The sequence below is a fragment of the Glycomyces algeriensis genome (assembly GCF_027622855.1).
GTDB lineage: Bacteria > Actinomycetota > Actinomycetes > Mycobacteriales > Micromonosporaceae > Glycomyces > Glycomyces algeriensis.
Genome location: NZ_JAPZVR010000005.1, coordinates 115,344 through 230,686, shown reverse-complemented (window position 1 = coordinate 230,686; position 115,343 = coordinate 115,344). Strand labels below are relative to the sequence as shown.

Annotated in this window: 93 protein-coding genes and 1 pseudogene (2 of these 94 cut by a window edge); 49 read left to right on the top strand and 45 right to left on the bottom strand. The window is 71.1% G+C overall.

Going from position 1 to position 115,343, the window contains the following annotated elements; all coding sequences use genetic code 11:
- The 3 genes from smc to O2L52_RS11725 form a co-directional block, all read left to right on the top strand.
- On the top strand, positions 1–2,887 hold the 3' portion of the coding sequence (gene smc, locus O2L52_RS11735) for a chromosome segregation protein SMC (protein WP_270115613.1). 659 nt of this gene lie to the left of the window's left edge; 2,887 of the gene's 3,546 nt are visible here — the last part of the coding sequence; its start codon lies beyond the left edge, outside the window; the stop codon is at positions 2,885–2,887.
- 81 nt (positions 2,888–2,968) lie between these two features.
- Positions 2,969–4,108 (top strand): signal recognition particle-docking protein FtsY, encoded by a 1,140-nt coding sequence (gene ftsY / locus O2L52_RS11730; protein ID WP_270115612.1) that lies wholly within the window; start codon positions 2,969–2,971, stop codon positions 4,106–4,108.
- Between the two features lie 37 nt (positions 4,109–4,145).
- Entirely contained in the window at positions 4,146–4,934 is a 789-nt protein-coding gene (locus O2L52_RS11725) for a phosphotransferase enzyme family protein (protein ID WP_270115611.1), read from the top strand.
- 360 nt (positions 4,935–5,294) lie between these two features.
- On the opposite strand, the gene O2L52_RS11720 is transcribed toward O2L52_RS11725, so the two are convergent.
- Together O2L52_RS11720 and O2L52_RS11715 are read right to left on the bottom strand one after the other, a co-directional pair.
- Complete coding sequence (locus O2L52_RS11720; protein ID WP_270115610.1) at positions 5,295–6,575, bottom strand: vanadium-dependent haloperoxidase; 1,281 nt, start codon at positions 6,573–6,575, stop codon at positions 5,295–5,297.
- A gap of 521 nt (positions 6,576–7,096) precedes the next feature.
- Entirely contained in the window at positions 7,097–8,386 is a 1,290-nt protein-coding gene (locus tag O2L52_RS11715; RefSeq protein ID WP_270115609.1) for a hypothetical protein, read from the bottom strand.
- A 216-nt stretch (positions 8,387–8,602) separates the two neighbouring features.
- On the opposite strand from O2L52_RS11715, the gene O2L52_RS11710 reads away from it, so the two are divergent.
- On the top strand, positions 8,603–8,821 hold the full coding sequence (locus O2L52_RS11710; protein ID WP_270115608.1) for a hypothetical protein: 219 nt from the start codon (positions 8,603–8,605) through the stop codon (positions 8,819–8,821).
- 75 nt (positions 8,822–8,896) lie between these two features.
- Here O2L52_RS11710 and O2L52_RS11705 read toward each other — a convergent pair whose 3' ends face one another.
- Both O2L52_RS11705 and O2L52_RS11700 read right to left on the bottom strand, forming a co-directional pair.
- Positions 8,897–10,315 (bottom strand): cellulase family glycosylhydrolase, encoded by a 1,419-nt coding sequence (locus tag O2L52_RS11705; protein WP_270115607.1) that lies wholly within the window; start codon positions 10,313–10,315, stop codon positions 8,897–8,899.
- 147 nt (positions 10,316–10,462) lie between these two features.
- Positions 10,463–11,512 (bottom strand): LacI family DNA-binding transcriptional regulator, encoded by a 1,050-nt coding sequence (locus tag O2L52_RS11700; RefSeq protein WP_270115605.1) that lies wholly within the window; start codon positions 11,510–11,512, stop codon positions 10,463–10,465.
- A 314-nt stretch (positions 11,513–11,826) separates the two neighbouring features.
- Here O2L52_RS11700 and O2L52_RS11695 point away from each other — a divergent pair, with 314 nt between their 5' ends.
- Both O2L52_RS11695 and O2L52_RS11690 read left to right on the top strand, forming a co-directional pair.
- Positions 11,827–14,274 carry a glycoside hydrolase family 2 protein gene (locus tag O2L52_RS11695; RefSeq protein WP_270115604.1) on the top strand — a complete coding sequence of 816 codons (2,448 nt, stop codon included), beginning with the start codon at positions 11,827–11,829 and terminating at the stop codon, positions 14,272–14,274.
- A gap of 301 nt (positions 14,275–14,575) precedes the next feature.
- Complete coding sequence (locus tag O2L52_RS11690) at positions 14,576–15,538, top strand: bile acid:sodium symporter family protein (protein ID WP_270115603.1); 963 nt, start codon at positions 14,576–14,578, stop codon at positions 15,536–15,538.
- 149 nt (positions 15,539–15,687) lie between these two features.
- Here the strand turns inward: O2L52_RS11690 and O2L52_RS11685 are convergent, their stop codons facing one another.
- Positions 15,688–16,170 (bottom strand): NUDIX domain-containing protein, encoded by a 483-nt coding sequence (locus O2L52_RS11685; RefSeq protein WP_270115602.1) that lies wholly within the window; start codon positions 16,168–16,170, stop codon positions 15,688–15,690.
- 79 nt (positions 16,171–16,249) lie between these two features.
- On the opposite strand from O2L52_RS11685, the gene O2L52_RS11680 reads away from it, so the two are divergent.
- Positions 16,250–16,909 (top strand): HAD family hydrolase, encoded by a 660-nt coding sequence (locus tag O2L52_RS11680; protein WP_270115601.1) that lies wholly within the window; start codon positions 16,250–16,252, stop codon positions 16,907–16,909.
- On the opposite strand, the gene O2L52_RS11675 is transcribed toward O2L52_RS11680, so the two are convergent.
- The 3 genes from O2L52_RS11675 to O2L52_RS11665 are packed head-to-tail and all read right to left on the bottom strand — an operon-like array spanning position 16,903 to position 21,652.
- A complete protein-coding gene (locus O2L52_RS11675; protein ID WP_270115600.1) occupies positions 16,903–19,626 on the bottom strand; it encodes an AAA domain-containing protein in 2,724 nt (907 codons plus the stop codon). The genes O2L52_RS11680 and O2L52_RS11675 overlap by 7 nt on opposite strands.
- 38 nt (positions 19,627–19,664) lie before the next feature.
- Positions 19,665–20,450, bottom strand: a complete 786-nt coding sequence (locus O2L52_RS11670) for a hypothetical protein (protein ID WP_270115599.1) — start codon at positions 20,448–20,450, stop codon at positions 19,665–19,667.
- Positions 20,447–21,652: a nicotinate-nucleotide--dimethylbenzimidazole phosphoribosyltransferase gene (locus O2L52_RS11665; protein ID WP_270115598.1), complete on the bottom strand. Its 1,206-nt coding sequence runs from the start codon at positions 21,650–21,652 to the stop codon at positions 20,447–20,449. Before O2L52_RS11665 ends, O2L52_RS11670 begins: the two co-directional genes overlap by 4 nt.
- A gap of 50 nt (positions 21,653–21,702) precedes the next feature.
- Between O2L52_RS11665 and dapF the strand changes: the two genes are divergently transcribed.
- Positions 21,703–22,485: a diaminopimelate epimerase gene (dapF, locus tag O2L52_RS11660; RefSeq protein ID WP_344471296.1), complete on the top strand. Its 783-nt coding sequence runs from the start codon at positions 21,703–21,705 to the stop codon at positions 22,483–22,485.
- Positions 22,486–22,807: 322 nt separating this feature from the next.
- Here the strand turns inward: dapF and O2L52_RS11655 are convergent, their stop codons facing one another.
- Positions 22,808–24,196, bottom strand: a complete 1,389-nt coding sequence (locus O2L52_RS11655) for an NAD-dependent malic enzyme (RefSeq protein ID WP_270115595.1) — start codon at positions 24,194–24,196, stop codon at positions 22,808–22,810.
- A 309-nt stretch (positions 24,197–24,505) separates the two neighbouring features.
- Here O2L52_RS11655 and hflX point away from each other — a divergent pair, with 309 nt between their 5' ends.
- Entirely contained in the window at positions 24,506–25,906 is a 1,401-nt protein-coding gene (hflX, locus tag O2L52_RS11650; protein WP_270115594.1) for a GTPase HflX, read from the top strand.
- 71 nt (positions 25,907–25,977) lie between these two features.
- Positions 25,978–27,651, top strand: a complete 1,674-nt coding sequence (locus tag O2L52_RS11645; protein WP_270115593.1) for a hypothetical protein — start codon at positions 25,978–25,980, stop codon at positions 27,649–27,651.
- 106 nt (positions 27,652–27,757) lie between these two features.
- On the opposite strand, the gene lexA is transcribed toward O2L52_RS11645, so the two are convergent.
- A complete protein-coding gene (gene lexA / locus O2L52_RS11640) occupies positions 27,758–28,414 on the bottom strand; it encodes a transcriptional repressor LexA (RefSeq protein WP_270110793.1) in 657 nt (218 codons plus the stop codon).
- A gap of 431 nt (positions 28,415–28,845) precedes the next feature.
- Between lexA and nrdR the strand changes: the two genes are divergently transcribed.
- From nrdR to O2L52_RS11615, 5 genes are all read left to right on the top strand, one after another.
- Positions 28,846–29,313 (top strand): transcriptional regulator NrdR, encoded by a 468-nt coding sequence (nrdR, locus tag O2L52_RS11635; protein ID WP_270115592.1) that lies wholly within the window; start codon positions 28,846–28,848, stop codon positions 29,311–29,313.
- Positions 29,314–29,386: 73 nt separating this feature from the next.
- Positions 29,387–32,206: a vitamin B12-dependent ribonucleotide reductase gene (locus tag O2L52_RS11630; protein WP_270115591.1), complete on the top strand. Its 2,820-nt coding sequence runs from the start codon at positions 29,387–29,389 to the stop codon at positions 32,204–32,206.
- A gap of 170 nt (positions 32,207–32,376) precedes the next feature.
- Entirely contained in the window at positions 32,377–33,633 is a 1,257-nt protein-coding gene (locus O2L52_RS11625) for an Hsp70 family protein (RefSeq protein ID WP_270115590.1), read from the top strand.
- A gap of 67 nt (positions 33,634–33,700) precedes the next feature.
- Complete coding sequence (locus O2L52_RS11620) at positions 33,701–34,282, top strand: TetR/AcrR family transcriptional regulator (RefSeq protein ID WP_270115589.1); 582 nt, start codon at positions 33,701–33,703, stop codon at positions 34,280–34,282.
- 17 nt (positions 34,283–34,299) lie between these two features.
- Entirely contained in the window at positions 34,300–35,208 is a 909-nt protein-coding gene (locus O2L52_RS11615; protein WP_270115588.1) for an alpha/beta hydrolase, read from the top strand.
- A 51-nt stretch (positions 35,209–35,259) separates the two neighbouring features.
- Here the strand turns inward: O2L52_RS11615 and O2L52_RS11610 are convergent, their stop codons facing one another.
- The 5 genes from O2L52_RS11610 to O2L52_RS11590 are packed head-to-tail and all read right to left on the bottom strand — an operon-like array spanning position 35,260 to position 42,226.
- Positions 35,260–36,471: an FHA domain-containing protein gene (locus O2L52_RS11610; protein ID WP_270115587.1), complete on the bottom strand. Its 1,212-nt coding sequence runs from the start codon at positions 36,469–36,471 to the stop codon at positions 35,260–35,262.
- Positions 36,468–37,535: a PP2C family protein-serine/threonine phosphatase gene (locus O2L52_RS11605; protein ID WP_270115586.1), complete on the bottom strand. Its 1,068-nt coding sequence runs from the start codon at positions 37,533–37,535 to the stop codon at positions 36,468–36,470. Before O2L52_RS11605 ends, O2L52_RS11610 begins: the two co-directional genes overlap by 4 nt.
- Positions 37,536–37,547: 12 nt before the next feature.
- Entirely contained in the window at positions 37,548–39,983 is a 2,436-nt protein-coding gene (locus O2L52_RS11600) for a serine/threonine-protein kinase (protein WP_270115585.1), read from the bottom strand.
- Positions 39,984–39,992: 9 nt separating this feature from the next.
- Positions 39,993–40,949 (bottom strand): glutamate ABC transporter substrate-binding protein, encoded by a 957-nt coding sequence (locus O2L52_RS11595; RefSeq protein ID WP_270115583.1) that lies wholly within the window; start codon positions 40,947–40,949, stop codon positions 39,993–39,995.
- Positions 40,946–42,226 carry an MCP four helix bundle domain-containing protein gene (locus O2L52_RS11590; RefSeq protein ID WP_270115581.1) on the bottom strand — a complete coding sequence of 427 codons (1,281 nt, stop codon included), beginning with the start codon at positions 42,224–42,226 and terminating at the stop codon, positions 40,946–40,948. The genes O2L52_RS11595 and O2L52_RS11590 overlap by 4 nt, the downstream gene beginning before the upstream one ends.
- Before the next feature lie 197 nt (positions 42,227–42,423).
- On the opposite strand from O2L52_RS11590, the gene O2L52_RS11585 reads away from it, so the two are divergent.
- The 3 genes from O2L52_RS11585 to O2L52_RS11575 are packed head-to-tail and all read left to right on the top strand — an operon-like array spanning position 42,424 to position 44,513.
- Entirely contained in the window at positions 42,424–42,933 is a 510-nt protein-coding gene (locus O2L52_RS11585) for a deaminase (protein ID WP_270115579.1), read from the top strand.
- Between the two features lie 9 nt (positions 42,934–42,942).
- Complete coding sequence (locus O2L52_RS11580; protein ID WP_270115577.1) at positions 42,943–43,902, top strand: sulfurtransferase; 960 nt, start codon at positions 42,943–42,945, stop codon at positions 43,900–43,902.
- Entirely contained in the window at positions 43,899–44,513 is a 615-nt protein-coding gene (locus O2L52_RS11575) for a hypothetical protein (protein ID WP_270115576.1), read from the top strand. Before O2L52_RS11580 ends, O2L52_RS11575 begins: the two co-directional genes overlap by 4 nt.
- Before the next feature lie 264 nt (positions 44,514–44,777).
- Here O2L52_RS11575 and O2L52_RS11570 read toward each other — a convergent pair whose 3' ends face one another.
- The 5 genes from O2L52_RS11570 to O2L52_RS11550 all read right to left on the bottom strand — a co-directional run bounded on the left by O2L52_RS11570 (position 44,778) and on the right by O2L52_RS11550 (position 48,176).
- Positions 44,778–45,464 (bottom strand): metal-dependent transcriptional regulator, encoded by a 687-nt coding sequence (locus tag O2L52_RS11570; RefSeq protein ID WP_270115575.1) that lies wholly within the window; start codon positions 45,462–45,464, stop codon positions 44,778–44,780.
- 180 nt (positions 45,465–45,644) lie between these two features.
- Positions 45,645–46,613, bottom strand: coding sequence for a sigma-70 family RNA polymerase sigma factor (locus tag O2L52_RS11565; RefSeq protein ID WP_270115574.1), 969 nt, complete (start codon positions 46,611–46,613; stop codon positions 45,645–45,647).
- A gap of 148 nt (positions 46,614–46,761) precedes the next feature.
- Positions 46,762–47,394, bottom strand: a complete 633-nt coding sequence (locus O2L52_RS11560) for a trimeric intracellular cation channel family protein (protein WP_270115573.1) — start codon at positions 47,392–47,394, stop codon at positions 46,762–46,764.
- 70 nt (positions 47,395–47,464) lie between these two features.
- Positions 47,465–47,686 carry a DUF3039 domain-containing protein gene (locus tag O2L52_RS11555; RefSeq protein WP_344471299.1) on the bottom strand — a complete coding sequence of 74 codons (222 nt, stop codon included), beginning with the start codon at positions 47,684–47,686 and terminating at the stop codon, positions 47,465–47,467.
- A 166-nt stretch (positions 47,687–47,852) separates the two neighbouring features.
- Positions 47,853–48,176 carry a DUF3099 domain-containing protein gene (locus tag O2L52_RS11550; RefSeq protein WP_270115571.1) on the bottom strand — a complete coding sequence of 108 codons (324 nt, stop codon included), beginning with the start codon at positions 48,174–48,176 and terminating at the stop codon, positions 47,853–47,855.
- A 41-nt stretch (positions 48,177–48,217) separates the two neighbouring features.
- Here O2L52_RS11550 and dtd point away from each other — a divergent pair, with 41 nt between their 5' ends.
- Entirely contained in the window at positions 48,218–48,640 is a 423-nt protein-coding gene (gene dtd / locus O2L52_RS11545) for a D-aminoacyl-tRNA deacylase (protein WP_270115570.1), read from the top strand.
- A gap of 255 nt (positions 48,641–48,895) precedes the next feature.
- Positions 48,896–50,608: a DEAD/DEAH box helicase gene (locus O2L52_RS11540; protein ID WP_270115568.1), complete on the top strand. Its 1,713-nt coding sequence runs from the start codon at positions 48,896–48,898 to the stop codon at positions 50,606–50,608.
- Positions 50,609–50,745: 137 nt separating this feature from the next.
- Here O2L52_RS11540 and O2L52_RS25470 read toward each other — a convergent pair whose 3' ends face one another.
- The 3 genes from O2L52_RS25470 to O2L52_RS11525 all read right to left on the bottom strand — a co-directional run bounded on the left by O2L52_RS25470 (position 50,746) and on the right by O2L52_RS11525 (position 53,604).
- Entirely contained in the window at positions 50,746–50,985 is a 240-nt protein-coding gene (locus O2L52_RS25470; protein ID WP_030162469.1) for a DUF7455 domain-containing protein, read from the bottom strand.
- Between the two features lie 300 nt (positions 50,986–51,285).
- Positions 51,286–52,872: an RNA polymerase sigma factor gene (locus O2L52_RS11530; RefSeq protein WP_270115564.1), complete on the bottom strand. Its 1,587-nt coding sequence runs from the start codon at positions 52,870–52,872 to the stop codon at positions 51,286–51,288.
- Positions 52,873–53,088: 216 nt separating this feature from the next.
- The gene (locus O2L52_RS11525; RefSeq protein ID WP_270115562.1) at positions 53,089–53,604 is read right to left on the bottom strand and encodes a LytR C-terminal domain-containing protein; all 516 of its coding nucleotides are present in this window, start codon (positions 53,602–53,604) and stop codon (positions 53,089–53,091) included.
- 345 nt (positions 53,605–53,949) lie between these two features.
- Here O2L52_RS11525 and O2L52_RS11520 point away from each other — a divergent pair, with 345 nt between their 5' ends.
- Positions 53,950–54,246 (top strand): DUF4193 domain-containing protein, encoded by a 297-nt coding sequence (locus O2L52_RS11520; protein ID WP_270115560.1) that lies wholly within the window; start codon positions 53,950–53,952, stop codon positions 54,244–54,246.
- Positions 54,247–54,420: 174 nt separating this feature from the next.
- Here O2L52_RS11520 and O2L52_RS11515 read toward each other — a convergent pair whose 3' ends face one another.
- Positions 54,421–54,912 (bottom strand): DUF3093 domain-containing protein, encoded by a 492-nt coding sequence (locus O2L52_RS11515; protein ID WP_344471102.1) that lies wholly within the window; start codon positions 54,910–54,912, stop codon positions 54,421–54,423.
- Positions 54,913–54,973: 61 nt separating this feature from the next.
- On the opposite strand from O2L52_RS11515, the gene dut reads away from it, so the two are divergent.
- The 4 genes from dut (at position 54,974) to O2L52_RS11495 (ending at position 57,362) form a co-directional block, all read left to right on the top strand.
- A complete protein-coding gene (gene dut / locus O2L52_RS11510) occupies positions 54,974–55,450 on the top strand; it encodes a dUTP diphosphatase (RefSeq protein WP_270115557.1) in 477 nt (158 codons plus the stop codon).
- A complete protein-coding gene (locus O2L52_RS11505) occupies positions 55,443–56,183 on the top strand; it encodes a DUF3710 domain-containing protein (protein ID WP_270115556.1) in 741 nt (246 codons plus the stop codon). The genes dut and O2L52_RS11505 overlap by 8 nt, the downstream gene beginning before the upstream one ends.
- Positions 56,184–56,254: 71 nt before the next feature.
- Positions 56,255–56,581: an OB-fold nucleic acid binding domain-containing protein gene (locus O2L52_RS11500; protein ID WP_270115555.1), complete on the top strand. Its 327-nt coding sequence runs from the start codon at positions 56,255–56,257 to the stop codon at positions 56,579–56,581.
- Positions 56,582–56,615: 34 nt separating this feature from the next.
- Entirely contained in the window at positions 56,616–57,362 is a 747-nt protein-coding gene (locus O2L52_RS11495) for a DUF3159 domain-containing protein (RefSeq protein WP_270115553.1), read from the top strand.
- A 46-nt stretch (positions 57,363–57,408) separates the two neighbouring features.
- Here O2L52_RS11495 and O2L52_RS11490 read toward each other — a convergent pair whose 3' ends face one another.
- From O2L52_RS11490 to O2L52_RS11475, 4 genes are all read right to left on the bottom strand, one after another.
- A complete protein-coding gene (locus tag O2L52_RS11490) occupies positions 57,409–58,554 on the bottom strand; it encodes a lytic polysaccharide monooxygenase auxiliary activity family 9 protein (RefSeq protein ID WP_270115552.1) in 1,146 nt (381 codons plus the stop codon).
- Positions 58,555–58,719: 165 nt separating this feature from the next.
- The gene (locus tag O2L52_RS11485; protein ID WP_270115551.1) at positions 58,720–59,790 is read right to left on the bottom strand and encodes a lytic polysaccharide monooxygenase; all 1,071 of its coding nucleotides are present in this window, start codon (positions 59,788–59,790) and stop codon (positions 58,720–58,722) included.
- A gap of 112 nt (positions 59,791–59,902) precedes the next feature.
- Positions 59,903–60,568 carry a potassium channel family protein gene (locus O2L52_RS11480; RefSeq protein WP_270115548.1) on the bottom strand — a complete coding sequence of 222 codons (666 nt, stop codon included), beginning with the start codon at positions 60,566–60,568 and terminating at the stop codon, positions 59,903–59,905.
- Positions 60,565–61,233, bottom strand: a complete 669-nt coding sequence (locus O2L52_RS11475; protein ID WP_270115546.1) for a potassium channel family protein — start codon at positions 61,231–61,233, stop codon at positions 60,565–60,567. Before O2L52_RS11475 ends, O2L52_RS11480 begins: the two co-directional genes overlap by 4 nt.
- A gap of 170 nt (positions 61,234–61,403) precedes the next feature.
- On the opposite strand from O2L52_RS11475, the gene O2L52_RS11470 reads away from it, so the two are divergent.
- The 4 genes from O2L52_RS11470 (at position 61,404) to O2L52_RS11455 (ending at position 66,927) form a co-directional block, all read left to right on the top strand.
- A complete protein-coding gene (locus O2L52_RS11470; RefSeq protein ID WP_270115544.1) occupies positions 61,404–62,438 on the top strand; it encodes a S66 peptidase family protein in 1,035 nt (344 codons plus the stop codon).
- 81 nt (positions 62,439–62,519) lie between these two features.
- The gene (locus O2L52_RS11465) at positions 62,520–64,493 is read left to right on the top strand and encodes an APC family permease (protein WP_270115541.1); all 1,974 of its coding nucleotides are present in this window, start codon (positions 62,520–62,522) and stop codon (positions 64,491–64,493) included.
- 337 nt (positions 64,494–64,830) lie between these two features.
- A complete protein-coding gene (locus O2L52_RS11460; protein ID WP_270115539.1) occupies positions 64,831–66,012 on the top strand; it encodes a class I SAM-dependent RNA methyltransferase in 1,182 nt (393 codons plus the stop codon).
- Between the two features lie 72 nt (positions 66,013–66,084).
- A complete protein-coding gene (locus O2L52_RS11455; RefSeq protein ID WP_270115538.1) occupies positions 66,085–66,927 on the top strand; it encodes a cation:proton antiporter family protein in 843 nt (280 codons plus the stop codon).
- Between the two features lie 285 nt (positions 66,928–67,212).
- Here the strand turns inward: O2L52_RS11455 and O2L52_RS11450 are convergent, their stop codons facing one another.
- The 6 genes from O2L52_RS11450 to O2L52_RS11425 form a co-directional block, all read right to left on the bottom strand.
- Positions 67,213–68,361, bottom strand: coding sequence for a DUF5685 family protein (locus tag O2L52_RS11450; protein WP_270115838.1), 1,149 nt, complete (start codon positions 68,359–68,361; stop codon positions 67,213–67,215).
- A gap of 925 nt (positions 68,362–69,286) precedes the next feature.
- Positions 69,287–70,570 carry an alginate lyase family protein gene (locus O2L52_RS11445; RefSeq protein WP_270115537.1) on the bottom strand — a complete coding sequence of 428 codons (1,284 nt, stop codon included), beginning with the start codon at positions 70,568–70,570 and terminating at the stop codon, positions 69,287–69,289.
- 382 nt (positions 70,571–70,952) lie between these two features.
- Positions 70,953–71,864, bottom strand: a complete 912-nt coding sequence (locus O2L52_RS11440) for a glycine betaine ABC transporter substrate-binding protein (protein WP_270115536.1) — start codon at positions 71,862–71,864, stop codon at positions 70,953–70,955.
- 49 nt (positions 71,865–71,913) lie between these two features.
- Positions 71,914–72,813, bottom strand: coding sequence for an ABC transporter permease (locus tag O2L52_RS11435; protein WP_270115535.1), 900 nt, complete (start codon positions 72,811–72,813; stop codon positions 71,914–71,916).
- Entirely contained in the window at positions 72,810–73,904 is a 1,095-nt protein-coding gene (locus tag O2L52_RS11430) for a quaternary amine ABC transporter ATP-binding protein (protein ID WP_270115533.1), read from the bottom strand. Before O2L52_RS11430 ends, O2L52_RS11435 begins: the two co-directional genes overlap by 4 nt.
- Before the next feature lie 273 nt (positions 73,905–74,177).
- Positions 74,178–75,077 carry an amidohydrolase family protein gene (locus O2L52_RS11425; RefSeq protein ID WP_270115532.1) on the bottom strand — a complete coding sequence of 300 codons (900 nt, stop codon included), beginning with the start codon at positions 75,075–75,077 and terminating at the stop codon, positions 74,178–74,180.
- A 294-nt stretch (positions 75,078–75,371) separates the two neighbouring features.
- Here O2L52_RS11425 and dxs point away from each other — a divergent pair, with 294 nt between their 5' ends.
- Entirely contained in the window at positions 75,372–77,303 is a 1,932-nt protein-coding gene (dxs, locus tag O2L52_RS11420) for a 1-deoxy-D-xylulose-5-phosphate synthase (RefSeq protein WP_270115531.1), read from the top strand.
- Between the two features lie 238 nt (positions 77,304–77,541).
- On the opposite strand, the gene O2L52_RS11415 is transcribed toward dxs, so the two are convergent.
- The 6 genes from O2L52_RS11415 to O2L52_RS11390 all read right to left on the bottom strand — a co-directional run bounded on the left by O2L52_RS11415 (position 77,542) and on the right by O2L52_RS11390 (position 88,666).
- Positions 77,542–80,169 (bottom strand): SCO7613 C-terminal domain-containing membrane protein, encoded by a 2,628-nt coding sequence (locus tag O2L52_RS11415; protein WP_270115530.1) that lies wholly within the window; start codon positions 80,167–80,169, stop codon positions 77,542–77,544.
- Positions 80,170–80,365: 196 nt separating this feature from the next.
- The gene (locus O2L52_RS11410; protein ID WP_270115529.1) at positions 80,366–82,651 is read right to left on the bottom strand and encodes an SCO7613 C-terminal domain-containing membrane protein; all 2,286 of its coding nucleotides are present in this window, start codon (positions 82,649–82,651) and stop codon (positions 80,366–80,368) included.
- Between the two features lie 271 nt (positions 82,652–82,922).
- Positions 82,923–83,750, bottom strand: a complete 828-nt coding sequence (locus O2L52_RS11405; protein ID WP_270115528.1) for a hypothetical protein — start codon at positions 83,748–83,750, stop codon at positions 82,923–82,925.
- A gap of 243 nt (positions 83,751–83,993) precedes the next feature.
- Positions 83,994–86,078, bottom strand: a complete 2,085-nt coding sequence (locus O2L52_RS11400; RefSeq protein ID WP_270115527.1) for a 3-hydroxyacyl-CoA dehydrogenase NAD-binding domain-containing protein — start codon at positions 86,076–86,078, stop codon at positions 83,994–83,996.
- On the bottom strand, positions 86,078–87,268 hold the full coding sequence (locus O2L52_RS11395; RefSeq protein ID WP_270115526.1) for a thiolase family protein: 1,191 nt from the start codon (positions 87,266–87,268) through the stop codon (positions 86,078–86,080). The genes O2L52_RS11400 and O2L52_RS11395 overlap by 1 nt, the downstream gene beginning before the upstream one ends.
- Before the next feature lie 183 nt (positions 87,269–87,451).
- Complete coding sequence (locus O2L52_RS11390; RefSeq protein WP_270115525.1) at positions 87,452–88,666, bottom strand: HRDC domain-containing protein; 1,215 nt, start codon at positions 88,664–88,666, stop codon at positions 87,452–87,454.
- A gap of 245 nt (positions 88,667–88,911) precedes the next feature.
- On the opposite strand from O2L52_RS11390, the gene hemE reads away from it, so the two are divergent.
- From hemE to ilvC, 11 genes are all read left to right on the top strand, one after another.
- On the top strand, positions 88,912–89,952 hold the full coding sequence (gene hemE, locus O2L52_RS11385) for a uroporphyrinogen decarboxylase (protein ID WP_270115524.1): 1,041 nt from the start codon (positions 88,912–88,914) through the stop codon (positions 89,950–89,952).
- Complete coding sequence (gene hemG / locus O2L52_RS11380) at positions 89,949–91,361, top strand: protoporphyrinogen oxidase (RefSeq protein ID WP_270115523.1); 1,413 nt, start codon at positions 89,949–89,951, stop codon at positions 91,359–91,361. The genes hemE and hemG overlap by 4 nt, the downstream gene beginning before the upstream one ends.
- A gap of 58 nt (positions 91,362–91,419) precedes the next feature.
- Positions 91,420–92,133 (top strand): hydrogen peroxide-dependent heme synthase, encoded by a 714-nt coding sequence (hemQ, locus tag O2L52_RS11375; RefSeq protein WP_270115522.1) that lies wholly within the window; start codon positions 91,420–91,422, stop codon positions 92,131–92,133.
- A gap of 10 nt (positions 92,134–92,143) precedes the next feature.
- Positions 92,144–92,356 (top strand): hypothetical protein, encoded by a 213-nt coding sequence (locus tag O2L52_RS11370; RefSeq protein ID WP_270115521.1) that lies wholly within the window; start codon positions 92,144–92,146, stop codon positions 92,354–92,356.
- A complete protein-coding gene (locus O2L52_RS11365) occupies positions 92,343–92,768 on the top strand; it encodes a S24/S26 family peptidase (protein WP_270115520.1) in 426 nt (141 codons plus the stop codon). The genes O2L52_RS11370 and O2L52_RS11365 overlap by 14 nt, the downstream gene beginning before the upstream one ends.
- Positions 92,769–92,851: 83 nt before the next feature.
- Positions 92,852–94,696, top strand: a complete 1,845-nt coding sequence (ilvD, locus tag O2L52_RS11360; RefSeq protein WP_270115519.1) for a dihydroxy-acid dehydratase — start codon at positions 92,852–92,854, stop codon at positions 94,694–94,696.
- Between the two features lie 100 nt (positions 94,697–94,796).
- Positions 94,797–96,785: a hypothetical protein gene (locus O2L52_RS11355; protein WP_270115518.1), complete on the top strand. Its 1,989-nt coding sequence runs from the start codon at positions 94,797–94,799 to the stop codon at positions 96,783–96,785.
- 383 nt (positions 96,786–97,168) lie between these two features.
- Positions 97,169–99,922 carry a putative bifunctional diguanylate cyclase/phosphodiesterase gene (locus O2L52_RS11350; RefSeq protein WP_270115517.1) on the top strand — a complete coding sequence of 918 codons (2,754 nt, stop codon included), beginning with the start codon at positions 97,169–97,171 and terminating at the stop codon, positions 99,920–99,922.
- Positions 99,923–100,148: 226 nt separating this feature from the next.
- Positions 100,149–102,008: an acetolactate synthase large subunit gene (locus tag O2L52_RS11345; protein WP_270115516.1), complete on the top strand. Its 1,860-nt coding sequence runs from the start codon at positions 100,149–100,151 to the stop codon at positions 102,006–102,008.
- Positions 102,008–102,529 (top strand): acetolactate synthase small subunit, encoded by a 522-nt coding sequence (gene ilvN / locus O2L52_RS11340; RefSeq protein WP_205324813.1) that lies wholly within the window; start codon positions 102,008–102,010, stop codon positions 102,527–102,529. The genes O2L52_RS11345 and ilvN overlap by 1 nt, the downstream gene beginning before the upstream one ends.
- Positions 102,530–102,547: 18 nt before the next feature.
- Complete coding sequence (gene ilvC, locus O2L52_RS11335) at positions 102,548–103,558, top strand: ketol-acid reductoisomerase (RefSeq protein WP_270115515.1); 1,011 nt, start codon at positions 102,548–102,550, stop codon at positions 103,556–103,558.
- A 136-nt stretch (positions 103,559–103,694) separates the two neighbouring features.
- Here ilvC and O2L52_RS11330 read toward each other — a convergent pair whose 3' ends face one another.
- Entirely contained in the window at positions 103,695–104,306 is a 612-nt protein-coding gene (locus O2L52_RS11330; RefSeq protein WP_270115514.1) for a TetR/AcrR family transcriptional regulator, read from the bottom strand.
- A 90-nt stretch (positions 104,307–104,396) separates the two neighbouring features.
- On the opposite strand from O2L52_RS11330, the gene O2L52_RS11325 reads away from it, so the two are divergent.
- Positions 104,397–105,443, top strand: coding sequence for an aldo/keto reductase (locus O2L52_RS11325; protein ID WP_270115512.1), 1,047 nt, complete (start codon positions 104,397–104,399; stop codon positions 105,441–105,443).
- Between the two features lie 43 nt (positions 105,444–105,486).
- Here the strand turns inward: O2L52_RS11325 and O2L52_RS11320 are convergent.
- Positions 105,487–105,750 (bottom strand): annotated as a pseudogene (locus tag O2L52_RS11320) (MMPL family transporter); the annotation flags it as partial.
- Positions 105,751–106,035: 285 nt separating this feature from the next.
- Here O2L52_RS11320 and miaB point away from each other — a divergent pair.
- Genes miaB through O2L52_RS11290 form a run of 6 tightly spaced genes read left to right on the top strand, consistent with a single transcriptional unit; the run spans position 106,036 to position 110,912 of the window.
- Entirely contained in the window at positions 106,036–107,541 is a 1,506-nt protein-coding gene (gene miaB, locus O2L52_RS11315) for a tRNA (N6-isopentenyl adenosine(37)-C2)-methylthiotransferase MiaB (RefSeq protein WP_270115511.1), read from the top strand.
- A 32-nt stretch (positions 107,542–107,573) separates the two neighbouring features.
- Positions 107,574–107,894 carry a FitA-like ribbon-helix-helix domain-containing protein gene (locus O2L52_RS11310; protein ID WP_270115509.1) on the top strand — a complete coding sequence of 107 codons (321 nt, stop codon included), beginning with the start codon at positions 107,574–107,576 and terminating at the stop codon, positions 107,892–107,894.
- Complete coding sequence (locus tag O2L52_RS11305) at positions 107,891–108,328, top strand: type II toxin-antitoxin system VapC family toxin (RefSeq protein ID WP_270115508.1); 438 nt, start codon at positions 107,891–107,893, stop codon at positions 108,326–108,328. Before O2L52_RS11310 ends, O2L52_RS11305 begins: the two co-directional genes overlap by 4 nt.
- Before the next feature lie 53 nt (positions 108,329–108,381).
- Positions 108,382–109,053, top strand: a complete 672-nt coding sequence (locus O2L52_RS11300) for a HEAT repeat domain-containing protein (protein WP_344471312.1) — start codon at positions 108,382–108,384, stop codon at positions 109,051–109,053.
- 4 nt (positions 109,054–109,057) lie between these two features.
- Complete coding sequence (locus tag O2L52_RS11295) at positions 109,058–110,071, top strand: HEAT repeat domain-containing protein (RefSeq protein ID WP_270115505.1); 1,014 nt, start codon at positions 109,058–109,060, stop codon at positions 110,069–110,071.
- A 34-nt stretch (positions 110,072–110,105) separates the two neighbouring features.
- The gene (locus O2L52_RS11290) at positions 110,106–110,912 is read left to right on the top strand and encodes a class I SAM-dependent methyltransferase (protein ID WP_270115504.1); all 807 of its coding nucleotides are present in this window, start codon (positions 110,106–110,108) and stop codon (positions 110,910–110,912) included.
- A gap of 580 nt (positions 110,913–111,492) precedes the next feature.
- On the opposite strand, the gene O2L52_RS11285 is transcribed toward O2L52_RS11290, so the two are convergent.
- The gene (locus O2L52_RS11285; protein WP_270115503.1) at positions 111,493–111,888 is read right to left on the bottom strand and encodes a VOC family protein; all 396 of its coding nucleotides are present in this window, start codon (positions 111,886–111,888) and stop codon (positions 111,493–111,495) included.
- An 81-nt stretch (positions 111,889–111,969) separates the two neighbouring features.
- Here O2L52_RS11285 and O2L52_RS11280 point away from each other — a divergent pair, with 81 nt between their 5' ends.
- Complete coding sequence (locus O2L52_RS11280; RefSeq protein WP_270115502.1) at positions 111,970–112,716, top strand: TetR/AcrR family transcriptional regulator C-terminal domain-containing protein; 747 nt, start codon at positions 111,970–111,972, stop codon at positions 112,714–112,716.
- A 400-nt stretch (positions 112,717–113,116) separates the two neighbouring features.
- Here the strand turns inward: O2L52_RS11280 and O2L52_RS11275 are convergent, their stop codons facing one another.
- Together O2L52_RS11275 and O2L52_RS11270 are read right to left on the bottom strand one after the other, a co-directional pair.
- Complete coding sequence (locus O2L52_RS11275) at positions 113,117–114,973, bottom strand: YhgE/Pip domain-containing protein (protein WP_270115500.1); 1,857 nt, start codon at positions 114,971–114,973, stop codon at positions 113,117–113,119.
- Positions 114,973–115,343: the end of a hypothetical protein gene (locus tag O2L52_RS11270; protein WP_270115497.1), read on the bottom strand. The gene runs 859 nt beyond the window's last position; the window shows 371 of its 1,230 coding nt (coding positions 860–1,230); its start codon lies beyond the right edge, outside the window; it ends in the stop codon at positions 114,973–114,975. The genes O2L52_RS11275 and O2L52_RS11270 overlap by 1 nt, the downstream gene beginning before the upstream one ends.

The window sequence follows — 115,343 nt, the reverse complement described above, 5'->3', positions numbered from 1 at the left end:
GGACCTGCGCGAGGCCCGCCTGCGCCTCCTCGCCGACGACCTCACCTCGCTGCGCGGCAACATCGCCAAGGACCTCGCCGACGAAGAGGCCCTGAAGGAGCGCAAAGACGTCCTCGCCGAGGAGCACGAGCGCCTCAACGCCCAGGTGGGCGAGGTCGAGGCCGCGCACGCCGCCGACAAGCCGCGCCTGGCCCGCCTGCAGGAGACCTGGTACCGCCTCCAGGCCGTCGCCGAGCGCCTGCGCTCGACCGCCCAGCTCGCCGCCGAACGCCGCCGCTACCTCTCCGAGGACACCGGGGACGACCGCGCCGGGCGCGACCCCGAAGTCCTCGAGACCGAGGCCGAGCGCATCCGCGAGCAGGAGATCGAGCTGCGCGAGTCCATCGCGGAGGACTCCGAGCGCCTCTCCTCCGCAGTGGAGGCACGCGAGGAGACCGAGGCCGCGCTCTCAGAGGCCGAGCAGCGCATCGTCACCGCCGTGAAGGCCGCCGCCGAGCGCCGCGAAGCCCTCGCCACCCTGCGGGGCCGCGTCGACTCCCTCCAGACCCGCACCGCCGCCGCGGCCGAAGAGCTCGAACGCGCCAGCATCGCGCTCGCCGAGGCCCGCGAACGCGCCGAGGCCGCCGCCGAGGCCCACGCCGAAGCCGAGGCCGAGAACGAAGCGGTCGAGTCGAACACCGAGTTCGACGAGGCCGTCGCCGAGGCGAAGGCCCGCGTCGCCGCCGCCAAGGCCGAAGCCGACCGCCTCCAAGCCGCCGAGCGCGAGGCCGACCGCGAGGCCTCCCAGTGGGCCGCCCGTGAAGAGGCCCTCGCCGTCGGCCTGCGCCGAAAGGACGGCGCCGCCGCCCTCCTCGCCCGCGCCGACGCCGTTCCCGGGGTCCTCGGCTCCGTGGCCGCCCTCCTCACCGTCGAACCCGGCTACGAGGCCGTGCTCGCCGCCGCCCTCGGCCGCCTCGCCGACGCCATCGCCGTCACCAACCCCGCCAGCGCCGCCGAAGCGCTCAAGTTCCTCCGCGACGAGGACGGCGGGCAGGCCGGCTTCCTCATTGCGGGCGCGCAGTCACATGCGGACATCCCCGCCGGCTACCGGGCCGTCGCCGACACCGTCAAGGCCCCCGCCGAACTCGACTCCACCGTCCGCGCCGTGCTCGCCGGGATGTGCGTCGCCGACGACCTCGACGCCGCCCGCGCCATCGTGGACGCCCACCCGCAGCTCACCGCCGTCACCCGCGCGGGCGACGTGCTCGGCGCGGCGACCGCGTTCGGCGGTTCCGCGAAAGCCCAGTCCTACATCGAGATCCAGGCCGCCGTCGACGAGGCCCGCGACCGCAAGCTCGCCTCGGAGTCCCTCGCCGCCCAGCTGCGCGAGCAGTTCGAGGCCGCCCGCGAGGCCCACGCCGAGGCCGAGGCCGCCGCGGAGGCCGTGCGCACCGCCCAGCGCCAGGCCGAGGCCGCGCACAGCGTCGTCGCCCGCCGTCTGGCCGAGCTCGGCGCCGCCGCCCGCAGCGCCGAGGCCGAGGTCGCCCGCCTCCAGCAGACCAAGGACCGCGCGCAGGCCGCCCGCGAGAGCGACACCGCGGGCCTCACCGACCTCGAAGCGCGCCTTGAGGAGCTCGAATCGCTGCCCGCGATCGAGGAGCCCTCGACCGACGAGCGCGACGTCCTCTCCCGCGCGCTCGACGCCGCCCGCCAGAACGAGATGGAGACCCGCCTCTCCGTGCGCACCGCCGAGGAGCGCGCCTCCGCGCTGGCCGGGCGCGCCGACGCCCTCGCCCGCCAGGCCCAGTCCGAGCGCGCCGCGCGCGCCCGCGCCGAAGCCCGCCGCGCGTCCCGCGCCCGCGGTGCGAAGGTGGCGGCGCTCGTCGCCGAGGCCGCTGAGAACGCCGGCGTCGCGCTCACCGACTCCCTTGAGGCCGCGGCGATCGAACGCGACCAGGTCGCCGCCGCGCAGACCCGCCGCGAAGCCGCTCTCGCCGACCTCCGCAACCGCGCCGGGGCCACTGCGGCCGAGCTCGAGCGCATAACCTCCGCCGCGCACCGCGACGAGGTCGCCCGCGCCGAGCAGCGCCTGCGCATCGAGCAGCTCGAGGAGAAGGCCGGCGCGGAGTTCGGCGTCGACATCGAGACCCTGCTCGCGGAGTACGGCCCCGACCAGTTGGTGCCGCCCAGTTCCGAAGAGGTCGGTGCCGCGCTCGAGAAGGGGAGGCCCGAGCCCGAGCCGTACGAGTTCGACCGCCCGACCATGGAGAAGCGCGCCGCCCGCGGCGAGCGCGAGCTGAAGCTCCTCGGCAAGGTCAACCCGCTCGCGCTCGAGGAGTTCGCGGCCCTGGAGGAGCGGTACAAGTTCCTCAACGAGCAGCTCGAGGACGTCAAGAAGACCCGCGCCGATCTCACCACTGTGGTGAAGGAGGTGGACGACCGCATCCAGCAGGTGTTCGCCGAGGCGTTCGCGGACACCGCCCGCGAGTTCGAGAACGTCTTCCAGACCGTCTTCCCCGGCGGCGAGGGCCGCATCCTGCTCACCGACCCCGACGACATGCTTCACACGGGTGTCGAGGTCGAGGCCCGCCCGCCCGGCAAGAAGGTCAAGCGGCTCTCGCTGCTCTCCGGCGGCGAGCGGTCCCTGACCGCGCTGGCGCTGCTGGTCGCGATCTTCCGCGCCCGCCCCAGCCCGTTCTACCTGATGGACGAGGTGGAGGCGGCGCTCGACGACGTGAACCTCGGACGCCTGCTGGACCTGCTGCGGCGGCTGCAGGAGAACTCGCAGCTGCTCATCATCACGCACCAGAAGCGCACGATGGAGATCGGCGACGCGCTGTACGGCGTGACGATGCGCGCGGGTGTCACGCAGGTCATCAGCCAGAAGTTCTCCCGCGAAGAGGACTGACCGGCCCCCAGTACAGTGGTTGCACGTGTGCGGCTGCCCGGTCGCATCCGTGCGACTGAAGCTCTGGTGGAGGACTTTCCTGTGGACAACCTGTGGATCTGGGTGGTCGCGGCCGTCGTCGTGGTCGCGGCGGTGTGCGGCATCGTGGTCGGTGTGCGCGCTTCCCGCTCGAAGGCGGTCGAGGCGCCGGCTGAGGAGCCGCAGGTCGAGGCCCCGAAGCAGGCTGAGCCGGAGGCCGCTGCGCCGCAGGCCGAGGCGCCGACGACTCCGGGCCTTGAGAAGCCCGAGCCCGTCGAAGGCCGCCTGGTGCGGCTGCGTTCGCGTCTGGCCCGTTCCAACAACGCGCTCGGGAAGGGCCTTTTGGCGCTCCTGGCGAGCGACAAGCTCGACGACGACGTGTGGGACGAGATCGAGGAGATCCTGCTCGGCGCCGATGTGGGCATGGCCGACACGACCGCTGTGGTCGAGAGCCTGCGCGAGCGGGTGAAGGTCCTGGGCACCCGCGACCCCGAAGAGCTGCGCCGCCTGCTGAAGGCCGAGCTCACCGCCGTCCTCGAGCCGGAGCTCGACCGTTCGATCGCCACCGTCTCGCCTTCGGGCGAGGGACCGGCCGTGATCATGATGGTGGGCGTCAACGGCTCGGGCAAGACCACGACGTGCGGCCGGGTGGCCCGCGTGCTCATCGCTGAGGACAAGACCGTGCTCATGGGCGCGGCGGACACGTTCCGCGCCGCCGCCGCGGAGCAGCTCGAGACTTGGGGTTCGCGCGTGGGCGCCAGGGTGGTGCGCCGCGGCGAGGGCGCCGACCCCGCTTCGGTCGCGTTCGACGCGGTGAAGGCCGGGGCCGAGGAGGGCGCGGACGTGGTCCTGATCGACACCGCCGGGCGGCTCCAGAACAAGGCCGGCCTGATGGACGAGCTGGGGAAGGTCAAGCGGGTCGTCGAGAAGCAGGGCCCGGTGGCGGAGACGCTGCTGGTGCTCGACGCGACGACCGGCCAGAACGGCCTGCAGCAGGCGAAGGTGTTCGGCGAGGTCTGCGACGTCACCGGCATCGTGCTCACCAAACTCGACGGCTCCGCCAAGGGCGGGATCGTGATCGCGGTACAGCGGCAGTTGGGGGTACCGGTTAAGCTGGTCGGACTCGGGGAGGGGCCGGACGACCTGGCTCCGTTCGAAGTCGGAGCGTTCGTCGACGCGATTGTCGACGGCGCCGAGTCCTGACACCCCTTAACGAATTCGGCAGGCACTGCGGGGACCGGTGAGCCAAGACGAGATTCCGCTGATCGGCGGCAACACGAGCACGGTCGTCCGGCTGGGCGATACGGTCCGCCGGAACACGGGGCCCTGGACTCCCGCGGTGCATTCGCTCCTGCGGCACCTCGACGGCGCCGGTTTCACGGGCGCGCCGCGGGTGCTGGGCGTCGACGAGCACGCCCGGGAGGTGCTCTCGTTCGTCGAGGGCGAGCCGGGCAAGTACCCGCTGGCGCCGCACTGGACGACCGACGAGACCATGAGCGCGGTCGCGAAGATGCTGCGGATGTTCCACGACGCGCAGTACGGGTTCCGGCCGCCGCAGGGCGCGACGTGGCGGTCCTTCGGGCCGCCGCCGCCGGACACCGAGGTCATCTGCCACCACGACGCCGCCCCGCACAACGTGGTGTGGCGGCCGGACGGGACGCTCTCGCTCATCGACTTCGACCTGGCGAGCCCGGGCGCGCGGATCTACGACGTCGCCTATGCGGCCTGGACGTGGGTGCCGATCTTCACCGACCGGGACTCGGTCACGCTGGGCTGGAAGAAGCCGGACCGGGCGCGGCGGCTGCGGATGTTCGCGGACGCGTACGGGCTCTCCGACCGTGACCGCCAGCGGTTCATCAAGGTGATCCGCAAGCGGATCGTGGACCACATCGAGGGCATCCGGCGGATGGCCCAGGCGGGCGACCCCGCGTTCGAGCGGATCGTGGAGAAGGGGCACCTGCGCCGGCCGGCGCGGGACCTGCGGCTCCTGGACGCCGAGCGGTACATCCTGGACGAGGCGCTGCGCTAGGTCCTGCGAATCGGACCGGTCGTCATCCGGCCCGCTCGCCGTTTCCGCGACGAAGACCCGCCGACGAGCCGGGGGCCGGGGGTCTTCGCCATTGCCGCGATACCGAAGAGGGGCAGCGCGAAGCGCCTGGATGGAGCGCTCCCAGATCGGTCGGAGCAGTCCGCCGTTCGCAGTTCCGGGAGGCGCCGCCAGATGCGGCTTCTCGATGGTTATGAGGGAAGTGAAGCAAACCTACCGTGCGAGCGCTTGCCTGTCAATAGATAGGCAAATGTCGATGCCTAGGGCATGCGGGCGCCCCGGCGGCCTCATGCGTGCCGCCGGAGCGCCCTTCTCCTCGACCCCGAGGTCTTAAGGCCTGCCCTAAGCGAGCAGGTCGTCAGCCCTGCTCAGCACGTGCGCGGCCACCGTGCGGCTCAACTCGACGCCCGCGAGGTCCGCCGAGCGCGAGTGGATGCCCGACCAGACCCGCGCGTCGACGTTCTCGGTCGTGAGCGGATTCCAGGTCGTGTACGTCCGGGTCACGCCGGGCGCGGTCGGGCTCGGAATGGTGAACGCCGCGCCGGGCCCGTCGCCCACGAGCTGGGTGAGCACCTCCTCGGCCGAACCCGAGTAGGTGTTGTGCCCGCTCGGGTAGTCCGGGTGCGACGGGGTGGTGTGCAGCGGCGCCCAGTTCGGGTCCTGCACCGTGGCCGGGTCGCCGTCCTCGACCGGCCCCGCGATCGCGGTGACCGGGCGCCACAGCAGGTGCGCGTACTTCGAGTCCGAAGTCGCGATCTGCGTGTCGACCGAGGCGACGTGGAAGAGCGCCACGAGCGCCACCTGGTCGCGCAGCGACCCGGTGTGGTGCTGGAGCGCGGCGCGAAGCACCGGGTTGTAGAGGGTGAACGAGCTGCCGAGCCAGAACTGCGCGGTGTCGGTCTGCGCCTGGGTGCGCGCGGTGCTGTTCAGGCCCCCGTACGCGTAGACCTCCTCGAGGTCGGCCCGGTACTGCGGGGTGCCGAGGGCCGGGGGCGGGTCGAGACGGAACTGGTCGGCGCTGTCGAGCGCGAACGGGACGGCGAAGCGCGTGCCCGCCTGCTGCGCGGGCCCGTGCGCGGGCGGGGTCGGCTGCCACACGCCCGGCGCGGCGGCCGGAGGCGTGTACGCCGGGCTCACCGATGCGGGGTCGAGCCCGTCGCCCGCCCGGTCGGCGAGCAGGGCCTCCGCCCGCTCGAAGCCCGCGGCGACACCCTTGCGCTTGGCCCGGCCCTCGGGGACCCGAGCGAGCGCCGCCTCGAGCGCCGCGTCCAGGGCCTCGGTCTGCGACGGGGCGAGGGTGGAGAGCGCGTGGTGCACGGCGGCGGCGAGCGCGGCCTCCCGGTACTGGCCCGCGTTGACGCCGTGGGGGACCCGCTTGACCGCGCGGGCCGCGGCGAGCCAGGCGATGGCCCAGGTGCGGCTGTTGGTGACCTGGGTGGTCGCGGGTGCGGCGGTGACGGCGGCGTTGGTCGCGTCGAACCAGTGCAGGACCGCGACCGAGGCGTTGGCCGCGGGTCCGGCCGCAGCCGGGGACGCGGTGCCGATCGCGACGCCGGCGGCGGCGACGGGTGCGGCGGCGAGCACGGCGCGGCGGGATATCGAGGTGGGGCTGGGAGTGGACATGATGCTCCTTGCGGTGGGATGGGTGTGCAGGCATGGGGAACGGCGACTCCTTGGGGCGCGATGCGCGTACGGAGTCGGAAGCGTTCTTTGCGGATGGAGTGGAAGCGGCTGCGCCGCGGACCGAACGCCTTGCGGGCGTGGCGGAAGCAGAATCTGCGGGCCGATCGCGTGGGGGAGTGTCGCTCAGATCGGCGGGGGAGGCGGGGTCAGCGACAGAGGGCGCTGGCGACGCGCATCTGGTCGACCTCGCGCCGCTGTGCGAATGCGTTGGCGGGCTGCATGAGTCGACGATATCAGTAATCCCATGGGATTACTAGGATTAAGGACCGGTCAATTCGAGAGTCCGAACGGATCGAGCGTTCAGGACGCCGCCCGGCGTGGCTTGCGGGAGGTCAAGGGGCCGTACGGGGTCAGGGTGGCCAGTGCCGACTTGTGGTCCTCGGCTCGCGGGAGGTCAAGGGGCCGTACGGGGTCAGGGCGGCCGGTGCCGCGCTGTGGTCACCCGGCTCGCGGTCGAGCGCTTAGGCCGCGGTCCAGCGCAGCTCACGGGAGGCCAAGGGGCCGTAAGGGGTCAGAGCGGCCAGCGCGGCGCTGTGGTCACCCGGCTCGCGGTCGAGCGCCCGCGCGAACCGCTGCCGCCCTTGCACGATGATCGGCTCGCCGTTCCACGAGCCACCGGTCGCATACGGGTGCACCGGCTTCAACTCCACCGCCGGCGCGCCGCCGAGCGCGGTCACGCCGATCGCGAGGTCCGAGAGGCGCGGGTAGGCCCCGGCGCTGTCGCGCACGAGCCGCTCGGCGGTGAGGACCTGGCCGTCCTGGAACACCGGCACGAAACCCTCCGGCTCCCACGCGATCCCGGTGACCGAGGCGTGCGCGAAGTACGCCGACCACAGCTCCGGATCCCTGATGGCCTCGCGGGGCCCCACGTGCACCGGCCGCGCGGGCCGCTCGCGCGCCTGGAGCTCGGGCAGGCTCAAGGGCCTCCCGCCCTCGTCGGCCCAGTACGCGCCGTGCTGGCCGTCGAGCAGCACCCACTGGTCGAGGTCGTCGATCCAGGCCTCCGCCACGGCATGCCCCTGGCCCACGCCGTCGTGGTAGTCGCCGCGCCGCAGCCACACTCGGCGGGCCGGGACGCGGAGCGCGTTGAGGCCCTGCGCGAGCACGATCGAGTACTCCACGCACGAGTAGCGGGCGCCGTTGGCGACCTGCTCGAGTACGTCCAGTGCGTCACCCGCGTTGATGCGCGCGTTCGCATGCCGCCACAACCCGGCCGTCCACCCCAGCAGCGCCTTCGCCGTCTCCCAGGCCCCAGTGCCCGGTCGCGGCAGGCGCGGCGGCAGCTGCGGCTCCCGGTGGGCCTCAGCGCGGTCCAGGCGCAGCGGCGCGGCCGGACCCGGCTCGGGCCAGGCCGTGAGCCGCAGCGCCGGCCTCGGCACGTTCGCGCGGGCCCGCTCCAGCACCGCCGCCCAGTCCGGGTCCGCGCCGAACGCCGCCGAGAGCTCGGGCTCGAAGAGGTCGGTCTGGTGGAAACCGGCGTCGATCGCCTCGTCGAGCCGCGACCGGGCGTTCTTCAGGCCCACCTTGTGCGCCGCGATCGCGAGCGACGGCGCCCAGAGGTCCCGCCAGAACTCGGTGTCGCCGCGCAGGATCCGCTCGAGGTCCAGGAGCGTCCACCAGCGGGCGCCGCGCATGGCGTCCTGGGCGACGGTGCGCACGCGCGCGAGCTTCGCCGGACTGGGCGCAGGCTGCGGTCCGCGCCGGCTGTACGGGCGGTCGGCCGGCACACTGCGCTGACGGGGCTGGGTCATGCGTATGAGGGTAGAGTCACCCGCACGCCGCTCGCAAACGTTGTTGTGCCGCGTCCGGGCCTCCGCTAGAGTGGGCCGCATGATCTTTTAGAAGAGATTCGGCCGCCTCCCGCGATGAGGCCGCCAATACGACTGAGTGCCAAGTTCTCGAGACGTAGAGTCTGACTCCGTTTCGCGCTCACGTCTCTTCACTCTCTACCCGAAAAGGGGAAGCGTATGACCGCCGAAGCTCCCAAGGCCCAAGAAGCCGCAGAAGAAGCCACTGAAGGCACCGTTGAGGAGCCCCTGAACCGCGAGCAGCGCCGTGCGCTCGCCCGCGGCAAGAAGGCCGAGAAGACCGGCCACCAGCCCATCGGCAACAAGAAGGGCGGCGTCCGCTCCCAGATGCCGAAGGGCGGGCCCGGGAAGTTCCAGCTCCCGACCAAGAACGGCTAGTACCGACCGGAAACGGTCGCACCGGCGAAACGGGCGGCGGACCAGATGGTCCGCCGCCCGTTCCTTATCGCCGTACTAGATCGCTTCGCAGGTCACCGTCGGCGCACCGGTCGGACCCGACGCGATGAAGCCGAAGACCTCGCGGGTCTGGCCGCTCGCGACGGTGGCGTTCCAGCCCACGTCCTCCGCGGTCACGTTCGCGCCCGAGGCCGTCAGATCGGCGTTCCAGCTGCTCGTGATCCGGGTGGTCCCGGCCCACGTCCAGGTGAGCCGCCAGCCGTCCACCGCGCCCTGCGATGCCGTGACGCTCACGTTCCCCTGCCAGCCCGAACCCCACGAGCTGCCCACCGCGATCTTCGCGGTGCAGTCGCCCTCGGTCGGCCCGCCGGTCGTCGGCTCCTCGGACGGCGTCGAGGTCGGGGTGGTCGTGGTCGGGTCCGGGTCGTCGCCGAAGACGGTGGCGCGCTCGGCGGTGTTCCCGATGCCGTTGGCGCCGTTGAACACGCCCTGGCCCCAGGTGGTCAGCTGGCTCGGGTTGAAGCTCGTGACCTGGTCCAGGTGCTCGACCCCGCTGCCGTTGCCCGAGTAGGACCACGCGAGCCAGCCGATGCCGCGGGCCTGGGCCTCGCTCTGGATGGTCTGCCACGCGACGTTCTGCCCGCCGTGGATGTTGCCGAACTCGCCGACGATGAGCGGCAGGTTCATCTGCTCGAACGCCTCGAAGTAGTCGATCACGGACTGCGCCGAGGTGTACACCTCGTACATGTGCACCGAGAACACCGTGTTCCCCTGGGTGTCCGCCGCCGCGACCTCAGGGGCCCCGTTCAGCATCCGCTTCTCCCAGTCCTGACCCCAGTTCGGCGCGTCCACGACGAGCGTGTGGTCGAAGCCGGCGGCCCGCATCTGCTGGATCGCGGACTTCGTGGCGTTCAGCCAGCCCGAGGTGTTCTGGTTGCCCCACGGCTCGTTCCCGATGTTGATGAGGACGTACTCCTCCTCGCCCTCGAGGACGCTCTGGATGCTCTGCCAGTAGTCCACGGCCTGGTCGAGGGTCGCCGCCCCGGACTGCTCGCCGTAACCGGTGGTGTCGTGGACCTCGAGCACGCAGATGAGCTGCTGGGCCTTGCACTCGGCGATGATGTCGGCGACGCGGGAGGCCGAGGAGGTGCCCCAGCCGCGCTGGCCGGAGCCGAGGACGACGCGGACGGTGTTGGCGCCCAGGTCGCTGATCTCGCCGTAGCTGGCGAACTCGCCCTGGTACCAGACGTCGGCGTGGGAGGTGCCGCGCATGATGAACGGGTTGCCGTTGGCGTCGATGAGCTGCGTGCCGTCGACGGAGAAACCGCCGGACTGCTGCGCGCTCGCGGGGAGGAGCTGCCAGACGCCCGCGAAGACGACGGCGAGGGCGGTCGCAGTGGCCATGAGCCACTTGCGCATGCGGCGGCGCGACTGGCGGCGCCGCGAAGGGACGGCGTCGGGGATGCCGGTATCCATGTCGATCCCATCTGTAGGTTCAGGTGTGAGGTGAATCGGTTAATCTCACCTCAACATAGAGAACCATAAATATTGATGGGGTTCAAGACGTGCCGCGAAATTGGCCTGATTGCAGGCCGGAACTGCGGTGATCGCCGAAACGGCGACTCAGGTCTGGGCCGGGCCCGTGGACCCGCGCGGGGAGAGCTGCGCGGGCTTGCACTGAACCGAGAAAGTTCGCGTTTCGGCGCCCTGGTGCGCGGCTTCCGTGGCGGCGCCGATGAGGGTCAGGAGGACCTCGGCGCACTTGGCGCCGTAGGCCGGGATGTCCCGGGTCAGCGAGGTGAGCGCCGGGTGGGTGAGGCGGCACAGCTGCGAGTCGTCCCAGGCCACGAGGGACAGCTGCTCGGGGATCTCGAGCCCGAGCTCGTGGGCGACGCCGAGGCCGGCCACCGCCATCACGTCGTTGTCGTAGACGATCGCGGTGGGGCGCTTGGCGGACGAGAGCAGGCGCCGCGTGATCTGGGCGCCCTGCTCGCCGGTGTAGTCGCTGTGGATGGTCGTGACGGACTCGAAGGCGAGGTCGGCCGCGGTGTCGTCGTACGCCTTGTCGCGGATCGCGGTGTGCAGCAGGCCGGGGATGCCCGCGATGCGGGCGACGCGGCGGTGGCCCAGGGTGTACAGGTACTCGAGGATGTCGCGGCTGGGCTCGACGTCGTCGTGCCAGACCGCGGGGAACCGCGCGCCCTCGATCGGGCCGCCGACGGCCACCGCGGGCAGCCCGAGGTCGGCGATGAAGTCGAGCCGCTGGTCGCTGGTGCCGACGTCGCACAGGAACACGCCGTCGACGCGCCGCTCGGCCCACCAGCGCCGGTACACCTCCAGCTCCTCCTCGACCGTGCCCACGATCTGGAGGGTGAGGCCGAAGGACCCGGCGGAGAGGGTGGCCTCGATGCCGCTGATGAGCTCCATGAAGTAGGGCTCGATGCCGATGGTGCGCGCGGAGCGGCGCAGCGCGATGCCCACGGCCTGCGCGGAGGAGACCGAGAGGGACCGGGCGGCGCGGTTGGGGACGAACCCCATTTCGGCGGCGATGGCGAGGATCTTGGTGCGGGTGGTCTCCGAGACGCCGGGCCTCCCGTTGAGGGCGTAGGAGACCGCGCCCTTCGACACGCCCGCCGCGGCGGCGATGTCCGCGATGGTGACTCGCCTGGTCATCGGTGGTCCTCTCGAGTGGCACTAGGGCACGGACTTGCGTTGAGCGCCGGTTTCCAGACTGTAGCGCACGATTTGAGCGAACCGGTTCAGCCGTGATGATCGGAGGGCTCGAGGAGCATGATCTCAATTCGGCGGCGGTTCGGTCAAGGACCGGCCCGGATTGGGGTTGACGCTACTTATCCGGTTAAGCGATACTGTGACGCGGGCCTCGCGCGGTGCCGGGTCGACGGGCGCGTTCACGCACGAGCCGCCGCTGGCTACGCTGCCGACAGTGGTGTCCTCCACCGCTCGCTACCCAAGGCATAGGAGTCTCTTTGAGCGCCAAGCGAACCCTGCACGAAGGCTGGACCGTCACCGGGGACCCCGGGGCCCCGGTGGCCGTCGAGGCGATCCCGGCCTCGGTCCCCGGCGAGGTGGTCGCGGACCTGCTGGCCGCCGGACTCGTCGCCGACCCGTACGTGGACGAGGCCGAGCGCGAACTGGCCTGGGTCGGCCGCCGCGACTGGACGTACCGGACCGCTTTCGCATACGAGGCCGCGGATTGGGACGGGGTCGAGCTGGCCTTCGACGGGCTCGACACGGTAGCCCGGGTCAGCCTCAACGGCACCGTCGTCGGCGAGACCGCGAACATGCACCGCCGCTACCGCTTCGACGTGCGCGGCCTGCTCCGCGAGGGCGCGAACGAACTCGAGGTGCACTTCACGGCGCCGTACACGTACGCCGAGGCCCAGCGCGACCGGCTCGGCGACCGGCCGAACGCCTACCCCGAACCCGGCAACTTCATCCGCAAGGCCGCCTGCAACTTCGGCTGGGACTGGGGCCCGAACCTCGCCGGGGTCGGGATCTGGCGGCCGGTGCGGCTGGAGTCCTGGAAGACCGCGCGCATCGACGCGGTCGTGCCGCGGGTATCCCTTGAGGACGGTACCGGGATCGTCGAGCTCGACGTCCGCCTCAAGCGGGCCGCCGATGCCGACATCGACCTCGTCTGCGCCGTTGCGCGGCCGGTGGACGGCGAGGTCGTCGCCGAGGCCGAGCTGCGCGTCCCGGCCGGTTCCCATGTCGCCACCGTGCGGCTCGAAGTCGAGAACCCGGGTCTCTGGCGCCCGCGCGGCCACGGCGACCGGGAGCTGTACGACGCCTCGGTCAGCGTGCGCTCCGGAGACGTCGTCCTCGACGATTGGGAGCGCCAGATCGGTTTCCGCACCGTCGAACTCGACACCGAGCCCGACGCGGACGGCCGCCCCTACCACCTCAAGGTCAACGGTGAGACCGTCTGGATCAAGGGCGTCAACTGGATCCCCGACGAGGCCCTGTTCGGCCGGATCGACGCCGCCCGCATCGAGCGGCGTCTGCGCCAGGCGGTCGCGGCCGGCGTCAACTACATCCGCGTGTGGGGCGGCGGGGTCTACGAGTCCGAGGAGTTCTACCGGATCTGCGACCGGCTCGGGCTCCTCGTGGGGCAGGACTTCCTGTTCGCGTGCGCCGCTTATCCGGAGGAAGAGCCGTTCTGGTCCGAAGTGGAGGCCGAGGCCCGCGACAATCTCGCCCGCCTCGCTCCGCACCCGAGCCTGGTGACCTGGACCGGCAACAACGAGAACCTCTGGGGCTGGCACGACTGGGACTGGCAGGGCGACCTCGGTGACCGCACCTGGGGCGCGGGCTACTACCACGGTCTCCTCCCGAAACTCGTATCCGAAGTGGACGGCACTCGGCCGTACTGGCCCGGCAGCCCGTACTCCGGCACGCGCGATCTGCACCCGAACGAGCAGGCGCACGCCTCCGTGCACATCTGGGACGTGTGGAACCAGCGCGACTACGTCCACTACCGCGACTGGAAGCCGCGCTTCGTCGCCGAGTTCGGCTACCAGGCGCCGCCCACGTGGGCCACCGTGCGGCGCATGGTCCACGACGATCCGCTGACCGCGGACAGCGCCGCCATGCTGTGGCACCAGAAGGCCGAGAACGGCCAGGACAAGCTCCAGGCCGGCCTCGACGCGCACCTGCCGCCCGTGCGCGACTTCGACGACTGGCTGTACTTCACGCAGGTCAACCAGGCCCGCGCGATGCGCCTGGGCATCGAGTACTTCCGCTCGCTGCAGCCGTACTGCTCGGGCGCGATCGTCTGGCAGCTCAACGACTGCTGGCCCGTCACCTCCTGGGCCGCGATCGACGGCGAGGAGCGGCTCAAGCCGCTCTGGTACGCGCTGCGCGACGTCTACGCCGACCGCTTCGTGACCTTCCAGCCCGACGGCGACGGCCTGAACATGGTCGTGGTCAACGACTCTGCCGAGACCTGGGAGGGCGTGATCGGCTTCTGGAAGTGCAACGCCGAGGGCCGCATCATCGGTCGGGCGCTCGTGCAGATGGAGATCGATCCGCGTGACACGGCCGTGCTCGAACTCGAGCCGGGCGCGATCCCGATGGACGGCGAGTTCCTCCTGACCGGCCGCGAGGACTTCCCCCGCGCGACCTGGTTCACCAAGGAGGACAAGGACATGGACTGGTCGAAGGCCCGGTTCGCCACCGAGGTCGCTCCCGTGCCCGGCGGCGTCGCCGTCACCGTCCATGCCGAGAGCGTCCTCCGCGACCTGTGCCTGTTCGCCGACCGCCTCGACCCGGACGCGGTGGTGGACAAGGCGCTCGTCACCCTCGTCCCGGGCGAGCACGTGGTGTTCACCGTGCAGAGCGAGAAGATCGCCGCCTCGCCCGAACTCCAGAGGGCGCTGACCGGCAAGCCGGTCCTGCGAGCGATCAACGACTGAACGGAGGAAACGGGGCGCGGGGGGGCCCGCGCGCCGTGTACAAGGCGGTGGGCCGACCCAGGGTGGGCCTGCGAGCCACGCGCCTCGCCCGACCTTCCAACTACTCCCCGTACCCCCCGGCGCGCGGGCGGGCCCGCGCCCCGTTTCCATGCCGTTGTCCATCCACAGGTTGGGAATCAGATTCCCAACCCTCGGCGGACTAGTAGAGTGTCAGCCGTCCCGCGTCCGCCCCACCACCCCTCGCAACCCTGCTCAGCGGCAACGACGCCCCAAGCGTTCCAAGCAGAAAGCGAATCCCCCGATGTTGCAACGCATCAGCAACCTCACCGGCACCTGGCTGCCCGCCATCGTGCTCGCGGCGGCCGCGGTCGCCTTCGCGACCCCGACCACCTTCGCGCCGCTCGGCACGGCCGTGCCGTACTTCCTCATGATCATCATGCTCGGCATGGGCATGACCCTGCAGCCCAAGGACTTCGCGATCATCGGCAAGCGGCCGTGGCCCGTGGTCCTCGGCGTCATCGCGCAGTACCTCGTCATGCCCCTCGCCGGGTACGGCCTCGCGCGCGCCTTCGACATGGAGCCCATGCTCGCCGTCGGCATGATCCTCGTCGGCGCCGCCCCGGGCGGCACGGCCTCGAACGTGATGGTCTACCTATCCAAAGGGGACACCGCCCTCTCGGTCGCGATGACCTCGGTCTCGACCCTCCTCGCCCCGCTCCTCACGCCGGTCCTGGTCCTCTGGCTCGCCGGCGAGTTCCTGCCCGTGGACGCGGGCGACCTCTTCGTCTCGATCATCCAGATCGTGCTCGTGCCCGTCGTGGTCGGCCTCCTGCTGCGCCGCTTCGCACCGCGCCTCATCGACAAGGTCCTCGACGCACTGCCGCTCATCTCGGTCCTCGGCATCACGCTCGTGGTCATGGCGGTCGTGGCCGGCAGCGCCGACTCGCTGCTCAAGGTCGGCGCGCTCGTCGTCCTCGCCGTGGTGCTGCACAACGGCTTTGGCCTCGCGCTCGGCTACGCGCTCGCCAAGCTGGGCCGCCTGCCTGTCACCGGCCGCCGAGCCGTCAGCATCGAGGTCGGCATGCAGAACTCCGGCCTCGCCGCCGCGCTCGCGACGGCCCACTTCAACCCGGTCGCGGCCCTGCCCGCAGCGGTGTTCTCGGTCTGGCACAACATCTCCGGCTCCCTGCTGGCCGCCTGCTGGTCCCGCCGCCCGGCAAAGGACGCCACGGAGGCAGAGGCCCCCGCAACGGCCGAAGCGTAGGCCGTCCCGCATAGCGGCCCCGCGGCCGGAGCCGCGGGGCCGCTATGCGCTTCGCTCCAGAGCGGGTTGAATTCGACGGCCCGAGCGTAAGAGCGCTGGATTGGCGTTGGCAGTCAGGTTCCGGACTTGACGTCCAGGTCCCACGGCCCTCACCGAGGCGCTGGGCCGCTCTGCGGCACATAGGAGGTGCGGCCGGTGCGGCGAGCCTCCGCTGCACGCTCGACCCGGGCGCTGTTGGTGGAGTGGAACCGCGCTGCGGCCTCGTCGACCGGAAGGCATGCGAAGTCCGCGAGCTCGTCCGCCTGCAGGCGGATCCCCGCGGGGTCCTGGACGATCCCGCAATCGAAGATGTAGACCGTCATCGGGGCCGAGTCGAACCCGTGGTCCGGAACGTAGTCGAGCACCAGGAGGTCGCCGACCGGGAGGTCGATGCCTATCTCCTCCTTGACCTCCCGTGCGCATGCCTCGTGCGGTGATTCGCCGCGGTCGATCATCCCGCCCACGAACTGCCACTCGGGGCGGTAAGTCGGCTTGACGACGAGCACCCGCCCTTCCGGGTCGGTGATGAAGGCGCACACGACGGCGTAGGAGGTCGCGAAGCGGTCGAGGACCGCCTGGGGGAGTTGCGTCATGGACCGAAGCTACCGGGCGCGGGCGGTGTCGTGGGAACGCGTTTGCCGCTGGGGTGGCGTGATCCGTAGCATCCAGGGCATGACGCTCCTGATGATCGACCTGGACAACACGCTCATCGACCGCGACGGGGCCTTCCGGCTCGGGGTGAGCGAGTTCCTGGCCGCGCACGGGCTTCCGGCCGAGGACGTGGACTGGGTGATGTCGGTGGACGCCTCCGGCTACGCGGCGCGACCGACTGTCGCGCAGGCGATCATCGAGCGCTACCCGATCAAACTCGAGGAGGACGCGGTCATCGACTTCCTGCGCAGCGGAGCACGCGAGCACGCCCGGGTCACCGATGCGACCGTCGCTGCGCTGCAAGCGGTCCGCGCCGCCGGGCACCAGGTCATGATCGTCACCAACGGGGCCGTGCCGCAGCAGACCGGGAAGGTCAAGGCCTCCGGTCTGGACCGGTACGTCGACGCCGCCGTGGTCAGCGAAGGGGTGGGGTTCCGCAAGCCCGAGGCCGGGATCTTCCACGCGGCGGCCGACGCAGTCGGCGCCACCCTCGACGGCGCCTGGATGATCGGCGACCGCGACGACGCCGACATCCTGGGCGCGCACCGACTCGGCCTCCGCAGCGTCTGGCTGCACCTCGGCCGCGAATGGTCCCAGACCGAGTACGCGCCGACCCACACCGCTGACTCCCCGGCTGCGGCCCTCGAACACGCCGCGAACAACGGCACTGCGCCTCAGTGACCCCGCAACTCGGCCAGCAGGTCGATTGCGGCCCTTGAGGGATCGTCGCCGTAGGCCGAGGGGAAGGCCTCCTCGATGCGCCATCCCGCGCGCCGCAGGGCGCGGTGGCGGGCGATGTGCGCGGCCGGGCCCTCCGGGTGGACCTCGGCGACCACGCCGATCGCGTCCTCGGCGTCGCCCACCACGAGGTCCAACGACCAGTGCCCGACCGGATACGCCTGGCGCACGGGCACTTCCGCGCCCTCCAGCGCATCGGCGAGCCGCGCCGTCCACTTCCCGACCGGGTCACCGTTCCCCGGGGAACGCGGCGGCCGGTCCGCGTAGCGCAGGAACTCGCCGATGAGGCCGTCCGTCTCACCGACCGCGGTGACCACGTGGAGGTGCCCGCGCGCCCGCGTGACCATCACGTTGAACAGGTTCGGCCCGGCCGCGAAGCGGCGGCGGCCCGCCGTGTCGCCTTCGGCCACACCGAGAGCGATGACCACAGTCTCCGCCTCGCTGCCCTGGAACGCGTGCACCGTGCCGGTCCGCATGCGATGGCGCCGGATCGTCTCCAGGTCGAAGCGCTTGAGAATCCCGGCCTCGATCGCCTCGGCCTGCGCCCGGAACGGCGAGATCACGGCCAGGCCGACCGTGCCCGCGTCGACGAGCCCGGCGAGCAGCTCGAGCGCGCGCGAGACCTCTGCTTCGACCACACCCTCCTGAGAGGACTGCGCCTCGACGCGGTGCACCGAGATCGCGTCCGCCTCATGGTTGCGCGGATGGGTGGTGATCGGCTTGACCCGACCGTGGTAGAACTTCGCAGCCGAGAAGCCGATCAGATGCGGCACGCTGCGGTGGTGCTCGGTCAGCTCCACGACCGGCCCGGCACCGCACGCCAGGTCGTACGAACTCACCTTGCCGATGTCCAACTGCCCCAGGCGATCGGCGATGCCGTGCTCGTCCAGGACGTCAGCGGTCTTCGCCGCGCTGGCGAACGAGACGAACCGCAGCTGCCGGGGATCGCCCGCGACGACCGCGCGGCGGGCCCGGGCGAGGACCGGGGCGGCGCGGAGCTGGTTGATGTGGGAGGCCTCGTCGAGGATCACCAGGTCGAACATGCCGGCGCGGGCCGGGAGCACGTCCTCGACATCCGCCACCGTGCCGATCCACAACGGCATGGCCCGCAGCAGGGCCGCGACGTCGACGCTCTCCAGCCGCAACCGGCGCTGCGGGCGGCTGCCGCTGCGCAGCGCGGTGCCGAGCTCGGCCAGCGCCCTGCGCGAGGCCGCGCCACGGCGATCGGCGGAACCGGACTCGAGCTCGAGTGCGCGGCCGATCGCCTGGGCCGCTTCGGTGTCCGCGGCTTCGAGGCTGGCCCAGAGCGGTGCGAGGCGCAGGCCTCCGGCGGCGGCGAGGCGGGCGGCGCCGCGCTGGTCGCGTGCGGTGCGGAGGGCTCGGGCGAGGGCGGTGGTGCTGCCGTCGGCGCCCGCGATGCGGCGCAGGCGCTTGGCGGCGAGGCGGGCCCGCAGGCGCTGCCACCAGCCGTCGTCGCGGCGGGAGCGGGCGAGGAGCCGGTCGGCCTCGTCGAGGTCGGCGTCGCGGAGCCCGGGGAAGTCGTCGAGGAGGAACAGCGGCAGGTCCTGCACGCGTCCGCGGCGGGACTCGAGGTCGAGCCAGGTCGCGATCTCCGCTTCGATGCGGGCGGTGTACTCGGCCGCTTCGGCGGCGGACTCCTGCAGCCGTTCGACCTCGCGGCGCTTGTGGCCCTTCGCGGTTCCGGTGCCGAGCCGGGTCAGGAACCGGTCGCGGCGCTCGGAGTCGCCGAAGTGGACGGGCAGCGGCCCGGGATGGCGGTCGAGGAGTTCGGCGAGGACGTCGGCGGCGTGCACGGATTGGGCGGCGATGAGCACCGACTGCCCGTTCGCCATGGCGTCCAAGGCGATCGCGGCGAGGGTGTGGCTCTTGCCGCATCCGGGCGCGCCCGCGATGACCGTGACCGGGGCGGTGCGGGCCTGGACGACGGCCGCGGCCTGCTCGCCGCTGAGCGGCAGCGGGCACTGCGGCGGGCGCGGGTCGGCCTCGGGCTCGGCGTCGACCGGGTCGTGCATGGCGGCGAACGCGGTCTGCTCGATGCCCGGCCGTTTCGCCCAGGAGCGCAGCCCGGAGGCCAGCGGCGTCGGGCCCTGCTCGGCCGCGATGTAGACCACGGTCTCGGCGACCACGAGGAGCCGGTCCCGTTCGCGTTGCGGCTCTGGGTGCCCGATCGCGGCGTCCGGGAATCCGGCGGCCGCGGCCGCCCGCGGCAGCCAGGCGAGGTCCTCCAGGACAGCAGCACTGCGAGCCGGCTTGAACACGGCCTCGAGCTGCGCGGCGAAGTCGGTCCCGGCCAGCGCTTCGTGGACTTCGATGTCGCCGGCCGCGATCACCTTCTGGATGTCGGAGCCGGGTGCGACCGCCTTGAGCCGCACCGGCCGGTTGACGAGCGGAACGCGGACCTCCCGCTGCTTGCCGTCGACCTCGATGCGGCCGATGACCACGCCCCAGCCCTGGCGCAGCAGCCGCTCGTCCCGGTGGAGTTCGTCGTGCTTCGCCAGTTCGGCCGCGGCCAGAGCGGTGCTGGGTTCGGGACTCCACGCGTGCAGCTTGCCGAGGTGGTCTCGCAGCTGGTCCTGCTTCGCCTGGGGCGAGGCGGGCGCGAGGTCGGCGAGGGCGAGGAGGAGCCGGGCGGTGCTCATGCGGCCGAGTTTACCGGCCGCTCACTCATTCCCACTGGTCACGCCGTCGAGATCGAGCTTTCGAGCAGGTCGAGCCGGGCCCGGACTGTGTCGGCGAGTGCCGCCAGGTCGCCTGCGGTGTAGGGCTCGAGGAGCCTGGCGAGGGCGGTGAGCGCCCGGTGGATCGCGGCGGTGCTGAGGTCGCCCGGGTGGGTCGCCTCGATGCCGGGCGGGAGGTCGGCGCCCGCGTTCTCGACGGTCACCGCGCCGAACATCGGGAAGGCCAGGCCGTGCGAGTGGGCCCAGAGGCGCCAGAGGTGGTCGCGGGCGTCGGTGAGGGCGTGCAGGGCCCGCCAGGTGCGGCCGCGGAGGCGGTGGCGGGCGGCGTCGCCGATCGCGATCCAGGCGAGGAAGGCCCATTCGCGGACGGTGGCTTCGTCGGCGTCCCAGCGGCTCTGGTCGAGGCTGCGACTGAGGCGGCCGGACTTGTCAACGGTCGCAACGGCCTGCGGCGGGAGCCCTTGCCGGGCCTCGGCGTCGAGGACGACGAGTGAGAGCTGGCGGCCGTCCTCGTAGACGCTGATGAGGTGGGTGGTGTCGCCGCCGAGGATCTGGGTGAGGGACGCGGCGACGGGAGCGAACGCGTCCATTGCGGTGCGTGCGTCGTCGATGCGGCCCGGGTGGTCGGCGAGTCCCAGGACGCCGATGCCGGCGTCCACATCGGAGAGTTCATCGCCCGCGCCCCTGCCGATCGAGCCGCCGATCTCGACCCAGTCCACCCAGTCGGTGCGCCGGGCCCAGTCGTCGAGCGCTTCGACGAGTGCCCGGGGATCCGCGTGCGTCATGCCTCGGTGGGCTTCTCCTCGGACGCCTCGGTCTCGTTGGAGGCCAGTTCGACCGGGTCGGTCGCGGCGCCGGTCTCGTCGGCCGTCGCGGCGACCTCGCTCGGCTCGGGGGCGGCGGCAAGCTCTACAGGATCTGTCACGGCACCGGTCTCCTCGATCACCGCGGCCTCGGCGGCGACCACAGCCGCCGGTTCCGGTTCGGGCTCCTCCTTGGCGGGCATCGGGAGCGACTGCGAGATGCGCAGGCCCGTCTGGAGGAGGTCCCAGCCGAGGGGGAGCGCGGCGGCGTCGGGGAGGTCGAGCTCGAAGCCGAGGTCGTCGGCGAGGCCGCCCTGCTTGGCGAGCTTGACGACGACGGGATGGGTCGAGCGGTTCGGCGCGTAGCACCACTTGGGGGCGGCGAGGCCGAAGTCGCGGGCGATCATCATGGCGGCCATGGCTGCCGGTCCGTCGATGAGGATCGCGGTGGAGCGGGTGGCGGCGGTGAAGATCGCGGCCGCCATCGCGCCGAGCTGGGCGCCGCCGAGGCGCGTGACGAGCGCTTCGGGGCTGCGTTTGAAGCCGCGGTTGAACGCGAGGTGGTCGCGCAGGGCGGCGATGCGGCCCATCCAGGCGGCGTCTTGGACCGCGCCGCCGGGGGCGTGCAGCTGCGGCTGGTAGGTGGTGATGTCGTCCTTGGCGATGAAGGAGCAGACGGCGACCGAGGCGGTCGCGGCGCCAGCGCCGAGCCCGGCGATGAGGAGGATGTCGGCGCCGGCGTCGATCGCGCGGTCGGCGGCCTCGCGGCCCAGGCGCAGGACCTCGTTCAGCTCGGTCTCGTCCAGGAGCGGGCCTTCGACGCCTTCGCTGGCGGGCGTGCGGACGACGGTGAAGGGGAGCCCGGCGCGGGCGGCCTGCTCGGCGAGCGGCCCTTCCCCCTGCTCGAGCGCTTCGGCCTGCGCTTCGACGGGCGCGTAGTCGCCGGAGTCCCATCCGTCCGGGTACTCGCCGGCGAACAGGAGCATCTGGGGCGAGGCGAACGGCACGGGCGCCTCGGTGGCCTGCATGCGCGCGGCCCAGCCGACGGCGGGCTGGAGGCGGCCGAGGCCGGCGCCTTCGATGAGGGCGTCCTGGAGCCGCGCGTTGGCGCGGGTGGTCCACACCCCGTTGGGGAACTTCGCTTTCAGGTCGGCGAGGGGCCCGGCATCGGTCGTCTCAGTCACGGCAGAAGCCTAGCGCGGGAGCCGTGGGGCACAATTGCCAAGTGACCACCATCGACTTCGCCAAGGGACACGGCACCGGGAACGACTTCGTGATCGTGCCGGACCTCCAGGACGCGCTGCCGCTGAAGGACGCCCAAGTGGCGCTGCTGTGCGACCGCCGGTTCGGGATCGGCGGCGACGGGCTGCTGCGCGTCGCCCCGTCGGAGGACCCGGCGGCGGCGTGGTTCATGGACTACCGGAACGCCGACGGCTCGATCGCCGAGATGTGCGGCAACGGGGTGCGCGTGTTCGTGCGGTACCTGCTCGAGCAGGGGCTCGCGGAGGGCCCGGAGGTCGCCGTGGCGACGCGGGCCGGCATCAAGACCGTGCGCGTCGAGGGCGATGAGCTGCGGGTCGACATGGGCGCGGCCGAGTTCGGCCCCACCTCGCAGGCTTCCGTGGAGGGCTTCACATGGCCCGGGCAGGCCGTGTCGATGGGGAACCCGCACCTGGTGTGCCACCTCGGCGACGAGGCGGAGCTCGAGGCGCTGGAGCTCTTCCACCAACCGCGCTACGACGCGGGCGTGTTCCCGCAGGGCGTGAACGTGGAGTTCGTGACGGGCGCGGCCCCGCATGTGCGGATGCGCGTCCACGAGCGCGGCGTCGGCGAGACGGCCTCGTGCGGCACGGGCGCGTGCGCGGTCGGCGCGGTCGCGCTGCGGCACGCGGGCCAGGACACCGGTGTGTGCAAAGTGGACGTTCCCGGCGGGACGCTCACGATCACCGTCACCAACGAGACCCTCTACCTCACCGGCCCGGCCGTGATCGTCGCCGAAGGCACCTTCCGGATCTAGCGCTCGCGGGAACGTCTTCCGGACCTGGCGTCCGCGGAACGTGAATGTGAGGCGTGTCGGCCATAGCCATCCACAGCCCCCACCCACCCAAGAGGGGATGTGGGCATCATCGTCGCGCGGGGGTCCGACAGAAAACCCCGGGAACCAGCGGTTCCCGGGGCGTTAATCGGGTCACATTCGCTGCGTCGTCGGCGAGCGGATGGCGATCGGACCACGAGCAGGCGCGCGCCTGGCTACGAGCGTGAGCGCGGCATGCTCCCGGTGCCGAGCGAGCGGCGAGGATCAGCGCTCTGCACTCTCGGCGCCGAGCGGGCGCCGCACCTCAGCGCATCGCCTGCTTGACCGCCGCCGCCACCGCCGGGGCCACGTTCGGGTCGAAGACGCTCGGCACGATGTACGTCGCGTTCACCTTCTCCGCGCCCACGCAGTCCGCGATCGCCTTCGCCGCCGCCAGCGCCGCGTCGTCGTTCCAGTCGCGCGCCTGCGCGTCCAGCAGCCCCCGGAACACGCCCGGGAACGCCAGCACGTTGTTGATCTGGTTCGGCTGGTCCGACCGGCCGGTCGCCACGATCGCCGCGTACCGCGCCGCCTCGGTCGGGCTGATCTCCGGGTCCGGGTTCGCCAGCGCGAACACGATCGGGTCCTTCGCCATCTTCGCCACGTCGGAGCCCTTGAGGATGTTCGGCGCGCTCACGCCGATGAACACGTCCGCGCCCTCGACCGCCCCCGAGAGGTCGCCCGAGTAGTCGTCCTTGTTGAAGTGCGTGCCCAGCCACTTCCAGGTCTCGTTGTCGGTCTCCATGCCGCTGTGCAGCGCCCCGTCGCGGTCGACCGGGATGATGTCGCCGATCCCGGCCTTCTCCAGCAGCCGCATGATCGCCGTCCCGGCCGCGCCGCAGCCCACGATGGCCACGCGCACGTCCGCGAACTCCTTGCCCACCACGCGCAGCGCGTTCGTGAGCGCCGCGAGCACCACGATCGCGGTGCCGTGCTGGTCGTCGTGGAACACGGGGATGTCGAGCCGCTCGCGCAGCCGCGCCTCGATCTCGAAGCAGCGCGGGGCGGCGATGTCCTCGAGGTTGATGCCGCCGTAGGTGGGCGCGAGCGCCGTCACGATGTTCACGATCTCGTCGGTGTCCTGCGTGTCCAGGCACACCGGCCACGCGTCGACGTCGCCGAACTTCTTGAACAGCGCCGCCTTGCCCTCCATGACCGGCATCGCGGCGGCGGGCCCGATGTTGCCCAGGCCGAGCACAGCGGAGCCGTCGGTCACGACCGCGACCGTGTTGCGCTTGATGGTGAGGCGCCGGGCGTCGTCGGGGTTCTCGTAGATCGCCATGCACACGCGGGCGACGCCGGGCGTGTACGCCATCGACAGGTCGTCGCGGTTGCGCAGCGGCACCTTGGGGGTGACCTCGATCTTGCCGCCGAGGTGGACGAGGAAGGTCCGGTCGGAGACCTTCTTCACGTCGAAGTCCGGCATGGCCTCCAGGATCTGGGTGACCTGCTCGGCGTGGGCGGCGTCGGAGGCGTCGCACGTGAGGTCGACGGTCATGCGCTTGTTGTCGGAGGCGACCACGTCGAGCGCGGTGACGATCGCACCGGCCTGCCCCACGACCGTGGCGAGGCGTCCCGCCGCGCCCGGGTCGGCCGAGAGGGCCAACCGGACCGTGATGGAGAACCCGGCGCTGGGAAGACGGGCTGCAGTCATGCCGCTCCTTAGGTGTGCACTTCGTCGTGGACGCGCCCCTCGGCGATGCTCGTCAGGCCCGCGATCGCCGTCGAGGCCGCTCGCGAGCAGAGCGTCTGCAGAGGCGGATGCCTTGAATGATGCCACTGCCGCGCGCAAGACCGCCTCAGCCCTGTTGCCCGCATAGGACCCGCCACTCCACCGCTCACGAACGCGGGTCCCGGCGCGGTCGCAGGACCGCTTCGTGGCGCCGCCGACTACGCTCTGCGCGATATTCACTCGCCGGTGTCACACGCTCGTGTCAAGCTTGTGGTGATGCACGAAGAGCACATGAACTCCCAAGATGACTTCCCGTCCGGCGCCGCCCCCTCAACGGGCGAACTGGACCTGGAAGCACGCCAAGCACTGCGACGCGTCGCCGGGCTCGCCTCGACCGAACTCGAAGACGTCACCGACGCCGAGTACCGCCGCCTGCGCCTCGAGCGCGTCGTCCTCGTCGGGGTGTGGACCGAAGGCACGATCGACGACGCCGAGAACTCGCTCGCCGAGCTCGCGCAGCTCGCCGAGACCGCCGGCTCCGAGGTCGTCGAAGGCCTCATCCAGCGCCGCTCCAAGCCCGACGCCGGCACCTTCATCGGCTCCGGCAAGGTCCGCGAGGTCAAGGACGCCGTCGAAGCCCTCGGGGCCGACACGGTGATCGCCGACGGCGAACTCTCCCCGGGCCAGCTGATCGCCCTCGAGAAGGCCATCAACGTCAAGGTCATCGACCGCACCGCCCTGATCCTCGACATCTTCGCCCAGCACGCGAAGAGCGCCGAGGGCAAGGCCCAGGTCGAACTCGCCCAGCTCCAGTACCTCCTGCCGCGCCTGCGCGGCTGGGGCGACGCCATGAGCCGCCAGGGCGGCTCCAACGGCGGCGTCGGCCTCCGCGGCCCCGGTGAGACGAAGCTCGAGACCGACCGCCGGCGCATCCGCGCCAAGGTCGCCAAGCTCCGCCGCGAACTCGCGAAGCTCACCGTCACCCGCGAGACCAAGCGCGACTCCCGCACCCGAAACCGCGTGCCCGGCGTAGCGATCGCCGGCTACACCAACGCGGGCAAGTCGAGCCTGCTCAACGCCCTCACCGGCGCGGGCATCCTCGTCCAGGACGCCCTGTTCGCCACCCTCGACACCTCGACGCGGCGCTCCCGCACCGCCGAGGGCCGCGAGTACACCGTGACCGACACGGTCGGGTTCGTGCGGCACCTGCCGCACCAGCTCGTCGAGGCGTTCCGCTCGACCCTCGAGGAGGTCGCCGAGGCGGACCTCATCGTCCACGTCATCGACGGCTCGCACCCCGACCCGCTCGGCCAGGCCGAAGCGGTCCGCGTGGTGCTCGCCGAGGTCGGCGCCGAAGAGGTCCCCGAGCTCGTGGTCGTCAACAAGCTCGACCTGGTCGCGCCCGACGACGTCCTGCAGCTGCGCTCCGACTGGCCCGACGCGGTCTTCGTCTCCGCCCACTCCGGCGAAGGCATCGACAAGCTCCGCGCCGCCATCGAGCAGGCCCTCCCGCAGCCGGACACGACCCTCACCGTCTGCATCCCGTACGTGCGAGGCGACCTCGTCTCGCGCATGCGCTCCCGCGGCGAGGTCCTCTCGACCGAGCACCGGGGCGACGGCACGGTCATCACGGCCCGCGTCGACGAGGCGCTGGCCGGTGAATTGCGAGCGTTCGTCCTGGAAACCGACTGAAACGCAGTGGTCCTGAACATGTCTCTCGGGGGGCCTGGCCGGTACACCCCGTGTTCTGGAACACTTGCCTGATGCGAGAGCGCCGTGTGGGCCGAGGGGCCCTGCCTGCGCGGATCGTCGCCGGGGCAGCCGGAGCGGCTGTCCTGGTGGTGGCTGCGCCCCCCGTCTATGCCCAGGAAGAGGGCGGCGGGGAAGTGGTGTGCGACCTGCACGACCCGCGACTGGCGAACCCTTCGGGCATCACCGCCGCCGCGGACGGCGACGGCTGGTGGATCGTGTCCTCCGCTGACAACCAGGACGGCACCTTGTCGGTCCTGCGTGTCGGCGAGGACTGCAACCCGCGCGACGCCGATGAGGTCTTCATCGACCACCAGCCGCGCGACCCGCAGGCGCTGGCGCTCGACGCCGACGGCTTCATGTGGGTGGGCGACACGGGCGACGCCGAGAACCGCGACTGGATCACGGTCAACCAGATCGCCCTGGACGACTTCAGCAACAACGTGGCCTACCGCTACGTCTTCCCCGGTGCGGCCACCTCGGTCGAGACGTTCCTGATCCCGGACGCCGACGACAAGAAGCCGCTGTTCTTCTCGGCATCCGAGGGTGAAACCGAGCTCTTCTACCCGCCCGGCGAGAACCAGACCGAGGACACGCCGCTGGAGAGCATCGGCACCGTCGTGCTCTCCGAGGGCGGATCGGTCACCGGCGCGGCCCTGAACGCGGACGCCTCGAAGGTCGCGCTGCGCACCGAGAGCGCCGTCTACGAGTGGACTGTGGACGGCGACGTGGTAACGACGCTGACCGAGGGCACCCCGGTGGTCACGCCGATCGCCGATGAGGGCACCGCGCAGGGCCTCTCATACGACGCCGACGGCAACTTCAACACTCTGTCCTCTGTGGACGGCGACGGCACGGTCGGCACCATCACCCGGTACGCCCCGGCCGCCGCGGCCGCTGAAGAGCCCCCCGCGAGCGAGGACGCCGCGGGCGGCGCCGCCGAGGAGGAGGGGCCGAGCCTGGTCGACCGCATCCTCGACCTGGGCGTGGGCACGATCGTGAAGATTCTGGCCGCCATCGCGATCCTCGGCATGGCCACGATGGTCTTCGGCATCATCATCATCCGCAAGTACCGCAAGCAGAACGGTGACGAGGACGACGACGCCGAGCTGGGCTACGCACGCGAGGAGTCGGACTTCGGCCGCAACCGCGGCGAAGCGTTCGACGACGACCCCGTGGACCTCGGCCTCGACTCCGGTCAGCCCGATCCCGACCTGGGCCAGATCGCCCGCGGGGGCGTCTACGGCGGCGCCCGCCCGGAGCCTTCGGGCAACGTGTACGGCGCGAGTCCGGCCCGCTCCGAGTCCACCGGCTCGGTCTACGGCGGCGCGCGCGCCGAGCCTTCGGGGAACGTCTACGGCGGCACCCGGCCCGCGACCCCGCCCTCCGGCCAAGGGGCCGTGTACGGCGGCGCCCGCGAGGAGCCGCAGTACGGCGCGTTCGAGCGCGGCGGCCAGGGCAGCGTCTACGACAACGCCGGCCCGGGCCAGAGCTTCGGTGCCCGTCCCGAGCCCTCAGGCAACGTCTACGGGGCCCGCCCCGCCGCTCCGCCCGCTGGGCGGGGGAACACCTACGGCGCGCCGCAGGGTGGCGTCTACGGGGCCGGAAACGACGAACGGACCCCGGAGCCGGAGGACGGCTTCTGGGGCCCGCCTGAGAGCGGCAATACGTACGGCCGTGGCCGCTAAGCCGATCCGGTGAGCCCGGAGGCCTGAGACGCTGCGGCGCCCGGAGCAGCGCGAGGTGCACTGCTCCCGAGCGCAGCGGTACTGCTGCGGCCCGAAGGCCGCAGAGCTAGATCTTCCGGAGGACGGCCACGACGCGGCCGAGGATCTCGGCCTCAGAGGCGTCGATCGGGTCGTACAGGGAGTTGGCGGGGAGCAGCCACGGCTTGCCGTTCTTGCGCTTCCAGGTCTTGACGGTGGCCTCGCCGTCGATCATGGCGGCCACGATCTCGCCGTTGAGGGCGTCGGGCTGCTGGCGCACGACCACCCAGTCGCCGTCGGTGATGGCCGCTTCGACCATCGAGTCGCCCTTGACGCGCAGGAGGAAGTGCACGCCTTCGCCGACGAACTCGGCCGGCAGGGGCATGACGTCGTAGTCGCGCTCTTCAGCCAGGATCGGCTGCCCGGCGGCGATCTCGCCGACCATCGGCACGTACCGCGGCCGGGGGTGCTGCGAGCAGGTCTGGACGCCGCCCGGGGTGGACTGGCGGACCCCGACCGCGCGCGGCCGGCCGGCCAGGCGGTTGAGGTAGCCCTTCCGCTCGAGCTGCTTCATCTGGTAGGCCACCGACGAGGCCGAGGCGAGCCCGACTTCGGCGCCGATCTCCCGGACGCTGGGCGGGTACCCCTTGTTGTTGATGAACTCCTCGATGTACTCGAGGACTTGCTGCTGCCGACGCGTGAGCTTGCGCGTTTTCGGTCGGGCTGTTGTGGTCTCGCTAGCCACAGGAGGCTCCCGTTAGACAAATGGGACGGTATGTCTGATTCCGACAATGTAACTCAGGTGCTGTGTCAAGTCAAACATTCGTGCGACTGCGGCGTGTCGCCGCGCTGCTCCGAGTGTGTTTTGGCCCAGGTTCACCCGTACGGGTGAACGATAGCCCGGCGGCCGCTGGTTCACTGGAGCCCGCCCCCGAACTCCGCCGTCGCCCGGCAACCCATCTGCGCTATCCTTGACACAAGATCTTGTGGTTTGTTGTATCGTCTCTCACTAGGTGTTGGGGTTTCAGCACCTTCCGAGGCGGCGAGGGGCAGACTGTCCCTCCCGGCGCGGTACCGGCGCGATGGAACCCCCTCGAGCACCGTCGGGACGTACCAATCTACGGCCCGCGATGCCGCCGAGGCCGGTGAGACGATGGCTCAAGAAGGAGACTAGCGATGCGTTGCCCGTACTGTCGCCATCCCGACAGCCGCGTAGTCGATTCCCGCGAGGCCGAGGACGGGAAGATCATCCGCCGCCGCCGGGTCTGCCAGCAGTGCGAGAAGCGCTTCACCACCGTCGAGGAGTCCATCCTCGCCGTCGTCAAACGCAGCGGCGCGACCGAGCCGTTCAGCCGGGGCAAGGTCGCCTCCGGCGTCCTCAAGGCCTGCCAGGGCCGCCCGGTCGGCGCCGACGACGTGGCGAAGCTGGCCCAGGCCGTCGAAGACGAGATCCGCTCGAAGGGCGTGGCCGAAGTGCCAGCCCACGAAGTCGGCCTCGCGATCCTCAAGCCGCTCCGCCGGCTCGACGAGGTCGCCTACCTCCGCTTCGCCAGCGTCTACCAGGACTTCGAGTCCCTCGAGGACTTCGAGGCGGCCATCGCGCAGCTGCGCGAAGAGCACGCCGCACGAAACAGCACCGCTTGAGGCGGCCGCACCCCTCAGCACGAACACCCATCCGATTCCCATGACCAGGCATGAGCAGACAGGGGCGAGGAACATGCCGAAGACCACCAGAGCAACAGCCACCGCGGCGAAGCCGAAGACCGACGGCCTCAAGGTCGAGCGCGTCTTCACCACGCCGGGAGTGCACCCGTACGACGAAGTCCAGTGGGAGTCCCGCGACGTCGTCATGACCAACTGGCGCGACGGCTCGATCAACTTCGAGCAGCGCGGCGTCGAGTTCCCCGCGTTCTGGAGCATCAACGCCACCCAGATCGTCACCTCGAAGTACTTCCGCGGCGCCGTCGGCACCCCGCAGCGCGAGAGCAGCCTCAAGCAGGTCATCGACCGGGTCGTGCAGGCCTACCACGCCGCCGGCGAGAAGCACGGGTACTTCGCCACGAGCGAGGACGCCCAGATCTTCGCCGACGAGCTCACCTGGCTCCTCCTCCACCAGTACTTCAGCTTCAACTCGCCCGTCTGGTTCAACGTGGGCACCGCCGCGCCGCAGCAGGTCTCGGCCTGCTTCATCCTCAGCGTGGACGACACCATGGAGTCGATCCTCGACTGGTACAAGGAAGAGGGGATGATCTTCAAGGGCGGCTCCGGCGCCGGGGTCAACCTCTCCAAGATCCGCTCCTCCGCCGAGCTGCTCTCCTCCGGCGGCAACGCCTCCGGCCCGATCAGCTTCATGCGCGGCGCCGACGCCTCCGCCGGCACCATCAAGTCCGGCGGCGCGACCCGCCGGGCCGCCAAGATGGTCATCCTCGACGTCGACCACCCCGACATCGAGGACTTCATCGAGACCAAGTCCCGCGAAGAGGACAAGATCCGCGCCCTGCGCGACGCCGGGTTCGACATGGACCTCGGCGGCGACGACATGTTCTCGGTCCAGTACCAGAACGCCAACAACTCGGTCCGCGTCACGGACGAGTTCATGGAGGCCGTCGAGCAGGGCACCGACTACGCCCTCAAGGGACGCCTCGACGGCAAGGAGCTCTCGCGCCGCGACGCCCGCGAGGTCTTCCGCAAGATGGCCCAGGCCGCCTGGGAGTGCGCCGACCCGGGCATCCAGTACGACGACATCATCAACGACTGGCACACGAACGCCAACACGGACCGGATCTACGCGTCCAACCCGTGCTCGGAGTACATGAGCCTCAACGACTCCTCGTGCAACCTGGCGAGCCTGAACCTCATGAAGTTCCTCGGCGAGGACGGCTCGTTCGACGTCGAGCGGTTCGTCAAGACCGTCGAGTTCGTCATCACCGCCATGGAGATCTCGATCTCCTTCGCGGACTTCCCGACCGAGAAGATCGGGCAGACCACTCGCGACTTCCGCCAGCTCGGCATCGGCTACTCGAACCTGGGCGCGCTGCTCATGGCCTCGGGCCACGCCTACGACTCCGAGGACGGCCGGGCGCTGGCCGCCGCCATCACCTCGCTGATGACCGGCGTCTCCTACCGCCGCTCCGCCGAGATCGCCGGCGTCGTCGGCCCGTACGCGGGCTACGCGCTCAACGCCGACCCGCACCAGCGGGTCATGCGCCAGCACGCCGCCGCCGCTGAGGAGGTCCGCACCTTCGGCGACGTTGACGCCACCGTCCTGGACGCCGCCAAGGCCGAGTGGGCCAAGGGCAACGAGATCGGCGCCGTCAACGGCTGGCGCAACGCGCAGGCCTCGGTGCTCGCGCCGACCGGCACCATCTCGTTCATGATGGACTGCGACACCACGGGCATCGAGCCCGACCTGGCGCTCGTCAAGCACAAGAAGCTCGTCGGCGGCGGCTCCATGGAGATCGTCAACCAGACCGTGCCCCGCGCGCTGGCGAACCTCGGCTACACCGAGGAACAGCGCCAGGAGATCGTCGACTACATCGCCGAGCACGGCTACGTCGTCGGCGCCCCGCACCTGGACGAGGAGCACTACTCCGTCTTCGACTGCGCCATGGGCGAGCGGTCCATCTCCCCGATGGGCCACGTCAACATGATGGCCGCCGTGCAGCCGTTCCTGAGCGGGTCGGTCTCCAAGACCGTCAACCTGCCCGAGACGGCCACCGTCGAGGACATCGAAGAGGTCTACTTCCAGGGCTGGAAGCTCGGCCTCAAGGCCCTTGCGGTCTACCGCGACAACTGCAAGGTCGGCCAGCCGCTCTCCGCGAAGAAGAAGGAGATCGACAAGGCCGTCGAGGAAGCGGTCGAGAAGGTCGTCGAGACGGTCGCGGCCCACGGGCCGGTCCGCCGCAAGCTGCCGAAGAAGCGCCCGTCCCAGACCATCTCGTTCAGCGTGGGCGGGGCCGAGGGGTACATGACCTCCTCGTCCTACCCGGACGACGGCCTCGGCGAGGTCTTCCTCAAGATGTCGAAGCAGGGCTCGACCCTCGCCGGCGTCATGGACGCGCTGTCGGTGTCGATCTCGATCGCGCTGCAGTACGGCGTGCCGCTCGAGAAGTACGTCGAGAAGTTCACCAACATGCGCTTCGAGCCCGCGGGGATGACCGACGACCCGGACATCCGCATGGCCTCCTCGCTGGTGGACTACATCTTCCGGCGCCTCGCGCTGGACTACCTTCCGTACGAGGACCGCGCGGCGCTCGGCATCCTGACGACCGCCGAGCGCACCGCCGAGGTCAACGGTGAAGACCCTGCGAAGGTCCACGAGGTCGACCTCGATGAGCTGCGCGCCTCGGCGCCGATCGAGGAGGCCGTCACCGAGCGGGTGCAGATCGAGACGAAGAAGTCCCGCAAGGACATCCTCAACTCGGCCCAGGCCCGCAGCGCCGACGCGCCGCTGTGCATGAACTGCGGCACGAAGATGCGCCCGGCCGGCTCCTGCTACGCCTGCGAAGGCTGCGGCGCCACGAGCGGCTGCAGCTAGGCATCGTTGCGTGAAGCGGGGCCGGGAGTTTCGACTCCCGGCCCCGCTCCGTTGTCCTCGACGGGAAACGGCCGCCGCGCGCCGAACGTTTTGATTGCGCAGCGTAAGTGCCTCAAAACAGATCAAGACGGGTCGAAGCCGTGCGATCCGTCGGTCCTACACTCGGCGCTATGCAGAACGTCCCCCCGGCCGCATCGGTCCGGATCGACCCCGGGGCCGCCGCGGCAAGTCTCAGCAGTTCCACCGGAGGCTCCCTCCCCTCCGGCGCCGCCTTCGCGGTCTACCGCCTCGGCCGCTCCTCGTTCCACGCCGCCGTCGTGCGCCGCATCGAGAGCAGTTTCGTCGTCGCCGCCGAGCGCACCGAGCCGATCGGCGGCGCCGAGTTCGACGGCCTCATCCTGGCGTACCTCTCGGGCCGCCATCCCGACGCCGGCGTCCGCCTCTGGTCCCGCATCGCCGACCCGGCCGAACCGGCCGACCGGCAGCTGCGCGCCCTCCTCCTGGAGAAGATCACGCAGGCGCGGGAGCAGCTCTCCGAGCGCGACTTCACCGTCATCACGCTGCCCGCAGCGGACATCAAGATGCCGCTGACGCGCGACGAGTTCGAGTCGCGCGTCGAGGAGCTGGTCGCGACGACCGCGGACGTCATGGAGGAGACCCTCGCCGAGGCCGGCGTCCACCCCGCCGAGCTCGCGGGCCTGCTGATGGCGGGCGGCGCGGCCCGCACCCCGCTCGCGGCCACGATGCTGCGCCGCCGCTTCGGTCTCGAACCCGTGCTCGCCGCCCCGCACGCGAAGGTCCTCGCCGCTGAGGCCGCTCCCGTGGCCACCCGCGAGCTGCCGTTCGTCGAGGAGCAGGAGGCTCCGAAGCGACGCGGCGGCCAGAAACGCGCGGTCGTGGTGGCCGCCGCGCTGCTGGTCGTGGTCGGCGCGGGGGCCGCGTTCGGCTCCCAGCTCGGCGACGGCGACACCGCCGACGACGACGCCGCCATCGATGAGAGCGCTTCCGCCGCAACGACTTCCGAGCCGACCACGGCCGCCTCGCCCGAGACGAGCGACACGCCCTCCGCGGAGGCCAGCACGAGCGCCTCGGCGTCGCCCACCCCTGAGGAGACCGTGCAGGACCCCGAGGACCAGGGCGCCGAGGAGGACCCGACGGAGGAGTCGCAGCCGACGACCGAGAGCGCGCCGACCGGTTCGGTGCCCGACGTGATGGGCATGTCGACCGCCGAGGCCGTGCAGGCCGTCGAGGCGGCGGGTTTCGCCGGCGTGGACCAGTCGGGGGAGGAGCGCGGCGTCTTCGACTGGTCCCACGAGGACTGCGAGATCATCGGCCAGTCGCCCGAGCCGGGCTCGACGCGGGCGCTGTCCGAGCAGGTCGCGGTGACGTTCTCGTACACCGGCGAAGCGAGCGAATGCGATGTCTAGGGACTGCTCTCACACCCCCTAGCGCTCGCCCGTGGAGTTTCCAGCACGATCGTGCTATTTTTAGGTCGTGCGCAAAGGCGAGATGACGAGGCAGGCGATCCTCGATGAAGCGGTCCGGATGGCCCGCTACTCGGGGCTCTCCGGGCTGACCATCGGATCGCTGGCCGCGGCCGCCGACATGTCGAAGTCGGGCCTGTACGCCCACTTCAAGTCGAAGGAGACGCTCCAGCTGGCCTGCATGCAGCGCAACGGCGAGCAGTTCATCGACGAGGTGATCCGGCCCGCGCTCGCGAAGCCGCGCGGGATCACCCGCCTGCAGGCCATCGTCGAGTACTGGATGCAGTGGTACTCGCACCCGGGCGGCTGCCTGTTCCTGGCCGCCGCCGCGGAGTTCGACGACCTGCCGGGCCCGCTGCACGACTTCATGGCCTCCGAGCAGCGCGAGCTGCTCGAGACCCTCGCCCGGATCGCCTCCACGGCGGTCGCCCAGGGCGAGTTCCCCGAAGACACCGACGTCTTCCAGGTGGCACAGGAGGTGTTCGGCATCCTGTTGGGCTACAACTGGATGAGCCGCATCCTGTCCTACCCCGACGCCGCCGACCGCGCGTGGACGGCGTTCAACCGACTGCTCGGCAGTCTGCAGAGTTAACCCAGGAAGGCTCGCTCATGACGTCCACTGCCTCGACCCCCGTGGTGAAGAAGAAAAGCACGACCGTTCGTGCTCCTTGGTACGTGCGCTCCGGCTTCTCCGCCGCCGAGCGCGTCGCCCCCGCGCGGGCCGCGAAGGTCCTGTGCGAGCTGTGGTTCCGGCTCCCGGCCGGCCCCGAGAAGCGCCTGCGCGGCGAGGCCCCGGCCGGCGCGCACGTCTTCGAGCTCGAATGCCTCGGCACGAACCTGTGGGGCTTCGACTGGGCCCCTGAAACCACTGGCGAGGCCCCGCTGGTCTACCTCGTGCACGGCTGGGGCGGCTCCACCGGCGACTTCAAGTTCATCGCGGCGAACCTGGTGGCCTCGGGCTACCGCGTCGTCGCCTTCGACGCGCCGAGCCATGGCAACGCCGGTCCCGGGCCCTGGGGCGAGCGTCACGCGAACGGCCTGCACCTCATCGAGGCCATGAACGTCGTCCTGGAGAAGTTCGGCACCCCCTACGGCGTGGTCGCCCACTCCATGGGCGCGCTCAGCGCCGTGCACGGGTTGCACCAGAGCGGCGTCGACACCACCGCGGTGCGGATCGCGATGCTCGCGCCGTTCATCGGCGGCCAGGAGGGCTTCCGCGACACGATCGGCGCGATCGTGCCGGTCGGCCCCCGCATCTTCGAGCGGCTCGTGCCGCTGGGGGAGGCCAAATCGGGGGTCAAGCTCGACGACTTCTCGCTGCGCGGCATCGAACTCGACGGCCCGGTGCTCATCGTCCACGACCAGGGCGACCGGCCCAACCCGTTCCGCCACGGCAAGGCCCTCGCCGACGCGTGGCCGAACGCCGAGCTCATGGCGACCACGGGCCTGGGCCACCGCAAGGTCCTCATGAACCCGGCGGTCGGCTTCCGGATCCGGAGCTTCCTCAAGGGGGAGTAGACGGTACGAGAAAAGGCCGGGTCCGATGGACCCGGCCTTTCCTGTTGCGTCTTAACCCTCGTAGTGGACCGTCAGGCGCGTCCACGCGCCGATGTTGATGTAGGTCCCGTCGGTCACCGGGAACTCCACGTTCGGCGCCAGCGGCTCGTCGGAGCCGTTGAGGAACGTGCCGTTCGAGGAGCCGACGTCCATGATCGTCCAGGAGCCGTCGGGCTTGGAGAACAGCTTCGCGTGCTGCGCGCTCACGCCCGGGTCGGCGACGTCGCCGGACAGGTCGATGTCCGGGGTGACGCCGCGCTTGGCGCTGTAGCGGCCGATCGTGAGGTCCGGCTTGTCGAGCGGGAAGCGGCGCGGCTTCGCGAACGACGGGTACTGCAGCTGCGAGGCCCCGTCAGAGGCCGCGACCTTGTTGAAGTAGCCCTGGTCGGCGGTGACGGCGACACCCCAGCGGGTGGCCGCCTGGCCGGGCGGGGCGTAGTTCGACGCGAGGTCGCTCGGCTGCGCGTCCGGCATGGAGAACCCGCCGGTCGCCGATGCGGGCGGCGCGGAGGTCGGGGCGCCGAACGGCGCGGCCGGGACGCCCGGAGGCGGTCCGGGCGGAGCCGAGGTCGGCGCGGCGCCGTACGCCTGCTGCGCGTACGGGTCCTGGCCGTAGCCCTGCTGCGGTTGCCCGTAGGGGTCCTGCTGCTGGGGCTGGCCGTACGGGTCCTGCTGGCCGTATCCGCCGGGCTGCTGACCGTAAGGGTCCTGCTGCTGCGGCTGGGCGTAAGGATCCTGCTGCCCGTAGCCCTGCTGCGGCTGCCCGTAAGGGTCCTGCTGGGGCTGGGACGGCTGGCCGTACGGGTCCTGGCCGTACCCCTGCTGGGGCTGCTGCTGGCCGTAGGGGTCCTGCTGTCCGTAACCCTGCTGAGGCTGCGCGTAAGGGTCTTGCGGCTGCGACGGCTGCCCGTAGGGGTCCTGCTGGCCGTAGCCCTGCTGCGGTTGCCCGTAGGGGTCCTGCTGCTGGGGCTGGCCGTACGGGTCCTGCTGGCCGTAACCGCCGGGCTGCTGCTGTTGCTGCCCGTAGGGGTCCTGAGGCTGCCCGTAAGGGTCGTTCGGGGCGTAGCCCTGGCCGAAGGCCGGCGACTGCGGGGGCTGGCCTTGCTGCCACGCCGGGTTGGGCGTTCCGCACTGCTCGCAGAACTGGGCTTGCGGGAAGGCCCCGCATGCGCACTGGTACCCGCCCGGCTGTGGGGCACCGCCGTAGGTCGGCTGGTAGGTCAAGGTCGTCCCCCTCCAAGCATTTGGGTGTACTCGGCCTCGCTGACGACACCAGAGGGCGCGGCGGACCCGTCACCCTGGTTCTGGACGTCCTGGCCGGCATGCTCCTGGGCATGACCGTCGGCCTGGACCGAACCGGGGGATTCGAGTTCCACCACCGCGACACTGATGTTGTCGTGCCCGCCGTTGGCGAGCGCTTGTCGTGTCAACGCTACCGCCTTGTCGCCAACGCTGCCGTCCGGCAGTGGCAGAAGGTCGTGATCGTCATTGAAATAGCGCGACAGACCATCGCTGCACACTACGACATGCCCACCGCCCAGATCCACCCGGAGGAGGTTCGGGTTGAGGGTCGGCGCGTCCGCGCCGAGCCACGCGAGCAGGGCCTTGGCGTACGGGTTCTTGTAGCGCTCGTCCGCCGGGTCGACCCCCTGGTACTCCAGGCGGGCCTGGATCGTGTCGTCCACCGTGAGGCATCTCGCCTCTTTCTCGCCGGCCCAGTACGCTCGCGAATCGCCGACCCAGCACAGGATCGCCTGGTTCCCCTCGACCACGGCCGAGACGTACGTGGAGGACGGCGGCGAGTTCGGGTACTGCTTCCCGACCGCGGCCACCGCCGAGTGGGCCGCGCCCACGCCGCGGCGCGACGCGTCCTCCGCGGTGAGCCCCTCGCCGAGCGCCGCGCGGATCTCCGTCACGGCCGCTTCCACTCCTGCGAGTGACGCGCGCTCGGAGTCCGAGGCGCCGGAGACGCCGTCGCAGACGACCGCGATCTTGCGCCCGTCGTCGGCGACCGCGATCGCGATCGAGTCCTGGTTGTAGTGGTGCCGGTGGCCCACGTCGGTCGCGGCGCCGATCCCGGGCAGCACGAACGCGATGTGGTCGTCCGAGCCGCCGGGATGGTCGGTGTTCTCCTCGACCGCGATGGAGGAACGCCAGGGGACCTCCTCGGCCGGGACCGCGAACTCCTCCAGATCGCCGCCGCAATCCTCGCAGTAGCGGCCGATGTCGGCGGGGAGACCGCAAGCGGTGCAACGCTTCGCGGCGCCCAAGGTGGATGAGGGCTGCATAGGGCTCCTTCGCTACAGCATCGTGCGGGGACGGTGTTCGTTCGCCAGGTCGAAGTAGTACACCTGGTCCTCCCTGCGGGTGCAGGCGTGGGCGAGGTCACGGTAGGTCCGCTCCAGCGCCAGGCGCAGCTCCCGCTCCTCCGGCTGCGCGCCGAACACGCGCGGCTCGTGCGCGGGCCCGGTGCGCAGCACCGTGTCCAGCGCCAGGTGGAGGATGCGGGTCGACACCAGGTGGCGGCGCCGCGGCTCGAGCTTCAGCTCGTCGAGCCGCCCGGCCATGTGGTGCAGGTCCAGCAGCGACGGCGGCGACGTGCGCGAGTGCAGCGCGGTCTGGATCGCCGCGGTCTGCGCGATCCCGTACTGCGCCGAGGTCTTCGGGACCTGGTGCAGCGTCGAGATCGCCTCCGTCGAGTTCCCCTCGAGGTCGAGCAGGCGCGCCCGGCCGTACGCGGCCGAGACGAACCGGTGGTCGCAGGTCCAGATCCGCGTGTAGTGCGGCAGGGCCAGGTCGCGTCGGCCCGCCATCTCCGCGCACGCCGCCAGCGCCAGGCGCGGGGCCAGCTCTCCGGGGAGGTGCGAGTAGACGGCGTCGAAATGCGCTGCGGCCGTGTGGAAATCGGCCGCGAGCAGCGAGATCGTGCCGCGCAGCCAGGTGACCTGCCAGGTGTTGCCCTCGCGCTGCGCGAACTGGTCGAGCGCCGCGTTGGCCTGGTGCAGGTCCCCGGCGTTGACGAGCGTCCGGACGCGCCGCAGATGCACCTCGGGGCTCTGCACGGGCGCGGCGTTGAGCTCGGCGAGGATGCCCGCGGCATCAGTGGCCTGGAGGGTCGCCATGAACGCGGCCATCGGGTCGGCGAGGTCGACCATCGGCGCGGGCAGCGCGTGCGCCACGTCGAACGGGTCGCCCACGGCGTGGATGTCGTACTCCACATCGGGCTCGCCGAACACGGCCTGCTCGCCGCTGAACAGCGTCGACGGCTCGAACCGCGGCTCGCCCTTCTGCACCGACTGCACCTCGTGCAGCACGCCGCGCACCTGGGAGCGCATCTCGTCCGCGTCCTGGAACCGCGAGCGCGGCTCGGCGTTCGTGGCGCGCAGCAGCAGCCGGTGGAACGACCCGAACTCGGCGAACGCGGGCGCTTCGGAGGCCGGGGGCAGCTTGTCGCGGTAGGTGCTGGTGAACCCCTTGAAGTCCAAGGCCAGCACGGCCATCGAGCGGCCGATCGTGTACAGGTCCGAGGTCACCGACGGCCCCACGGAGAGGATCTCGTCGTTCGGCACCGAGTACCCGGGCGTGCCGTAGATCGCCGACTCCATGTCGTCGACGTGGCGCACCGCGCCGAGGTCGATGAGCTTGAGCCAGGTCTCGACGTGGATCATGTTGTCCGGCTTGAAGTCGCAGAACAGCAGGCCCCGGTCGTGCAGGTAGCTGAACGCGGGCAGCAGTTCGGCGGTGTAGGTGAGCACCTGCTCCAGCGGCAGCGGCTTGCGCTCGCCGTTCTCGTCGACCGCGTCCCTGATGTCCCGCAAGGACTTCCCTGCCAGGTACTCCATGACGATGTACGACTGGAGCTGGCCCGAGCGCGGGTCGGCGGCGGTCACGAAGTCGTGGATGTCGACCACGTTGGGGTGGTCGATGCCGACGAGGAAGCGCCGCTCGTTGATCGCGGCCTCGATCGCGTCCTCGTCCGAGGTGTTGATGAGGCCCTTGATGACGACCCAGCGCTGCGTCAGGTCGTCGGCGAAGTTCTTGTCGTTGGCGAGGTAGATCCAGCCGAGGCCGCCGTGGGCGATGGCGCCGAGCACCTCGTAGCGCTCGGAGAGGACGTCACCAGGACTGAGCGCGGGCGTGAACCAGTACCGGGTGCGGCAGTGCGCGCAGTAGCCCTCGACGCGGCCCGCGCGCCCGGCCTGGGGCCGGCCGACGGGCTTGCCGCACGAGGAGCAGAACCGCTTGTGCTCGGGCACCTGCGGGTGCTCCATGACCGCTTCGGCGGGGTCGCGGGGCGGCACGGGCGGCATGTCGGAGAGGCCGCCGCGCTGGCGGGCGCTGGTGGTCGTGGAGCGCGTGACGGGGCCGGTGATCGGCTGCGGCAGTGGCGCGGCGGGGGCCCGGTACGGGGCCGGGGGCGGCGAGTGCAGGGCGCCGGCGGGCGCGAGGCCCAGCGTGCCCGGCTGCGGCAGCGGCGGTGAGACCGGTGGCGCGGAAGGCGAGTGGACCGGCGGCGCCGAGTTCGGCGCGATGGGCGCGGCGCTGTGCTGCGGCGGGAACGCGTTGGTCCCGGGCGGGCCGGGGGGCGTGGGCGCGAAGCCCGGCTGCGGCGGCACTGCGGGCGGCGTGTTGAGCCGCTTGCGGATGCTGACGGTGTCGGTGGCCTCGCCTTCGGGCTGGTGTGCGCCCGGGAGGTACCGCTGGGTGTGCTCTGGAGGCGGCTGCTGGTCGCTCATGGCGCTCCCTTAATCCCGGTACTGGGGGGTCGGCGGCACGCCCGGGACGCCCAGCGGCCCTTCGAGCCACTTGTTGTAGGCGGTCTGCCAGGTGCCGTTCGCGATGATCTGGGCGAGGGCGCCGTTGACGTAGCGGGCGAGGTCGGTGTTGCCCTTCTGGAAGGCCATCCCGTAGGGCTCCTGGGAGAATGCCTCGCCCACGACCTCGAGGGTCGGGTCCTGGGCGGCCATGCCCGCGAGGATCGTGTCGTCGCTGGTGATGGCGTCGACGGTGCCCTGCTGGAGCAGGACGAGGCAGTCGTTGAAGTCCGGGACGGTGACGGCCTGGGCCGCGGACTGCTCGGCGATGGTGCGCACGGAGGTGGAGCCGTCGCCGGTGCACACGCGGTGGTCGTCGGCGAGGTCGGCGAGGCCCGTGATGCCCGAGGCGGTCGGCACGAGGAGGCGCTGGCCGGCGTGGAAGTACTCGGCGGAGAACTCGACGTTGGCCCAGCGCTTGCAGTTCATGGTCATGGTGCGCACGACCATGTCGACCCGGTCGCTGTTGACGGCCTCTTCGCGCTCGCCGGAGGTCATGGGGACCCAGCGGATGGTCGCGTCGGGGCCGAGGATCGAGTGGGCGATCGCGGTGGCGATGTCGATGTCGAACCCGGCGGGGGTGTTCGTCTCGGGGTCGATGTAGCCCATGAGGTTCGTGGACTGGCTGACGCCGATGGTGATCTGGTCCTGGTTGTCGAGGCCGGCGATCGCCTGCTCGACCGAGGTCGTGCCGGGGTTGTAGGACGCGAGCGGCGTGCAGCTCTCGTCGACCGGTTCGGTCTCGATCTCGGGGGAGAAGTCGATCCCCGAGGGCAGGGGCGTGGGGACGTCGACCTGCGGCGGCCCCATGTCGGCCGGCTGCGAGCAGGCGGCGAGGACGAGGCAGGCGGCGGCTGCGGCCGCGAGCCGGAGCTGGTTTCGGATCATGCGTAGTACTCCGCCACTCGAAGCTGGATGCCGACCGCGGCGCTGATGAGCGCGCCGAGCGCCAGGGCCGCGAGCCCGGCCGCGGCGCCCGAGAGGGACCTCTGGGCGTCGTTGGTGGCCTCGGCGAAGCGTTCGGCGCTGACGTCGGTCGCTTCGGTCAATGCGTTGTTGAGGGTCGTGAAGGACGTCCACAGGCTGGGGGCGTCCTCACCGCCGCCTTCGCCGACGACGAGCACCACTGCGTCGGTGTACTGGCCGCTCTGGGCGAGTTTGACGACCTCGTCGTGCCCGGCCCGCCAGGTCTCGGCCGCCTCGCGGGCGGTGTCGATGTTCGCAGAGAGCTCGGCGTCGTCCGCGAACGCCTCGTCGAGGCGGTCGAGCAGCTTGCCGGGGTCGGTGAGGGCCTTGAAGTGCTCTTCGAAGCGGTCGGCGGCGGCCTGGTCCTCGCCGCGCGCGATGAGCAGGAGGGACTCCTCCGCGCGCGCCTGCTGGGCGGTGATCTCGGCTTCGGCGAGCAGCTCGAGCGGCGCGGAACCGTCCTCATGGGACGTGTTGGTGTGGCTCGCCGACGCCAGCGAGGCCGTCGCGAGCCAGCCGGCGAACCCGACGAGCAGCACGGTGCTGCCGACGAGCCCGAGGTTGAACACGCGGTTCGTCTTGCGCGAGAGCCACATCTGGGCCCACACGAGCGTGCCGAGCGCGGCGACGGCCAGTCCGGCGGCGACCCACGGGAATGCCGCGGCCTCCGCGCGCGAGTCGTTCAGCTGCCCGAGCGAGTTCTCCTGGAGGTCGTGCGCCTTCGGCAGCATCTCCTCGCGCATGAGCGTGGAGGCCTGCTCCTGGTAGGTCGCGCCGACGGGCTCGCCGAGGCGGTTGAAGGTCCGCGCGGTCTCCACCAGCCCGGTGTAGACCGGCATGCGGGCGTTGAGCTCGGCGACCAGCGCGGTGTCAGCGGGGGTCTTCACTTCCCCTGCGGCCGTGGCGAGGGCGACGGTGGCGTCGCGCATCGCCTCGCGGTAGGTCTCGTTCATCTCGTCCGAGGGCGTGCCCGCCGTCAGGTACGAGGACGCGGCGGTCGCGTCGGCCTGCGAGAGCGCCTGGTACAGCGACAGGGCGGCCACGGAGAGCCGCCCGGACTGGCTGGTGGTCTCCTCGATGACGGCCGACTTCGCGATGATCGCGGTCATGCCGGTGATCCCGGCGCCGAGGATGAGCGCCGCGACCAGGACGAGCACACCGCGCAGCTGCCCGGGCGTGAACCGCAGCGCGGCCAGCACGCGGTCGAACCGTCGCTGCCCGGTTGCAGCAGGTGCGCTGGGCGCCTGTGTCGGAGCGGGAGGGGACTGGACGGACAACTACTGCACCTCACTTGATCGGCGACCCGCGGGCCTCTGGAATCGTTCGCCGCGCGCACGTCTGACGTGGCTGGAGTGTCGGGGGACTCCCACATGGTATCGGCCCTCGGCAAGGACCGGTGACTACCGCCTCGTGGCGTCCGGGTCGCGTCGTGCAGCGGTACGGTGAGACCGTGCCGAACCACGCCGATCAATCCACAGAGGACGACGCCCGCTGGATGGCGCGCGCCGTCGATCTGGCCGAACGCTGCCCGCCGTCCACCACCGCCTTCAGCGTCGGCGCCGTGATCGTCGCAGACGGCCGCGCCGTCGGCGAAGGATACTCGCGTGCCGAGGAGCCGAACGACCACGCCGAGGAGGTCGCCCTCCGCCACGCCGGCGCCGCCGCGCGCGGCGCGACCGCCTACTCCTCCATGGAGCCGTGCGGGCACCGCGCCTCACGCCCCGACCCCTGCGCCCGCCTGCTGCTCGATGCGGGCGTCACCCGCGTCGTGTACGCGCTCGGCGAGCCGCTCAACTTCGTCGACGCGCCCGGCGGCGACGCGATTTTGCGGGAGAACGGCGTGGTTGTCGCCGTGATGACCGAATTCGCGGACGCGGCCGAACGCCCCAACGCGCACCTCCGTTAATCTGGGGCCATGAGGCCATTGATCGGCGCCGAGGCGGCCGCTGAACTGCACGGATCGGTCCGGCTCGACGTCCGCTGGACGCTCGGGGGACCCTCGAGGGACGCCGACTACGCCGAAGGGCACCTGCCCGGCGCGGTCCGGCTCGACTTCGACCGGGACGTGTGCGGCCCCGTCGAGACCCTCGGCGGACGCCACCCGCTCCCCGAACCCGAAGCGCTGCAAGCGGTCCTGCGCGCCGCCGGCATCGACGACGACTCACATGTGCTCGTCTACGACGACGGCGACGGCCCCTTCGGCGACGCGGGCGAGCCGTCAATTAGCTTGGCCGCCGCCCGTACTTGGTGGACCCTCCGCTGGGCCGGGATCGAGCAGGTCCAGGTCCTCCAAGGCGGCATCAAGGCCTGGACCGGTGCCGGACTCCCGCTCGAGGCGCAGACCGCGGACCCCAAGCCCGGCAACGTCCACGTCAGCCCCGGGCACCTCCCCGTGCTCGACGCCGAGTCCGCCGCCGAATGGGCCGAGACCCGCGAACTGGTCGACGTGCGCGCCCCCGAGCGCTACCGCGGCGAGACGGAACCGATCGACCCCGTCGCCGGCCACGTGCCCGGCGCCATCAACCTCTTCCTCGGCGAGGACGACCTCGCGGACACCGACCGGCTGCGCGAACGCTATGCGTCCCACCCGGAAGCGGCCTACTACTGCGGCTCCGGCGTCGGCGCGGCGCGCACCGCGCTCGCCGTCACCGCCGCGGGCCTGCCCACACCGCCGGTGTACATCGGCTCCTGGAGCGACTGGGTCTCGCGCGGCGGCGCCGTGGCGACCGCGCTAGACGACGGCGCGCAAACGTCGCCACTGGAGCCGATCGACGGCTCGCAAGCATCGCCACAGCAGCCAATCGACGGCTCGCAAGCATCGCCACAGCAGCCAATTATCGGCTCGCAAGCGTCGCCGAAGGGGGAGACCCGATGAAGCGCGCGCTGATCGCGATCCCCGCCGCGTTCCTCATGGCGCTGGCCGCCTGCAGTGACGACGACTCGCCCTCGGGCGAGGAGCCGGAGGGCTCCGCCGCGAACTCGTCGACCGAGGCGTCGGCCCCGCCCGAGCCGGTCGAGCTCGACCTGGCCGACGCCGCGGGCGCGTGCCCGCTCATCGACTCCGCGACCTTGAACTCCGTGACGGGCGAGGACTTCCGCTTCGCCTCGGGCGGGCCCGGCGAGGCCGCCGAGGGCGAGGAGGCGCCGGCCCAGCTCACCTGCGCCGTCCAGACCGGCGAGGCCGCCTACCCGGACCTGACGCTGTTCGTGATCGGCACCGAGGCCAAGGTCGAGGTCTACGAGGAGGAGCTCGCCGACGGCACCGAGGCGATCGACGGGCTCGGCGAGGCCGCCTACTGGATCGTCCACACCGAGGACACCGGCGCGGGACCGGCCCTGGAGATGGGCTGGTACGAGGGCGGCACGATCTTCGAGATGCGGTACACCACACCGGTGGACACGGACCCGGCCGTGGTGAACGAGCTCGTCGGGGGCTTCACCGAACTCGCCAAGGGCATCGCCGCCGCGCAGGCCGAGGCCGGCTAGCGCCGCAGACGCAGAAAAGGCCGCCCGGAACGATCCGGGCGGCCTTCTCCTTGCGCCGCATAGTGAGCGCCCCCCTCGCCGGGGGAGCGAGGAGGGCGCTCAGGTGGGGGGGGCGGTTGTCGGGCGCAGCGGTTTCCGAAAACCAGCCCGTGTGGGATGAATTGGAAACGTTTGCAACGCTTTGCTCAGACTACTCCCCGGTAGTACCGGGGTCAAGACACGAAAGCGTGGACTTCCAAGGCGCGCAAGCGTCTCGAAGGTGAACTACTCGGCGGGAGTGGCGAAGATCTTCGCCGCGTCGTCGGTCGAGAGCCGGATCGTGTCCGAACCGGTGGTCACCGCGACCTCGCCGTCGAGGCGGTCGATCGCGACCTCGGCACCGGGGTCGACGCCGGCCTCGTGCAGGGAGGCCAGGAGCTCGGGGTGGGTCTGGGCCGATTCGCACAGGCGCGTCACGCGCACCTTGGAACCGGGGGAGACGACGCTCAGCGGGCGCTCGTCGGCCTCGCGGCCTTCGGCCACGGCCGAGGCGTCGAGCTCCGAGAGCCCGGGGATCGCGTTGCCGTAAGGCGAGCGGGTGGGGTGCTCGAGCAGCTCGTAGACGCGCTTCTCCACCGAGTCGCTCATGACGTGCTCCCACTTGCAGGCCTCGTCATGGGCCTCCACGTAGGACATGCCGATGACGTCGACCAGGAGGCGCTCGGCGAGCCGGTGCTTGCGCATCACCGCGACCGCCTGCCGGCGGCCCTCCTCGGTGAGCTCCAGGTGGCGGTCGCTCTTGACGTTGAGCAGGCCGTGGCGCTGCATCCGGCCCACGGTCTGCGAGACCGTCGGGCCGCTCTGCTCCAGGCGCTCGGCGATCCGGGCGCGCAGCGCCGGAACGCCCTCCTCCTCGAGTTCGAGGATCGTGCGCAGGTACATCTCAGTGGTGTCGACGAGGTCCGTGGTCACAGCTTCGTTCCTTCACTTTGTCCGCCCGCAGGGCACCGAGCGGGGTGGGTCGAGTAGCCGCCAGACCCCCTGTCACCACCAATGGTATACGTCGTGAAGGACGCTCCGCCCATCAGCCATCCGGACGTACGGGGCGCTCACACCCCAAAGCGGTACGGAGGACAGGGCCGTGAAGGTCGATCACGCCACATACTCGGCGAGGCGCCCGGCGTAGTCGGGCTGGCGCAGGCGGTGCAGCGCGTTCTTCTCGATCTGGCGGACCCGCTCGCGCGAGAGCCCGAAGTCCGCGGAGACCTCTTCGAGGGTGCGCTGACGGCCGTCGTCAATGCCGAAACGCAGGCGCAGGACGGTTTGTTCCCGTTCGGGCAGCGAGGCCAGCACGTTCGCGATGTGGCGGCGCAGCAGCGCGTATGACACGGCGTCGTCGCTGCCGTGCTCGCGGGGGAGGTGCGCGACGAGGTCGCCCAGCGCGGTCGAGTCGTCCTCGCCCACGGTCTGGTCCAGGCTCACCGGCTCGCGGTCGTAGGACATGAGCTCGAGGACCTTGCCGGGGGTGACGTCGAGCTCCGCGGCGATCTCCTCGTAGCGGGGCTCGCGGCCCAGTTCGACCATGAGGTCCTGACGGACCCGGTTCATCCGCTTGATCTGGTCCACGGTGTGCGCGGGGACGCGGATCGTGCGGGACTGGTCGGTGACGGCGCGGTTGATGGCCTGCCGGATCCACCAGGTGGCGTACGTGGAGAACTTGTACCCCTTCTGGTAGTCGAACTTCTCGACGGCGCGGATGAGGCCGAGGTTGCCCTCCTGGATGAGGTCGAGCAGGCTCAGCCCGGCGCCGGAGTAGCGCTTGGCGACGGAGACCACGAGGCGCAGGTTCGACTCGAGCATGCGCTGCTTGGCCGCGCGGCCCTCGGCCGCGATGCGGGCCAGGTCCGAGCGGAAGTCGGGGTCGGTGACCTCGCTGATGCGGCACTCGGCCATGAGGCCGGCCTCGATGGCCTTGGCGCACTCGACCTCCTCGGAGGCGGTGAGCAGCCGGTGCTTGCCGATGCCGTTCAGATAGGCGCGAACGGGGTCGCCGGAGTATTCGGTCGCGCGCTGCGCCGGTCGCCTCGCCGGACGCTGGCGGATGCTGTCGACAGGTGCCATCGAATTCGCCTTTCGCTGCAGACCCTCGGCGCGTGGGTTGATCCGCGCCATACCCGGTGGGCACCGGGCTTCGGAGTACCAGCTTGCAGCGGATTTCGACGTTTCAGATCCCCCAGGGCGAAGGGTGGCACGAACCCGGGAGACACGATCAGATTTTCGGTTTGGGGGCTTCCCACCGATACTTGATGGCCACCAGCCGTACAACGAAGATGACCGCGATGGCCGTCAGCGCGAGCGTCCAGTGCCCGATCATCGACTCCCAGCGGGCCCCGACCGCCACGATCACCGCGCCGATCGCCGCGGCCATCGCGTAGAAGTCCTCGCGGAGCACCGCCGGGATCTCCTGGCTGAGGACGTCCCGCAGGATGCCCCCGCCGATTCCGGAGAGTACTCCGACGATGCAAGCCGCGTAGACGGCGAAACCGAAATCGAGCCCCTTCTGGGTCCCGACCACGGTGAACAGGGCCAGCCCGGCGGCGTCGAGCACCAGCATCGTGGTGCGCATGCGCGAGAGCGCCGGGTGGAACCAGAACACGAAGAGGGAGGCGACGAGGGCCACGAGGGGGTAGCGCCAGTCGGTGAGCAGCAGCGGCTTCGCGTCGATGAGCACGTCGCGGAGCGCGCCGCCGCCGAGGGCGCAGAGCACGCCGATGACGACCACGCCGAACAGGTCCAGCCGCTTGCCGACCGCGGCGCTCGCGCCGGAGGCGGCGAAGACCGCGGTGCCGACGAGCTCGGCGACCAGCATCAGCGAGGTCGGGTCGAATTCACTAGGCTCCACCCGTGCGTTATAGCAGGCAGGGCCCGGTCACACCGCGGATCTCCGCAAAGGTGAGAGGCGCGCTGCAGCCTCAGCCCTTCATCTTCGCGTAGATGTCCTTGCAGTTCTGGCAGACCGGGAAGCGATCGGGGTCGCGGGTGGGGACCCACATCTTCCCGCACAGGGCCTTCACCGGGATGCCGTCGACCATCGCGGCCATGAGCTTGTCCTTCGGCACGTAGTGCGAGAAGCGCTCGTCGTCGCCGTCCTCGAACACGTAGTTCGGGTTGGTCTTCGTCTGCTCTTCGAGCAGGGTTGAACCGGCTCCGTTCGAGCCGGAACCGCCGACTCCGCCGTCGGAGCCTCCGGTGGTGGGAAGTTCGCTCACTGCAACTCACTCCTCATTAGCGCGCAAGATCCCGTCAATCTTGCTCTACGAATCTACGACCCGCAAACTTCGCGGAGGGTGTCCGGGGCGATTATTCCGAATCGATCATGCGGTGCTCGGGCGCTTCGACGGTGGGCGCCCGCCGCTGGTGCCGCGTGAACACGCCCGGCTTGCGCACGAGGCGGTCGTTCGCCAGCAGGACCGCCAGCCAGGGCAGCACTGCCATCCCGACCACGCCGATCGCCAGCCAGAGCCACAGCAGCGGCGCCTCGGCCATCACCAGGATGCCGAGCACGATCACCAGCACCGCCCTGATCGACATCATCACGACGTACCGGATCGTGCGGTACCGCCGCTCCTCTTCGAGGGACATCGACGCATCCGTGATGCTGGTCGCCTTCTCACGCCTTGCCACCCTTCGAGCCTACGCCTGGCCGGTGCGGCAGGATCTGGGGCATGAAAGCAGTCGTGCAGACCGTCAGCGAAGCGGAAGTCACGGTCGACGGGGCGAGCGTCGGCTCGATCGGCGAAGGCCTCCTCGTCCTCCTCGGCGTCACCCACACGGATGGTCCCGCCGAAGTCGCGTGGATCGCCGAGAAGATCTGGAGCCTGCGGATCTTGCCGGACGAACTGTCGGCATCCGATGTGGACGCCCCGATCCTGCTGGTCAGCCAGTTCACCCTGTACGCCGACACGCGCAAGGGTCGGCGCCCCTCCTGGAACGGCGCCGCGCCCGGGCCCGTCGCCGAGCCCCTGGTCGAGGCCGTCGCCGCCCACCTCCGCGGCCTCGGCGCCCATGTCGAGACCGGCGTGTTCGGCGCGATGATGCTCGTGCGCAGCGTCAACGTCGGCCCCAATACGATCCTGCTCGAGCGCTGATCGCGCGACGCGGTCACCGTGGCCCTGTCGATTCGCGGCCTGTAAGCGGGCATCGTGACCGAGCCATTGCGCGGCTCGCGGGAGGGCGCCGTGACTTTGCCAATTCGCGGTCGGCAAGCGGGCACCGTGACATTGCTAATTTACGGCTGGCAAGCGGGCGCCGTGACATTGCTAATTTACGGCTGGCAAGCGGGCACCGTGACTTACCTCGCGGCCTAAAATCAACCGGTCCGCCATCGTCCGAGAGGAGCCCGCATGATCCCGGCCGCCCCACCCGAAATGCTTCCCTCGCTTCGGGTCTGGCAGCGCAAGGCCATGGTCGCCTACCACCGGGGTCAATCGCGGGACTTCCTCGCCGTCGCAACGCCCGGGGCCGGCAAGACCACGTTCGCCCTGCGCATCGCCTACGACCTGCTCGCCGACGGCACCGTCGACACCGTCACCGTCGTCGCCCCCACCGAGCACCTGAAGACCCAGTGGTCCGGCGCGGCCGCCCGGTTCGGCATCCAGCTCGACCCGGCGTTCCGCAACGCGTCCGTCCACAGTGCCGCCGACTTCCACGGCGTCGTCGTCACCTACGCGCAGATCGGCGCCGACCCGGCCGTCCACCGCCGCCGCACGCTCTCGCGCCGCACCCTCGTCATCCTCGACGAGATCCACCACGCCGGCGACGCCCGCACCTGGGGCGAGGGCGTCCAGACCGCCTTCGACGAGGCCGAGCGCCGCCTGTGCCTCACCGGCACCCCGTTCCGCAGCGACGACAACCCGATCCCGTTCGTCGAGTACGACGAGGAGGCCGACGGCGTCAAGCGCTCGCGGGCCGACGCGCTCTACGGATACCGGGACGCGCTCGCGGACGGCGTCGTGCGCCCGGTCATGTTCATGGCCTACTCCGGTCAGGCGAAGTGGCGCACGAGCGCGGGGGACGAGCTCGCGGTGCGGCTCGGGCAGCCGCTCACGAAGGACCTCACGAGCCAGGCGTGGCGCACCGCGCTCGACCCCGAAGGCGAGTGGATCAAGCAGGTCATCAGGGCCGCCGACCGGCGGCTCTCGTCGCTGCGCGCGGCGGGCATCCCCGACGCGGGCGGGCTCATCATCGCCTCGGACCAGAACAGCGCCCGCGCCTACGCGGGCATCCTCAAGCGGGTCACCGGCAAGAGCGCTGCGATCGTCCTCTCCGACGACGCGGGCTCCTCGGACAAGATCGCCAAGTTCGCCGACTCCAATGAGGAATGGCTCGTGGCCGTCCGCATGGTGTCCGAGGGTGTTGACATCCCGCGCTTGGCGGTCGGCGTCTACGCCACGAACGCGCACACGCCGCTGTACTTCGCGCAGGCCATCGGCCGCTTCGTGCGTTCGCGGCGCCCCGGCGAGACCGCCTCGGTGTTCCTGCCGAGTGTGATCCCGCTGCTGAGCCTCGCGGAGAACCTCGAGGCCGACCGCGACCACGTCATCAAGCCCAAGTCGCAGGACGAGGACCCGGAGCTGCTGCTGGAGCAGGCGCAGCGGGTCCTCAACGAGGGCACCGAACTCGGCGGCCAGCGCGAGACCCTCGAGTCGAACGCGGAGCTCGACCAGGTGATCTTCGACGGCGGCTCGTTCGGCCTCCCCGTGGAGGCCGGGAGTGCCGAGGAGCAGGAGTACCTGGGCCTTCCGGGCCTTCTGACCCAGGAGCAGGTGCATCTGCTCCTGCAGAAGCGCCAGCGCGAGCAGATGGCGAAGCAGAAGTCCGGGACCCGCACCGAGACCGTGGAGCGGCCGGCGGCCGAGCCCGCGATGACCAACGCGCAGAAGCGGTTGAAGCTGCGCAAGCAGTTGAACGCGCTGGTGGGGGCGCGCTCGTTCGCGACGAACGAGCCGCACGGCAAGATCCACGCGATGCTGCGCTCCAAGTGCGGCGGGCCGCCGAGTGCGCAGGCGACGATCGAGCAGTTGGAGGAGCGGATCGCGGTGATCCGCTCGCTATAGGCGGCGGTGCCGAATACGGCAACGAGAACGGGACCGCCCGCGGGCGGTCCCATTCTCGTTTTGCAGATTCAATTGTCCCGAGAACGAATCGGGGCCCGAGCGGAAATCCGCTCGGGCCCGTCTCAAGCCTGTGTGCGTTAGTTCTGCGAGGCCATGAGGTCGGTGCCCCGCCACTCGAATTCGGGGTCGGCGGTGAAGTCGATGGCGATCGGCACGAGCTTCTCGGCGAACTGATTCGCGTGGTGGCCGCAGAAGACGAGGTCGCCGCCTTCGGCCAGGGTCACGCGAAGCTTTGCCGCGGCGCTACACCGATCGCAGCGCTCGCCCGCGATCGGACGTTCCTCCGTCTGGGGCGGGGGCGTCAGGGTGGATGTCATACCAGGTCCTCCGCTGCGTTCGGTTCGCTGTGCACTTGCACAGCAATGCATCTCTATAGTCGGCCTGTTGACCGGCTCGTTCCGTTCAACGCCTGCACTGTACTCCCTCTTCCCGACAGTTCCCGACTGAGACTGGGCTCACTCGGTACCGCCGGTCCGATGGTTGCTCCACACCGTAGCCCACGGAACGGCGATCGACAACCCGGCACGAGAGTAAGGTACCCACCCGTTCGGGTGATACACCGCAGCTCGGAGCCGTGCTGTGCCTTCGGGTTCCATTACGCCTGGAGCGAAACGGGACTAATCGAGGTAGTCGCGCAGGACCTGCGAACGCGACGGGTGCCGCAGCTTCGACATGGTCTTCGACTCGATCTGGCGGATGCGCTCACGGGTGACCCCGTAGACCTGGCCGATCTCGTCGAGGGTGCGCGGCTGGCCGTCGGTGAGGCCGAACCGGAGCCGGACGACGCCCGCCTCGCGCTCGGAGAGGGTCTGCAGCACCTGCTGGAGCTGGCCCTGGAGGAGCGAGAAGGAGACCGCGTCGACGGCCACGATGGCCTCGGAGTCCTCGATGAAGTCGCCGAGCTGGCTGTCGCCCTCGTCGCCGATGGTCTGGTCGAGGCTGATCGGCTCGCGCGCGTACTGCTGGATCTCGAGGACCTTCTCCGGAGAGATGTCCATTTCCTTGGCGAGTTCGTCCGGGCTGGGCTCGCGGCCCAGGTCCTGGAGCAGCTCACGCTGTATGCGGCCGAGCTTGTTGATGACCTCGACCATGTGGACCGGTATGCGGATGGTCCGTGCCTGGTCCGCCATCGCGCGGGTGATCGCCTGCCGGATCCACCAGGTGGCGTACGTGGAGAACTTGTAGCCCTTGGTGTAGTCGAACTTCTCGACGGCGCGGATGAGGCCGAGGTTGCCTTCCTGGATGAGGTCCAGGAACGCCATGCCGCGGCCGGTGTAGCGCTTGGCGAGGGAGACGACGAGGCGGAGGTTCGCCTCGAGGAGGTGGTCCTTGGCGCGGTCGCCGTCGCGGACGATCCACTCGAGGTCCCGGCGCATCTGCGTGGGGATCTCCTCGCCGGCCTCGCGGAGCAGCTTGAGGCGCTCGACGGCGTACAGGCCGGCCTCGATGCGCTTGGCGAGCTCGACCTCCTGGGCCGCGTTGAGGAGCGGCACCTTGCCGATCTGCTTGAGGTAGGCGCGGACGGAGTCGGCCGAGGCGGTCATCTCGGCGTCCTTGCGAGCCTGCTTGAGCGCCTCCGAGTCCTCCTCGTCCCACTCGAAGTCGTCGCCCTCTTCGTCGTCTTCGCCGTCCTTCTTGGACTTCCCGCGGGTGGCGGCCTTCTTGGCGGCCTTCTTGCGGGTCGCCTTCTTGGCGGGCGCGGCGGCGGCCGCTTCGGCGAGCGCGTCCTCGTCGGCCGCCGCGAGGTCGGCCTCGTCGGGCTCTTCGCCGTCGGCGGGCTTCTTGGCCGCGACCTTCTTCGTCGCCTTCTTGGCGACGGCCTTCTTAGCGGTCTTCTTGGCGGCCTTCTTGACCGGAGCGTCGTCGTCCGCCTCTTCGGCGGGGACGGCGGCGGCCTTCTTCACCGCGGTCTTCTTGACCGTGGTCTTCTTGGCGGCCTTCGCGGTGGTGGTCCGGGAGGAGGTGGCGGTGCGGGCGGCGGGGACGCGCTTGCGCGTGGAGGCGGAACCGTCCACGACCACGGTGACCTCGGCCTCGGCCAGGGCGCGGAGCACCTTCTTGCCCTCGGCGGGGGAGGCCTGCACCGACTCCAGAACCTGGGCGACCGTCGCGGACGTCAGCTGCCCGTTGCTCTCTCGGGCCAGAGCGAGCAACGAGTCGGTCAGGGAATTGACGTCTGTGCCGGTGGGACGTGCGTCAGTCACGAGCAACCTTCCGAGGCAATGGCGGGCACGGCGCAGCCGGGCTCCATAGCGGGTGAGCGTTGGATATTGGGTCGGCAGCCCAGGTCGGCACAACGACCGGGCAGGCGTGAATTGTAGCGCCGAAAATCGCCTGCGGCCCGTCCGTGGTGCCGTTTCGAGCTGTGTTTCCGCATTTTCAGTGTCAATGTGTCGCAGCACGTGGGGTGTGACGGCGCTCTATTCTACCGTGCAGGTGCCCTTCGGAGCCTCGCCGATGCCGCCCTGCGCGAACGACTGGCGCGCGTCGGAAGCCGAGCGTACCTCTGCGAAGTCGTCGCCGAGGACGACGGTGATCGGCTTGTCGCCCCAGTCGAGGTCGAAGGCGTCGTGCCCTTGGTAGAAGTACGCGTGGGCGTGGAGGCCGGCCGCGTACTGGTCGGGGCCGTAGTACACGAGCGCGGTGCCGTCGTAGTCCTCGTCCGCGTCACCCGTCTCGGTGACGATGAATCCGCGGTCCTCCAGCTGCACGGCGGCCTGCTCGGCCAGGCCGTCCCGGTCGGTGCCGTTGAGGACCACCAGTTCGATCTCCTCGGGCTTGGGGATCGGGGCGGTCTTGATCTCGACGGCGCCGGGCGGGCAGTCGGCGGCCGCGGAGGTCTGCGAGTCGTTGCGTATGGCCCAAAACGTGATCAGGCCCGCCACCAGTGCCAATGCGCATAGGACCGTCAAAGCGCGGATACGAGCGATACGCACGGCTGCCTCCCCGAAACTCCAAAAAGTGCCAACGAATGTCTGCACTTAGACGAGCCGACGGCCCGCAAACGTTGCCATCCGAAAGGCTATCGTGCGCGGGTCGTCTCCGTGGGCGAGAGGCGGCACCTCGATGCCCTCGACACAGAAGTGTTTCTCGCCACAATAGGGATGAAAAACCGGGGGGCATCGTGTATAGGAATGGACTGCACGCGGTAAGGTACGCCGCCTGCAGGGACGGAACCGAACCGGACCCGAGCCGGGCCGCTGTGTCACCCGAACATTCCAGCGGCAACCCGCCGCGCTCGGTTCCGGAGCCGCAAGAGAAACCAATGGGAGTGGAAAACGATGGCAACCGACTACGACGCCCCGCGCCGCGACAAGGAAGAGACCGCCGGGACCGACGGCATTGACGCCCTCGCGAAGGGCCGCACCGATCAATCGGGGTCGGTGGACGTCGACGAGGCCGAGGTCGCGGAGAACTTCGAGCTGCCCGGCGCCGACCTGGGCGACGAGGAGCTCTCGGTGAAGGTCCTGCCGATGCAGCAGGACGAGTTCCGATGCTCCAGCTGCTTCCTGGTCCACCACCGCAGCCAGTTCGCCAAGGAGAAGAACGGGCAGCCGATCTGCAAGGACTGCGCGTAGCGGTCGAGCCCCTTTCGGCGGCTCGACTGTGCAGTGGAACGACGTGCAATGGAACGACCGTGCGGTCGTGACGACTGCGCGGTTTTGACAACGGTGCGGCAGGAACACGGTGCCCCTCGGATAGCGCACGGCTCGCAGGATGCCTCCTGCGGGCCGTCTCGCTTGTTCGGGGGCCTAGGCCTCCGCCGAGTCCCGCGCGGCCGTCAGGGCGGCCTTGAGCCGCTCAGGACGCCGCGAGGCGACGATCCAGTAGGGGGTCGGGTCCGCCGGGTCGTCCAGGACGATCCGCAGCCCGCGGTTGATCCACGGCCGTTGCACCGCGAACGCCAGCGGATGCTGGGCCACGCCGAGTGCGTCCGAGTACGCGACCGGCTCCAGCACCTGCACCTCGGCCACGGCCGACATCGGCAGCTTCGCGTCGTCCACGTGGAGCCACGTCTCGCCGCCGGACTCGGCGACGCTCACGCGCAGGCGGCCCAGCCACCACGCGCCGGCGACCACCGCGACCATGAGCGCGACGCTCGCGGTCACCCGCCACCAGCGCATGTCGCCGAAGTTCGACAACGCCCCGGCCAGCACCGCCACCGCGATCACGGCCAGCCAACCCGACGCAGGCAGACTCATGCGCTCGGCGTACCGTTCCCCGCTCCTCATATCTGAGACCATAACCCCGCACAGTGCGCCTGCTCCAAGGCGTGCTTCCGCGAGTGAGAGGAACCCGACGACGATGACCGCCGAAGTCCCGGTCGCCATCCGGCGGCTCGACCCCGACCTGCCGCTGCCCGCCTACGCGCACCCCGGCGACGCGGGCGCGGACCTCTACGCCGCCGAGGGCGTCGAGCTGGCCCCCGGGCAGCGGGCCCTCGTCGGCACCGGCGTCGCCGTCGCGATCCCCGAAGGCCACGTCGGCTACACGAATCCGCGCTCCGGACTGGCCCACCGGCTCGGCGTCACGATCGTCAACGCACCCGGCACGATCGACTCCGGATACCGCGGTGAGATCAAGATCAACCTCGTGAACCTGGACCCGGACCGGACCGCCGTCATCGAACGCGGAGACCGTGTCGCACAATTGGTAGTCCAACCGGTTGTGCGAGCCCGTTTCACCGAGGTCGACGACCTCGCGCCGACGCAGCGCGGCGCGAGCGGCCACGGTTCCACCGGCGGGCACCGCCGACTTGCAGAGGAGAGCGAACGTGTTTAAGCGGCGAAAGTCGAAGAAGCAGCGCCCCGCCGAGGGCGCCGTCCTCGACTCCCTGGCCGAGAGCGGGGAGACCTTCGAGCACGAGGCGACCGAAGGCCCCTTCGACGTCGCCGACGCCCCCGACGACGACGTCCGCCGCATCGACCTGGGAGCGATCCGACTCCCCGTCCCCAAGGGCGTGGGCTTCCAGGCCCAGACCGACGCCAAGGGCAACATCAGTCAGGTCCTGCTCACCACCGGCTCCTCCGCCCTCCAACTGCTCGTGCGCGCCGCGCCCCGCAGCGAGGGCATCTGGGACGAGTTCCGCGGTGAACTCACCGCCCAGGTCACCGGCCAGGGCGGCCAGGTCGAGGAGGTCGAGGGCGCCTGGGGCGCCGAGCTCATCGCCAAAGTCACCACCAAGAAGGGCACCAACTCGGTGCGCTTCTGCGGCATCGACGGCCCCCGCTGGTTCGTGCAGGCCACCTTCCAGGGCCAGCGCGCCCTCGACGAGGCCGCCGCCCCCGAGCTCGACGAGGCCCTGCGCCTGCTCGTGATCGACCGCGGCTCGACCGCCATGCCGGTGCGCGAGCCGCTCCCCCTGAAGCTCCCGCCGAAGATGGCCGAGGAGGCCGCCGCGCGCATCGCGCAGCGCAAGGCCGACGGCGGCGACGGCAGCCGCGCCATCATCGCCGCCGGCGACACCCCCCGGCCCCAGGTCCGCCGCAAGCCCTCGCCGCGCCCCAAGCGGTAGGGGACGGGACGATCGACACCTCGCGGGCCGTCCCCGCCAAGGGCGGGGGACTGAAGGGCTGGCTCAAGCGGATGGCCGCGCCCTCCCAGGAGCTGTTCGCCGACGAGATCCGCCGCGAGTCGGACCCCGACACGACCCCGATCGGGACGCTCGAGCCCCGGCAGCTCGCCGTGGTCGCCGGGCGCCTGCGCACCGTCGTGCTCCGCACCGACGGCCGTTCCCCTTCTGTGGAAGCCGAACTCTTCGACGGCACCGGTCAGGTCGCATTGGTCTGGATGGGCCGACGGCGTATCGTGGGCCTTGAGGCCGGGACCAGGCTCGTCGCCCGCGGCCGCGTGGCCCAGCTGGGCGACGGTCGCCTCGTCGTCTACAACCCGACCTATGAACTGCGCCCCTGAGCGCGGACCAGCCACACGACCTGGAAGGCCCGCATTGAGCACCGAGACGCCGGCCCACGAGACCGACACCGAGCCGGAACAGGCCGAGACCGAGGTCCGCGAGGCCCCGGTGCGCCGCGAGCCGGACGACGACCTGCCGCCGTTCACCGAGCAGCTCTCGCAGCAGCTCGGCGGCGTCAAGGGCGTCGTGGAGGCCGCGGTCCCGATCACCCTGTTCGTGGTGCTCAACCCGCTCCTGCCCGACCAGATGGGCCCGATGAGCGGGCTCCAATGGGCCATCGTCATCTCCGCCGCGAGCGCGCTGGCGATCGCCGGCTGGCGCGCGGCCCGCAGGGAGTCGATGCGCCACGCGCTCAACGGCCTCTTCGGCATCGCGCTCGGCGCGTTCCTCGCCTGGAGGTCGACGGACGCCCGCAACTTCTACCTGCCCGGGATCATCCAGGGCTCGGTGTACGGCGTACTGCTCATCGTCTCGGCGCTGGTGCGCCACCCGATCATCGGCTGGATCTACGCCGTGGTCGCCCAGGGCGGCAAGAAGGAGTGGCGCGAGAACAAGCCGCTCGTCGACATCCTGAGCCGGATCACGATCCTGTGGGGCATCGTCTTCATCGTGAAGAACGCGGCCCGCATCTGGCTGTACTACCTGGACGCGGACAACGCGCTGGGCCTGGTGACGCTCTTCGGCGGCTGGCCCGTCACGATCGCGCTGACGGCCTTCACGATCTGGGCGGTGCGCCGCAGGATGAAGGCCGTCGATGCCGCCGCGCCGAGCGCGGCTTGATCGAGAGCTTCGGAAGGCGCGGCGCTGGTGCGCCGCGCCTTCGCGTTTAACTCGGCAGGCAGTCGAACGCGGGCGCGCTCGCCAGTGATCCGGCGACGTTGAGTCCGAACTCAACGGAGCCGCCGACCGGGATCGCTTGGTTGTAGGAGGCCGGTGCGGCCATCTGCATGCCGCCCATGGTGGAGAGGGTGGCGTTCCAGCTGTTGCTGACGGTGACGCCGCTCGGCCACTGCCAGTGCAGCATCCAGTTGTGGATGGCCTGCGTCCCGGTGTTGGCGACCTTCACCGTGACCGTGGCGCCCGAGCCCCAGCTGTTGACCGCGGCCGTCGCGGTGCACGCGTACCCGTTGGGGCCGCCCGTGGTCGGCACCTCGGTGGTCGGGTCCGGTTCGGTCGGCTCGTCGGTGGTGGGGGAGGGCTCGTCCGGCGTGATCGTCGGGGTGGGCCCGCCGGGGCCGAACCAGACGTCGGAGCACGCGTAGAACGTCTGGTCCTGGTGGCTGGCCTGCCAGATCATGTACACGACATGGTGGCCGGTGCGGCCGGGGGCGCTCACGGGGATGTCGACGAGGGTGCCGCCGCCGGTGGCGGGCGGTCGCCCGACGCCGGGGTCGATGTCGCCGGTGTCCTTCACCAGTTCCAGGTCGGCCCAGTCGAGGGCGTCCGTCTGGGCGTCGTAACCCTGCTTCGAGACGTAGATCCGGTAGTAGTCCGCGCCGTGGTTCGCCTGGTCCCAGTTGGTGAACGTGAAGTTCGCGTTCACCGGCGTGGTCTTCCAGGCGCCCGGTTCGTCGAGGGGCGCGTACCGGGTGCCGCCCGTCCGCCCGCCGGAGCACAGCTGGTTGTCGGGAACGGCCGCTTGGTGGTCGCCGCCCACTTGCTCGCGGTAGAGGCCGTTCCAGTTCCACATGGCGTTGGTGTCGTTCTGCCAGGCGGCCCAGCACATCGGGTCCTCCTGCTCCATCGCCGGGTTCTGGAAGTCCGAGCCCCACCGCTCCCAGCAGCTGTAGTGGCGGGAGGGCTGGGCGATGGACGTGCCGTGGCTGGCGGCGGGCTGGACGAAGACGAAGGCCGCGGCTCCGGCCGCGAGGATCGCGGCGATGGCGACGATGAGGCTGCGGAGGCGCCGCCGCCGCTGCCTGCCGTCCGTTGTGTCGGCGGGGTGGCCGCCGAACCTGTTGAAGTGCAACATGAAAGCGCTCCCAAAACAATAGGAACATTGAGAACTTTCAATGTATCTGTTTGGAAAGCCCCTTGTAAACACCGGTTGCCGAATTTTCGACGACCGACCCGCCGAATACTTCCGGAACACGCGAACGCGGCCCCGGCCGAAGGGCCGGGGCCGCGCTGCCGCGTCCTAACTGGGGAGGCAGTCGATCGCCGGCATCGTGCTCAGCGAGCCGTTGACGTTGAAGCCGAAGGACACCGAGCCCCCCGGCGGGATCGCCTGGTTGTAGGTGACCGGCGCGGCCATCTGCATGCCGCCCATCGTGGAGTGCGAGGCGCTCCAGATGTTGCTCACCGCGACCCCCGAGTTCGCCCACGTCCAGTGGAGCATCCACGAGTTGACCGTGCGGGTCCCGGTGTTCGCCACCGTGACGGTGACCGTGGCGCCGGTGTTCCAGCTGTTGATCGAGGCGCTGGCCGCGCAGGCGAGGCCCTCCGCGGGGCCGCCCGTGGTGGGCTCCTCGGTCGGGTCGTCGCTGGTCGGGTCGTCCGTCGGCTCACCGGTCGGGTCGGTCGGCTCCTCGGTGGGGCCGCCCTCGCCGAACCACACGTCCGAGCAGGAGTAGAACGCCTGGTCGGTGTGGCTGGCCTGCCAGACCACGTAGACGATGTGCCGTCCGGTGCGCCCGGGGGCGCTCACGGGGATGTCGACGGCCTCGCCCGGCTCGTAGACGCCCGTGGAGGCGACCCGTTCGAGGTCGGCCCAGTCGAGCGAGTCCGTGGTCGCGTCGTAGCCCTGCTTGGAGACGTACACCCAGTAGTAGTCGCCGCCGTGGACGGCGGTGTCCGTGTAGTGCAGGGTGAAGTTGTTCTCGAGCGGCGTCGTGTGCCAGGCGCCGGCGGCGTCGAGGGAGTTGTAGCGGCCGCCTTCGGCGCGCCCGCCCGAGCAGAGCTGGTTGTCGGGGATGCGCGTCTCGTGCTGGCCCTGGAGGCCCTCGCGCAGGAGGCCGTTCCAGTTCCACATGGTGTTGGGGTTGGCCTGCCAGGCCTGCGCGCACATCGGGTCGGTGTCGGCCATGTCGGGGTTGAGGTGGTCGTCGCCCCACCGCTCCCAGCAGCTGTACTGCCGGGAGGGCGGGCTGGTGGCGGTGCCGTGGCTGGCTGCCGGCTGGATGAAGACGAACGCCGAGGCGGCTGCCGCGGCGACCGCGGCGATGACGACGATCGCCTTCCGCAGGCGATGTCGGGTGTGCTTGAACATGAGAGCGCTCCCAATCGAAGGAAATTGATAACCATCAATGTAACTCGACTGGGCTCCTCTGTAAAGCCGGGTCCGCCGGTAAAGTCCGCAAGCGCCCGTTTGCCGCCCGCGGTCAGCGGCGCTTGCCGAGGATGACCGAGCGGGTGGCCTCTTCGGAGTCCTCATTGCACACGAACACCAGCTCGTCGCCGGATTCGAGCGTGTCGTCGCCGCTGGGGGCGATGACGCGGCGGCCGCGGATGATCGCCACGAGCGCGACGTCGTGCGGGAGCGGCACGTCGGCCACGCGGCTGCCCACGTGCGGGGCGTCCAGCGGCAGCGTGATCTCGACCAGGTTCGCCTGCGACTGGCGGAAGGTCAGGAGCCGCACCAGGTCGCCGACGCTGACGGCCTCCTCGACGAGCGCGGCGAGGAGCCGCGGCTTGGAGACCGAGACGTCGACGCCCCACTCCTCGTTGAACAGCCACTCGTTCTCGGCGCGGTTGACGCGCGCGACCACGCGCGGCACCGCGAACTCGGTCTTCGACAGGAGGCTGACCACGAGGTTCACCTTGTCGTCGCCCGTGGCGGCCACTGCGACGTCGCAGCCCTCGAGGTGCGCCTGGCGCAGGTTCTCGAGTTCGCACGCGTCCGCGAGCAGCCATTCGGCCTCGGGGACCCGCTCGGGCCGCATGGAGTCGGGGTCGCGTTCGATGAGGAGCACTTGGTGGCCGTTGCCGACCAGCTCCGCGGCGATCGACCGGCCGACGTTCCCGGCCCCGGCGATGGCGACCCTCATGCGGCACCTCCCTGCGGGGCGGTGCCCGCGATCTCGCGGATGCGGCCTTCGTCGCCGTCGGCGACGAGCATGTACACCTGGTCGCCGTCCTGCAGCACGGTCGACGGCGTCGGCAGGGTCGCGCGCCCGAAGCGGGTGATGTACGCGACCCGGTGGCCGGTGGCCTGCTCGAGGTGGGTCAGCGCGGTCCCGTACCAGCCCTCGTCGCAGAGGATCTCGACCATCGACAGGCTCGCGGTCGGGTCGCGCCACAGCGGCTCCTGGTCCTCCGGGAGGAGGTGGCGCAGCAGCCGGTCGGCCGTCCACCGCACCGTTGCCACGGTCGGGATGCCAAGGCGCTCATAGACACTGGCGCGCTGCGGGTCGTAGATGCGGGCGATCACGTTGGGGACGCCGTAGTTCTCGCGGGCGACCCGCGCGGCGATGATGTTCGAGTTGTCGCCGGAGGAGACCGAGACGAACGCGTCCGCCCGGTTGATGCCGGCCTTCGCGAGGACCTCGCGGTCGAAGCCGACGCCGCGGACCGTGGTCTCGTCGAAGTCGGGGCCGAGGCGGCGGAAGGCCTTCGGGTTCTGGTCGATGATCCCGATGGTGTGCCCGCGCTCCACCAGGCTCCGCGCCAGGGACGAGCCGACGCGGCCGCAGCCCATGATCACCACATGCACCCGGGTTCACCTCTCGCTCCGACATTGATCCCGTGACCATACCGCGCCGTCCGCGGCGCCCCGGGCCGGACGCTTCGAGTCGGGCGCGAACCGGGAAACTCCGCCCGAGGGGGTGTGGAAACGACCGTCCACAGCGTCTAGTGCGTGTAGGAACGATTCGAAGGAGCCCCATGCGCAACGACCCCCGCCCCTCCCTCTCCCGCCGCGCCCTCATCGGCGCGGTCGCCGCCGGCGCCGTCGCCGCGACCGCCCAGGCCGCGCCCGCCGCCGCGGCCAAGGCCCGCAAGCCCGCCAAGCTCGAAGCGGGCGACCTCGTCGTCGTGCCCGCCCCGGGCGGCCCCACCACCGCCGCGGCCGTCGCGAAGGGCATCGCGATCCTCGAAGGCTGGGGGCTGCGCGTCGAGCTGACCGAGCACGCGCTCGACACGTACGGCTGGCTCTCCGCACCCGACGAGCACCGCCTCGCCGACCTGCAGTACGCGCTCGACCACTCCGAGGCCAAGGCGGTCATGACCGCCCGCGGCGGCTACGGGACCACCCGCATCATCGACGAGGTGAGCTTCAAGGGCCTGAAGAAGCACCCGAAGCTCATCGTCGGCTACTCCGACATCACCGCCCTCCACCTGGCCGCCCGCCACCACACCGGACTCGCGAGCCTGCACTCGCCGATGATGGCCTGGTCCTCCAACAACACCGCCGCGACCGCGGAGTCGCTGCGCACGGCCCTGATGACCACCGACCCGGTCGTCCTCACCCGCGACCCGCTCGAACCCACGTCCGCCGTGCTCGTGCCCGGTACCGCCTCGGGGCCGCTCTACGGCGGCAACCTCTCCCTGCTCGACGCCGAACCCGACGAGAGCCACCTGCCGGACGCCGACGGCGCGATCCTCTTCATCGAGGACACCGACGAGGCCCGGTACCGGATCGACGGGATGCTCACCCGCTACCTGCGCGCCGGGCACCTCGACGGCCTCGCCGGGATCGCCGTCGGCCAGTTCACGCCCGACGAGCACGACGAGTACAAGCCCGGAGAGTGGACGATGAGCGAGGTCCTCATGAACCGCCTCGGGGGCCTCGGCATCCCCGTCCTCGGCGGCGTCAAGGTCGGCCACGGCCTCGACCCGCGCGTGATGCCGCTCGGCACGCAGGCCGTGCTCGACGCCGACGCGGGCACGCTGACGATCGAAGCCGCCGTAGCGGACTGAGCCGCCCCGGCCGGGGCCCGCCGCGCACCGGTCCCGGCCGACGGTCCTGCGAACGGGCCCCGGCCGGTAAGGTCCAGGGTTGTGACACGGTCCTTGTCCGTCTTCAAGCGGCTGCTCGTGGGCGAGCCCTTCGCCTCCGGCCAGCGCCCGCCCTCGCTGGCGCTGTCCAAGCGGTACGCCATCCCCGTGCTGGCGGTCAACCCGATCTCCTCGCTCGCGTACGCCCCCGAGCAGGTGTTCCTCGTCCTCGGCGTCGCGGGGACGGCCGCCTACGCGTACTCGGTGTGGACCGGCCTGGCCGTCGCCGCCGTCATGGTCGTCGTCATCGCCTCCTACCGGTACACCGTGCAGGCCTACCCGGGCGGCGGCGGCGACTACCGGGTGGTCGCGGCGAACTTCGGGCCCGGCGCGGGCCGCCTCGCCGCGGCCGCGCTCGTCCTCGACTACATCCTCACCGTCGCCGTCTCGGCCACGGCGGCCGTCGCCGCTCTCGGCGTGCTCATCCCCGGCCTCGGCCCCTGGCGCGAATGGGCCGGCGCCGGCGCGATCGTGCTCCTGGCCGCGTTCAACCTGCGCGGCCTGCGCGTCTCCGGCCGCTTCGCCGCCGCCGTCACGGTCGCGTTCGTCGCCGGCGTGGCCGCGCTCCTCATCGCCGGATTCGTGCGCATCGGCACGGGGGAGGACCTCACCGCAGCAAGCGCCGACGCCACCACCGCCGAGGACCGCGAGTGGACCTCCGCGGCCCTGTTCATCCTGTGCGCCAGGGCTTTTGCCGCCGGATCGGTGGCCGTCACGGGCATCGAGACGTTCACGACCCGCGTCCGCTTCTTCCGGCCCCCGCGCGGGCGCAACGCCGCCGCCGCGATCACCGCAGTCGGCGGCGCCACCCTCGCGCTCTTCACCGGCGTCGTCGTCCTCGCCTACCTCGTCGGCGCCCAGTCCTCCACCGGACCGGGCGCGGCCGGGTACCTCCAGCACCCGCTGCTCGCCCAGCTCGCCGACACCGTCTTCAACGCCTCGCCCGCCGCCGCCACCCCGATCATGCTCGCCACCGCCGGGGTCCTCCTCCTCGCCGCGAACACCGCGTTCGTCGGCTTCCCGCAGCTCGCCTCGGTCTTCGCCGAGGACTCGCTCCTGCCCCGGCAGCTCCACAAGCGCGGCGACCGGCTCGTCTACTCCAACGGCATCCTCATCCTCGCCGTGGCCGCCGCACTCCTGGTCGTCCTCTTCGGCGGCCGCACCTTCGAGCTCATGGGCCTGTACATCGTCGGGGTGTTCCTCTCGATGGTCCTCGCGAACGCCGCGATGGTCCGCCACTGGCGGCGCGTCCTCGGCGTCGAACGCGACCAGGCCCGCCGCTCCCGGGCCCGCCGCGCCCTCGCCACGGCCTTGCTCGCCGCGCTGGCGTGCGCGGTCGTGCTCGTGATCGTGGCGCTCACCGACTACCGGCGCGGCGGCTGGATCGCCGTGCTCATCATCGGCGGCTGCTACCTGCTCATGCGCTTCATCGCGCAGCACTACACGGCCGTTCGCGAGGAGATCGAGCTGCCGCAGGGCAAGCCGCGCCTGCCCGCGCGCAGCCACGCGATCGTGCTCGTCTCGAGCGTCAACCTGCCGCTCATGCGGATGCTCTCGTACGCCAAGGCGACCCGGCCCGACACGCTCACCGGCCTCTCGGTGAACGTCGACGCCGCCGCCTCGCGCCAGCTCCTGGCCGAGTGGGAGCGGCGCGGCATCAAGGTCTCCCTGACCGTGGTCGACTCCCCGTACCGCGAGATCACGGGCCCGATCGTCGACTACGTGAAGGCCCAGCGCCGCGACGCCCCGCGCGACGTCGTCACGGTCTACCTGCCCGAGTACGTGGTCGGGCAGGGCCCGCAGCCCGGGCGGCTCTCGCGCGGCTACTTCAACTGGTCCACGAACCTGCTCCACAACCAGACCACGAAGGCGATCCGCCGCCAGCTCAAGTACGAGCCGGGCGTCATGGTCTGCATCGTGCCGTGGATCCTCGGCGAGAGCACCGAGCCGCCGCCGCTGCGCCGGGTGCACAAATGACGCGGTCGTAGACGGCACGGTCGTAAACGGCGCGGCCCCGAACGGCGCCGCCGACGACGGCGCAGCGGCGAATGGCGACGTAAGCAGTGACTCGCGCCGCCGCAGGGCCGTCCCGGCCCGCCGCGAACCCCTGTACCCTGGCGTGGGGGGGGGGGGGGGGGGCGGGGGGCCCCCCCCCCGGGGGGGGGGGGGGGGGGGGGGGCGCGGGGGTGGGGGGCGCGCGACGTAAGCAGTGACTCGCGCCGCCGCCGGGCCGCCCCGGCCCGCCGCGAACCCCTGTCCCCTGGCGTGCGGCCCGGTCCGGGCCGCCGAAGCACTGAGCAGGGGGATGAGGACGATGATCGTCACCGTTGGGGACGTCGCCGCCGGAGGCCACTGCGTGGCCCGCGTCGAAGGCGAGGTCTACTTCGTGCGGCACGCCCTGCCCGGCGAGACCGTCCGCATCGAGGTGAACGAGCGCAAGAAGAAGTTCGCCTTCGCCGACGCCGTGGAGATCATCGAGGCCTCGCCCGACCGCGTCGAGCCCCCCTGCCCCTACGCCGGCCCCGGCAAGTGCGGCGGCTGCGACTTCCAGCACGCCAAGCCCGAGGCCCAGCGCCGGCTCAAGGCGAAGGTCCTGTACGACCAGCTCACCCGCATCGGCGGCGTCGACCCCGCCAAGCTCGAGGGCGTCGAGGTCGAGGAGCTGCCCTGGGACGAGGGCGCGCTCGGCTGGCGCACCCGCATGCAGTACGCCGTGGACGAGGACGGCAGGCCCGGCCTGCGCGTCCACAAGTCGCACGACCTCGTGCACATCGACCGGTGCATCATCGCCACCGAGCGGATCCAGGAGTCCGACCTCCTCACCAAGACCTGGGACGGCATGGGCGCCGTGGGCGTCGTCGACTCCCAGGACGAGGAGCTCGGCGTCTACACGCAGCTGCGGCGCACCGCCCGCCCGCACCACAAGAGCGGCCCCAAGCTCGTGCACCAGACCGTCGGCGGCAACCAGTACGCGATCGACTTCGACGGGTTCTGGCAGGTCCACCCGGCCGCCGCCCCCGCGTTCCTCGCCTGCGCCCTCGAATTCCTGAACCCGCAGGAGGGCGAGTCCGCCTGGGACCTGTACGCCGGCGCCGGCATCTTCGCCGCCGGGCTCGCCGAAGCCGTCGGGGAAACCGGACGCGTTGTGGCCGTTGAGAACGCGCGGTCCTCCCGCACCGCCCCGAACCTCAGCGCCTGGAAGAACGCCGGTGCCATCGAAGACGACGTCGCCTCGATCACGCCCAACCTCGGCTCGGTCGACCTGGTCGTGCTCGACCCGCCGCGCAGCGGCGCCGGACCCGAAGTGGTCGTGGCCCTGGGCGAGGCGCGCCCGCGCGCGATCTGCTACATCGCCTGCGACGCCGGCGCGCTGGCCCGCGACGCCAAGGACCTCGCGATCGAGGGGTATGAGATCACCCGGATCCGGGCCTTCGACGCGTTCCCGATGACGCAGCACTTCGAGACGATCGCACTGTTCGAACTCGTCGACTACTGACCGGGGGCCGCGTCACCGCCGGTGTTGCGATAACTTGGTTCCCGCAACCGCCCCAGTCCTCGGAGCCGATCGATGACCAACCCCCCCTACGCAACCGGGCCCGCGAGCGAGCCGAATCCACAGCAGAGCGGAGCCGGCTCGCCGTCGTTCCAGTACCGGCCGCACGACCCTTACGGGGCCTTCACGCCCGGTCAGCCGACCGGGCCGGTGCTGCCGCCCGCGCCCACGTTCTGGCAGCGCTGGGGCGTCCTGCCGATGGAGGGCCGCCTGAAGCAGGTCACGTGGATCCTGCAGCTGCTGTGGATCTACCTGGCCGCCGCCGTGCTGCTCATGCTGATCTCGCTCGGCTTCTCGGCCGTGATGGCCGGGTTCCTCGGCTCGGGTGCGGGCCTCGTGCTCAACCTCGTGTTCGGCGTGCTCGTCGCCGCGGCAACCCTGGTGCTCATCTGGGCGGTCGCCCGGGAACGCCTGGGCCGCTTCGGCCTCGAGAACCCGCGCACCGTGTTCTACATCGGACTCGGCTTCCTCGGGCTCGTCGCGCTGTTCGGCCTCATCGGTGCGCTCAAAGTGCCCTTCGCACTCGTGCAGATCCTCGCTGTCCTCGGCGTGCTCGGCCTGATCTTCACCAAGCCGGTGGGCGCATGGCTCCGCGACACCCCCGGCAACCAGTCCGCCAAGGCCGCCGAGCAGCGACCCGCCGCCGCCGACGACCACGTGTTCCCCGGCTACCAGCCGCCGCCTCCCCAGTGGAGGGACGCCGCCGTGCCGCCGACTGCAGGCCCGCCCGTGTCGCCCCCGCCCGCGCCTGGACCGGTTGCCCCGCCTCCCGCGACCGGCGCGTACCGCCCGCCGCTTCAGCCGCCGCCCTCGCACGGCCCGACCGCGCCCCAGGGCTGGCCCCAGCCCCCGCAGTAGCGCAGCGGGGAGCGAGCAGCCCCGCCACCGCCATTGGTTCGCTACGAACGCCGTCTCGGTACGCGACTCCGGCATGCGGAAGCCCCGCCGCGATCGGCGAAACCCGAGGGCCGCCGATCGCATTGCGAGCGAACGGTATCGGCCACCGACCCGCAGCGTCTCGACCCACCGGCCACCTGGACCTTGCGGCGGTAGAGCAGCAACGCGGCGGCGAGCCGATGCCGACACCGGAGGCAGTCCGGGCGATCGCCCGGACCGACCTCGGCGATGAGGACGATCGCGTCTCTAGTCGCAGCCGCACCCGCAGCAGTCGCCGTCGCAGGGGCAGCAGTCGCAGGCGTCGCAGTCGCGGCAGCAGCCCTCGCGGCGGCGGCGCGACCACGGACCCTCGTACTCCTTCCGGCAGCACATCTGACAGGTGCAGCACAGCACGGTGAACGCGCACAGGCCCGCGAAGAAGTTCCGCGGCTCGGGGCGGTAGTGGCCGTGGTCGTAGCGGCTGCGGCGGTCGTAGCGGCGGTCGCGGCGGTAGTCGCGCCGCTCGCGGTACCCGCGCCGCTCCGCGGTCTGGTGCGTCTGGTGCGTCGAGCAGGTCGCCCCGAACGTCTTCGTGAACGCATGGCGCGCATAGCGGTCCAGCAGCAGCTCGGTCAGCGTCGCGTCGACGATCACGGCCGAGTCCAAGGCGCGCTTCATGTCGGCCAGCGCGCCCTTCGCCAGCAGCCGCGCATCCTCGATACCGGAACCGGTGGCGGCCAGCGGGTTCCACGCTCCGCGCTCGGCGTCCTCCTCGAAGTCGTCCGCGGCATCGAGCAGGTGCGCGAGGCGGCCGAACGCCGCCCCGGCGGTGCGGAACGCCTCAGCGTTCTCCGGGCGCCCGCCGATGAAGGCCGCGTGCGCGAACAGCTCGGCGGTGGCCGCCTCCGTCGGCGCGGTGACGGCCGTGAGCGGCGTGCCCGGCCCGGTGCCGGCCTCGATGCCGCGCTGGGCCTCGATCATGGCGAAGAGCGGCGCGGTGTCGAGTTCGATCGAGTCGCCGATGGCGGACGCCTTGGCGCGCAGTCGGTCTGCGGTGAGGCCTGCGATGCCGCGCGCGCCCGGCTTCGCGGCGAAGCCGTCGCCGTCGTCCACGTGGTCGCGGATCTTCGCCGAGGCGAGCAGCAGCGAGGCGGTGGCGGCGAGGCGGGGGCCGCCTCCGGTGGCGATGCGCTGGCGGCGCATGCCGCGCAGGGCGCAGGGGCCGGCATTGCGGCTGTCGGCGTCGTCGCCCTGCTGGGCTTCGACGAGCACGGAGAGGGCAAGGGCGTCGTAGTTGGTGGTGAGCCGCGCGAAGTGGCCCGCGTCGTCGCGCAGTTCGAGGCAGAGGCCGCAGAAATGCCCCATCCAGCGGGGTTTCAGGTCTTCGGGGGTGCGGGACGGGCAGGGCGCGAGCATGCCGAACAAGTGGTCTCCTAGCGCTCGACGGCCGGCCGGGGGATGGAGCGCGGCGGCCTGCCGTTGGGGGCGGGTCTTCGCAGATGGTAGCGGTGGGACGCAACGCCGTGGGGTACGGCGGGCCCCGGTGGAGGACGCGACGCGACCGCCGAGCGCGGGTTCGGCGGTCGCGCGTGGGAGGCGTGCAGGGATTAAGGCGCTCGGCGAGGGGGGCGGCTCGCAAAGCGCACCCACATATTAGCACTTTCGCATGAATCGGACGCGCGTTTCGCACCCCGAGCCCGAAATCCCATAGGATATATCCTATAGGATTTCGGGCGGCGGCACGCGTTCGCGAGGAGCCTTCGCGGCGCGAGGCCCCCGCGGAAGCGTGACGGCGTGTTCGCGAAACGCCTGTCGGGAGGGGATCTCCGCGGAGGCGCCCGGCGGTTGCGCGAACGGCGTGGTCGTTACCCGGTGACTTTCCCGTAGGGCGCGTGCGCAGCGCCCGGACCCCGCTTGGCGGTCTTACTGTGCGGTCGTCGGGGTTGATCACCGAGTAGCGGGTGGCAGCCGCAAGAGTGGGCGTGTCCCAGGCGACTTCGCGTCGCAGCTGCGGAAGGCCCGCGACGCGTGCACGACGCGATCGTGAGCGGCGCCCCGCCGCAGCGCGCGTGCCCGGCAGCCCTGCTTCGCGGCGCAGTCGCTTCTGCGGAAGGCGCGCGACGCGTGCGCGACGGGATCGTGTGCTCCACCGCAGCGCACTTGCGCGCGAGCGCCGGGGGCCCCCCCCCGGGGGGGGGGGGGGGCGGCCGGGGGGCCCGCGGGGCCCGCGCCGCGGGTGAGGGTGTGCGCGGGGCGCGGGGGCCCCCCCCCCCCCCCCGGGCCCGCCCCCCCCGCCCCCCCCCCCCGGGGGCGCCCCCGGCGCTCGCGGTCACCGCTGCGCTCAGCCGAGCGGTTTCAGGTTGTCCGGGATCTCGTCCCACGTGAGGCGCACGTGGGCGAGCGTCCCGAAGCCGAGGGTGTCGAACCCGCCGGAGGTGGTGCCGTAGTCACCGCCGCCGCCTTCGGGGCTGTTGGTCCCCGCGAGGGCGCTGACGTTCGGCAGCGCGAAGCCCCGGCGCGACGTGTAGTGGTGGAACACCATCTCCCACACCGGCCGCGCCTGCCCGCGCCCGCCGGCGCCCATCACCGTGTGCTCCCGGTACGCGCAGTTCTGGCCCGTGCCCCACGAGTACTTGGTGAACGGCAGGTCGTCGTGCCCGGCGTTGTAGCGCGCCACGTACTCGGCCGCCTTCGCGAACGCGTTGTCGTTGGCGCCGTAGAGGTCCACGCCCTGGTTCCAGGCCATCTCCATGATGGACGCCATGAGGCCGATCCCCATGATCGAGTGCCCCTGGTCGCGCCCGGACTCCTGCCACTGCGCGAGCCCGCCGCCGTGGACGAACGGGATCGCGTTCCCGATCGAGCCGTTGCCCTCACCGTTCCAGAAGTAGTCGATCGCCTGGTCGGTGATGGCGGCGTCGTCGCAGATGAGCCCGATGGCGAGCTTGCTCGCCATGTTGCACAGGTCCCAGTTCGCCCAGTAGTTCGTGATGCACGCGTCGTTGTGGTTGGTGAGGAACGATTCGTTCATCGGCAGGAAGATCGCCGTCATCATGTCCTGGAACCGGCCGAGGTCGAACCCCGGCGCGCCGCGCACGATGTCGGCCGCCGCGCAGAACTGGTAGCCGTAGATCCCGGCCGCGAGGAAGCGGTCGGCGTTGCCGGTGACCTCCTGCAGCGTGCTCGACCAGCCGTTGAGGATCTCGACGGCCTTGTCGCGGTGGGCGGTGACGCCGGAGACCTTCCAGCGCAGCGCGTTCTGGTAGGCGGCGTGGATGTCGTTGTAGAGCTGCGGGTAGTTCTGCCCGTCGCCGCCGCGGATGATCACGGCGGTCGGCCTTGCGGCCCAAGTGGACTGCGAGTGCCCGTTGGCGGTGAGCCGGTTCCAGCCCGAGACCCACGGCTCCAGACCCGCGTCGACCTTGGCCTTCATGCGGTCGAAGTCGGCCTGGGTGTGCAGCAGGCCGGGGTGGGCGGCCTGCGCGGTGGCCTGGTCCTCCTGGGCCGCCGCGGCGATGCCGAGCCCGCCGGCTCCGGCGGCGGCGAGGCCGCCCGCGGCGATCGCGCCCTTGATGAGGCGCCGCCGCTTCAGGGTCGAGCCCGACGCGGCCGTGTTGTCGTCCATTGTGTACATGGTGCTCCGATGCGCCATGCGGTGTGCGATGCCGGGGAATGCCACCGCGGTGTTCGGCGGGAAGTGCCGGGGAGCACTCCCGCTGCTGGCCAGTCTAAATCCGGTATAAACAAACTTCAATACCAAAGCGCATGTTTCCAGATTTTCCTACGTCATCGGACAATCGCAAAGCGCTACGGCAACAAGAAAAGCGAACGGTGCGGGACCGGAAACCGGTCCCGCACCAGGACCGCCGCCTGTGGGGGCGGCGGCCCGACGCGCACGGGCGGAGGGCGGCACTGGAGGTCGGCTGAGTCCTCGTTCCTGCCGCGGGGCGACGAGCCCCGGCACCGACCCGCGCCCTGCGCGGTCCGCAGGGGGTGGCTTCGTGTCGCTAAGCGACGAGGTCCGAGAACGCGTTGTCCTGCAGCCAAGCGGTCACGCCCGCCTGCACGTCGCCCTCGTGCTCCGAGAACACCGTGTTCTCCAGGCCCGCCAACTGCTCGTCGCTCATCGCGAACGTGCCCAGCGCCGCCGCCACATCGGCGAACTCCTCGCTGAAGCCCAAGCGCGCCAACGTGTTGATCGTCTCGGCCTCGCCCAGCGTCACCTCGGGGTCCGCCAGGTTCTTCAGGTCGTACTTCGCATACGCCCAGTGCGGCTGCCACAGCGTCACCACGATCGGCTCCTCGGCCGCGATCGCGCTGTCGAGCTCGGTCAGCATCGCCGTGGTCGACGAGGTCTCCAGCGTCAGGTCCGAGATCCCGTACGTGGGAATCGCGCTGTTCTGCACCGCCTCGGTCAGACCCGCGCTGGCCTCGATGCCGACGATCCTGCCGCCGAAGAGATCCGCGTTCGCGTTGAGGTCGGCCAGCGACTCGACGTCCACATAGGCCGGAACGGCGACGGTGAGCGCCGCGTTTTCGTTCCAGGTGCCCAGCTGCTCGAGCTGGTCGCCGTAGGTCTCCATGTACGTCTGGTGCGTGATCGGCAGCCAGCCGTCGAGGAACACGTCCAGGTCGCCCGAGGACAGGCCCTCGAACAGGGGCCCGACCTCGGTGAACTCCTGGGCGGTCACGGTGTAGCCCGAGGCGGTGAGCGCCTGGCGCCACAGCTCGGTGGCGACGACCGCCTCGTCCCAGTTGATGTAGCCGATCTTGATCTCGCCCTCGCCCTTGGGCAGGCCGAAGTCGACGCCCTCGGCCGAGGCCTCGCCGGGCTCCTCTTCAACGGAACAGCCCGCGAGGGTCAGCGGGACGACGGCGCCGGTGGCGATGGCGCCCTTAATGATCGAACGTCGTTGCATGGTTCCTTCTCTCCGGCGCGGGGGCGCGCGCCTTGGGTGTGTTCGGGGTCTATCGGGCGAGTTTCGCGGCCCGCGCGACCGGCGTGCGGTCGGACAGGCCCTGCGTCACGCGGTCGAGCAGGATCGCCAGGAGCACCACGGCCAGGCCGGCGTTGAAGCCGGCGGCGATGTCCAAGCGGCCCAGGGACCCGGAGATGACCGAGCCGAGGCCGCCGCCGCCCACCAGGCCCGCGATGACCACCATGGACAGTGCGAGCATGATGACCTGGTTGAGCCCGGCCATGATCGTGGGCAGTGCCAGCGGCAGTTTGATGCGCGCGAGGATGCGCGCGGGGGAGGCCCCGAAGGCCTGCCCGGCCTCCACGACCTCGCCGTCCACCTGGCGCAGGCCGAGTTCGGTGAGGCGCACGCCGGGCGGCATCGCGAAGATGATCGTCGCGATGATTCCGGGCACCACGCCGACACTGAACAGCATCACGACCGGGATGAGGTACACGAACGCCGGCAGCGTCTGCATGAAGTCGAGCACCGGCCGCGCGATCGCCGAGACCGCCTTGCTCTCGGCGGCGGCGATGCCCAGCGGGATCGCCAGGAGGATCGCGATGGCGGCGGAGACGAGGACCATCGATAGGGTCTGCATCGTCTCCTCCCAGTACGGGGTCCACGCGACGACGAACATGCCCAGGCCGATGCCCAAGCCGAGCTTCCAGCCCTTCGCGGCCCACGCCAGGGCGGCGAAGAGGAGCACCATCACTCCCGAAGGGAGCCAGAGCAGCCCGTCCGCGAGGTGCAGGTACAGGAACTCGAGCCCGGTGTCGACGGCGTCGAACCCGGCGGCCCAGGCGTCCCTCGCCCAGCGGATGAACGACTCCATCCAGTCGCCGAACGGCATGTCGGGCAGCGGCTTCCAGATGTACGTCCAGAGCCAGTTGCGGAGGTAGTCGATCATGCGGGCTGGCGCTCCTCTTCGGTCGCGGTGCCGGGTTCGGGTGCGGCGCCTGCGGCAGCATCGGAGGCGGGGTCGGCAACAGCGTCGTGCGACAGCGACTTGATGATGGACCGCGGCGTGACGACCCCGAGCGGGTCGGCGTTGTCGTCCACGACCAGCAAGGGGGCCTTGGAGTTCAGGACCGGCTCGTACAGCTCGTTCACGGGCACGTCCGACTCCACTGTGGTGAACGCGCTGGTGTCCCGGGTCCCGCACGGCTCCATGACGGCCTCGGCGGTGAGCACGCGGGTGCGGTCCACGTCGGCGGTGAAGTCGGCGACGTACTCGTCGGCCGGGTGCATGAGGATGTCCTCGGCGGTGCCCAGCTGCTTGACCTCGCCGTCGCAGATGGCGATCCGGTCGCCGATCCGCATGGCCTCGTTGAGGTCGTGGGTGATGAACACGATGGTCTTGCCGAGCTTGGACTGCAGGTCGAGCAGCTGGTCCTGCATCTCCTGGCGGATGAGCGGGTCCAGGGCGCTGAACGCCTCGTCCATGAGCAGGATCTCGGTGTCGGCCGCGAGCGCGCGGGCGAGGCCGACGCGCTGCTTCATGCCGCCGGAGAGCTGGGCGGGGAGCTTGTCCTCGTGGCCGGCGAGGCCGGCGAGCAGGACGGCCTCCCTCGCGCGCTCCAGTCGCTCGGGCTTGCCCATGCCCTTGATCTCCAGGCCGAACGCGACGTTCTCGACGACGGTGCGGTGGGGGAGCAGCGCGAAGTGCTGGAAGACCATGCTGATCTTCTCGCGGCGGAGCCGGCGCAGCTCCCGGTTCGAGAGCGAGCCGAGCTCGACGCCGCCGATGCGGATGGTGCCGGACGTGGGCTTGATGAGCCCGTTGAGCATCCGGATGAGCGTCGACTTGCCGGAGCCGGAGAGGCCCATGACGACGAAGATCTCGCCGGGCTCGATCGACCAGTTGTGGTCGATGACCGCGGCGGTGACGCTCTTGGCGGTCAGCTGGTCGCGCGGGGTGCCGCTCTTCAGCTGGGCGACGGCGCTTCGGGCGCCTTTGCCGAAGACCTTGTACAGGGAATCAACTGCTATCGCTGACATCTCGTCCTTTCGCAGCAGGGGGTTCCGGTTGGGGGCGGGAACCGGTGAAACACTAGTCAACACCTGTGTTTTTTCAACCCGAGCAGTGCGTGAGAAGGCCGACACGGGACGTTGACTCGCCGCGTTTTCGCAGCTCAACGACTCGATAAAGGATGTCAAATGAAGGCTGGTTTGATTGTCTACAATCTGACGTTCTGCAGAATTGACGCCCGTCGGAGACCAAGCTGAGGCCTATTCGTGATCATTCGACGCCGTGCTCCGAAGGCGGTCGGCTCAGAGCCGGGCCGCCCTCGCCCGCGCCGTCATGACCGCCAGGTCCGTCTCGCTCAGCCCGAGCGCCCGAGCCTTCTCGTACTCGCCCGCGATGCTGGTGCCCATCCGCATCGGCGAATCGGTGCCCAGCACGACCGCCATGCCCGCCTCCATGAACCGCGGCAGCGGGTGGTCCTCGAGCTTCGGCACCATGCCCAGGATCACCGCCGAGGTCAGGCACACCTCCACGGTCACACCGCGTTCGGCCAGCAGCCGCATGATCCCCGGGTCGGTCGCCGCGCCCACGGCGTGCCCGATCCGCCCGATCTGCTCGATCTCCGCCAGCGAGGCCAGGTTCGAGGCGTTGAACGCCCCCGCCGGCACCGTCACGCCCAGGCCGGCCGCGCCCGCCGCCTCGGCCACGATCCGCCCGCGCGTCCAGTCCGCTTCGGCCGCATAGGGAACGTAGATGATCTCGATGCCCGCCAGGCCCGCCGCGGCCGCGTCCCCGAACGCGTCGCACAGCTCCCGCAGCATCGGGTCCCACAGGTTCATGCTCAGCACCGCGCCCGCCGCGAAGCCCGGGAACGCCGCCGACACACGTTCGCGCGCCGCCGCGAACCGCTCCATGAACTGCGGGTAGACCACCGACTCCTGCGGCAGCCGCAGCTCGGTGTAGACCGCGCCGCCGCGCGCGGCCGCGACGAGCGCGTCCTCCAGGATGCCCTCGTAGACCTCCGGGGCCACCGCGTCGAGGTCGAACCGCGGGACGGCCGACATGCGCTGGAGCCGCGCCAGACCGGGCGGGGCCGCGGTCTGGACGCTCTCGCGCCGGTCGGCCCAGTCCACCGGGGAGGAGCTCAACACCTGGTCGAGGCGCGCGGGCCATTCCGTGTTCTGGTGCAGGTCGATGAGATCCATGTTGGGATGATCACATTTAGATCACGACCCGGACCGGTTTTACCCCGGCGTGTCCCTTTCGGGGAGTGACTGCTTTCCGACAGTCGGGCCTCCTGTCCCTCTTCCGGATGAATTTCCCGTGCACGCGACCGGGATCGAACGCCGGGCGCATCCGTCACGTCCGATCGCGCGAACCGTGATGCCGCTTCCCCCTCCCTGCCGCCCGGATCACCCCCGGTGCGCGCCCATGAGACAGGTCCCAGCCGCAGTCGCGCAGCTACCGCCCGCACCGCGCCACCGATAGACTTCCCCCTTATGAGTACGCACCTCGAGGGCGAGATGGGCCCGCTGCTGTCCGGCATCGGCAGGCTGGCCGATTTCAAGTCGCTGGGCGAGGACGAGCTCCCGCAGCTCGCCGAGGAGCTCCGCGAATTCCTCATCGCCGCGGTCGCCAGGACCGGCGGCCACATCGGCCCCAACCTCGGCGTCGTCGAGCTGACGATGGCGATCCACCGGGTCTTCGACTCCCCGCACGACCAGATCGTCTTCGACACCGGCCACCAGTCGTACGTCCACAAGGCACTGACGGGCCGCGCCGGGAAGTTCGACGGCCTGCGCGGGCGCGGCGGCCTCACCGGCTACCCGAGCCAGGCCGAGTCCCCGCACGACCTCGTCGAGAACTCGCACGCCTCGACCTCCCTCTCGTACGCCGACGGCCTCGCGAAGGCCCACGCGCTCACCGGTTCCGACCGCCACGTGGTGGCCCTCGTCGGCGACGGCGCGCTCACCGGCGGCATGTGCTGGGAGGCGCTCAACAACATCGCCGCCCGCGACGACCTCAAGCTCGTGATCGTCGTCAACGACAACGGCCGCTCCTACGCGCCGACCGTCGGCGGCCTCGCCAAGCGCCTCGCCGGCCTGCGGCTCAACCCCGGCTACGAGCCGACGCTGAAGAAGATCCAGGAGGTCGTCGAGCGCATCCCCGTGTTCGGCCGCGCCGCCTTCCAGGGCCTCCACGCCGCCAAGACCGGCCTCAAGGACGCTCTTGCGCCGCAGGGCATGTTCTCTGACCTCGGCATCAAGTACGTGGGGCCCGTCGACGGCCACGACCTCGCCGAGCTCACCGAGGCCCTCGACCGGGCCAAGCGCTTCGGCGGGCCCGTGATCGTCCACGCCCTCACCCAGAAGGGCCAGGGTTGGGCCCCCGCCCGCGCCGACGAGGCCGAGCAGATGCACGCGCCCTCGGCCGCGTTCGACCCGATCACCGGCGAGCCGCTCAACGCCTCCAAGCGCCGCTGGACCGGCGTGTTCGCCGACGAGCTGGTGGCGCAGGCGAACCTGCGGCCCGAGGTCGTGGCGATCACCGCCGCGATGCCCGGCCCCACCGGTGTCGACAAGCTCATGAAGCGCCACCCCGAGCGGGTCTTCGACGTCGGCATCGCCGAGCAGCACGCGGTCACTTCCGCTGCGGGCCTGGCGATGAACGGCATGCACCCGGTCGTGGCGGTCTACTCCACGTTCATGAACCGCGCGTTCGACCAGACCGTGCTCGACGTCGCCATGCACAAGCTGCCGGTGACGTTCGTGCTCGACCGCGCCGGGATCACCGGCCCGGACGGGCCGAGCCACTACGGCATCTGGGACACCTCGATCTTCCGCGTGGTGCCGGGCCTGCGCATCGCCGCGCCGCGCGACGCGGCGTCGCTGCGCGAGGAGTTCGCCGAGGCGCTCTCGGTCGACGACGGCCCGACGATGCTGCGCTTCCCCACGGGGGCCATCCCCGAGGACGACATCGAGGCGGTCGAAGTCCACGAAGGACTCGACCTGCTCGTCAAGCACGAGGACGACGAGCTGCTCATCGTCGCCTGCGGCTCGTTCGCGGCCACCGCGCTGGAGGTCGCCGGACTGCTTGCGGAGCAAGGGATCCGCGCCACGGTCGTGGACCCGCGCTGGATCTCGCCGGTGCCCGACGCGCTCGTGAAGCTCGCGGGCCAGTACCCGCTGGTGGCGACGCTGGAGGACGGCATCCGCACCGGTGGCTTCGGCGACGCGCTCGCGCAGTCGCTGCGCGACTCGGGGGACGAGACGCCGCTCGTGGACTTCGCCGTCGAGCGCGGCTGGCACCAGCACGGCACCCGCGCGCAGCTCCTCGCCGACCTCGGCCTGACCCCGACGGTGATCGCCGAGCGCCTCGCGGCCGAGGTCCACCGCCGCGGTGAAGACGAAGGGCACCACCACCACCACTAGCACCGGAGTCAGGCGGCCGGTCGCGATCGGCCGCTTGACGACTCGTGTCGCGCTGGCATCGCTCGTCCGGGCCGCGCCGTGCCCGCTTCACCCGTTCGACTGACATTGCCTCGGCGGGGGCCGGTTCTTGTCGTACCCGGGCGGGAGGATGGGCGCTGTCTTCCCCGGGGTGGGTGGGGGCTGGGGATGGTAGTGCGCGGAACGGCCGGCCCCGCGGGACCGGCCGCTCGCATCGGCGCTACCGCATGGCCTTCAGGCCTTCGCGGATCCTTCGGAGGTCGCGGCGGCGCTGCTCGAAGGTGGCGCCGGCGGCGATGAGGATCGCGCCGCCGATGGCGGGCGGGACCCACACCGGGATGCTGCCGCGGAGCAGCAGCAGCTCGTTGACGACCAGGACCGCCAGTGCGATCGAGCCGAGCACGAGCGGCGCCTGCCAGCGGCGCACGAGCCCGGCGATGATCACCGCGATCGCGGCGGCGCCGACGCCGACGCGGCGCAGTTCGTCGCCGTCGTTGAGGGCCAGGACCAGGCTCGGGCCGATGCCGACGAGGATCGGCAGCGCCAGCGTGGACCAGGATCCGGTCTCCGGGCGCCGCTCGAGGCGCCAGAGGCCGATGAAGAACACGATCGCGGCGGGCGGCGCGGTGAAGCACTCGAGGATGTCGACCTCCAGCGCGGCCAGCCACAGCCACCAGGCCACGGTGCCGGTGCACAGGGCCGCGATCACGTAGCCCCACGTGCGCACCGGCGCCATGATCGCGACTCCGATGAGCGCCAGCGTGTAGACCCCGACCTGGGCGGCGGGGAACAGTTGCAGGCCTTCGGAACCGAACGAGACCGCCGCGATGAGGCCGACGACCGCGGAGATGCCGGCCAGGATGTGGGCGAGGACCGCGGCGAGCACGCGGTCGGCCCGGGTGCGGCGCGGGGCGCCGGCGGCGATGACGAGCATTGCTGCGGCGGTGACGGTGAGCCAGAAGGGGATCCAGTTGTCATCGGCGGGGGCCATGGTGTCGCTGTTGCCCGCCGCGAGCGCGGTGAGCAGGGCCCACAGGGTGAGCGTGGACCAGCCGGTGCACCGTCCGGCGACCGTCCCCGAGGCGATCGCGGAGGTGAGGCTGATGAGGGCGCAGAGCATCAGGGTGAGCGTGGGGAGCGCGTCGAACCGCGACGGGTCCTCGTTCCAGATCAGGACCGCGGTCGATTCGATGGCGAGGCTGACGGCGAGCGCGGCGGCGTTGACGCGGAACCGCCTGGGCAGCAGGACCGCCGTGACAGCCAGGGCGGCCAGGACGATCGGGACCTCGAGGTTGATGGTCCAGCCCGGTTCGTAGGCGATGAGGGGGTAGATCCCGGCGATCGCGGTGAGGGCGGCGACGACGGCGGTGCCGCCGCCGACGAGGTAGGACGCGATGCGCAGCGGCTTGCCGAGCGGTGCCGCGACCACCGGCGCGATGAGGCGGGCGGCGAGGAACGCGACGAAGTACGCGCTCAGGTCGGGCGCGTCGAAGGTGACGATGGCGAACGCGGCGAGGGAGGCGAGCCCGGCCGTCGCGGCCGAGGCCAGGGGCCAGGTGGTCTTGCGGCTGTTGAGGAGGGCGAAGGGGAGGAGGGAGGCGGCGGTCAGCGCGAGCGAGGGGATCACGAGTTCGGGCGTGCCGGCCCGGACGGCGAGCACCCACGCGCAGAGCACGAGTGAGCCGCTCGCGGAGGCGGCGACCAGCATTGTGGTGAGGGAGACGCCGAGGCGGCGGGCGAGGTGGACGCCGATGAGGTTGGCGGCGGCCAGGAGTGCCACGGCGGCGGCGACGGGCGGGACGACGGGGTCGGCGAGGCCGAAGGCCGCGCGCAGGCCGGCGGAGCAGGCGGCGATGACGGCGGCGCAGGTGAGGAACCGGGAGGCCCACACGTCGGAGCGCGCGTAGTGGCTCGGGAGCTTCGCGGTGATCCAGGCGGTGGCGCCGAGGGCGAGGGCGAGGGCGAGCATGAGGGTCACGGCGAGGGCGAGGTCGCTCGCGGCGGCGTAGGCCAGGCCGATCGCGGCGAGGGGCAGCATGGCCCAGCTGGTCGCGGTGAGGCGGGCGAGGGCCCGGTAGGCGGCGAGCACGACGAGGACGCCGGCGGTCCAGGCGGCGACGGTCTCGGGTCCGAAGGTCGCGCCCGGCGGCCGGTACAGGTAGTACCCGGCGAGGGTGGTGCACCAGAGGGCGAGGGCGGCGAGGGCGGCGAAGGTCTCGGCGGTGGCCCAGAGGCGGAAGCGCTTGAACGCGAAGGGGACCGCGAGGAGCAGGAGGGTGACGCCGCCGAGGACGCCGGCCCGGCCGCTGTTGCCCATGTTGCGCCAGGCGACGGCGGTGAAGATGATGAGCGCGGCGGCGACGAGGAGTCCGCCGAGGCTCAGGAGCACGGTCTGGACGGTCTTGGAGCCGACCTCGCCGCGTTCGCGCGGCGGCCCGTAGGCGCCGCCGGGCGGGGTGTGCGGCTGCGGGTACGGCCGCATCGGGCCCGGAGGGACCTGCGGGGCGCCGCTGGGCGGCGTGGCGGGTCCGGTCGCGGCGGCTGCGCCCGGCGGGGTCGGCAGCACGACTGGAGCCTGCGGCGACTGCGCGGCCTGCGGGGTCGGGGTGCTGCGGGCCTGCTGCTCGGCCTCGGCGAGGTAGCGGGCGGCTAGCTCGGTGAGCCCTTTGAGCACGCCGACGCGTTCGGCCTCGACGGCCGCGCGGCTCTGGAGGGTCGCGGGCATCGCGGCGAGGACGGCGTCGAGTTCGCCGAGCCGCGCGAGGAGCGGTTCGGGCCCGCGTCCGCACGCCGGGCACCGCTCGATCGTGGAGGCGCTGCCGCAGCGCGGGCAGTTGTACGTGTTCATGTGCACAGTGTGCTGGTCCTGTCAACTACGGATTCGGGCAAAACGGACGCGGTTTGTAGACCTGCCACAACGGGCACTGCGTGCGGGCCCCGCTTCCGTGTGCATTCTGTCAGGATTCCTCTAAACGGGTCGCCCCCGGCGACGGCCGCGGGCCCCGCGCCGTCGACGCGGGGCCCGTTCGCATTGCAGTGCTTGCCTACCGCATGGCCTTGAGGGAGCGGCTGAGGCGCGCGAGGTCGCGGCGGCGCTGCTCGAGGGTCGCTCCGGCGGCGATGAGGATCGCGCCGCCCACCGCCAGCGGCGCCCATTTCGGCACCAGGCTCCACACGAGCACGATCTCGTTGACCGCGAGCGCGGTGAGCACCACGGCGGCGATCACGAGCGGGGCCTGCCAGCGCCGGTTGGCGGCGAGGAGCAGCACCGCGAGGGCCGCCGCGCCGACGGCGATGCGCCGCCACGGCTCGCCGTCAGGGCCGAGCGCGAGGACCAGTGAAGGGCCGAAGCCGAGCACCAGGGCGGGGGCGAGTGCGGCCCAGGAGTCGGTCGCGGGGTCGCGTCGCAGGAGCCAGCAGCCGACGCCGAGCAGCAGGACGGCGGGCGGGGCCGTGTAGTGCTCGAGCGTGTCGGCGCCGCTGTAGGCCGTGAGCAGCAGCTGCGCGCCGATGGCGGCGGCGCAGGAGCCGAGGACGTGGCCCAGGCGGTGCCGCTCGCCCGCGAGGGCGGCGACGGCGAGCGCGACGGCGTAGGCGAGGAACGCCAAGGGCGCGTAGAGCTGGACGCCGTCGACGGCGGCTCCGCCGGCGAGCCAGATCAGGTAGGGGATCGTGACGGCGTGCGCGGTGTTGCGGGCGGCGGTGCGCACCACGGCAGCCGCCGGGGGCCTGGCGTGGAGGGCGGCGAGCAGGGCCGAGGCGCAGATCGAGGCGGTCATGAGCGCGGGCTGCACGTCCACGTCGTTCGCCGCGCGGTCGTACGTGGCGGCGAGTGCGGTCGCGGCGATCCACAGGTGCGCGGCGATCCAGGCGGTGATGCGGCGGCCCGCTCCCGGGGAGGTGAACGCGATGACGAGCGCCGCGATCGCGGCGACCGCGAAGGACGCGGCGGGCGCCCAAGGCCGGTCCCAGAGGCCGCCCGCGCCGAGCGCGGCGGTGGCGGCGACTACGGCCAGGAAGTCGCGCCTCCAGCCCGCGCGGACGACGGTGACCCCGAGGGCGCACGCGGCGGCGACCGCGGGGATCTCCCAGCGCAGTGCGTCGATCCGCTCGGCGCCGAACGCGACCGGGAAGGTTGTGAGGCTCACTGCCGCGCACCAGGCGAGGACGACGGCGCCGACTGCGGCGGCCGACCGGCGCATGGCCTGCGCCAGTGGGGCCGGGAAGAACAGTGCGACCGCGAGGGCGAGCGCGGTCGCCCCGGCGTAGGCGGTGAGCGCGTACGCGTCGGTGACGACCGCGCCGAGCGAGGCGAGGGCGGTGACGACGGTGGCGGACGCCGCCGCGGGGGCGATCCAGGCGACGTCGTTGCTCCGGTCGCCCCAGGACGCGAACGCGATGATCGCTGCGATGGCGAGCGCGAAGGCGGGCACGGCCAGCAGCGGCTCGGCCGTGCGGAAGGCCAGGATCCAGGCGGTCACGGTGAGCGTGCCGGTGGTCAGGCCGAGGACGAGGACCGCCGGGCGGGACGCGCCGACGGCGTGGGCGTGCGTCTGAGCGAGCAATGCGGCGGCGGCGAGCAGGCACGCGACGGCGGCCACGGCGGGCAGCAGCTCGGCGTCGAGGCCGAAGGCGGCCCGCAGGCCCGCGAGGAACACGGTGATGATCCCGGCGGCCAGGAGCACGCGGGCCGACCACTGGTCGGAGGCGGTGTGGCGGGTCGGGGCCGCTTTCACGGCCCAGGCCGCGCCGGCGAGCACCGCGCCGATGAGCCCCATGTGCAGGGCGGCCTCGACGGCGTCGCCGAACGCGGCGAAGGCGGCGCCCGTGGCGGCCAGCGGCAGCAGGGCCCAGCCGGGCGCGCTGACGCGGGCGGCCGACCGGTAGAGGATCGCGGCGACGAGCACGAGCGCGGTCCAGCGGGCGACCGCGACGGCGGTGAGGCCGGTGCCGCCCGGCAGGTACAGGTAGTACCCGGCGAGGGCCGAGCACCACAGGGCGAGAGTCGCGGTGGCGGCCAGGGTCTCGGCGGTCGCCCAGAGGCGGAACCTGGTGAGCGCCGGCGGCACTGCGAGCAGCAGGCCGGTGGCCCCGGCGAGGATCGTGAGGCGGCCGCCGTCGCCGAGCTGGCGCCAGGCCACGGCGGTGAAGACGATGATGCCCGCGGTGAGGAGCAGTCCGCCGAGGCACAGCAGCACGATCTGCACGGACTTGGTGGTGAGCTCGGCGCGCCGCTCGGCGCGCTCGGCGGGCGGGACGTCGGCGGGCGGAGGGCCCGGGTAGGGCGGCCGGCCTTCGACGCCGGGAGCAGGGGTGTCGATTCGGTTCATACGCTCAGTGTCGAGACGCTGTCAAACCGTGAATGGGACGAATCGGGCGCACTTTGTGGGGCCCGCACAACGGCGCGGGCCCGCGTTCCGCTCAGGGCCCCGATATTTCGTGGGTTCCTCTAAACGGTCAGCGGGGCGAAAGAGGAACGAGGACCTCCTCGGCGACGCTTGCGAGCCGTAAATGGCTCTGGTCGCAGCAGCGGGGCGAAAAGAGGAACGGGACCCCGCTCGCAGCAGCGGGGCCCCGTTCCATCGGGAGGAGGAAAAAGTACTAGCTCTCGGCGTTGTAAGCAGAGATGATGTCCTCGGCGAGGCCCTCCCACTGGGCGTAGTAGTCCGGGAAGGCCGAGACCTGCACGGCCTGCGCGGCCGAGGCGATCGACATGTCCTGCCAGCCGTCGACGTCCTCGAGGGTGCCGTAGAACTTGCTCGCGGAGGTCGAGACGTCCATGAGCTCCTCGACCGAGCCCCAGCCCATCGAGGTGCGCTGCTGGAAGATGCCGACCGAGTCGTGGTCGGAGTAGGTGACGTCCGAGTCGGTGTACTCGAAGCTCTCCGGGACGGCCTCGGAGGCGGCGTTGTAGAGCTTCGCCTCCTGCATCGCGGTGGCGAGGGCGACGGCCCAGCCCTGCTCGTCGAAGCCCATGTCCTTGCCGGTCTCGATGATGGTGACCGCGTTGGCCTCCTGCTCGTCGTCGAGGTCGCTGACGTCGATGTCGACGGGCCCGGTGGGCTCCTTCACCGGCTCGGGAGCCGGAGCGGGCTCCTCTTCTTCGGTGGTGGCCTCTTCTTCGGCGGGGGCCGGGGCGGGGGCTTCGGTGGTGGCCGGGGCTTCGGTGGCCTCGGGTGCTTCGGAGGTGGTCGCGGGGGCCTCTGCGGCGACCTCGGCGACGGGCTCCTCGGTGTTGCTGATGGCCCACGCGGCGGTGGCGCCGGAGCCGGTGAAGACGGCGGCTGCGATGCCGACGACGGCGATGCGGCGGACCTTGTGGTGCTCGCCCTCGCTGTTGGAGAAGAACTTGCTCGACCGCTGGGAGATCCCGGCGGCGGCGCTCCGGACCGTGCCGGTCACGCCTTCCATGATCTTGGCAAACTGCACCGGGCAACCGTAGGAGCGATAACAACCAGGTCAAAGCCGCTTGGTTCAGCGTTTTCCAAAGGAGCCGCGGGGTAACTGGCGAGTAAGTTAGGGTCACGGCAAATGCCCGGTATCGGTCCTATCGCCACATGTGTACGAGCACATCCGGGGTGCCCATGCACCCCCTCCGGACACCGTACGAGCCCCGACTCAACCGTTCGGATGAGTCGGGGCTCGTCGCAAAGATAACGTGACTGCGGCCACCTAAGCGCTTGCCGCGAACGGAGACCCGGACACGGCGGTTGAAATCCCCTCGCGGTCCAGGTACGGCGTCAGCCCGCCCAGCCAGAACGGGAAGCCCGCGCCCATGATCATGGCCAGGTCCACCTGCTTCGGCGACGGCACCACACCCTCGTCGAGCATGAACCGCACCTCCTCGGCCAGGCCCCTGAGCACCCGCTCCTTGACCTGCTCGGCCGTAGAGGCCTCGCCGCCCAGCTCGATCAGGCCCTTCGCCTCCGACGTCAGCCGCCCCTTGCCCTTCGCCGAAGCGTCGAACACCGGGAACTCGGCCTCGGCCATGCGCCGCAGGTTCTGCGACGCCGGGAACCGCGGCCCCAGGTCCTCGTTCAGGTGCTGGCACAAGTGCCAGGCCACCCGCAGGCCCACGAGCTCCAGCAGCGCGAACGGCCGCATCGGCAGTCCCAGCTCGTCGAGCGCCACGTCGGCGACCTCGATCGGCGTCCCCGCGTCCACCGCCCCCGTGACCTCCGCGAGCATCCGGCCCAGCAGGCGGTTCACGATGAACGCCGGCCGGTCGGCCGAACCCACCGCGGTCTTCTTCAGCTTCTTCGCCACCGCGTACGCCGTCGCCAGCGTCTCGTCGTCGGTCTTGTCCGTCGCGATGACCTCCACCAGCGGCATCACCGCCACCGGGTTGAAGAAGTGCATCCCGACCAGACGCTCCGGACGGGCCAGCTTCGCCCCCATCGCCGTGACCGACAGCCCCGACGTGTTGGTGACCAGCAAGCACTCGTCGGAGATGATCGGCTCGATCTCCGCGAACACCGCCTGCTTGACGCCCAGCTCCTCGAACACCGCCTCGATCACCAGGTCGCAGTCGGCGTACACGGACTTGTCCGCGCTGGCCGACACGAGCGAGCGCAGCTTCGCGGCCTTGAGCCTGGAGGTGCGGCCCTTCGACTCGAGCTTGTCGATCTCGGCCCGCACGTACGCCAGGCCCTTCTGGGCCCGCTCCTCGTCGAGGTCCGTCATGACGACGGGCACTTCGAGGCGGCGCGCGAACATGAGGGCGATCTGCCCGGCCATGAGCCCGGCGCCGACCACGCCGACCTTGCCGATGTCCTTCGCCAGTCCCGGGCTCGGTGCGCCTTCAGGGCGCTTGCCCAGGGCCCGGACCAGGTTGAACGCGTAGATGCTCGACTGGAACTGGGGCGCGGCCTCCAGGTCCGCCAGCGCCTCGTCCTCGGCGAGCGAGCCCTCCTCGAAGGTGGCGGTCTGCGCCAGCTCTAGCAGGTCCAGGGCCCGCACGGCCGCGGCGGAGGCGTTGTGGACCTTCTCGTCCACGAGCTGCCGCGCGCCGGCCATGACCGCCGGCCACACGGACTGGTCGACCTCGGGGCGCTCCACAGTGGTCTCGCCCGAGACGACTTTGACGGCCCAGTCGAGCGACTCCTCCAGGAAGTCCGCGCCCTCGAACTGCACGTCGGCGATGCCCAGGGGCACGAGGTCCGTGCCGCGCAGCATCTTGTTCTGGTTCAGCGGGTTCCCGACGATGACCTGCGCGGCCTTCTCGATCCCGATGAGGTTCGGCAGGATCTGCGAGCCGCCCCAGCCGGGGATGAGCCCGATCGAGACCTCGGGCAGACCGAGCCCGTTCGCGGTGGTGCTCACCGTGCGGTAGTGGCAGTGCAGCGCCAGCTCGAAGCCGCCGCCGAGGGCCACGCCGTTGATGAACGCGAACGTGGGGACCGCGGAGTCCTTGAGCCGCTTGTAGAGCGCGTGCCCGGCCTGGGCCAGCATGAGCCCCTGCTCGCGGGATTCGAGGCTCGGCATGAGCTTGATGTCGGCGCCTGCCAGGAAGATGAACGGCTTCCCGGTGACGGCGACGAGCTTGACGTCCTCGGCGGCCTCGACCTCGTCCAGTGCGCGCCACAGGTTCTTGAGCCCGCCGGGCCCGAAGGAGCTGGGCTTGGTGTGGTCGTAGCCGTTGTCGAGCGTGATGAGCGCGGCCCTGCCGCCGAGCCCGCGCGGTTCCAGGTACCGGACGTGGGCCTCGGTGACGACCTCTTCCTCGAAATCGGGAAGGTCGAGCGGTGTCGCGTACATTACTTGGCCCCCTTGAAGTTCGGGTTCTCCCAGATGACCGTGCCGCCCTGGCCGAGGCCGACGCACATGGTGGTGATGCCGTAGCGCACCTCGGGGTGCACGGCGAACTCGCGGGCGAGCTGCGTCATGAGGCGCACGCCGGAGGAGGCCAGCGGGTGGCCCATGGCGATGGCGCCGCCCCACGGGTTGACGCGCGGGTCGTCGTCGGCGATCTTGAAGTGGTCCAGGAACGCGAGGACCTGGACGGCGAAGGCCTCGTTGATCTCGAACAGGCCGATGTCCTCGATGGACAGTCCGGCGCGGGCGAGGGCCTTCTCGGTGGCCGGGATCGGGCCCGAGCCCATGGTCTCGGGGTCGACGCCGGCGAAGGCGTACCCGACCATCTTCATGGCCACCGGCAGGCCGAGTTCGGCGGCGGTCTCGGCGTCGGCCAGGAGGCACGCGGTGGCGCCGTCCGTGAGCGGCGCGGCGGTGCCGGCGGTGACGCGGCCGTGCGGGCGGAACGGGGTCCGCAGGGTCGCGAGCCCCTCCAGCGTGGTCCCCGGGCGCGGCAGCTCGTCGGCCGTCGCGACGGTCCAGCCCTCGTCGACCGAGCGCGCGGCCATCGTGGTGACGTCCGCGCTCAACCGCTCCACGGCGGCGGCGTAGCGCTGCTGCGTCCCCACGGCGTAGGCGTCGGCCCGCTCCTTGGTGATGTGCGGGTAGAGGTCGTGCAGGTTCTCGGCCGTGTTGCCCATGTTGAGCGCCTCGGGGTCGACCAGCTTCTCGGCGATGATGCGCGGGTTGGGGTCCACGCCTTCGCCCATGGGGTGGTTCGACATCGACTCGACGCCGCCGGCGATGGCGATGTCGTACTGGCGGGCCGCGATCGCGGAGGACACGCTGGTCACCGCCGTCATCGCGCCCGCGCACATGCGGTCGATCGAGTAGCCGGGCACCGATTTCGGCAGTCCGGCCAGGAGTGCGGCGGTGCGGCCGAGCGTGAGGCCCTGGTCGCCGATCTGCGTGGTGGCCGCGAGGGCCACTTCGTCTACTCGCTCAGGCGGCAGCCCCGGGTTGCGGCGCAGCAGCGACCTGATGCAGCGGATGATCATGTCGTCAGCGCGGGTCTCTTCGAAGAGTTTTCCCGCCTTGCCGAACGGGGTCCGAACCCCGTCGACGAAGACGACATCGCGGATGGTGTCGTTCACGCCAGCCCCTCCTTTGGGTATGCAGCGTCGTTGAGAGTGCAACGTCACAACGAATGTTACCCGCAAGTAAGTTCGAAGTCACGGCCCCACCCACCCTAGTGCCGGAGTGGGGGCGAAGGGTGCATGAACGCAGGCGGCGGGCACACCGAACGGCCCGCGCGAAGCGGGCCGGGGGAGGTGCGGTCAGGCGTTGAGCGCGGCGGCGAGGCCTTCGGCGAGGAGGTCGATCTGCCACTCGCGGGCGCCGTTCTCGGCGAGCACGGTGCGGATGTGCTGCTCGGTGACCCCCTTCGGGGGCTCCCAGGCGAGGCCGCGCACGAGCGCGGGGGCGATGAGGTTCTCGGCGGGGAGGTTGTGCTTCTCGGCGGTCTCGGCCACGACCTCGCGGGCGGCGGCGAGGCGCTCGGCCGCGACCGGGTCGCGGTCGGCCCAGCGGTGCGTCGCGGGCGGGCCGTCCTGCGGCGGGGTCGTGGACGGCAGCTCGTCGTTCGGCACGGTTCGCGCGTCGGCGAGGGCCGCGAGCCACAGCCGCGCGTTCGTGCGGCCGCCGCGGCGACGGAAGCCGGGCAGCCCCATCAGGTCGGCGAAGTCGGTCGGGTCCGCGGTCGCGGCCTCGACGATCGCGGCGTCCGGCAGGACCTTCCCGGGCGCGCGGTCGAGCTTGCGGGCCAGGTTGTCCCGGGCCTCCCACACCGCGCGCACGCGGCCGAGGGCCTTGGCGCCGCGCACCTTGTGGATGCCGCTGGTGCGCCGCCACGGCTCCTTGCGGGGCTTCGGCGGGCCGGCGAGGCGCACGTGCTCGAACTCGGCCTCGGCCCAGGCGGACTTGCCCTGCTTGACGAGCTCGGCCGCGAGCTTGTCGCGCAGGTCGGTGAGCAGCTCCACGTCGAGGGCGGCGTAGACGAGCCAGTCGTGGGGGAGCGGGCGCGAGGACCAGTCGGCCGCCGAGTGCTGCTTCTCCAGGCGGTAGCCGAGCAGCTGCTCCGTGATCGAGGCGAGCCCGACCTTCTCGAAGTTGCACAGCCGCGCGGCCAGCTCGGTGTCGAACAGCTTCGCGGGCCGCAGCTCGAGCTCCTCCAGGCACGGCAGGTCCTGGCTGGCGGCGTGCAGGATCCACTCGGGGCCGGTGAGGGCGCGGCGCAGCGGCGAGAGGTCCTCGATCGGGATGGGGTCGACCAGGACCGAGCCGGCGCCTTCGCGGCGCAGCTGGATGAGGTAGGCGCGACCCGAGTAGCGGAAGCCGGAGGCGCGCTCGGTGTCGATGGCGATGGGACCGGACCCGGCCTCGAGGCGTGCGGCGGCCTCGGCCAGTTCGGCGGAGGTCTGGATGAGCGGCGGCATGCCTTCACGCGGCTCGGTGAGGAGTTCGGCTTCGGGCTCGGGCTGGGGATCGGTCACCCGTTCACCGTACGGCCAGGTAACCTGCGCGCGCTACTGCCCCGCCGCGCTGGAGACCGATTTCCACCCGATAGTGGGTCAATCGCCCTATTTGCCCTCCATCGTGGACGGCCGCGAGGGGGGTCGCCCGCCACAATCGCGCCGCGGGTGCGGGGCACATCGCAGCGGCGGCGGCGGCACGGATGCGGGCCACATCGCACTCGCCGCTGCAGGCGGGTGTGCGGTCGGCGTGAAAGGATTGGGCCGTGTCCAACGAAGCAGCGGTTCCCACAGCGTCCCCGTTCCTCGCGGCCTGCCGCGGTGCGACTCCGAGCCGCACGCCGGTCTGGTTCATGCGCCAGGCCGGGCGCTCGCTGCCCGAGTACAAGGAGGCCCGCGCGGGCACCACGATGCTCGAAGCGTGCAGCACCCCCGAGCTCGTCGCCGAGATCACCATGCAGCCGGTCCGCCGCTACGGCGTGGACGCCGCGATCTTCTTCTCCGACATCGTCGTGCCGATCGCCGCCATCGGCGTCGACGTCCAGATCGTCCCCGGCACCGGCCCCGTCGTCGCCGAGCCGTTCCGCACCGAGGCCGACGTCAAGCGCCTGCGCAACCTCGACCCGTGCGACGTCCCCTACATCACCGAGGCGATCGGCCTGCTCGTCAAGGAGCTCGGCGACACCCCGCTCATCGGCTTCGCCGGCGCCCCCTTCACCCTCGCGTCCTACCTCATCGAGGGCGGCCCCAGCCGCGACCACGCGAAGACCAAGGCGCTCATGAAGTCCCACCCCGAGATCTGGCACGGCATCGCCTCCCGCCTCGCCGCGATCTGCGGCGAGTTCCTGCGCATCCAGGTCGAGGCCGGCGCCCAGGCCGTGCAGCTCTTCGACTCCTGGGCCGGGGCCCTCTCCGAGGCCGACTACCGCCGCTTCGTGCTCCCGCACTCCACCGCCGCGCTCGCGGGCGTCGCGCAGTCCGTGCCGCGCATCCACTTCGGCGTCGGCACCGGGCACCTGCTCGAGGCGATGACCGAGACCGGCGCGGAAGTCAGCGGCATCGACTTCCGCATCCCGCTCGACCAGGCCGCGAAGCGCCTGCCGGACAAGGTCCTCCAGGGCAACCTCGACCCGGCCGTGGTCTTCGCCGACGACGCGGCGCTGCTGGCCGAGACCGACGCGGTCCTCGAGGCCGCCAAGGGCGCCAAGGGCCACATCTTCAACCTCGGCCACGGCGTCCTCCCCGATTCCGACCCCGGGAAGCTCAAGCTCGTGGTGGACCGCGTGCACGAGGCCACCGCGCGATGAGCCCGATGACCCCCGCCCGGGTCACAGGCACGCCGGGCCGGACGCGGGTCCTCATCGTCGGCGGCGGCATCACCGGCCTCGCCGCCGCGCACCGCCTGCGTGAGCGCCTCGGCCCCGACGCCGAGATCATCGTGGCCGAGCAGGCGATGCGCCTGGGCGGCAAGATCCACACCGTCGACTTCGCGGGGCGCCCGGTCGAGACCGGCGCCGAATCGCTCCTGGCCGCCCGGCCCGAGGCGATCGGGCTCGCCGAGGCCGTGGGCCTGGGCGACGCGATCGTGTACCCCTCCGACGCCAAGCCCGCCTTGAGCCTCGGCGGCGAACTGCTCGACTTCCCGGCCGGGCACATGATGGGCATCCCGGGCGACCCCGCCGACGTCGCGGCCATCGCGAACGCCAAGGAGCGCCCCGACAACGGCCTGCCGATCCTCGAGCCGGGCGCGGACATGTCCGTGGGCGCGCTGGTCCGCTCGCGCCTCGGCGACGAGGTCCTGGACCGGCTCGTGGCCCCGATGCTCGGCGGCGTCTACGCCGGCGACGTCGACCGGCTCTCCGTGCGCGCCGTCATGCCGCAGCTCGCCGCCGCCCTCGAACGCCATGCGCGCCTTACGGACGCGGTGAACGAGATCAAGCGGCCCCCGAGCGACGGGCCCCGCAAGCCCGTGTTCGCCACAGTGGACGGCGGCCTCGAGCGGCTCGTCACCGCCACCTCCGCGTCGGCGCGCGCCGAGATCCGCCTCGGCATGACCGTGCGGGAACTGCGCCAGACCCCGTACGGCTGGGAGGTGATCGCCGGGCCGGTGCCCGATCCGATCAAGATCAAGGCCGACGCCGTGATCCTCGCCGTCCCCGCGTCCCCGGCGGCCGTGCTCCTGCGCGCCGTCGAACCGCAGGCCGCCGCGGCCCTCTCGGGCGTCGCGTACGCCTCGGTCGCCTTGGCCGCCTTCGCGTTCGACAGGGTCGACCTGCCCGAGCGCTCCGGGTTCCTCACGCCCGCATCGGAAGGCAAGACCGTGAAGGCCGCCACCTTCGCGAGCAAGAAGTGGCCGCATCTCGGCCGCCGCCGCCAGATCGTGCGGGTCTCCATGGGCCGCCTCGGCGAGGAGGCCCTGCTCCAGTACGACGACCCCACGCTCGCCAAGACCGCCCTGCGCGAACTCGGCGAGCACCTGGGCATGCGCCTGCCCGACCCGGTCGAGCAGCGCGTCGACCGCTGGGGCGGCGCCCTACCGCAGTACACGCCGGGCCACGACGCCCGCATCGCCGCCGCGCGCGAAGCGCTCGGCGTGCACCGGAACATCGCGATCGCGGGCGCCGCGGTCGACGGCGTCGGCATCGCGGCGTGCATCGCCTCGGGCCAGCGGGCGGCCGATACGATCGCAGCCACGGTGGTGGCCGCCGACCGCTGACGGGCGGCGCGACCGGCAAGTGAGTGCACAGCTCGACTCGAACTAGAAGGGCCGCAACGTGACTGAACGCCAGGGGAACAACCCGAACGCGCAGCGGATCAAGGAACTGAACGAGACGGTCCGCTACACGCTGTGGTCGGTGTTCCGCGTCGAGGAGCCCATGCCCTCGATCAGGCAGGACCTCGCGAGCGACACCGAGTCGTTCTTCGCGAAGCACTGCGGCGACCACGGCGTCACCGTGCGCGGCACGTACGACCTCGCCGGGATGCGCGCCGACGCCGACCTCATGGTGTGGTGGCACTCCGAGTCCAGCGACCAGCTCCAGAAGGCCTACGCGGACTTCCGCCGCTCCGGGCTCGGCCGCCACCTCGCGCCCGTGTGGTCGAACATGGCGCTGCACCGGCCCGCCGAGTTCAACCGGAGCCACCTCCCGGCGTTCCTCACCGAGGACCCGAAGGGCTACGTCTCGGTCTACCCGTTCGTGCGGTCCTACGAGTGGTACCTCCTCCCGGAGGAGGAGCGGCGCGACCTGCTGCGCGAGCACGGCCAGATGGCCCGCGACTACCCGGACGTGCGGGCGAACACCGTACCGGCCTTCTCGCTGGGCGACTACGAGTGGATCCTCGCGTTCGAGGCGGACGAGCTGCACCGGATCGTGGACCTCATGCGCGAGCTGCGGGCCTCCGGGGCGCGGCGCCATGTGCGCGAGGAGACCCCGTTCTTCACGGGCCGGCGCCGCACGATCACCGACATCATCAACGACCTGCCGTAGGGGCCGGGCGATGGATCCCACGAACCCGGACAACATCGACGGCTTCGGGGCCGCCTGGGCGACGGTCAACGTCGTCGTGGTGGTCGCGGTGGTGGTCGGCCTGGTCTACGGCGTGCTCGTCGTGATGGCCGCCCTGGGCCTGACCTCGTTCTCGATGTTCGAGCGCTTCCGCAAGAAGCGGCCCGAGGAGGCTGAAGACGGCGGGATCGATGACCTCTTCTGACTGGTTCCTCGTCGTCGCGCTGATCGCGGCGGTGCTGCTCGCCGGCGAGTCGGTGCGGCAGCTGCGCCGCCGCTGGGTGCTCGTCACGATCGAGGGCGCCTCGATGGAGCCGGCGCTGCACGACGGCGACGAGGTGCTGGCCAAGCGCACGCGGCGGCTCGCCACGGGCGACATCGTGGTGGTCGCCGCGCCGGACCCCCAGCTCGGCTGGGCGGAGCGGAAGCGGGCGACCTCGCCTTGGTGGGTGAAGCGCATCACGGCCGGACCGGGCGAGCCCATGCCCGGCTCCGGCGAGCCCGTCCCGCCGGGCCACTACTTCCTCCTCAGTGACAACCCGGCGGGGGAGGACTCCCGCCGCCACGGGCCGTGCCCTGGGAACCTGATCGTCGGTTCAGTCATCCGCTCCTTCTGACCGCCCGCCACCTGCCCAAACCTTAGGCAGTCCTAAGGTCCGGGCGCATCGTCCCGCTATTCAGGACGTGGCAGACTTGTTCCATGCCAGCGCTACGTTCACGCACTTCCACACACGGCCGCCAGATGGCGGGCGCCCGCGCGCTCTGGCGCGCAACGGGCATGACCGACTCCGACTTCGGCAAGCCGATCGTGGCCATCGCCAACTCGTACACGCAGTTCGTCCCGGGGCACGTGCACCTCAAGAACATGGGCGACATCGTCGCCGAGGCCATCGCCGAGGCCGGGGGCGTCTCCAAGGAGTTCCACACGATCGCCGTCGACGACGGCATCGCCATGGGCCACGAGGGCATGCTCTACTCGCTGCCCAGCCGCGAGATCATCGCCGACTCGGTCGAGTACATGGTCAACGCGCACTGCGCGGACGCGCTCGTGTGCATCTCCAACTGCGACAAGATCACGCCCGGCATGCTCATGGCCGCGCTGCGCCTGAACATCCCGGTCGTCTTCGTCTCGGGCGGGCCGATGGAGGCCGGCAAGACCGTCGACAAGGACGGCATCGTCGTCCAGAAGCTCGACCTGGTCGACCCGATGGTCGCGGCCGCGAACGACGACGTCTCCGACGCGCAGCTGCGCCAGATGGAGCTCGACGCGTGTCCGACCTGCGGTTCGTGTTCGGGCATGTTCACCGCGAACTCGATGAACTGCCTCACCGAGGCCATGGGCCTGTCGCTGCCGGGCAACGGTTCGACCCTCGCCACGCACACGGCCCGCCGGGCCCTGTTCGAAGAGGCCGGGCGCACCGTGATGGACCTGGCCCGCCGCTACTACGACCAGGACGACGAGTCGGTCCTGCCGCGCAGCATCGCCACCCGCGACGCGTTCGAGAACGCGATGGCGATGGACGTCGCCATGGGCGGCTCCACGAACACGATCCTGCACCTCCTGGCCGCCGCCCGCGAGGCGGAGCTGGACTTCCAGGTGTCCGACATCGACGCGATCTCGCGCCGCGTCGCGTGCCTGGCGAAGGTCGCCCCGAACTCGCCGAAGTTCCACATGGAGGACTTCCACCGCGCCGGCGGCATCCCCGCGATCATGGGCGAGCTGCGCCGCGGCGGCCTGCTCCACGAGGGGGTCGGCTCCGTGCACTCGGCGTCGCTCGCCGAGTGGCTCGCCAAGTGGGACATCCGCGCCGAGGCCCCGGCCCCGGAGGCGATCGAGCTGTTCCACGCCGCGCCCGGCAACGTGCGCACCACGCAGGCGTTCTCGACCTCGAACCGCTGGAAGACCCTCGACACGGACGCCGAAGAGGGCTGCATCCGCGCCGTCGAGCACGCCTACACGAAGGACGGCGGCCTGGCCGTGCTGTTCGGCAACCTCGCCGTGGACGGCTGCGTCGTCAAGACCGCGGGCGTGCCGGAGGAGAACTGGACCTTCACCGGTCCGGCGCACGTCTTCGAATCGCAGGACGACGCGGTGCAGGGCATCCTCGACAAGTCCGTGAAGGAGGGCGAGGTCGTCGTCATCCGCTACGAGGGCCCCAAGGGCGGCCCCGGCATGCAGGAGATGCTCTACCCGACCTCGTTCCTGAAGGGCCGCGGCCTGGGCCGCAAGTGCGCGCTCATCACCGACGGCCGCTTCTCGGGCGGCACCTCCGGCCTCTCCATCGGGCATGTCAGCCCCGAGGCCGCCGGCGAGGGCCTGATCGCCCTCGTCGAGGACGGCGACATCATCGAGATCGACATCCCGGGCCGCAGGCTCGAGCTCAGGGTCGAGGACTCGGTGCTGGCCGAACGCCGTGTGGCCCAGGAGAAGCGCGAGCAGCCTTACACGCCGGTGAGCCGCAACCGGGTGGTCTCCCGCGCCCTGCAGGCGTACGCCTCGATGGCCACGCCGGCCAGCGACGGCGCGGTCCGCAAGGTCAACTAGCGCAAGGCATCGACGGCGGGGTCCGGTTCAGGACCCCGCCGTTGGCGTGCCCCGGGCACAATGAACACGCCCGAACCCCTCGATCCCCGGAGTGTGCCCGATGGCGCGTGTGAGCCAGTGGAACTGGTCGGACTTCACCCAGGAGTGGTCCCAGACCAGTGCGATCAACGAACTCGACGAGGAGCTGGCGGCCGAGCGGGCGTCCCGGCGGCGCCAGCTGGAGGCCACCCGCGACCAGTTCAAGCAGGGCCTCAAGCAGGTCGACTCGAAGCTCGACTCGGTGGCCGAGCGGATCGAGGCGGTCCTGGACTGGACCGAGCTGCGGTTCCAGCAGGTCGAGTTCGACGAGTACCAGGCGCGCAAGGAGATCCGCAACACCGTGCGGGCCCTCGCCGAGGGCCGGGCGCCGCTGATGCGCGGGTTCGAGGACGTGTCGGGGTACTGGCTGCCGTCGGCGGCGGCCGCGGTGCTGCCGCTGGTGCTGCGGGACCGGGTGCCGGCGCAGCGGACCGCCGGGGACGCGTTCGGCGGCCTCAAGGCCGGCCTCGAGCGGGCGCGCGAGCGCGACGCGGTGCGCACGGAACTGTTCAGCCTCGCGGTCGGCCGCTGCTTCGACCAGCCCGCGTTCATCGACGCGGCCGTGCTGCGGCTGCTGAGCGAGCCCGCCGACCTCGGCGTCGCGGCCCCGGGCCAGGTCGCCTGGGGCTGGCGGACACTGTGGGAGCAGGCGGCGACCGGCGCTTTCGGCCCGGCGGCCGAGGCGCAGATCGCCGCGCTGCTGCGCGAGCGCTTCGACGCCGCCGCGATCGACGAGGAAGCCCTCAAGTCCTGGGACGAGGCCATCGAGCGGTTCGGCGCCGACGAACTGCGCCATCCGACTCTGGCCGAAGCCCTGGCAGCACTCGCAACGCACTTCGCGGAGGCACCCGGAAGCGCCACCGTCCTGGAACACGGCGAATCGCACCACGCGGCATCCGGTGATGCCGGTGCGTCTGACCCGCTGAGGCTCGGCGCGCCCGACCGAGTGACCGCTGAGGCGGGCGCACCGCTGGATGCCGTCGAGGCGCTGGACGACCAGGCCCGAATCTCCGAGGCCGCCGGGACGCGCAACGGCGACGCGGCATCCGGCGGTGCCGCGGTCGACCCGCTGCGGCTCGACGCGGGTGCACCGGTCGATGCCGATGCGGCGCTGGCCAACCAGGCCGGAACCTCCGAGGCCGCCTGGCCGCGCAGCGGCGGCACGGCACCCGACGGGGATGCCTCCCGACCGGGCGAGGGCGTCGCGGTCGCCGACTCGTCCGGCCCCGCTGCCGCACCGCCTCACGACGACCTCGTCTGGCGCTCCTACCTTCAGGAGCTCATCGAGGAGCCGAGCGACGCCGAGCTGCCGATCGTCCGCGAGATGGCCGCGCTCGACCCCGCTCCCGAAGGGCGCGAAACTGACCGGCGCTCCTGGTCCGACCCGGCCGGGACCCTGGCCGACCTCGTGCGGCGCGACCTCTTCGACCCCGAGGCCCCGATCCCCTTGCGCCGCCTCGCCCTCGGCCTCGCCGCGCCGGTCCTGCGGGAACGGCTCGACCGCATCGAAGCCGCCCTCGGCACCACCGAGAAGGCCGTCGTCACCGTGCGCCGCCGCGGCGAGTACATCGAGGTCACCCGCGACGGCCACGACCCCGACCAGTTCGCCGTCGTCGAGCGCCGCATCGAGCAGGCCTTCGCCGCCGCCGAACCCTCCAAGCCGCTCAGCTACGGCATCGCGGCCGCGCTCGGCCTCCTCGGCGTCCTCATGGTCTTCCTCGGGCAGTGGTTCGCCGCCGTCCTCTTCGTCCTCGCCGCGGTCATCCCGCTGTGGAAATACCGCAGCGACGCCGCCAAGGCGGGCAAGGCCCTCGACCGCCGGGACGAGCAACTGGCCGAGACCCGCGCCGCGCTCGTCAAGGCCCGCAAGGACGCCGAGGCCCGGGAGCGCGCCGAGACCGAGAGGGGCCTCGCCACCCGCCGCGCCATCGAGCACCTCCTCGAATGCCTGCCAGCCGGAACCGCCGCGAGCGCACTCGGCGACACGCGACCGGCCGCACCCGGCGAATAGCGGCCGCCGTCCGGTCCGGGCGGGTCCCAGACCGCTCGGCCCGGACCGCTGACTCGGACCGTTCGGCCCGGAATGCTCGGGGCGGACGAGCCCGGCCGCCGTCCGAGCGCCCCGGCGAATAGCGGCCGCCGCTCGGCCCGTCTCGCTCGGCCCGTCTCGCTCGGCCCGGACCACCCGACTCGGACCGCTGACCCGGACCGCTCGGGGCGGACGAGCCCGGCCGCCGCCCGATGACGGCCCCGCGTAAGCCCCGATACCGGCGAAGTCGGACTCCCGTACCCCCCTGCGGCACCCCAGCACGCAGATGCGGAGGGCCCGATACGGATCGGTACGAGGATGCGGCATCCTGTTAAGCACGAGGTTTCCTACGATTGGGTCAGTTGATGGCGCCATCACCCCGCCGCGTGCGGCAGCTGCTGTCGTGGTTCGCGACCGCGGCAGTGTGGTGCTCCGTCCTCACCGCCGTCGTCGTCGTCGGCTCGCACTCGGACTTCCCGCGCATCGACCCCGCCTCCGCCGCCGTCCTCGGCAGCATCGGCGCCGCCTGCGCCGGACTCCTCATGTGGCGCGCCGCCGGGCGCATCGCGCCCGCCCGCCGCGTCACCTACCAACTCATGGCCGCCGGCATCCAGGCCGTCGCCGCCGGCATCGCCGCCGCCTGCTGGCTCCCCGGCGCCGGCGCGTCCCTCGCCGCGGGCCTCGGCTTCAGCACCGCCGTCGTCATCTGGTCCCTTGCGCTGCTTCGCCTCCCCGACAACGGCTGGGACCCGCAGGCCGTGCAGCGCCGCCTCGTGGACGGCGCGTTCGTCGGCCTCTGCTTCCTCTTCGCCGTCTGGCTCCTCGCCTTCCGCCCGCTCTTCCAACAGTTCCGAGGGCACCTCGCCGACGGCGACCTCGCCATCGTCATCCCCGCCATGATGGGCGTCGTGATGCTCGGCGTCGGCTTCACCACCACCTTCCGCATCCAGCGCTGGCGCCGCCGCCACGCCCTCGCGTACATGGCCGTCTTCGCCGTGCACCTCACCGCCATGGCCACCTACATGACCTGGCAGTGGGACCGCCCCGACGAGCGCATCCTCTGGTGGTCCGTCGCCTGGGTCGCCACCTGCGCCGCCCTCCTCGGCGTCACCTACCTCGCCCGCACCCAGAAGCCCGCGCCCGTCGACAAGCCGAACTACCCCGGCGTCCACTACTCCGTCATGGCCGGCGCGGCCGCCCTCGCCGCCGCCGCAGTCCTCTTCAACGGCGGCCACGTAGGCCCGCTCCCGCTCGACGCCGCCCTCCTCGCACTCGCCGCCGCCGGAGCCCTCGCCGCCCGCCTCGTCCTCACCTACTTCGACGTCCGCCGCGTCACCGGCGAGGCCGCCGCCCGCCAGCGCAAGCTCTCCGCCATCGTAGGGGTCGCCTCCGACACCGTGCTCGTCCTCGACCCCGACCTCACCGTCACCTGGCACCCCGAGGACTCCGCCTGGCGGCCCGCCACCGACTCCGGCAGCTGCGTCGGCGCGTCCTTCCTGGACCTCGTCCACATCGACGACCGCCGCGCCGCCGAAGAAGACCTCCGCACCCTCCTGGACGGCATCAGCCACACCCGCCACGTCTCCCTCAACATCCGCGTCCGCGACTCCGCGCGCCGCTGGCGCCACACCGAGACCGTCGTGACCGACCTCCGCGGCAAACCCCAAGTACGGGGCCTGGTGGCCCGCGTGGAGGACGTAGGCGCCCGCCGCAGCCTGGAGACCGAACTCGCGCGCATGGCCTACACCGACCCGCTCACCGGCCTGGCGAACCGCCGCGCGCTCCTCCAGAGCCTCGAAGACGGCGTGAGCGCCGAAGAGCACCAGACCGCGCTCCTCCTGCTCGACCTCGACGGCTTCAAGAACGTCAACGACACCCGCGGCCACGACTTCGGCGACGAACTCCTCGTCGAAGTCTCCCGGCGCATCAAGGAACTCCTGCGCCCCACCGACGTCGGCGCCCGCCTCGGCGGCGACGAATTCGCGATCCTCCTGCGCGCCAGCTGGTCCGAAGCCGTCGCCACCGCCAAAGCCCTCGTCGCCCGCCTCGGCGAGCCCTACGACTTCCACGACGAGTCCACGGTCTTCACCACCGGCTCGGTCGGCATCGCCACCGCCGCCGAGGGCTTCGGCGACCCCGAGATCCTCCTCCGCAACGCCGACCTCGCCCTCCGCGCCGCCAAGCAGGCCGGCAAGAACCGCTACGCCACCTACGACGCCGAGTTCGACCGCAAAGTGCGCCGCAAGAACGAGCTCACCCAGGAACTGCGCGGCGCCATCCGCCGCAACGAGCTCCGCCTCGTCTACCAGCCCGTGTTCGCCACCGCCGACCGCTCCATCGTCGGCGCCGAGGCCCTCATGCGCTGGCACCACCCCCGGCTCGGGCACGTCAGCCCCGGCGAGTTCATCCCCGCCGCCACCGAATCCGGCCTCACCCAAGACCTCGCCGTCTGGGCCGTCAACCGCGCCGCCGAGCAGCTCGCCACCTGGGCCGCCGCCGGCATCAAGGCCTGGATCTCCGTGAACGTCTCCGTCAAGGAGCTCCACACCCACCTGTTCGCCACCGAGGTCAACACCGCGCTCATCGCCGCCGGCGTCCCGGCCCGCCGCCTCGTCCTCGAAGTGACCGAGCACGACTTCTCCCACCAGATGAACACCCTCGTCGCCCAGCTCGGAGCCCTGCGCGGCGCGGGCGTGCGGATCGCCCTGGACGACTTCGGGTCCGGCTACTCCTCGCTCGGCCAGCTCGAGCGACTCCCGGTCGACATCATCAAGATCGACCGCGACCTCATCGCCAAGGACGACGGCGGCGTCGGCCCCCTCGCGGCCATCACCGTCGCCCTCGGCCGCATCCTCGGCATGGAGGTCATCGCCGAAGGCGTCGAAACCGACACGCAGCTCAACGCCATGATCACCGCCCAGGCCCCGCTCGTGCAGGGCTACCTCCTCGCCAAGCCGATGGAGCCGGACGACCTCACGCGCTGGCTCGCCGGCGACCCGCGGGCCCTCCCGCCCGCACTGCCCGGGCCCGCCGACGTGATCGCGCCCGAGCCGGTCCCGGGCGACGCCGAGGGGCCCGGCGACACGCCCAACGACGTCCCGGAGTCTGAGAAAAGTTGACTCACGGGCCGGAATCGTGCATCCTGGGGAGCGTGCCGAAGCAGAACTACGACCTGAGCATCGCGACCGCGCCCGCCGCGCGGCCGCTCGTCGTAGTACTTATCTAGCGCACCGTCGTTCTCCGACGGTGCGCTCGCCCCGTGCGTCTAGCACGCGGGCGATTTTTTCTGCCCGGGGAACGACGCCACATGTCGAACCAGCCACATCTCCCTATTGGACGAAGGACATGAGCACACCAGTGAAGGCACCGAAGCCTGGGCCGCAGGCTGCCAAAGCTCAGCCTGCGAGGCCGAAGGCCCCCAAGCCGGCTCCTCCGATCGGCGCTTCCGGCGCCGCACCCGTCCTCACCGGCGCGCAGGCCGTCGTCCGCGCGCTCGAGGAGCTCGAGGTCGAGGCCGTCTTCGGCATCCCGGGCGGCGCGATCCTCCCGGCCTACGACCCGCTCCTGGACTCCGAGAAGGTGCGCCACGTCCTCGTCCGCCACGAGCAGGGCGCCGGCCACGCCGCCCAGGGCTACGCGCAGGCCACCGGCAGGGTCGGCGTGTGCATGGCCACCTCCGGCCCCGGCGCGACCAACCTGGTGACCCCGCTGGCCGACGCGCACATGGACTCCGTCCCGATCGTGGCCATCACCGGCCAGGTCGCGTCGTCCGCCATCGGCACCGACGCCTTCCAGGAAGCCGACATCTGCGGCATCACGATGCCGATCACCAAGCACTCGTACCTGATCACCGACGCCGAGGACATCCCCCGCGTGATGGCCGAGGCCTTCTACGTGGCGGCCTCCGGCCGCCCCGGCCCGGTCCTGGTCGACATCCCCAAGGACATCCTCAACGCGCAGGCCCCGTTCGTGTGGCCGCCCAAGATGGACCTGCCCGGCTACCGCCCCACGACGCAGCCGCACGGCAAGCAGATCCGCGAGGCCGCGGCCCTCATCGCCGAAGCCAAGAAGCCGGTGCTGTACGTCGGCGGCGGCGTCGTCAAGTCCGGCGCGCACGCCGAGCTGCTGGCGCTGGCCGAGCTCACGGGAGCTCCGGTCGTGACCACGCTGATGGCGCGCGGGGCCTTCCCCGATTCGCACCCGCAGCACCTGGGCATGCCCGGCATGCACGGCACGGTGCCCGCGGTGCACGCGCTGCAGAAGTCGGACCTGCTGGTGGCCTTGGGCGCCCGCTTTGACGACCGGGTCACGGGCAAGCTCGCGTCGTTCGCCCCTGAGGCGAAGATCGTGCACGTCGACATCGATCCGGCCGAGATCGGCAAGAACCGCGAGGCGGACGTGCCGATCGTGGGGGACTGCAAGGCCGCCATCTCGGCGATGATCGAGGCCTACGAGGACGGCGGCAAGGAGCGCCTGAAGACCTGGTGGGAGACCCTCGACGACCTGCGCGGCCGCTACCCGCTGGGGTACACGGACATCGACGACGGGCTGCTGACCCCGCAGTGGGTCATCCAGCGGCTCGGCGAGCTGGCCCCGGAGGACACGATCTGGACGGCCGGCGTCGGCCAGCACCAGATGTGGGCGTCGCAGTTCATCAAGTACGAGACGCCCGGGACGTTCATCAACTCGGGCGGCCTGGGCACCATGGGCTACGCCGTGCCGGCGGCCATGGGCGCCAAGCTGGGCGAGATGGACCGCACCGTGTGGGCGGTCGACGGCGACGGCTGCTTCCAGATGACGAACCAGGAGCTGGCGACCTGCGCGATCGAGGGCATTCCGATCAAGGTCGCGGTCATCAACAACGGCAACCTGGGCATGGTCCGCCAGTGGCAGACCCTGTTCTACGACAAGCGGTACTCGCAGACGAACCTGTCGACGCACCACTCCGAGGCCTCGCCGCGGATCCCGGACTTCGTGAAGCTCGCCGAAGCCCTCGGCTGCGTCGGCCTGCGGGCGGAGACCGTGGATGAGGTCGACGACATCATCAAGCAGGCCAACGCGATCAACGACCGCCCGGTCGTGGTGGACTTCACCGTGGGGCCGGACGCGATGGTGTGGCCGATGGTCCCGGCCGGGGTCTCCAACGACGAGATCCTGTACGCGCGCGACGTGCGCCCGAACTTCGACGACGAGGGTGAGATCTGATGAGTACGCACACGCTGTCGGTCCTCGTCGAGAACAAGCCGGGCGTCCTCGCCCGCGTGGCCGCCCTGTTCTCCAGGCGCGGCTTCAACATCGACTCCCTCGCCGTCGGCGAGACCGAGCACCCCGGCGTCAGCCGCATCACCATCGTGGTGGACGTCGAGGCGGGCTCGCTGGAGCAGGTCACCAAGCAGCTCAACAAGCTCATCCACGTCCTGAAGATCGTGGAACTGGAAGCGGGCTCCTCCGTGCAGCGCGAACTGCTGCTGGTGAAGGTCCGCGCCGACGCCGCCACCCGCGGCCAGGTGATCGCCGCCGCCGAGCTGTTCAAAGCCCGCTCGGTCGACGTCACACCCGACACGGTCACCTTCGAGGTCACCGGGAACTCCGACAAGATCGAGGCGTTCCTGGAAGTCCTCGAGCCGTTCGGGATCAAGGAGCTCGTCCAGTCGGGGACGGTCGCGCTCGGGCGCGGCGCCAAGTCGATGGCGTCGCTGTCGCGCTACGTCTCTCCGAATAGCTAGTAACGAAGGAAGCAGTACATGTCCGCTGAAGTGTTCTACGACGACGACGCCGATCTGGCCCTCATCCAGGGCAAGAAGGTCGCCGTCCTCGGCTACGGCTCGCAGGGCCACGCCCACTCGCTGAGCCTCCGCGACTCCGGTGTCGAGGTCGTCATCGGTCTGCAGGAGGGCTCCAAGTCCCGTCCGAAGGCCGAGGAGGCGGGCCTGAAAGTGCTCACGCCGGCCGCCGCCGCGGAGTGGGCCGACGTCATCATGATCCTCGTGCCGGACACGGCGCAGGCGAAGCTCTACGCCGACGAGATCGCCCCGAACCTGTCCGCCGGGAACAGCCTGTTCTTCGGCCACGGCTTCAACATCCGCTACGACCTGATCCAGGCCCCGGCGGACGTGAACGTCGCCATGGTCGCCCCGAAGGGCCCGGGCCACATGGTCCGCCGCCAGTTCGTGGACGGCAAGGGCGTCCCCGCGCTCGTCGCGGTGGAGCAGGACCCGTCGGGCGACACCCAGGCGGTCGCGCTCTCCTACGCGAAGGCGATCGGCGGCACCCGCGCGGGCGTCCTGAAGACCACCTTCAAGGAGGAGACCGAGACCGACCTGTTCGGTGAGCAGGCCGTGCTGTGCGGCGGCGCCGCCGAGCTCATCAAGGCCGGCTTCGAGACCCTGGTCGAGGCGGGCTACGCCCCCGAGGCCGCGTACTTCGAGTGCCTGCACGAGCTCAAGCTGATCGTGGACATGATCTACGAGGGCGGCATCGCCAACATGTGGTACTCCGTCTCGGACACCGCCGAGTACGGCGGCCTGACCCGCGGCCCGCGCGTCGTCAACGCCGACACCAAGGCCGAGATGAAGCGCATCCTCACCGAGATCCAGGACGGCACCTTCGCCAAGGAGTGGGTCGCGGAGTCGGAGAAGCGCGAGAACTACAAGAAGCTTCAGCAGGAGCAGGCCGACCACAAGATCGAAGAGACGGGCGCCAAGATGCGCGCGCTCATGCCTTGGGTGCAGCGCAAGATCACGGAAACGGCGTAGCCGCGTAGTGATCCGTGTGTTCAGCACCGAGACCGCGTAGCAGCGATCGAGGAATGGGCATCGAGTCCGCCTGAGTCTCAAGCACATTGAGAGGCCGGGAACCGCACTGCGGTTCCCGGCCTTTTGCGTGGGCGGGTCAGCGGGTGAAGGCGCCCCCTCGGGCGGCGGTGGCCGCGGCCTTGGCGGTGCGGTCGGCCATGGGCTGGTCGATGGGGTCGCCGGCGATGAGGAGGCGGTAGTAGAGGGGCGCTGAGACGGCGCGGACGACCTCGGTCGGGTCGGTGCCCTCGGGGACCTCGCCGCGGTCGATCGCGGCGGTGACGCAGGGCGCCCACTCTTCGGTGCGGATGCGGTAGAAGCGCTGCAGGGCCTCGGCGGTCTGGGGGTCGCAGGCGGCGGCGGTGATGAGGGCCTTGAAGAGCGGGCCCTGCCGGGAATCGCTCAATGTGGACTGGACAAGCCGGGCCTGGGCGGTGAGGTCGCCGAGCAGGGAGCCGGTCTCGGTGCGCGACACGGACTCCTCGGCCATCTCGGTGAGCAGGTCGGCCACGAGTCCGGGCACGGTGCCCCAGCGGCGGTAGACCGTGGTCTTGCCGACGCCCGCGCGGCGGGCGATCTCGGCGAGGTCGAGCCGGTCGAAACCGTCCTCGGCCAGGGCGTCTCCGGCGGCGCGGAGCACGGCCTCGCGCACCTTCGCGGTGCGGCCGCCGGGTCGGACGGTGCCGGGATCGGGACGCTCGTCACTCATAACGGGACTCCAGTTGCGTTAATGATGCTTCGTGGGTTAGCTTAGTCGAAGTTCTTAACGGAACTCCAGAACCTTTAGAAGGGCTTCATCATGGAATACCGCAGACTCGGCGCTTCAGGCCTCCACGTCCCTGCCCTCAGCTTCGGCGCAGGCACCTTCGGCGGACGCGGCCCCCTCTTCAGCGCCTGGGGCGACACCGACACCGACCAGGCCCGCCGCATGGTCGACATGGCGCTCGACGCCGGCGTCACCATGTTCGACTCGGCCGACGCCTACTCCGACGGCGAATCCGAACGCGTCCTCGGCGAAGCCCTCAAAGGCCGCCGGGACCGCGCCCTCATCTCCACCAAAGCGGGCCTCCCGACCGGGGACCGCCCCCAGGACGCCGGCACCGGCCGCGCCCGCCTCATCACCACCGTCGAGGCCGCCCTCAAGCGCCTCGGCACCGACTACATCGACCTGTTCCAGCTCCACGCCTTCGACGCGGGCACCCCCGTCGAGGAGACCCTCAGCGCCCTTGACGACCTCGTGAAATCCGGCAAACTCCGCTACATCGGCGTCTCCAACTTCGCCGGCTGGCAGCTCATGAAGTCCCTCGCCGCCGCCGACGCGCACGGCTGGACCCGCTACGCGGCCCACCAGGTCTACTACTCCCTCGTCGGCCGCGACTACGAATGGGAGCTCATGCCGCTCGGCCACGACCAAGGCGTCGGCGCGGTCGTCTGGAGCCCCCTCGGCTGGGGCCGCCTCACCGGCAAGATCCGCCGCGGCCAACCCCTCCCCGAAGGCAGCCGCCTCCACGAGACCGCCCAATGGGGCCCGGCCGTCGAGAACGAACTCCTCTACGACGTGGTCGACGTCCTCGACGACCTCAGCCAGGAGACCGGAAAGACGATCCCGCAGATCGCACTCAACTGGCTCCTGCGCCGCCCCACCGTCGCCTCCGTCATCATCGGCGCCCGCAACGAGCGCCAACTCCAGGACAACCTCGGCGCGATCGGCTGGGAACTCACCACCGACCAAGTCGCCCGCCTCGACAAGGCCAGCGGCCGCATCGCGCCCTACCCGTACTACCCGTACGAAGCCCAAGAGGGCTTCGCCCGCCTCAACCCGCCCATCGTCCCCTCCGGCAAGTGACGCGGGCCGGGCCCGGCACCGAACGGTGCCGGGCCCCAGGCTCCTACCCGCCCGCGAGCGCAGGCACCTTCCCCTCCTCGACGAGCACCCCCGACGCGCCGCGCTCCCGGAACAACCTGCCGGGCCACCACATCCACCGGCCCGCGTCCACAGTCAACGCAGTCACCAGCGCCGACCGCACCGCAAGCGTGTCGAGCAGCACGCCGAACGCCACATTGAACCCGAGCTCAGCAGCGAAGACCAGCGGCAGCGACGCCACCGCCGCGAACGTCCCGGCCAGCACCAGCCCCGCCGACGTGATCACCCCCGGTGGCCGATAAGCGCGTGCCGCAAGCTCGCGTCCTCGGCCCGCCGCCGCGTGCGCGAAGCGCGCGGCCCGCCGCCTCAGCGGTCCGGCCCGACCTCATCCGCGACTTCGGGCCTGATCGCCCGGCGCGGCGGCACCACGGTCACAGTGGCGGCCTTCGACGTCGCCGGAGACCGGATCGCGCGGATCTGGGCGGTCCGCAACCCCGAGAAGCTCCAGACGTGGACCGAGGGGCCCTGAGACCGGCCCTCGGGCTGTGACGTGACTCGCGTCTATCCTGGGAGGGTGGTTGACCAAGCAGTGAAGACGTACCAGGTGAAGACGTACGGCTGTCAGATGAACGTGCACGACTCCGAGCGCATCGGGGGCCTGCTCGAAGAGGCCGGGTACGTGCCGGTCGCGGCCGACGCCGCGCCCGACCTCGTCGTGTTCAACACCTGCGCGGTGCGCGAGAACGCCGACAACAAGCTGTACGGCAACCTCAGCCACCTCGCCCCCGCCAAGCGCGAGAACCCCGACATGCAGATCGCCGTCGGCGGCTGCCTCGCGCAGAAGGACCGCGGCGAGATCGTCAAGCGCGCCCCCTGGGTCGACGCGGTGTTCGGCACCCACAACATCGGCTCGCTGCCGGTGCTCCTGGAGCGGGCCCGCCACAACCAGGAGGCCGAGGTCGAGATCCTCGAGACCCTCGAGACGTTCCCCTCCGCCCTCCCCACCAAGCGCGACTCCACCTACTCCGGCTGGGTCTCGATCTCCGTGGGCTGCAACAACACCTGCACGTTCTGCATCGTGCCGAGCCTGCGAGGCAAGGAGAAGGACCGCCGCCCCGGCGAGATCCTCGCCGAGGTCCAGGCCCTGGTCGACGAGGGCGTCTCGGAGGTCACCCTCCTGGGCCAGAACGTCAACACCTACGGCGTCGAGTTCGGCGACAAGCTCGCCTTCGGCAAGCTCCTGCGCGCCTGCGGCCAGATCGAGGGCCTGGAGCGCGTGCGCTTCACCAGCCCGCACCCCAAGAACTTCACCGACGACGTGATCGCCGCGATGAGCGAGACCCCGAACGTCTGCCACTCGCTCCACATGCCGCTCCAGTCCGGCTCGGACAAGGTCCTCAAGGAGATGCGCCGCTCCTACCGCTCCGAGAAGTACCTGGGCATCATCGACGACGTCCGCAAGGCCATGCCCGACGCGGCCATCACCACCGACATCATCGTCGGCTTCCCCGGCGAGACCGAAGAGGACTTCCAGGCCACCCTCGACGTCGTCGAGCAGGCCCGCTTCTCCAGCGCCTTCACCTTCCAGTACTCCATCCGCCCCGGCACCCCCGCCGCGACGATGGCGGACCAGATCCCCAAGGCCGTCGTCCAGGAGCGGTACGAGCGCCTCGTGGCCCTGCAGGAGCGCATCTCCTGGGAAGAGAACCGCAAGCTCGAAGGCACCGAGGTCGAAGTCCTCGTCACCGTGGGGGACGGCCGCAAGGACGCCGCCACCGGCCGCCTCTCCGGCCGCGCCCGCGACGGCCGCCTCGTCCACTTCACCGTGACCCCCAGCGCGACCGACCCGACCGGCAACGCCGAAGGCGTGCGCCCCGGCGACGTGGTCACCACCGTCGTCACCTACGGCGCCCCGCACCACCTCGTCGCGGACGGCGGGGTCCTGACCCACCGCGCGACGAAGGCCGGCGACGCCTGGGCCGCGGGCAAGGCCACCAAGCTCCCCGGCGTCAGCCTCGGCATGCCAGGCATCGGCAGGAAGCCCCTCCCGAAGGCCGAAACCCCTGGCTGCGCCTGCTGATATCAGTCCTCTTCAAGTGCTATCATCGAGGGATGAAGCAGCTCCTACTCCGCGTTGACGACGACCTCCACGCCCGCCTCACCGAGCGGGCCAAGCGCGAACACCGCTCGGTCAACGCGATCGCCAACGAGATCCTCTCCGTCATCGGCGAAACGGACGGCCGCACCGCGACCGAGAAAGTCCGCGCCAAGGCCGCGGCCCTCGGCATGCTCGCCCCGCCGCTGAAAGTCGCAAAGGAACCCACCGCGCTCCACGACGTCGAAGCCCTGCGCGCCCGCGTCCTCGACTCGATGCGCGGCGTCGGACCCATCCTCGACCAGATGTTCGAGGAAGACCGGGACCGCCTCCTGTGATCGTCTACGCCGACTCCTCGGTGCTCGCGCGCTCGTACCTGCCCGACGAACGCGGCCACGCCGAGGCCCTGAAGCTCCTCCGCGACCCCGAAATCCTCGTGGTCACCGGCTCATGGACCCGCATCGAGGTCGCCGGAGCCCTCGTCCGCACCGCCCGGGCCAAACGCCGCGACAAAGACGCCCTGCTCGACATCTGGCGCGCCGACACCGGTCCCGACGGCCCGATCACCGTCATCTCCGCCCCACAAGACCAGGTCGAAGGCGAAGCCTTCGAAATCGTCGCCACCCACGGCATCCGCGCCATGGACGCCTGGCACATCGCCACCGCCACACTCCTGCTCCCCGACCTCGCCGCCGGCGAGCCCTACGCGTTCGCCTCCCGAGACAAAGAACAGGCCGCCGTCGCCGAACTCCGCGGCTTCACACTCGTCTGACGCGTACATCACCCGAACCTTGACACTGACACAGTGTCAAGGCGTTCACTGGGATCCAGGAGGTGGTTCCCATCCACACGGAACGCAACACACAGCTCATCGCGGCCCTCGCCGCCCACACCCCGTCCCAGCGACTGCAGGCCGCGCTCGCCATCGGCACCGACCCCGACAGAGCCCTGCTCGAAGCCCTCGTCGCCCGCTGCGGCACCGAACCCGACTTCTACGTGCGCGACATGCTCACCTGGGCCCTCACCCGGCTCTCGCCGGACCTCACCGTCCCGCGCCTGCTCGCCGAACTCGAAACGGACCGCTCGCAAGCCCGCAGCCAGGCCCTGCACACCCTGTCCAAGATCGGGGACGCCCGCGCCTGGCCCGCGATGACCCCGGCCCTGCTGCGCGACCCCGACGACGAGGTCGCCCGCGCCGCCTGGCGCGCCGCCGAAGCCGTCGTCCCCGAAGGCCGCGAACGCGACCTCGCCGAAACCCTGGCGACCCAGCTCGGCCGCGGCGGACGCGAAGTCCAACTCAGCCTCAGCCGAGCCCTGGTCGCGCTCGGCGCAGTCGTCGAACCGGTCCTCCAACGGGCGCTGGACAGCGGCGACCCGATCGTCACCGCCCACGCCGCCGCCACCCAACGGCTCCTCGAGGACCCCGACGCCGCGTTCGAACCCGCCGTCAAGGAGGCCAAGCGGATCTACGCCCTCGGCACCGAAAGGCAGGGCTGACGCGATGCTGATCGGTGAGGTCGCCCGCCGCTCGGGCGTAAGCGCCCGAATGCTCAGGCACTACGAGTCCCTCGGGCTCGTGCGACCCACCGGTCGCACCGTCGGCGGCTACCGCGAATACGCCGAACCGGACATCCAGCGGATCTTCCACGTGGAGAGCCTGCGAACCCTGGGCCTGTCGCTGCGCCAAATCGGACAGGTCCTCGACGACCCGGGGTTCGCCCCCACCGACCTCATCGGCGACCTCATCCGCGAGACCGAGCGCCGCCTGGCCCGCGAACGAGAACTCCTCAAGCGCCTCCGCGCCGTCGACGCATCCGAGCCCGCCGGCTGGGAAGCGGTCCTGCGCATCGTCGAACTCCTGCGCGGCCTCGCCTCGCCCAGCGCCGCAACACGACAGCAAACCGTCCTCGCCCCCGAATCGGACATGCCCGCCCCCGTCCTGGCCGAGGCCGTCCTCACCGAGACCGATCCACACGTCGCCGGAGCCCTCCGCTGGGCCCTCGCCCGAGCCGGCGCCGACGTCGCGGCCAACCTCGAGCCCGGCCTCACGAGCGACGACCCCGACGTCCGCCGCCGCGCGGTACAAATGCTCACCGAGATCCCCGGCGACGACGCAGCCGACCTCCTCACCAACGCCCTCGCCGACCCCGACCCGCACGTCCGCGCCCGCGCCGCACTCGCCCTGGGCACGCGCCGCAGGCCCGAAGCGGCACCGGTCCTCGTCAACATGATCGTCACCGGCACCAACGATGTCGAAGCGTCCGAAGTACTCGGCACCCTGGCCGCCGACCCGGAACTCGCGGCCCCGATCGAGGCAGCGCTGGCCGCCGAACTGGAAGCGCCCGCCGCGGACCACCCGGTGCGGATGCGGCTGGTCCAAGCCCTCGCCGAACTGCCTGACGCGTTCGCCCTCCCACTGCTGCACGGCCTGACCGCCGACGCCGACCGCACGCTCGCCCGCACCGCCGCGGCCCTGGCCGCGCTGATCGAGGACCGGGCCGAGGGCGGCGCCTGAACCGCTCGCGCGGTTCGTGTCAGAATCGGTTGGTATGGAACGTGACACCGAAGTGCAGGCGCAGCGCGACTTCATGTACGGGGAACTCGACCTCGGCTCCCTCACGATCTTCTCGGGATCGTTCATCAACTACGGCTACTGGGCCGAGCCCGAGCCGGACCGCGAACTCACCGAGGAGGATCGGACCGCCAGCCAGGCCGAGCTCTACCGGCAGGTCGTCGCCCGGCTCGAACCGCGAGCGGGTGCGCACCTCCTGGAGCTCGGATCGGGCATCGGCGTCGGCGCGGCGCTCGTCGCCCGGGAGTTCGACGTGAGCGTCACCGGTCTCGACCGCTCATCCGCGCAGCTCGCCCGCGCCGGCAGGGCCAACGCCGAGACGCTCGAGGCACTACCGGGGCGGCTCTCGTACCACCGCGGCTCGGTCACCGAGATCCCTTGGGACGACCAGACGTTCGACGGCGTGTACGCGGTCGAGATGCTCCAGCACGTGGACGACCTCGCCCTGGTGGCCCGCGAAGCGCACCGAGTCCTCAAGCCCGGCGGGCGGTTCGCCACCGCGACGTTCTTCGCGCCCGACGGCGCCGACACCGCGCAGGTCGCCGACCTCATCGAGACGGTCGCCTCCGGCGTCGATGTGATCACGCCAGTGGGGGAGTTCACCGCCGACCTCACCGCGGCCGGGTTCGACGGTGCCACCGCGACTCCGATCGGCGAGCACGTGTGGCGCCAGTTCGACCAGTGGGTGGCCCAGACCGAGTACCGCGACTCCTGGGGCCGGAACTGGCTGCGCTGCTACGAGAACGGCTGGATCGACTATTACCTCGTCACCGCCGTCAAGTGAGTCTGATGAATGCATGGGCGGCCGGACTGGTGTGTCCGGCCGCCCATGGAGCCCCCGCGGAGGAGGTGTGGCCCGTGCGGGGACCGCGCGCGGGTGGGTTCCCGCGCGCGGTCTCGGTATGGCGACGTTCGCGAATCCCCTTGTGTCGCCGCCATCCCGCAAGGCCAGATGGCTTTTTTGTATCAAGGCTGACACGCCGTGGAGTTGACCCGCAACAGAAAGTTGCCGCCTGTGGATAACTTCCGGCAGTGCTGCTTCCATGCTGGACAGCGCCCTGTGGATAGCGGCAGCGGTGGTGGTCTTGTGGTTCGTTTGGCGCATGCAGCAACGGTGTCACGGGTTGCACTTGACCGACAACCGTGAGTTTCCTTCTTGTGGATAACTCTGTGCATTGCCGTGATTCCGCAGGTGGGGAGTCACGTCGACTGCATCTGCGGCCGGGCGGGGCGGGGCGGGCAAGTCGCGGGGGGGGGCCCCCCCCCGGGGGGGGGGGGGGGCCCCCCCCCCCGCCGGCCCCCCCCCCCCGGGGGGGGCCCCCCCCCCCGAGCCGGGTTGAGTCGCGCAGCGGGGCGGCTGTGGGTTAGGCCGCTGCTGTCGGGTCTGTCATCCACTGGACGAGTTGAATGATCACGCCGTTGGGGTCGGCGGTCTGGAAGTAGCGCTCGCCCCATTCTTCGGTCTCGATCGGCGTAGTGATGGCGACGCCCTCAGCTTGGACGCGGGCGTATTCGGCGTCGATGTCCTCGACGACGAAGGCCAGCAGGAGGCCGTCGGCGTGGCCCTTGGCACTCTCGGGCTTGAACGTGGACAGGCCCGTCTTGAGGAAGATGACGTTGAAGCCGACGTCCGGGCGCGAGAGCGAGACGAAGCCCTCGGCGGCCATGTCCTCGGTGAAGCCGTAGTGGCGCTTGAGGAACTCGGCGGAGGCGATCGGATCGGCGACATTGAGCGAGACGGCGGATGAGGTGATGCGCATGTGCGGCTCCTTTTCTTCGTACGTTGTATATTGTACAGCGTACGTCGTACGGCGTACAACTTCGCGCGTTAGGATTCTCCTGTGAGTGCCACCACTGAAACACCGAAGCCGAATCTGCTCGAGCTCCTCTGGAGGGCCGCCCCCGAGAGCGGGCGCGGGCCCCGCAAGGGCCTGACCGTGGACGAGGTCGTCACCGCCGCAATCGCGCTAGCCGATGCCGAAGGGCTGGAAGCGGTCACGGTGCGCCGCCTCGCCCAGGAGCTCGGGAAGGCCCCGATGACGCTCTACACCTACGTGCCGGGGAAGACCGAGCTCGTCGCGCTCATGCTCGACGCGCTCTTCGTGGGCATGGAGCGGTCCCCCACCACCGGCGCCTGGCGCGAGCGGCTTACCGCCGTCGCGCGGGGCAACTACGGGCTCTACCGCGAGCACCCCTGGGCCGCGGCCGCCTCGCCGAGCCGCCCGCCGCTCGGGCCCGGCCAGTGCGCCAAGTACGAGCACGAGCTCCAGGCCCTGGAAGGCCTGGGGCTCAGCGATGTCGAGATGGACGACGCCTTGGCGTACCTACTCGCCTTCGTGCGCACGGCCGCGCAGGACGCGGCCCAGTCCGAGGCCGAGCGCGCCACGAGCGGCATGGACGATCAGGAGTGGTGGGAGGCCAACGGTCCCCTGCTCGCGAAGGTCCTGGACCCCGAGCGGTACCCGACTGCCGTCCGCGTCGGCCAGGCCGCGGGCGAGGCGCACGACGCCGCGTACAACGCCGAGCACGCGTTCGCGTTCGGGCTTGCGCGGACCCTCGACGGCCTCGCGGCGCTCATCGAGCGGTAAGGCGAACGAGTGACGTCGAGCAGTAAGGGGAGAGACGTCGAGCGGTAAGCGGCGGCGTCGAGCGACAGAACGGTGTAACGCGACCGGCCCGACAGTCCGCAAGGACTCTCGGGCCGGTCAAGTACGCATGGGTATGGGTCTGCGCCATCGCCTAGCGGTGTGCGTCGGCTGCCCTGGGTGGCCGCAATGCCGTGCTCGTGGTCGCCGTCGACCGCGATGTCGCGACGGGAACCCACCGTCACGGCGGGCGCGGGTCGGCCGATCCCGGCCAGACGCCGAGCACCGACCGAGGGTTCAGCCCTGAACCTTCGCTCGGTCCCAGACCGGTCGATCCCCGCCGGAACCGAACCGGCGCTCGGTCCCAGACCGGTCGATTCCGGAGCCGCACCCCGACCGGCACTCAGACCTGGAGGGGCACGTTGAGGCTGTCGGGCTTCCACCGGCGGCGGGCGGCCACGACCAGCGATGAGAGCGCCAGCGAGCCCACCAGGTAGGCCGCGAGGACCAGCAGCGCCCTGACCACATGCGAGGTCTCGCCGCCGCTGATGGTCACGCGCAGGGCATCGACCACATAGCTCATCGGCAGCAGCGGATGCAGCACCTGGAAGAACTTCGGCGTCGTCTCCACCGGGTACAGGCCGCCCGCGCTCGTCAACTGCAGCATCAGCAGCACGACCAGCAGCAGGCTCCCGGCCGTGCCGAACGCGAGCTTCAGCAGGTGCGCCATGGCCGTGAACGTCAGGATCACAAGCATCGAGAGCCCGACCGTGTCGAGGGCGTCCCGCGGGTTGAGGCCGAGGCCCAGCTCCACCGCGAGGTAGAGGACGAGCGCCGACAGGACGCCGAGGAACGCGCCGGGGAGCCAGCCGCCGATGGCGATCGGGACCGAGCGCAGCGGCCCGGCCAGCGCCCGGCTGTTCACCGTACGTAGTACGAGGTAGCCCATGAGGCCGAAGACCCATAGTGCGATGGCGATGAAGAACGGGGCGAGGCCGCGTCCGTAGGTGCCAGCGGCGTTGCGGTTGTCTTCGTCGATGGTGACGGGGCTGCCGTAGGCCTCGGCGTTGTCGGCGTCGTCGGCCGGGTTGGTGCTCGGGACGCTTTCGGCGGCGGTGGTTAGCGAGTTGGCGAGTGTGGTTGCGCCGTCTTGGAGTTCGGTGAGACCGGTTGCGAGGTCGCCTGCGCCGGTCTGGGCGTTGGAGGCGCCGTCGGCGACCTGTTGGGCGCCGGTGGCGACGTCGGCGGCGCCGGTCTGGAGGGCGGTGAGGTCGTTCGAGGCTTGGTCGAGGGTGTCGGTGGTGGTGCTCTGGACGGTGGCGTTGGTGGATTGGATGTCGTCGTTGACGCTGTTGGCGTCGTCGATGTAGGTCTGGAGTTGGGCGCATGCGTCGGCGTCGGCGGTGTCGGCGGCGCAGAGGGTGGTGTAGACGGTGTTGAGGTCGCTGTTGGCGCGGTCGGAGAGGTCGGCGGCTGAGGATGCGCCGGTCTGGATTTGGCTCCAGTTGTCCGCGAGGGTTTCGACGACGGGTTGGGCGACGCCGACGGCTTGGTCGACGCCGTCGCTTACCTGGTCGGCGCCGTTCGCGACTTGCTGGGCGCCGGTGTTGAGGTCGCTGAGGCCGTTTTCGAGGGTTTCGGCGCCGTCTTGGGCGGTGCCGATGCCGTCGGCGAGCTGGTTCGCGCCGTCGGCGGCTTCGGTGAGGCCTTGGTTGAGGTCGGTGAGGTCGCCGAAGATGGTGGTGGCGAAGGTGACGTAGACGGCGGTGTTGATCTGGTTGCGCAGTTCGGATTCGACGGTGGAGGCCATGATGCCGGCGACGTACCCGTTGGCGTCGTTGAGGTCGAATTCGACGGTGGCCTGTTCGGGGTCGGTGCCGGAGAGGCTGGCGAGGCGGGTGGAGAAGTCTTCGGGGACGGTGATGACCATGTAGTAGTCGCCGTTTTGGAGGCCGCGGGCGGCTTCGTCGGCGTCGACGAACTGCCAGTCGAAGATGCGGTCTTCCTTGAGTTGTTCGACGAGCTGGTCGCCGCCGTTGATGGGGGTGGTCTCGCCGTCGGTTTCGACGCTGGCGCCGGTGTCTTCGTTGACGACGGCGACGGGCATCTGGTCGAGTTTTCCGTAGGGGTCCCAGGCGAACCAGAGGTAGAGGCCGCCGTAGACGAGCGGGATGAGGACGATGGCGACGAGTGCGGCGGTGCGGATGGGGTGGCCGCGGAAGCGGCGCAGTTCGGCGGCGGCGAGTCTGAAGGGGCTCATCATCGGTGGCCTCCGTTTCGGTCGCTCGCGTGGAGCGTGCTGGTGTCGGGTGCGGGTTGGGCGCGGAGGTCGACGACGGTGTCGGCGGGCGGGTCGGAGCGTCTGCAGACGGCGAGGACGAGTTGTCCGGCGTCGGCGACGGTGCGCAGGGCTTCGAAGACGAGTGCGGAGCCGCACCGGTCGAGGCCGGTGTCGGCGTCGTCGACGGCGATGGCGGGGGTGCGGCTCGCGGCGGCGCATGCGATGGCGAAGCGGATCTGGTCGATGCGGGGCAGGAATCCGAAGGTGTCGCCGGTGTCGATGCTGACGGCGAGGCGGTCGAGCCAGGCGTTGATGTTGGCGCGGGTCGCGGTTCCCTTGGAGACGGTGG

What these genes read in the sequence shown, in the direction of transcription:
- O2L52_RS11275 (WP_270115500.1), bottom strand. Translation starts at nt 114,973, where the DNA reads ATGAGCCCCTTCAGACTCGCCGCCGCCGAACTGCGCCGCTTCCGCGGC.
- ilvC (WP_270115515.1), top strand. Translation starts at nt 102,548, where the DNA reads ATGTCCGCTGAAGTGTTCTACGACGACGACGCCGATCTGGCCCTCATC.
- O2L52_RS11355 (WP_270115518.1), top strand. Translation starts at nt 94,797, where the DNA reads ATGGCGCGTGTGAGCCAGTGGAACTGGTCGGACTTCACCCAGGAGTGG.
- O2L52_RS11580 (WP_270115577.1), top strand. Translation starts at nt 42,943, where the DNA reads ATGAGGCCATTGATCGGCGCCGAGGCGGCCGCTGAACTGCACGGATCG.
- nrdR (WP_270115592.1), top strand. Translation starts at nt 28,846, where the DNA reads ATGCGTTGCCCGTACTGTCGCCATCCCGACAGCCGCGTAGTCGATTCC.
- O2L52_RS11515 (WP_344471102.1), bottom strand. Translation starts at nt 54,912, where the DNA reads ATGGTCTCAGATATGAGGAGCGGGGAACGGTACGCCGAGCGCATGAGT.
- O2L52_RS11285 (WP_270115503.1), bottom strand. Translation starts at nt 111,888, where the DNA reads ATGCGCATCACCTCATCCGCCGTCTCGCTCAATGTCGCCGATCCGATC.
- O2L52_RS11600 (WP_270115585.1), bottom strand. Translation starts at nt 39,983, where the DNA reads ATGAGCGACCAGCAGCCGCCTCCAGAGCACACCCAGCGGTACCTCCCG.
- O2L52_RS11575 (WP_270115576.1), top strand. Translation starts at nt 43,899, where the DNA reads ATGAAGCGCGCGCTGATCGCGATCCCCGCCGCGTTCCTCATGGCGCTG.
- O2L52_RS11645 (WP_270115593.1), top strand. Translation starts at nt 25,978, where the DNA reads ATGCGAGAGCGCCGTGTGGGCCGAGGGGCCCTGCCTGCGCGGATCGTC.
- O2L52_RS11605 (WP_270115586.1), bottom strand. Translation starts at nt 37,535, where the DNA reads ATGCAGCCCTCATCCACCTTGGGCGCCGCGAAGCGTTGCACCGCTTGC.
- O2L52_RS11290 (WP_270115504.1), top strand. Translation starts at nt 110,106, where the DNA reads ATGGAACGTGACACCGAAGTGCAGGCGCAGCGCGACTTCATGTACGGG.
- O2L52_RS11705 (WP_270115607.1), bottom strand. Translation starts at nt 10,315, where the DNA reads ATGGATACCGGCATCCCCGACGCCGTCCCTTCGCGGCGCCGCCAGTCG.
- O2L52_RS11460 (WP_270115539.1), top strand. Translation starts at nt 64,831, where the DNA reads ATGATCGTCACCGTTGGGGACGTCGCCGCCGGAGGCCACTGCGTGGCC.
- O2L52_RS11680 (WP_270115601.1), top strand. Translation starts at nt 16,250, where the DNA reads ATGACGCTCCTGATGATCGACCTGGACAACACGCTCATCGACCGCGAC.
- O2L52_RS11690 (WP_270115603.1), top strand. Translation starts at nt 14,576, where the DNA reads ATGTTGCAACGCATCAGCAACCTCACCGGCACCTGGCTGCCCGCCATC.
- O2L52_RS11485 (WP_270115551.1), bottom strand. Translation starts at nt 59,790, where the DNA reads ATGTTCAAGCACACCCGACATCGCCTGCGGAAGGCGATCGTCGTCATC.
- O2L52_RS11595 (WP_270115583.1), bottom strand. Translation starts at nt 40,949, where the DNA reads ATGATCCGAAACCAGCTCCGGCTCGCGGCCGCAGCCGCCGCCTGCCTC.
- O2L52_RS11715 (WP_270115609.1), bottom strand. Translation starts at nt 8,386, where the DNA reads ATGACCCAGCCCCGTCAGCGCAGTGTGCCGGCCGACCGCCCGTACAGC.
- O2L52_RS11655 (WP_270115595.1), bottom strand. Translation starts at nt 24,196, where the DNA reads ATGACTGCAGCCCGTCTTCCCAGCGCCGGGTTCTCCATCACGGTCCGG.
- O2L52_RS11415 (WP_270115530.1), bottom strand. Translation starts at nt 80,169, where the DNA reads ATGAACACGTACAACTGCCCGCGCTGCGGCAGCGCCTCCACGATCGAG.
- ilvD (WP_270115519.1), top strand. Translation starts at nt 92,852, where the DNA reads ATGCCAGCGCTACGTTCACGCACTTCCACACACGGCCGCCAGATGGCG.
- O2L52_RS11480 (WP_270115548.1), bottom strand. Translation starts at nt 60,568, where the DNA reads ATGAGGGTCGCCATCGCCGGGGCCGGGAACGTCGGCCGGTCGATCGCC.
- O2L52_RS11490 (WP_270115552.1), bottom strand. Translation starts at nt 58,554, where the DNA reads ATGTTGCACTTCAACAGGTTCGGCGGCCACCCCGCCGACACAACGGAC.
- O2L52_RS11440 (WP_270115536.1), bottom strand. Translation starts at nt 71,864, where the DNA reads ATGCAACGACGTTCGATCATTAAGGGCGCCATCGCCACCGGCGCCGTC.
- O2L52_RS11410 (WP_270115529.1), bottom strand. Translation starts at nt 82,651, where the DNA reads ATGAACCGAATCGACACCCCTGCTCCCGGCGTCGAAGGCCGGCCGCCC.
- O2L52_RS11295 (WP_270115505.1), top strand. Translation starts at nt 109,058, where the DNA reads ATGCTGATCGGTGAGGTCGCCCGCCGCTCGGGCGTAAGCGCCCGAATG.
- O2L52_RS11565 (WP_270115574.1), bottom strand. Translation starts at nt 46,613, where the DNA reads ATGGCACCTGTCGACAGCATCCGCCAGCGTCCGGCGAGGCGACCGGCG.
- O2L52_RS25470 (WP_030162469.1), bottom strand. Translation starts at nt 50,985, where the DNA reads ATGACATCCACCCTGACGCCCCCGCCCCAGACGGAGGAACGTCCGATC.
- O2L52_RS11325 (WP_270115512.1), top strand. Translation starts at nt 104,397, where the DNA reads ATGGAATACCGCAGACTCGGCGCTTCAGGCCTCCACGTCCCTGCCCTC.
- O2L52_RS11540 (WP_270115568.1), top strand. Translation starts at nt 48,896, where the DNA reads ATGATCCCGGCCGCCCCACCCGAAATGCTTCCCTCGCTTCGGGTCTGG.
- O2L52_RS11720 (WP_270115610.1), bottom strand. Translation starts at nt 6,575, where the DNA reads ATGTCCACTCCCAGCCCCACCTCGATATCCCGCCGCGCCGTGCTCGCC.
- O2L52_RS11350 (WP_270115517.1), top strand. Translation starts at nt 97,169, where the DNA reads ATGGCGCCATCACCCCGCCGCGTGCGGCAGCTGCTGTCGTGGTTCGCG.
- O2L52_RS11425 (WP_270115532.1), bottom strand. Translation starts at nt 75,077, where the DNA reads ATGGATCTCATCGACCTGCACCAGAACACGGAATGGCCCGCGCGCCTC.
- O2L52_RS11330 (WP_270115514.1), bottom strand. Translation starts at nt 104,306, where the DNA reads ATGAGTGACGAGCGTCCCGATCCCGGCACCGTCCGACCCGGCGGCCGC.
- ilvN (WP_205324813.1), top strand. Translation starts at nt 102,008, where the DNA reads ATGAGTACGCACACGCTGTCGGTCCTCGTCGAGAACAAGCCGGGCGTC.
- O2L52_RS11435 (WP_270115535.1), bottom strand. Translation starts at nt 72,813, where the DNA reads ATGATCGACTACCTCCGCAACTGGCTCTGGACGTACATCTGGAAGCCG.
- O2L52_RS11455 (WP_270115538.1), top strand. Translation starts at nt 66,085, where the DNA reads ATGACCAACCCCCCCTACGCAACCGGGCCCGCGAGCGAGCCGAATCCA.
- O2L52_RS11470 (WP_270115544.1), top strand. Translation starts at nt 61,404, where the DNA reads ATGCGCAACGACCCCCGCCCCTCCCTCTCCCGCCGCGCCCTCATCGGC.
- O2L52_RS11370 (WP_270115521.1), top strand. Translation starts at nt 92,144, where the DNA reads ATGGATCCCACGAACCCGGACAACATCGACGGCTTCGGGGCCGCCTGG.
- O2L52_RS11520 (WP_270115560.1), top strand. Translation starts at nt 53,950, where the DNA reads ATGGCAACCGACTACGACGCCCCGCGCCGCGACAAGGAAGAGACCGCC.
- O2L52_RS11365 (WP_270115520.1), top strand. Translation starts at nt 92,343, where the DNA reads ATGACCTCTTCTGACTGGTTCCTCGTCGTCGCGCTGATCGCGGCGGTG.
- O2L52_RS11500 (WP_270115555.1), top strand. Translation starts at nt 56,255, where the DNA reads ATGGCCGCGCCCTCCCAGGAGCTGTTCGCCGACGAGATCCGCCGCGAG.
- O2L52_RS11345 (WP_270115516.1), top strand. Translation starts at nt 100,149, where the DNA reads ATGAGCACACCAGTGAAGGCACCGAAGCCTGGGCCGCAGGCTGCCAAA.
- O2L52_RS11310 (WP_270115509.1), top strand. Translation starts at nt 107,574, where the DNA reads ATGAAGCAGCTCCTACTCCGCGTTGACGACGACCTCCACGCCCGCCTC.
- O2L52_RS11670 (WP_270115599.1), bottom strand. Translation starts at nt 20,450, where the DNA reads ATGACGCACGCGGATCCCCGGGCACTCGTCGAAGCGCTCGACGACTGG.
- O2L52_RS11675 (WP_270115600.1), bottom strand. Translation starts at nt 19,626, where the DNA reads ATGAGCACCGCCCGGCTCCTCCTCGCCCTCGCCGACCTCGCGCCCGCC.
- O2L52_RS11400 (WP_270115527.1), bottom strand. Translation starts at nt 86,078, where the DNA reads ATGTACGCGACACCGCTCGACCTTCCCGATTTCGAGGAAGAGGTCGTC.
- hemG (WP_270115523.1), top strand. Translation starts at nt 89,949, where the DNA reads ATGAGCCCGATGACCCCCGCCCGGGTCACAGGCACGCCGGGCCGGACG.
- O2L52_RS11630 (WP_270115591.1), top strand. Translation starts at nt 29,387, where the DNA reads ATGCCGAAGACCACCAGAGCAACAGCCACCGCGGCGAAGCCGAAGACC.
- O2L52_RS11700 (WP_270115605.1), bottom strand. Translation starts at nt 11,512, where the DNA reads ATGACCAGGCGAGTCACCATCGCGGACATCGCCGCCGCGGCGGGCGTG.
- O2L52_RS11710 (WP_270115608.1), top strand. Translation starts at nt 8,603, where the DNA reads ATGACCGCCGAAGCTCCCAAGGCCCAAGAAGCCGCAGAAGAAGCCACT.
- dtd (WP_270115570.1), top strand. Translation starts at nt 48,218, where the DNA reads ATGAAAGCAGTCGTGCAGACCGTCAGCGAAGCGGAAGTCACGGTCGAC.
- O2L52_RS11615 (WP_270115588.1), top strand. Translation starts at nt 34,300, where the DNA reads ATGACGTCCACTGCCTCGACCCCCGTGGTGAAGAAGAAAAGCACGACC.
- O2L52_RS11685 (WP_270115602.1), bottom strand. Translation starts at nt 16,170, where the DNA reads ATGACGCAACTCCCCCAGGCGGTCCTCGACCGCTTCGCGACCTCCTAC.
- hflX (WP_270115594.1), top strand. Translation starts at nt 24,506, where the DNA reads ATGAACTCCCAAGATGACTTCCCGTCCGGCGCCGCCCCCTCAACGGGC.
- dut (WP_270115557.1), top strand. Translation starts at nt 54,974, where the DNA reads ATGACCGCCGAAGTCCCGGTCGCCATCCGGCGGCTCGACCCCGACCTG.
- O2L52_RS11430 (WP_270115533.1), bottom strand. Translation starts at nt 73,904, where the DNA reads ATGTCAGCGATAGCAGTTGATTCCCTGTACAAGGTCTTCGGCAAAGGC.
- O2L52_RS11625 (WP_270115590.1), top strand. Translation starts at nt 32,377, where the DNA reads ATGCAGAACGTCCCCCCGGCCGCATCGGTCCGGATCGACCCCGGGGCC.
- O2L52_RS11445 (WP_270115537.1), bottom strand. Translation starts at nt 70,570, where the DNA reads ATGGACGACAACACGGCCGCGTCGGGCTCGACCCTGAAGCGGCGGCGC.
- dxs (WP_270115531.1), top strand. Translation starts at nt 75,372, where the DNA reads ATGAGTACGCACCTCGAGGGCGAGATGGGCCCGCTGCTGTCCGGCATC.
- O2L52_RS11450 (WP_270115838.1), bottom strand. Translation starts at nt 68,361, where the DNA reads ATGCTCGCGCCCTGCCCGTCCCGCACCCCCGAAGACCTGAAACCCCGC.